The organism is Brevundimonas sp. FG128, assembly GCF_057809775.1.
Genome location: NZ_JBMDKP010000005.1, coordinates 228,698 through 335,992, shown reverse-complemented (window position 1 = coordinate 335,992; position 107,295 = coordinate 228,698). Strand labels below are relative to the sequence as shown.

The 107,295-nt window shown below is 67.8% G+C and carries 99 protein-coding genes; 51 read left to right on the top strand and 48 right to left on the bottom strand.

The window, feature by feature from the left end:
- Positions 1-119: 119 nt before the first annotated feature.
- From ACODSC_RS14890 to ACODSC_RS14870, 5 genes are all read left to right on the top strand, one after another.
- Positions 120-3,065 carry a bifunctional [glutamine synthetase] adenylyltransferase/[glutamine synthetase]-adenylyl-L-tyrosine phosphorylase gene (locus ACODSC_RS14890; RefSeq protein ID WP_488814784.1) on the top strand — a complete coding sequence of 982 codons (2,946 nt, stop codon included), beginning with the start codon at positions 120-122 and terminating at the stop codon, positions 3,063-3,065.
- A gap of 49 nt (positions 3,066-3,114) precedes the next feature.
- Complete coding sequence (locus ACODSC_RS14885; protein WP_488814782.1) at positions 3,115-3,750, top strand: EF-hand domain-containing protein; 636 nt, start codon at positions 3,115-3,117, stop codon at positions 3,748-3,750.
- A 66-nt stretch (positions 3,751-3,816) separates the two neighbouring features.
- The gene (locus tag ACODSC_RS14880; RefSeq protein ID WP_488814781.1) at positions 3,817-4,398 is read left to right on the top strand and encodes an RNA polymerase sigma factor; all 582 of its coding nucleotides are present in this window, start codon (positions 3,817-3,819) and stop codon (positions 4,396-4,398) included.
- Positions 4,395-4,802, top strand: a complete 408-nt coding sequence (locus ACODSC_RS14875) for a hypothetical protein (protein WP_488814780.1) — start codon at positions 4,395-4,397, stop codon at positions 4,800-4,802. Before ACODSC_RS14880 ends, ACODSC_RS14875 begins: the two co-directional genes overlap by 4 nt.
- Positions 4,799-5,302: a periplasmic heavy metal sensor gene (locus tag ACODSC_RS14870; RefSeq protein WP_488814779.1), complete on the top strand. Its 504-nt coding sequence runs from the start codon at positions 4,799-4,801 to the stop codon at positions 5,300-5,302. The genes ACODSC_RS14875 and ACODSC_RS14870 overlap by 4 nt, the downstream gene beginning before the upstream one ends.
- Positions 5,303-5,311: 9 nt before the next feature.
- Here ACODSC_RS14870 and ACODSC_RS14865 read toward each other — a convergent pair whose 3' ends face one another.
- Positions 5,312-5,992, bottom strand: a complete 681-nt coding sequence (locus ACODSC_RS14865) for a bifunctional 4-hydroxy-2-oxoglutarate aldolase/2-dehydro-3-deoxy-phosphogluconate aldolase (RefSeq protein WP_488814778.1) — start codon at positions 5,990-5,992, stop codon at positions 5,312-5,314.
- 162 nt (positions 5,993-6,154) lie between these two features.
- Here ACODSC_RS14865 and ACODSC_RS14860 point away from each other — a divergent pair, with 162 nt between their 5' ends.
- The 4 genes from ACODSC_RS14860 (at position 6,155) to ACODSC_RS14845 (ending at position 8,862) form a co-directional block, all read left to right on the top strand.
- On the top strand, positions 6,155-6,712 hold the full coding sequence (locus ACODSC_RS14860; protein ID WP_488814777.1) for a dihydrofolate reductase family protein: 558 nt from the start codon (positions 6,155-6,157) through the stop codon (positions 6,710-6,712).
- A 207-nt stretch (positions 6,713-6,919) separates the two neighbouring features.
- Positions 6,920-7,177: an Lrp/AsnC ligand binding domain-containing protein gene (locus ACODSC_RS14855; RefSeq protein WP_488814775.1), complete on the top strand. Its 258-nt coding sequence runs from the start codon at positions 6,920-6,922 to the stop codon at positions 7,175-7,177.
- A 27-nt stretch (positions 7,178-7,204) separates the two neighbouring features.
- Positions 7,205-8,500 carry a homogentisate 1,2-dioxygenase gene (gene hmgA / locus ACODSC_RS14850; protein WP_488814792.1) on the top strand — a complete coding sequence of 432 codons (1,296 nt, stop codon included), beginning with the start codon at positions 7,205-7,207 and terminating at the stop codon, positions 8,498-8,500.
- Positions 8,497-8,862: a hypothetical protein gene (locus ACODSC_RS14845; RefSeq protein WP_488814774.1), complete on the top strand. Its 366-nt coding sequence runs from the start codon at positions 8,497-8,499 to the stop codon at positions 8,860-8,862. The genes hmgA and ACODSC_RS14845 overlap by 4 nt, the downstream gene beginning before the upstream one ends.
- Positions 8,863-8,929: 67 nt before the next feature.
- Here ACODSC_RS14845 and ACODSC_RS14840 read toward each other — a convergent pair whose 3' ends face one another.
- From ACODSC_RS14840 to ACODSC_RS14780, 13 genes are all read right to left on the bottom strand, one after another.
- Complete coding sequence (locus tag ACODSC_RS14840) at positions 8,930-9,235, bottom strand: hypothetical protein (protein ID WP_488814773.1); 306 nt, start codon at positions 9,233-9,235, stop codon at positions 8,930-8,932.
- 82 nt (positions 9,236-9,317) lie between these two features.
- Positions 9,318-10,304 carry a glucokinase gene (gene glk, locus ACODSC_RS14835; protein WP_488814771.1) on the bottom strand — a complete coding sequence of 329 codons (987 nt, stop codon included), beginning with the start codon at positions 10,302-10,304 and terminating at the stop codon, positions 9,318-9,320.
- A 30-nt stretch (positions 10,305-10,334) separates the two neighbouring features.
- Positions 10,335-12,224 carry a phosphogluconate dehydratase gene (gene edd / locus ACODSC_RS14830; protein ID WP_488814770.1) on the bottom strand — a complete coding sequence of 630 codons (1,890 nt, stop codon included), beginning with the start codon at positions 12,222-12,224 and terminating at the stop codon, positions 10,335-10,337.
- A gap of 1 nt (position 12,225) precedes the next feature.
- Positions 12,226-12,942 carry a 6-phosphogluconolactonase gene (pgl, locus tag ACODSC_RS14825; RefSeq protein ID WP_488814769.1) on the bottom strand — a complete coding sequence of 239 codons (717 nt, stop codon included), beginning with the start codon at positions 12,940-12,942 and terminating at the stop codon, positions 12,226-12,228.
- Positions 12,935-14,395 carry a glucose-6-phosphate dehydrogenase gene (zwf, locus tag ACODSC_RS14820; RefSeq protein ID WP_488814768.1) on the bottom strand — a complete coding sequence of 487 codons (1,461 nt, stop codon included), beginning with the start codon at positions 14,393-14,395 and terminating at the stop codon, positions 12,935-12,937. Before zwf ends, pgl begins: the two co-directional genes overlap by 8 nt.
- 48 nt (positions 14,396-14,443) lie before the next feature.
- Entirely contained in the window at positions 14,444-15,067 is a 624-nt protein-coding gene (gene hisIE, locus ACODSC_RS14815) for a bifunctional phosphoribosyl-AMP cyclohydrolase/phosphoribosyl-ATP diphosphatase HisIE (protein WP_488814767.1), read from the bottom strand.
- A gap of 172 nt (positions 15,068-15,239) precedes the next feature.
- On the bottom strand, positions 15,240-16,007 hold the full coding sequence (hisF, locus tag ACODSC_RS14810) for an imidazole glycerol phosphate synthase subunit HisF (RefSeq protein ID WP_488814766.1): 768 nt from the start codon (positions 16,005-16,007) through the stop codon (positions 15,240-15,242).
- The gene (hisA, locus tag ACODSC_RS14805; protein WP_488814765.1) at positions 16,004-16,741 is read right to left on the bottom strand and encodes a 1-(5-phosphoribosyl)-5-[(5-phosphoribosylamino)methylideneamino]imidazole-4-carboxamide isomerase; all 738 of its coding nucleotides are present in this window, start codon (positions 16,739-16,741) and stop codon (positions 16,004-16,006) included. The genes hisF and hisA overlap by 4 nt, the downstream gene beginning before the upstream one ends.
- Entirely contained in the window at positions 16,735-17,334 is a 600-nt protein-coding gene (gene hisH, locus ACODSC_RS14800) for an imidazole glycerol phosphate synthase subunit HisH (RefSeq protein ID WP_488814764.1), read from the bottom strand. Before hisH ends, hisA begins: the two co-directional genes overlap by 7 nt.
- 178 nt (positions 17,335-17,512) lie before the next feature.
- The gene (gene hisB, locus ACODSC_RS14795) at positions 17,513-18,937 is read right to left on the bottom strand and encodes an imidazoleglycerol-phosphate dehydratase HisB (RefSeq protein ID WP_488814763.1); all 1,425 of its coding nucleotides are present in this window, start codon (positions 18,935-18,937) and stop codon (positions 17,513-17,515) included.
- A gap of 196 nt (positions 18,938-19,133) precedes the next feature.
- The gene (gene hisD / locus ACODSC_RS14790; RefSeq protein WP_488814762.1) at positions 19,134-20,441 is read right to left on the bottom strand and encodes a histidinol dehydrogenase; all 1,308 of its coding nucleotides are present in this window, start codon (positions 20,439-20,441) and stop codon (positions 19,134-19,136) included.
- A complete protein-coding gene (hisG, locus tag ACODSC_RS14785; protein WP_488814760.1) occupies positions 20,441-21,322 on the bottom strand; it encodes an ATP phosphoribosyltransferase in 882 nt (293 codons plus the stop codon). Before hisG ends, hisD begins: the two co-directional genes overlap by 1 nt.
- Positions 21,323-21,332: 10 nt before the next feature.
- Positions 21,333-21,623, bottom strand: coding sequence for a YerC/YecD family TrpR-related protein (locus ACODSC_RS14780; RefSeq protein WP_488814759.1), 291 nt, complete (start codon positions 21,621-21,623; stop codon positions 21,333-21,335).
- A 222-nt stretch (positions 21,624-21,845) separates the two neighbouring features.
- Here ACODSC_RS14780 and ACODSC_RS14775 point away from each other — a divergent pair, with 222 nt between their 5' ends.
- The 12 genes from ACODSC_RS14775 (at position 21,846) to ACODSC_RS14720 (ending at position 35,061) form a co-directional block, all read left to right on the top strand.
- On the top strand, positions 21,846-23,054 hold the full coding sequence (locus ACODSC_RS14775; RefSeq protein ID WP_488814758.1) for an NAD(P)/FAD-dependent oxidoreductase: 1,209 nt from the start codon (positions 21,846-21,848) through the stop codon (positions 23,052-23,054).
- A 244-nt stretch (positions 23,055-23,298) separates the two neighbouring features.
- Positions 23,299-24,720: a circularly permuted type 2 ATP-grasp protein gene (locus ACODSC_RS14770; RefSeq protein WP_488814757.1), complete on the top strand. Its 1,422-nt coding sequence runs from the start codon at positions 23,299-23,301 to the stop codon at positions 24,718-24,720.
- Entirely contained in the window at positions 24,720-25,658 is a 939-nt protein-coding gene (locus ACODSC_RS14765) for an alpha-E domain-containing protein (RefSeq protein ID WP_135193667.1), read from the top strand. The genes ACODSC_RS14770 and ACODSC_RS14765 overlap by 1 nt, the downstream gene beginning before the upstream one ends.
- A 2-nt stretch (positions 25,659-25,660) precedes the next feature.
- The gene (locus tag ACODSC_RS14760) at positions 25,661-26,500 is read left to right on the top strand and encodes a transglutaminase family protein (protein ID WP_488814756.1); all 840 of its coding nucleotides are present in this window, start codon (positions 25,661-25,663) and stop codon (positions 26,498-26,500) included.
- A gap of 64 nt (positions 26,501-26,564) precedes the next feature.
- A complete protein-coding gene (locus ACODSC_RS14755; protein ID WP_488814755.1) occupies positions 26,565-27,350 on the top strand; it encodes a proteasome-type protease in 786 nt (261 codons plus the stop codon).
- Positions 27,351-27,446: 96 nt separating this feature from the next.
- The gene (locus ACODSC_RS14750; protein ID WP_488814754.1) at positions 27,447-29,723 is read left to right on the top strand and encodes a TonB-dependent receptor; all 2,277 of its coding nucleotides are present in this window, start codon (positions 27,447-27,449) and stop codon (positions 29,721-29,723) included.
- Between the two features lie 79 nt (positions 29,724-29,802).
- Positions 29,803-30,489, top strand: a complete 687-nt coding sequence (locus tag ACODSC_RS14745; protein WP_488814753.1) for a Fe2+-dependent dioxygenase — start codon at positions 29,803-29,805, stop codon at positions 30,487-30,489.
- Between the two features lie 66 nt (positions 30,490-30,555).
- The gene (locus ACODSC_RS14740; protein WP_488814752.1) at positions 30,556-31,236 is read left to right on the top strand and encodes a PepSY-associated TM helix domain-containing protein; all 681 of its coding nucleotides are present in this window, start codon (positions 30,556-30,558) and stop codon (positions 31,234-31,236) included.
- Positions 31,237-31,247: 11 nt separating this feature from the next.
- Positions 31,248-31,757, top strand: a complete 510-nt coding sequence (locus ACODSC_RS14735) for a DUF2271 domain-containing protein (protein ID WP_488814751.1) — start codon at positions 31,248-31,250, stop codon at positions 31,755-31,757.
- 11 nt (positions 31,758-31,768) lie between these two features.
- Entirely contained in the window at positions 31,769-32,569 is an 801-nt protein-coding gene (locus ACODSC_RS14730) for a DUF4198 domain-containing protein (protein ID WP_488814750.1), read from the top strand.
- 9 nt (positions 32,570-32,578) lie between these two features.
- Positions 32,579-33,688 (top strand): FAD:protein FMN transferase, encoded by a 1,110-nt coding sequence (locus ACODSC_RS14725; RefSeq protein WP_488814749.1) that lies wholly within the window; start codon positions 32,579-32,581, stop codon positions 33,686-33,688.
- Positions 33,685-35,061, top strand: coding sequence for a sulfite reductase subunit alpha (locus ACODSC_RS14720; protein WP_488814748.1), 1,377 nt, complete (start codon positions 33,685-33,687; stop codon positions 35,059-35,061). The genes ACODSC_RS14725 and ACODSC_RS14720 overlap by 4 nt, the downstream gene beginning before the upstream one ends.
- Before the next feature lie 9 nt (positions 35,062-35,070).
- Here ACODSC_RS14720 and ACODSC_RS14715 read toward each other — a convergent pair whose 3' ends face one another.
- On the bottom strand, positions 35,071-35,532 hold the full coding sequence (locus ACODSC_RS14715; protein ID WP_488814747.1) for a MarR family winged helix-turn-helix transcriptional regulator: 462 nt from the start codon (positions 35,530-35,532) through the stop codon (positions 35,071-35,073).
- A gap of 131 nt (positions 35,533-35,663) precedes the next feature.
- Between ACODSC_RS14715 and ACODSC_RS14710 the strand changes: the two genes are divergently transcribed.
- On the top strand, positions 35,664-36,230 hold the full coding sequence (locus ACODSC_RS14710) for a DUF308 domain-containing protein (protein WP_488814746.1): 567 nt from the start codon (positions 35,664-35,666) through the stop codon (positions 36,228-36,230).
- A gap of 21 nt (positions 36,231-36,251) precedes the next feature.
- On the opposite strand, the gene ACODSC_RS14705 is transcribed toward ACODSC_RS14710, so the two are convergent.
- Entirely contained in the window at positions 36,252-37,652 is a 1,401-nt protein-coding gene (locus ACODSC_RS14705) for a UDP-N-acetylmuramate--L-alanine ligase (protein WP_488814745.1), read from the bottom strand.
- Between the two features lie 72 nt (positions 37,653-37,724).
- On the opposite strand from ACODSC_RS14705, the gene ACODSC_RS14700 reads away from it, so the two are divergent.
- From ACODSC_RS14700 to ligD, 12 genes are all read left to right on the top strand, one after another.
- Entirely contained in the window at positions 37,725-38,303 is a 579-nt protein-coding gene (locus ACODSC_RS14700) for an isochorismatase family protein (RefSeq protein WP_488814744.1), read from the top strand.
- Entirely contained in the window at positions 38,300-39,136 is an 837-nt protein-coding gene (locus tag ACODSC_RS14695; RefSeq protein ID WP_488814743.1) for an LD-carboxypeptidase, read from the top strand. Before ACODSC_RS14700 ends, ACODSC_RS14695 begins: the two co-directional genes overlap by 4 nt.
- A 276-nt stretch (positions 39,137-39,412) precedes the next feature.
- A complete protein-coding gene (gene dnaG, locus ACODSC_RS14690; protein WP_488814742.1) occupies positions 39,413-41,272 on the top strand; it encodes a DNA primase in 1,860 nt (619 codons plus the stop codon).
- A gap of 75 nt (positions 41,273-41,347) precedes the next feature.
- Complete coding sequence (gene rpoD / locus ACODSC_RS14685; RefSeq protein ID WP_488814741.1) at positions 41,348-43,294, top strand: RNA polymerase sigma factor RpoD; 1,947 nt, start codon at positions 41,348-41,350, stop codon at positions 43,292-43,294.
- A gap of 59 nt (positions 43,295-43,353) precedes the next feature.
- The gene (locus ACODSC_RS14680) at positions 43,354-44,040 is read left to right on the top strand and encodes a dual OB domain-containing protein (RefSeq protein ID WP_488814740.1); all 687 of its coding nucleotides are present in this window, start codon (positions 43,354-43,356) and stop codon (positions 44,038-44,040) included.
- Positions 44,041-44,053: 13 nt separating this feature from the next.
- Positions 44,054-44,680: a DUF488 domain-containing protein gene (locus tag ACODSC_RS14675; protein ID WP_488814739.1), complete on the top strand. Its 627-nt coding sequence runs from the start codon at positions 44,054-44,056 to the stop codon at positions 44,678-44,680.
- Between the two features lie 2 nt (positions 44,681-44,682).
- On the top strand, positions 44,683-45,129 hold the full coding sequence (locus ACODSC_RS14670; protein WP_488814738.1) for a DUF488 domain-containing protein: 447 nt from the start codon (positions 44,683-44,685) through the stop codon (positions 45,127-45,129).
- A 10-nt stretch (positions 45,130-45,139) separates the two neighbouring features.
- Positions 45,140-45,316, top strand: coding sequence for a DUF2256 domain-containing protein (locus tag ACODSC_RS14665; protein WP_488814737.1), 177 nt, complete (start codon positions 45,140-45,142; stop codon positions 45,314-45,316).
- Between the two features lie 109 nt (positions 45,317-45,425).
- A complete protein-coding gene (locus tag ACODSC_RS14660; RefSeq protein ID WP_488814736.1) occupies positions 45,426-46,247 on the top strand; it encodes a hypothetical protein in 822 nt (273 codons plus the stop codon).
- Positions 46,248-46,256: 9 nt separating this feature from the next.
- Positions 46,257-47,012 carry an extensin-like domain-containing protein gene (locus ACODSC_RS14655; protein ID WP_488814735.1) on the top strand — a complete coding sequence of 252 codons (756 nt, stop codon included), beginning with the start codon at positions 46,257-46,259 and terminating at the stop codon, positions 47,010-47,012.
- Between the two features lie 83 nt (positions 47,013-47,095).
- Entirely contained in the window at positions 47,096-47,707 is a 612-nt protein-coding gene (locus tag ACODSC_RS14650; protein WP_488814734.1) for a hypothetical protein, read from the top strand.
- Between the two features lie 74 nt (positions 47,708-47,781).
- Positions 47,782-50,355: a DNA ligase D gene (gene ligD, locus ACODSC_RS14645; RefSeq protein ID WP_488814733.1), complete on the top strand. Its 2,574-nt coding sequence runs from the start codon at positions 47,782-47,784 to the stop codon at positions 50,353-50,355.
- Here the strand turns inward: ligD and ku are convergent, their stop codons facing one another.
- The 5 genes from ku to ACODSC_RS14620 form a co-directional block, all read right to left on the bottom strand.
- Entirely contained in the window at positions 50,356-51,222 is an 867-nt protein-coding gene (gene ku, locus ACODSC_RS14640; RefSeq protein ID WP_488814732.1) for a non-homologous end joining protein Ku, read from the bottom strand.
- Positions 51,223-51,289: 67 nt separating this feature from the next.
- Entirely contained in the window at positions 51,290-51,643 is a 354-nt protein-coding gene (locus ACODSC_RS14635) for a DUF1428 domain-containing protein (RefSeq protein ID WP_488814731.1), read from the bottom strand.
- A gap of 25 nt (positions 51,644-51,668) precedes the next feature.
- Positions 51,669-52,151 (bottom strand): VOC family protein, encoded by a 483-nt coding sequence (locus ACODSC_RS14630; protein ID WP_488814730.1) that lies wholly within the window; start codon positions 52,149-52,151, stop codon positions 51,669-51,671.
- Positions 52,151-52,609, bottom strand: coding sequence for an SRPBCC family protein (locus ACODSC_RS14625; RefSeq protein ID WP_488814729.1), 459 nt, complete (start codon positions 52,607-52,609; stop codon positions 52,151-52,153). Before ACODSC_RS14625 ends, ACODSC_RS14630 begins: the two co-directional genes overlap by 1 nt.
- On the bottom strand, positions 52,609-53,052 hold the full coding sequence (locus ACODSC_RS14620) for a VOC family protein (protein ID WP_488814728.1): 444 nt from the start codon (positions 53,050-53,052) through the stop codon (positions 52,609-52,611). The genes ACODSC_RS14625 and ACODSC_RS14620 overlap by 1 nt, the downstream gene beginning before the upstream one ends.
- A gap of 58 nt (positions 53,053-53,110) precedes the next feature.
- Here ACODSC_RS14620 and ACODSC_RS14615 point away from each other — a divergent pair, with 58 nt between their 5' ends.
- Positions 53,111-53,794 carry a winged helix-turn-helix transcriptional regulator gene (locus tag ACODSC_RS14615; protein WP_488814727.1) on the top strand — a complete coding sequence of 228 codons (684 nt, stop codon included), beginning with the start codon at positions 53,111-53,113 and terminating at the stop codon, positions 53,792-53,794.
- A gap of 12 nt (positions 53,795-53,806) precedes the next feature.
- On the opposite strand, the gene ACODSC_RS14610 is transcribed toward ACODSC_RS14615, so the two are convergent.
- Entirely contained in the window at positions 53,807-54,016 is a 210-nt protein-coding gene (locus ACODSC_RS14610; protein ID WP_488814726.1) for a flagellar basal body rod C-terminal domain-containing protein, read from the bottom strand.
- A 206-nt stretch (positions 54,017-54,222) separates the two neighbouring features.
- Between ACODSC_RS14610 and ACODSC_RS14605 the strand changes: the two genes are divergently transcribed.
- The 3 genes from ACODSC_RS14605 to ACODSC_RS14595 all read left to right on the top strand — a co-directional run bounded on the left by ACODSC_RS14605 (position 54,223) and on the right by ACODSC_RS14595 (position 57,553).
- The gene (locus ACODSC_RS14605) at positions 54,223-56,124 is read left to right on the top strand and encodes a DEAD/DEAH box helicase (protein ID WP_488814725.1); all 1,902 of its coding nucleotides are present in this window, start codon (positions 54,223-54,225) and stop codon (positions 56,122-56,124) included.
- Positions 56,125-56,250: 126 nt separating this feature from the next.
- Positions 56,251-56,574 carry an Mpo1-like protein gene (locus ACODSC_RS14600; RefSeq protein ID WP_488814724.1) on the top strand — a complete coding sequence of 108 codons (324 nt, stop codon included), beginning with the start codon at positions 56,251-56,253 and terminating at the stop codon, positions 56,572-56,574.
- Positions 56,575-56,662: 88 nt separating this feature from the next.
- Positions 56,663-57,553 (top strand): hypothetical protein, encoded by an 891-nt coding sequence (locus ACODSC_RS14595; protein ID WP_488814722.1) that lies wholly within the window; start codon positions 56,663-56,665, stop codon positions 57,551-57,553.
- An 84-nt stretch (positions 57,554-57,637) separates the two neighbouring features.
- Here ACODSC_RS14595 and ACODSC_RS14590 read toward each other — a convergent pair whose 3' ends face one another.
- From ACODSC_RS14590 to ACODSC_RS14560, 7 genes are all read right to left on the bottom strand, one after another.
- Complete coding sequence (locus tag ACODSC_RS14590) at positions 57,638-58,195, bottom strand: 3D domain-containing protein (protein ID WP_488814721.1); 558 nt, start codon at positions 58,193-58,195, stop codon at positions 57,638-57,640.
- Positions 58,196-58,378: 183 nt separating this feature from the next.
- Entirely contained in the window at positions 58,379-59,041 is a 663-nt protein-coding gene (locus tag ACODSC_RS14585) for a hypothetical protein (protein WP_488814720.1), read from the bottom strand.
- Between the two features lie 54 nt (positions 59,042-59,095).
- A complete protein-coding gene (gene dusA, locus ACODSC_RS14580) occupies positions 59,096-60,112 on the bottom strand; it encodes a tRNA dihydrouridine(20/20a) synthase DusA (RefSeq protein ID WP_488814719.1) in 1,017 nt (338 codons plus the stop codon).
- Between the two features lie 198 nt (positions 60,113-60,310).
- Positions 60,311-63,274 carry a TonB-dependent receptor gene (locus ACODSC_RS14575; RefSeq protein WP_488814718.1) on the bottom strand — a complete coding sequence of 988 codons (2,964 nt, stop codon included), beginning with the start codon at positions 63,272-63,274 and terminating at the stop codon, positions 60,311-60,313.
- Positions 63,275-63,477: 203 nt separating this feature from the next.
- Positions 63,478-65,115: a glycoside hydrolase family 43 protein gene (locus ACODSC_RS14570; protein WP_488814717.1), complete on the bottom strand. Its 1,638-nt coding sequence runs from the start codon at positions 65,113-65,115 to the stop codon at positions 63,478-63,480.
- Positions 65,112-66,413, bottom strand: a complete 1,302-nt coding sequence (locus ACODSC_RS14565) for an MFS transporter (protein ID WP_488814716.1) — start codon at positions 66,411-66,413, stop codon at positions 65,112-65,114. The genes ACODSC_RS14570 and ACODSC_RS14565 overlap by 4 nt, the downstream gene beginning before the upstream one ends.
- A 17-nt stretch (positions 66,414-66,430) precedes the next feature.
- Positions 66,431-67,912: a mannitol dehydrogenase family protein gene (locus ACODSC_RS14560; protein ID WP_488814715.1), complete on the bottom strand. Its 1,482-nt coding sequence runs from the start codon at positions 67,910-67,912 to the stop codon at positions 66,431-66,433.
- 148 nt (positions 67,913-68,060) lie between these two features.
- On the opposite strand from ACODSC_RS14560, the gene ACODSC_RS14555 reads away from it, so the two are divergent.
- Entirely contained in the window at positions 68,061-69,329 is a 1,269-nt protein-coding gene (locus tag ACODSC_RS14555) for an SGNH/GDSL hydrolase family protein (protein WP_488814714.1), read from the top strand.
- Positions 69,330-69,350: 21 nt separating this feature from the next.
- On the opposite strand, the gene uxaC is transcribed toward ACODSC_RS14555, so the two are convergent.
- The 3 genes from uxaC to manD all read right to left on the bottom strand — a co-directional run bounded on the left by uxaC (position 69,351) and on the right by manD (position 73,337).
- Positions 69,351-70,763, bottom strand: a complete 1,413-nt coding sequence (uxaC, locus tag ACODSC_RS14550; RefSeq protein ID WP_488814712.1) for a glucuronate isomerase — start codon at positions 70,761-70,763, stop codon at positions 69,351-69,353.
- Positions 70,760-72,058 (bottom strand): MFS transporter, encoded by a 1,299-nt coding sequence (locus ACODSC_RS14545; protein ID WP_488814711.1) that lies wholly within the window; start codon positions 72,056-72,058, stop codon positions 70,760-70,762. Before ACODSC_RS14545 ends, uxaC begins: the two co-directional genes overlap by 4 nt.
- 70 nt (positions 72,059-72,128) lie before the next feature.
- A complete protein-coding gene (manD, locus tag ACODSC_RS14540) occupies positions 72,129-73,337 on the bottom strand; it encodes a D-mannonate dehydratase ManD (protein ID WP_488814791.1) in 1,209 nt (402 codons plus the stop codon).
- Between the two features lie 164 nt (positions 73,338-73,501).
- Here manD and ACODSC_RS14535 point away from each other — a divergent pair, with 164 nt between their 5' ends.
- Complete coding sequence (locus tag ACODSC_RS14535) at positions 73,502-75,670, top strand: alpha-glucuronidase family glycosyl hydrolase (protein WP_488814710.1); 2,169 nt, start codon at positions 73,502-73,504, stop codon at positions 75,668-75,670.
- Here ACODSC_RS14535 and ACODSC_RS14530 read toward each other — a convergent pair.
- The 7 genes from ACODSC_RS14530 to ACODSC_RS14500 form a co-directional block, all read right to left on the bottom strand.
- Positions 75,667-76,518, bottom strand: coding sequence for an aldose 1-epimerase (locus ACODSC_RS14530; RefSeq protein ID WP_488814709.1), 852 nt, complete (start codon positions 76,516-76,518; stop codon positions 75,667-75,669). The genes ACODSC_RS14535 and ACODSC_RS14530 overlap by 4 nt on opposite strands.
- Positions 76,515-77,369 carry an SMP-30/gluconolactonase/LRE family protein gene (locus ACODSC_RS14525; protein ID WP_488814708.1) on the bottom strand — a complete coding sequence of 285 codons (855 nt, stop codon included), beginning with the start codon at positions 77,367-77,369 and terminating at the stop codon, positions 76,515-76,517. The genes ACODSC_RS14530 and ACODSC_RS14525 overlap by 4 nt, the downstream gene beginning before the upstream one ends.
- Before the next feature lie 4 nt (positions 77,370-77,373).
- Positions 77,374-78,816, bottom strand: coding sequence for an aldehyde dehydrogenase family protein (locus tag ACODSC_RS14520; RefSeq protein WP_488814707.1), 1,443 nt, complete (start codon positions 78,814-78,816; stop codon positions 77,374-77,376).
- 78 nt (positions 78,817-78,894) lie between these two features.
- Positions 78,895-80,328: a sugar porter family MFS transporter gene (locus ACODSC_RS14515; protein ID WP_488814706.1), complete on the bottom strand. Its 1,434-nt coding sequence runs from the start codon at positions 80,326-80,328 to the stop codon at positions 78,895-78,897.
- Between the two features lie 52 nt (positions 80,329-80,380).
- Positions 80,381-81,139, bottom strand: a complete 759-nt coding sequence (gene xylB, locus ACODSC_RS14510; protein ID WP_488814705.1) for a D-xylose 1-dehydrogenase — start codon at positions 81,137-81,139, stop codon at positions 80,381-80,383.
- The gene (locus tag ACODSC_RS14505; RefSeq protein WP_488814704.1) at positions 81,136-82,296 is read right to left on the bottom strand and encodes a fumarylacetoacetate hydrolase family protein; all 1,161 of its coding nucleotides are present in this window, start codon (positions 82,294-82,296) and stop codon (positions 81,136-81,138) included. The genes xylB and ACODSC_RS14505 overlap by 4 nt, the downstream gene beginning before the upstream one ends.
- Positions 82,297-82,383: 87 nt before the next feature.
- Positions 82,384-83,520 carry an endo-1,4-beta-xylanase gene (locus ACODSC_RS14500; RefSeq protein WP_488814703.1) on the bottom strand — a complete coding sequence of 379 codons (1,137 nt, stop codon included), beginning with the start codon at positions 83,518-83,520 and terminating at the stop codon, positions 82,384-82,386.
- 79 nt (positions 83,521-83,599) lie between these two features.
- Here ACODSC_RS14500 and ACODSC_RS14495 point away from each other — a divergent pair, with 79 nt between their 5' ends.
- On the top strand, positions 83,600-85,306 hold the full coding sequence (locus ACODSC_RS14495; protein WP_488814702.1) for a glycoside hydrolase family 43 protein: 1,707 nt from the start codon (positions 83,600-83,602) through the stop codon (positions 85,304-85,306).
- A 36-nt stretch (positions 85,307-85,342) separates the two neighbouring features.
- Here the strand turns inward: ACODSC_RS14495 and ACODSC_RS14490 are convergent, their stop codons facing one another.
- Genes ACODSC_RS14490 through ACODSC_RS14480 form a run of 3 tightly spaced genes read right to left on the bottom strand, consistent with a single transcriptional unit; the run spans position 85,343 to position 92,558 of the window.
- Positions 85,343-88,180, bottom strand: coding sequence for a glycosyl hydrolase 115 family protein (locus ACODSC_RS14490; RefSeq protein WP_488814701.1), 2,838 nt, complete (start codon positions 88,178-88,180; stop codon positions 85,343-85,345).
- The gene (locus ACODSC_RS14485; protein ID WP_488814700.1) at positions 88,180-90,126 is read right to left on the bottom strand and encodes a sialate O-acetylesterase; all 1,947 of its coding nucleotides are present in this window, start codon (positions 90,124-90,126) and stop codon (positions 88,180-88,182) included. Before ACODSC_RS14485 ends, ACODSC_RS14490 begins: the two co-directional genes overlap by 1 nt.
- Before the next feature lie 5 nt (positions 90,127-90,131).
- Positions 90,132-92,558 (bottom strand): glycoside hydrolase family 3 N-terminal domain-containing protein, encoded by a 2,427-nt coding sequence (locus ACODSC_RS14480; protein WP_488814699.1) that lies wholly within the window; start codon positions 92,556-92,558, stop codon positions 90,132-90,134.
- A gap of 148 nt (positions 92,559-92,706) precedes the next feature.
- Here ACODSC_RS14480 and ACODSC_RS14475 point away from each other — a divergent pair, with 148 nt between their 5' ends.
- Both ACODSC_RS14475 and ACODSC_RS14470 read left to right on the top strand, forming a co-directional pair.
- Complete coding sequence (locus tag ACODSC_RS14475) at positions 92,707-93,447, top strand: FadR/GntR family transcriptional regulator (protein ID WP_488814698.1); 741 nt, start codon at positions 92,707-92,709, stop codon at positions 93,445-93,447.
- Between the two features lie 67 nt (positions 93,448-93,514).
- Positions 93,515-95,299 (top strand): IlvD/Edd family dehydratase, encoded by a 1,785-nt coding sequence (locus tag ACODSC_RS14470; RefSeq protein WP_488814697.1) that lies wholly within the window; start codon positions 93,515-93,517, stop codon positions 95,297-95,299.
- A gap of 19 nt (positions 95,300-95,318) precedes the next feature.
- Here ACODSC_RS14470 and ACODSC_RS14465 read toward each other — a convergent pair whose 3' ends face one another.
- On the bottom strand, positions 95,319-96,422 hold the full coding sequence (locus tag ACODSC_RS14465; protein WP_488814696.1) for a LacI family DNA-binding transcriptional regulator: 1,104 nt from the start codon (positions 96,420-96,422) through the stop codon (positions 95,319-95,321).
- A gap of 302 nt (positions 96,423-96,724) precedes the next feature.
- On the opposite strand from ACODSC_RS14465, the gene ACODSC_RS14460 reads away from it, so the two are divergent.
- Positions 96,725-98,677, top strand: coding sequence for a M1 family metallopeptidase (locus tag ACODSC_RS14460; protein WP_488814695.1), 1,953 nt, complete (start codon positions 96,725-96,727; stop codon positions 98,675-98,677).
- A 91-nt stretch (positions 98,678-98,768) separates the two neighbouring features.
- Here the strand turns inward: ACODSC_RS14460 and ACODSC_RS14455 are convergent, their stop codons facing one another.
- On the bottom strand, positions 98,769-99,404 hold the full coding sequence (locus tag ACODSC_RS14455; protein ID WP_488814694.1) for an NrsF family protein: 636 nt from the start codon (positions 99,402-99,404) through the stop codon (positions 98,769-98,771).
- Entirely contained in the window at positions 99,394-99,936 is a 543-nt protein-coding gene (locus ACODSC_RS14450) for a sigma-70 family RNA polymerase sigma factor (protein WP_488814693.1), read from the bottom strand. Before ACODSC_RS14450 ends, ACODSC_RS14455 begins: the two co-directional genes overlap by 11 nt.
- 164 nt (positions 99,937-100,100) lie before the next feature.
- Here ACODSC_RS14450 and ACODSC_RS14445 point away from each other — a divergent pair, with 164 nt between their 5' ends.
- The 4 genes from ACODSC_RS14445 to ACODSC_RS14430 are packed head-to-tail and all read left to right on the top strand — an operon-like array spanning position 100,101 to position 102,452.
- Entirely contained in the window at positions 100,101-100,394 is a 294-nt protein-coding gene (locus tag ACODSC_RS14445) for a BufA1 family periplasmic bufferin-type metallophore (RefSeq protein WP_488814692.1), read from the top strand.
- Positions 100,394-101,254 carry an MNIO family bufferin maturase gene (gene bufB, locus ACODSC_RS14440; RefSeq protein WP_488814691.1) on the top strand — a complete coding sequence of 287 codons (861 nt, stop codon included), beginning with the start codon at positions 100,394-100,396 and terminating at the stop codon, positions 101,252-101,254. The genes ACODSC_RS14445 and bufB overlap by 1 nt, the downstream gene beginning before the upstream one ends.
- Positions 101,251-102,015 carry an HvfC/BufC family peptide modification chaperone gene (locus ACODSC_RS14435; RefSeq protein WP_488814690.1) on the top strand — a complete coding sequence of 255 codons (765 nt, stop codon included), beginning with the start codon at positions 101,251-101,253 and terminating at the stop codon, positions 102,013-102,015. The genes bufB and ACODSC_RS14435 overlap by 4 nt, the downstream gene beginning before the upstream one ends.
- The gene (locus ACODSC_RS14430; RefSeq protein ID WP_488814688.1) at positions 102,012-102,452 is read left to right on the top strand and encodes a DoxX family protein; all 441 of its coding nucleotides are present in this window, start codon (positions 102,012-102,014) and stop codon (positions 102,450-102,452) included. The genes ACODSC_RS14435 and ACODSC_RS14430 overlap by 4 nt, the downstream gene beginning before the upstream one ends.
- A gap of 130 nt (positions 102,453-102,582) precedes the next feature.
- Here ACODSC_RS14430 and ACODSC_RS14425 read toward each other — a convergent pair whose 3' ends face one another.
- Genes ACODSC_RS14425 through ACODSC_RS14415 form a run of 3 tightly spaced genes read right to left on the bottom strand, consistent with a single transcriptional unit; the run spans position 102,583 to position 105,189 of the window.
- Complete coding sequence (locus ACODSC_RS14425; protein WP_488814687.1) at positions 102,583-103,749, bottom strand: glutathionylspermidine synthase family protein; 1,167 nt, start codon at positions 103,747-103,749, stop codon at positions 102,583-102,585.
- 3 nt (positions 103,750-103,752) lie between these two features.
- On the bottom strand, positions 103,753-104,493 hold the full coding sequence (locus tag ACODSC_RS14420; protein WP_488814685.1) for a PspA/IM30 family protein: 741 nt from the start codon (positions 104,491-104,493) through the stop codon (positions 103,753-103,755).
- A gap of 15 nt (positions 104,494-104,508) precedes the next feature.
- A complete protein-coding gene (locus ACODSC_RS14415; RefSeq protein WP_488814684.1) occupies positions 104,509-105,189 on the bottom strand; it encodes a YjfI family protein in 681 nt (226 codons plus the stop codon).
- Between the two features lie 138 nt (positions 105,190-105,327).
- Between ACODSC_RS14415 and ACODSC_RS14410 the strand changes: the two genes are divergently transcribed.
- Genes ACODSC_RS14410 through ACODSC_RS14400 form a run of 3 tightly spaced genes read left to right on the top strand, consistent with a single transcriptional unit; the run spans position 105,328 to position 107,052 of the window.
- Positions 105,328-105,975, top strand: coding sequence for a DUF2491 family protein (locus ACODSC_RS14410; protein ID WP_488814683.1), 648 nt, complete (start codon positions 105,328-105,330; stop codon positions 105,973-105,975).
- 25 nt (positions 105,976-106,000) lie between these two features.
- The gene (locus ACODSC_RS14405) at positions 106,001-106,414 is read left to right on the top strand and encodes a DUF350 domain-containing protein (RefSeq protein WP_488814682.1); all 414 of its coding nucleotides are present in this window, start codon (positions 106,001-106,003) and stop codon (positions 106,412-106,414) included.
- A gap of 5 nt (positions 106,415-106,419) precedes the next feature.
- Complete coding sequence (locus ACODSC_RS14400; protein WP_488814681.1) at positions 106,420-107,052, top strand: DUF1190 domain-containing protein; 633 nt, start codon at positions 106,420-106,422, stop codon at positions 107,050-107,052.
- The last annotated feature ends 243 nt before the right edge of the window (positions 107,053-107,295 follow it).

Sequence of the window (107,295 nt, the reverse complement as noted above, 5' to 3'; positions counted from 1 at the left end):
AAGCGGGGACCCAGGTCTTTGGGCGGTCAGGCTTGTGGCGTGGGTCAGGATCGTGGTCCAACGTTTTGCCGAGCGAAAGCACTGGGTCCCCGCTTCCGCGGGGATGAGCGGATGAATTAATGGCCGATACTGCAACCTCCGCACCGATTCCCTTGGGCCAGAGGATCAAGCCCGCAGGGCCCGTCGCCAACCCGGCAGCAGCGGACCGCCTGTTTGAAACCCTGATAGAGGCCGCCGACGCAGGCGGCTGGCGCGAGACCCTCGACGCCGCCTGGGACGCCCTGGCGCCGGTCGCCGGCGCCTCGCCCTACCTCGCCGGCCTGATGCGTCGCCGCCCGGACCATCTGCGCCGAATTCTGCAAAAGGACCCGGCGGAGGGTCTCGCCGGGATCATCCGCGACACCGACGCGCTGGACGCTGAACCCGACAAGGTCCGCGCCCCGCTGCGGGTGCTCAAGGCCGACCTCCACCTGCTGACCGCCCTGGCCGACCTCGGCGGCGTCTGGGATCTGGATCAGGTCACCGCCGCCCTGTCGAACTTCGCCGACGCCTCGTGCCGCGCCGCCCTGCGCGCCGTCGCCGCCGAACAGAGGGCGCGGGGGCGGCTGGTTTCGCCGCCCGGCGATCCGCGCGGGCCGATCCCCGGTCTGTTCGGCCTGGCCATGGGCAAGCACGGCGCCAATGAGCTGAACTATTCCTCCGACATCGACATTTCGCTCTTCTTCGAGCCGCGTCTGATGGTCCTGGCCCTGCGCGAGGGCGAGGAGATGCAGGACTTCGCCAATCGCGTCGGCAAGGGGATCGCCACCCTGCTGACCGAGCGGACGGCCGACGGCTATGTCTTCCGCGTCGATCTGCGGCTGCGGCCCGACCCGTCCTCGACCCCGCCGGTGGTCGCGGGACCGATGGCCCTGGCCTATTACGAGAGCGTCGGCCAGAACTGGGAGCGGGCGGCCTTCATCAAGGCGCGGCCGGTGCTGGGCGACATGCGGGCGGCGGGCCGGTTCCTGAAGGCCATGATCCCCTTCATCTGGCGGCGCAGCCTGGACTACGCCGCCGTGCTCGACATCCAGTCGATCAAGAAGCAGATCCACGTCCACAAGACCGGCGAGGGGCTGCACGCCGCCGGGGCCAATCTGAAGCTGGGTCGCGGCGGCATCCGCGAGATCGAATTCTACGCCCAGACCCAGCAGTTGATCCTGGGCGGGCGCGATCCGGGCTTGCGCAAGCAACGCACGCTGGAGGCGCTGAAGGCGCTGGCCGACGCCGACCACATCCCCCAGACGGTCTGCGAGGAACTGTCGGCCGCCTATGTCGAACTGCGCGGGCTGGAGCACCGGGTGCAGATGCTCGACGACGAGCAGACCCACCGCCTGCCCGAGGACAGCGAACGCCGCGCCGCCGTCGCCGCGCTGGCCGGTTCCGCGCTGGCCGGTTCCGGCGATCTGGCGGCCTTCGACGCCCATGTCGAGGCCCTGCTGGTCCGGGTCAACACCCGCTACGGCGAGCTGTTCGAGGGCGGCGAGGATCTGGATTCCAGCTATGGCAGCCTGGTCTTCACCGGGGTCGAAAACGACCCCGAGACCCTGGAGACCCTGCGCCGCATGGGCTTTTCCGAGGCGCCCTCCGTCGCCGACACCATCCGTTCCTGGCACCACGGCCGCATCCCGGCGACGCGGACGGCGCGGGGCCGCGAGCTGTTCACCCGCCTGGCGCCGCGTCTGCTGGAGGCCCTGGCCCGGTCCGGGGCGCCGGACGAGGCGTTCCGGCGCTTCGCCGTCTTTTTCTCGGGCCTGGCGGCGGGGGTCCAGGTCCAGGCCCTGTTCCTGAACCAGCCCAAATTGTTCGAGATGGTGCTGGGCGTCATGGCCTTCGCCCCGCGCTTGGCCCGCACCCTGGGGCGGCAACCGGCGGCCCTGGACGGCGTGCTGGATGCGCGCTTCCTGGTCGATCTGTCGGAAGAGACCGGCCTGACCGAACAGATGCTGCGCGAGGCCGGCGAGACCGACGATTTCGAAGGCGCCATGAACGCCGTGCGCCGCCTGCACCGCGAACAGATGTTCCGCATCGGCATTCACGCCATGACCGGACGCGCCGGCGCCGAGGCGGCCGGACGCGCCTACGCCGCTCTGGCCGACGCCGCCATGCTGACCCTGTCCCCGGCGGCCCTGGCCGAGACCGAACGGCTGGGCGGCGCCTTGCCCGGCGCGGCGGCGGTGGTGGCCCTGGGCAAGGCCGGGTCGCGCGAGATGACGGCCGCGTCCGACCTGGACCTGATGACCCTGTACGACGCCCCGCCCGAGGCGACCTCCGCCATCAAGGGCTGGAGCGCCGACGTCTTCTACGCCCGCTTTACTCAGCGGCTGATCGCCGCCCTGTCGGCCCACACCGCCGAGGGCGGGCTGTATGAGGTCGATATGCGGCTGCGGCCCACCGGGTCCAAGGGGCCGGTGTCGGTTCGGCTGTCGGCCTTCGACGACTACTATGCGCGCGAGGCCGAGACTTGGGAGTTCATGGTCCTGACCCGCGCCCGCGTCGTCTGGGCCAGCGATCCCAAGTTCGGCGCCCAGGTCTCGGCGGCCATCGAGGCGGCCCTGCGTCGCCCGCGCCCCGGCGTCGATGTCGCCGCCGATGTGCGCAAGATGCGCGCCCTGATGGACCGCGAGCGCCGCCCCCACGGCTTCTGGGACCTGAAGCTGTCGCCGGGCGGCCAGGTGGACGCCGAGTTCGCGGCCCAGTACCGCCAGCTCCAGGCCGCCGCCATCGGCGAGCCCCTGACACTGTCCACGCTGCAGGCCCTCCACGACGACCCGGTCCTGGCCGAGGCCTGGCGTATCCAGCAGCGATTGGCCCATCTGTTGGCCGCCGCCTTCGAGGGCCGGGTCGATCCCGAGGCCGAACCCTCAGTCTTCCAACTGCGTCTGGCGGAGGCCGCCGGCGCGCAGGATTTCGAAACACTGAAGACCGAACTCGCCGATCTGCGGGCGCGGGCGCGCAAGGCCTTCGAACGCGCCGTTCCCGCCGGCCGCGACGGAGAGTCCGCGACGCCGCGTTCAATCCCCTGACAGGGCAATGTCAAAGGGGCGCCGAAAGCGACCCATGGAGATTATCGAGATGAGAAACACCTTCCTGACCGGCCTCGGCGCCGTCGCACTGGCCGCCGTCGCCGGCGTCGCCACCGCCCAGGTTCCCGCGCCCGCTCCGCAGGGCCTTCAGGCCGCCCCGGCGCCGCATCACCGTCGCGGCGAGCCGAACCGGCAGATCACCCGCGCCGACTTCGTGGACGCCCGCGTCGCACGCCTGACCGCGCTAGACGCCGATCGCGACGGTTCGGTCAGCGTCGAGGAACGACAGGCCGCCATGCAGGCCCGACGCGCCGAACACGCCCAGGCCCGGTTCGCCAAGATGGACGCCGACGGCGACGGCGCGATCAGCCGAGCCGAATTCGACGCCGGCCACGCCGCCCGTCCCGATCGCGGTCCGCGCGCCGAACACGTCGGTCGTCGCGGCGGCGGTCCGCGTCACGCCAAACGGGGCGCGGATCGTGCGCACGGCCCGGTGACGATCGCCGAGGTCGCCGCCCGGCTCGGCGAGCAGTTCGACAAGATGGACGCGAACCGCGACGGCGTCGTTTCGGCCGAGGAGCGTCGCCCCGCCATGACCGCGCATCGCGCTGAACGCCGCACCGAACGCCAGCCGCGCCGCGCCGCCCGCCAACAACCGGCTGCGCCTGCGGCGGCTTCGGAGTAAGAGAAATGTCGGGGTCGGCCGTCGCGTGCGAATCGGTCCCTTTCGTCAGCAACGAAAGAGGCGGGATTGGTCGCGATCGTCGACCCCGACGAGGATCTTGTGCGCCGCGTGGGTCAGGGCGACCCTGCGGCGACGCAGGCGTTCGTCGCGCGCAAGCTGCCGCGCATCCTGGCTCTGGCCCAACGCATGCTGGGCGATCCGGTCGAGGCCGAGGACGTGGCCCAGGAGGCCATGCTGCGGGCCTGGCGTCAGGCGCCCAAATGGACCCCCGGCGCGGCGCGGTTCGACACCTGGCTGCACCGCGTGGCGCTGAACCTCTGCTACGATCGGCTCAGGCGTCGGCGCGAGATCCCGACCGAAACTCCGCCGGACCGGGCCGACGACGGGCCGGCCCCCGATCGGGGGCTGTTGGCGGCCGAGACGGGCGCGCGGGTCGATGCGGCGCTGAAGGCTTTGCCGGATCGGCAGCGCGAGGCCGTCGTGCTGTGCCATTATCAGGAGCTGTCCAACATAGAGGCGGCGGTCCTGATGGAGATCAGCGTCGAGGCGCTGGAAAGTTTGTTGTCGCGGGGACGGCGCGCCATGCGCGTCGCGCTCGCGGATCTGTCGCCCCGGTCTGACGGGCGACGCGAAGGAGACGGACGATGAAGATCGAACGGCTTGAAGCCCTGGCCCAGGCCTATGGCGGCGACCTGCGTCGCTGGCCGGCGGACCAGCGCGCCTTCGCCGAGAGCCTGATCGCGGTCGATCCGGCGGCGCGCGCGGTGCTGGACGATGCGGCGGCGTTGGACGCCCTGCTGGACGCCTCGCCCGTCATCGCCCCGTCGACCGACCTTGCGGCGCGGGTGTTGGCTTCGGCGCCGGTGCGAAAGGTGCGCGGTCATCTGCGTCGGGCGGTATGGTTCTTGGGCGCCGGTTGGGCGGCCGCGGCTTGTGCGGGCGTGGTGGCCGGCGTCGGCCTGACCACCCATCTGACCGCCGACGACCGCGCGGACGCCGTGCTTTACCAGTCCACCCTGACCGGGGTGGACGACGCCGAGGTGCTGGGATGAGGTCGAGAACCCTGAAGATCGCCCTGGCCGTTTCGGTGGCCCTGAACCTGTTCGCCCTGGGCGGCGGCGCGGCCTATGTGGTTAGCCGCGACCGGGTCGAACGCAAGATCGAGGACCAGCAGCGGCCGGGCCGGGAAGGGCCCTTCGTCGAAATCCTGCGCGGGCTGGAGCCGGCGACCCGCGCCCGTGTGCGCGCCGCCCTGCGTCAGAGCGCCCTGGCGGCGCGACCCGATTTCGAGGCGGCGCGGGCGGCCCGACGCGAGGCCATCGCCATCGCCGGCGAGCCGACGATGGATCCGGCGAGGGTCTCTGCCCTTCTGGAACGCTCGCGCGCGGCCGAGATGCGCGGGCGCGCCCGGCTGGAAAGCGGCGCCGTCGCCGTGCTCGCCACTCTGGACCCCGAGGATCGAAAGGCCCTGACGCCCATCCTGCAGCGCAAGGGCGACGCCCGTCGCACCCTGGTGCATCACGACGACCGGCGCGACGCGCCGGCCCGCTGAGGCGGCGGATCAGCCCTTTTTCGACGCCCGGAACGCGGCGACCGCGTCCACGGCGGCGCGGACCTTGCTCTCGATCCCGGCCCAGTCGCCGGTCTTGACCGCTTCATCCGTGATCAGCTTGGAGCCCATGCCCGCCGCCACGATGCCCGCGCCGAACCATTTGGCGATGGAAGCCTCGTCCGGATCGACGCCGCCGGTCGGCATGATCTTTACCCAGGGCAGCGGTCCCTTGACCGCCTTGACGAAGTCCGGCCCGCCCACCGACGCGCCGGGGAACAGTTTGACGATGTCGCAGCCCAGCTCGTGCGCATTGCTGATGTCCGTCACCGAACCGCAGCCGGGGAAATAGGCGACCATGCGCCGGTTGCACACCTTGGCCACGTCCGGGACCAGGCAGGGGCTGACAACGAAGCGCGCGCCCCGGTTCAGGTAAAGCGCCGCCGTGCCGCTATCGACCACCGAGCCGATGCCCAGCACCACCTCGGGATCGGTCTTGATCAGTTCGCGATTGATCTCGCCGAACAGGTCGCAGGCGAAGTCGCCGCGATTGGTGAACTCCACCACCGGCGCCCCGCCGCGCGCACAGGCGCGAATGACGTTCAGGCTGACCTCGGGATCGGCATGATAAAAGACCGGGCACACGCCCTGGCTCTCGAGCGCCTGAAGCACGCTGACGCGATCATGGGTCATGGACGGTTTCCTCTACGATAGGTTCTCGTCCGACCTCCGATGTCGGCGACGCTAGGTCAAGTCACAGCAGGTTAGCGAAGCCGGATTCAGAGGAAGGCGAACAAGACCGGCCGCGAGCAATGGGCCTGGGTCTTCGCCCATTTTATCGCTTAGACTTATCCCATGGGACTCTTGACCTTCAGCATCAATCTGACCTTGGACGGCTGCATCGACCATCAGGAAGGGATCGCGGATGACGAAACCCATGCCTTCTTCACCCGCCTGATGGACGACAGCGGGGCGATGCTGTGGGGCCGCGTCACCTACGAGATGATGGAGAGCTATTGGCCGGCAGTCGCGCGCGGCGAATTGTCCGCGCCGCCGGCGGTGCGCGAGTGGGCGGTCAAGCTGGAAGCCAAGCCGAAATATGTGGCGTCGTCGACGCGACGGGCCTTTCCCTGGACCAATAGCCACCCCATCGTCGGCGGCCTGCGCATGGGCGTGCAAAGGCTCAAGGACGCGACCCCGGCCGGCGTGCTCCTAGGCAGCGGCAAACTTGCGACCGAGTTGGACCGGCTCGATCTGATCGACGAGTACAGGCTGCTGGTCCACCCCCGGATCGCCGGCCACGGCCCAACCCTGCACCAAAGCGGGCTGCCCAGCACGCGACAGTTGGAGCTGATTTCAGCCGCGCCGCTTCGTAATGGCGCGGTCGCCCTTCATTACCGGCGCGCCCGTTAATGCTGGTCGGTTCGTTTCGGAGCCTCTCGTTGCGCACACGGCATACTCGCTCCACGTCCGTTTCTGGCGCGCCGATCTGCTAGGCCCATCCTGTACGAACACGGAACGCCACGCCGATTTCATGCGAACTGCACCATCTACACCCTGTTTTTTCGACGCCGGGTCTGAAAACCGCTAGGAAGCCGCCGAACCTCAGGAGCACCCGCCATGATGACCGCCATCTTCGTCTTCATCAAATGCGAGCTGGGCTATGCCAATGAGGTGGCGGCCGATATCGTGGACAATGTCGAGAATGTGTCCGAGGTCTATTCCACCTCGGGCCAGCACGACCTGCTGGCCAAGTTCAACCTGCCGCGCGACGCCGACATCGGGACCTTCGTGACCAAACAGGTCCAGACTCGGCCGCATGTGCGCGACACCTTCACAGTCATCACCTTCTCGCCCTTCCTGCCGAAGAAGGGCTAAGACAGGCAGAAGGGAGAACACGCCATGATGTCGCGAACCAACGCGCCCGCCTACCTGACCGGCTTCGGCAACCATTTCGCCACCGAGGCGGCGCCCGGCGCCCTGCCGGTGGGCCAGAACTCACCGCAGAAGACGCCGATGGGGCTTTACGCTGAACAGCTGTCTGGCACCGCCTTCACCGCCCCGCGCGCCGAGAATCGGCGCAGCTGGCTCTATCGCCTGCGCCCCTCGGCGCAGCACGGCCCCTATGTGGCCTTCGACCAGGGGCGCGTCCGCTCGGGTCCGTTCGACGAGACGCCGCCCAACCCCAACAGGATGCGCTGGGACCCGCTGCCGGTCCCCGAGACGCCCACCGACTGGGTCGAGGGCCTGGTCACCTACGGCGGCAACGGCGAGCCGGACGGCGGGGCGGGGGTGGGGGTCCACCTGTACGTCGCCAATCGATCCATGACCGACCGGGTCTTCTACGACGCCGACGGCGAACTGCTGATCGTGCCGCAACAGGGCGCGCACCGCTTCGTCACCGAGATGGGCGTGATCGAGGCCGAGCCCGGCCATATCGTGCTGATCCCGCGCGGCGTGCGGTTCCGCGTGGAAATCGACGGCCCCGTTCGCGGCTATGTCTGCGAAAACTACGGCAGCCCCTTCCGTCTGCCAGACCTGGGGCCGATCGGGTCGAACGGCCTGGCCAATCCGCGCGATTTCGAAACCCCGGTCGCGGCGTTCGAGGACGTGGATCGCCCGACCCAGTGCGTGCAGAAGTTCGGCGGTCGGCTCTGGGCCACGACCTTCGACCACAGTCCGCTGGACGTCGTCGCCTGGCACGGCAACCTGGCGCCCTGCCGCTATGACACCGCCCGGTTCAACACGATCAACACCGTCAGCTACGACCACCCCGATCCGTCGATCTTCACCGTCCTGACCAGCCCGTCGGAGACGCCGGGCACCGCCAACATCGACTTCGTCATCTTCCCGCCGCGCTGGATGGTGGCCGAGCACACCTTCCGTCCACCCTGGTTCCACCGCAACGTCATGAGCGAGTTCATGGGCCTGGTGACCGGCGCCTATGACGCCAAGGCCGGCGGCTTTGCGCCCGGCGGCGCGTCCCTGCACAACCGCATGAGCGGCCACGGCCCCGACCAGGCCAGCTACGATGGGGCGGTCAAGGCCGAGCTGAAGCCGCACAAGATGGAAAACACCCTGGCCTTCATGTTCGAGACCCGAATGCCGATCCGCGTCACGAAATGGGCGCAGGAATCACCGCAGATGCAGCTCGACTACGACGACGTGTGGTCAGGTTTCCAAAAAGGACAGATCCCTTGATCCGCACCACCCTCTTCGCCGCCCTGGCCCTTGCGGCCGCCGCCTGCTCGCCCCAGACCAGCACGGGCGCCGGCTCCGATGCGCCCATGCAGAGCGCCGACGCCTCGGCCTGCGCCGCGCGCGGCGGCACGATGAAACAGGTCGGGCGGATGCAGAGCTGGCAGTGCGTGATCTCCTACGCCGACGCCGGCAAGCGCTGCACCGACGGCGACGACTGCCAGGGCGACTGCCGGGTCGAAGGCAATACCGGGATCGCCGCAGGAGCGGCGACGGCCGGAATCTGCCAGCCCACCAGCGACCGGTTCGGCTGCAACACCGTGGTCGAGGACGGCAAGGCCGGCCAGACCCTCTGCATCGACTGATCGCCCAGCGATCAGGCATGAAAAAGCCCCCGCCGCGAACGGCGGGGGCTGATCGTCCGTAAACGGATTAGTGCGTCGACGGCGTGTTGGTGGTGGTCATGCCGCCGTCGGCGTTGCCGCCCTGCTGCTCGACCATGTCCGCCTTGCGGTCGGCGTTTTCTTCAACGCGATCGGCCTGTTCGTTGAGAGCGGTTTCCTGCGCCTCGTTCGGGGTCGCGGCGGCCTGGGCTTCCAGCGAGTCGGCCTGGGCTTCGCCCTGGGCTTCGATGGCGTCCGCTTGGCTTTCGGCGGCCTTGTCGGCGGCGCTTTCACCGCAGGCGGCGACGCCGGCCAGGGCGAACAGGGACACGGCGGCGATGGCGATCTTTTTCATAGGGCTTCCTCCATTGTGGAGATGAGGAAACGTTGCTGTGTCCGATCGGTTCACGCCGCCGTGATTTTTCTGCGAGCTCGCGTTACTCGCCCAGCTCGGCGAAGGCGACGCGGGCGGCGCCCAGAAGGGCGGCGTGCTTGTGCATGATCACCTTGGTCGGGATCTCCTGCATATAGTCCTTGAACCGCCCCTTGCGCTCGAACCGCTGGCGGAAGGGGCTGGCCTTGATGAAGGGCAGGATGCGCGGGACGATGCCGCCGGCGATATAGACGCCGCCGCGCGCGCCCGTGGTCAGGGCGATGTCGCCGGCGACCGCGCCCAGGATGGCGCAGAACCGGGCCAGGGTGGCGCCGCACGGGCTGTTGGGGTCCTTCATAGCCGTCTCGGTGATCTCGGCCGGGTCGTCGATATGGGTCTCGCGTCCGTCGATCTCGGCAAGCGCCCGGTGCATGTTCAAAAGGCCGGGGCCGCAGATCAGGCGTTCGATGGACACCCGATCATAGCGGCGGCGCAGGATGCGCAGGATTTCGTCCTCGACCGGGTCGCCGGGGGGGAAGCAGGCGTGACCGCCTTCGGACGGCATGGCCATTTCCTTGCCGTGGGCGTCGCGCACCAGGGCCGAGACGCCGAAGCCGGTGCCGGGGCCCAGCACCGCCACGGTCGAGTGCGGATCGCCGTCCACCGGCCCGCCCAGGCTTTCCAGCTGGTCCTCGGGGACCACGGGGGCGCCCCAGGCCAGGGCCTCGAAATCGTTGATCAGCTTGACCGGCTTCAGGCCCAGGGTCTGAAGTTCCTTTTCCGACACCGCCCAGGGCGAGTTGGTCAGGTCGATGGCGCCGTCGGTGACGGGGCCGGCCACGGCGATGACGCCGCCGGTCGGCTTGACCTCGCAGCCGTCGATGAAGGCGGCGACGCCCTCAAGGAAGGTGGGATAGGTTTCGGCCGGGAAGCTGTCGTGGTGCTCCAGCACGGGTTTGCCGTCCACCATGCGGGCCAGGGCGAAACGAGCGTTGGTGCCGCCGACATCCCCGACGAGTTGGGGGCCGGCGCGAAGGGTCTTGTCATTCATTGAGGCGTTTCCTGCGGTCGGTTCGGCGGATCAGGCGTCCACCGTCCGGTCGACGAAGTTGGGGTCGGGCGGGGTGTCGGAATGACCGCCGCCGCCGGGCGGCACGGCGAAACAGACGGTCGCCCCCTGTTCCGCCGTCGTCACGACGCGGCGGAAGGCGCCGAACAGCTCGCGGCCATAGCCCCAGGACGACCCCTCGGCGTTGACGGCGGACCGTGCGGCCGGCGGTCGGCCGGTCAGGTCGGCCACGCCTACCGTGGTCAGAACCCCGGCCTCGGCGTCCAGGCGGATGATGTCGCCGTCGCGCACATGGGCCAAGGGGCCGCCCGCCAGGGCCTCGGGGCTGACGTGGATGGCGGCGGGGGTCTTGCCGCTGGCGCCCGACATGCGGCCGTCGGTGACGAAGGCGACCTTGAAGCCCTTGTCCTGAATGACCGACAGGGCCGGCGACAGGCTGTGCAGTTCGGGCATGCCGTTGGCCTTGGGCCCCTGGAAGCGCAGCACCACGACCACGTCGCGGTTCAACTTGCCGTCCCGGAAGGCCTGGAGCGCGTCTTCCTGCGTCTCGAACACGGCGGCGGGGGCCTCGACGATGCGGTTCTCGGGCTTGACCGCCGAGATCTTGATGACCGCCCGGCCCAGGTCGCCCTGGACGAGCCGCAGACCGCCCTCCTTGTCGAACGGGTTGGAGGCGGGACGCAGGATGTCCAAGTCGAGGCTTTCCGCGACGCCGTCGCGCCAGACCAGTTCGCCGTCCACCATCGACGGTTCCTGGAAATAGGCCTCGATGCCCTGACCCATGATGGTCGTGACGTCGGCGTGGATATGCCCGGCCTGGGCCAGTTCGCGGGCCACGAAGGCGACGCCGCCGGCGGCCTGGAAGGCGTTCACATCGGCCGAACCGTTGGGATAGACGCGGGCCAGAAGCGGCGTGACCGACGACAGTTCGTCCATGTCGGTCCAGTCGACCAGCACGCCCGCCGCCCGCGCCATGGCGACCAGGTGGATGGCGTGGTTGGTCGATCCGCCGGTGGCCAGCAGCGCCACGATCATGTTGACGATGGACTTCTCGCTGATGACGTCGGCCATGCGGCATTCGCCGCTGCGGGCCAGTTCGACCGCCCGCTTGGCCGCCGCCGCCGTCAGGGCGTCGCGAAGGCCGGTGTCGGGATGGACGAAGGCGGTGGACGGCATGTGCAGCCCGCCCAGCTCCATCATCATCTGGTTGGAGTTGGCCGTGCCGTAGAAGGTGCAGGTGCCGGGCGAGTGATAGGAACCGATCTCGCTTTCCAGCAGGGTCTGGCGATCAACGCGGTTCTGGGCGTATTCGGCCCGGACGCGGGCTTTTTCCGCATTCGGAATGCCCGAGGGCATCGGCCCGGCCGGAGCGAAGACGACAGGCAGGTGGCCGAAGGTCAGGGCGCCCATGAACAGGCCGGGCACGATCTTGTCGCAGACGCCCAGCATCATGGCCGCGTCGAAGGCGTCATGCGTCAGAGCCACGCCGGTGGACATGGCGATCACGTCGCGGCTGAACAGCGACAGCTCCATGCCCGGTCGGCCTTGGGTCACGCCATCGCACATGGCGGGGGTGCCGCCCGCGACCTGGGCCGTGGCTCCGACCTGACGCACCGCCTCGCGCACCACGCCGGGAAAGCGCTCGAACGGCTGGTGGGCCGACAGCATGTCATTATAGGCCGTGACGACGCCCAGGTTCGGCTTGGACCCATCCATCGCTGTCAGCTTGTCGGCGATGGTCTGGCCGGCGAAGGCGTGGGCCCAGTTGGCGCAGCTCAGCTTGGCGCGGCCGGTCCCGCTGTCGCGGGCGGCGTCCATGCGACGGATGTAGTCGGCGCGGGTCGCGCGGCTTTTCTCGACGATGCGGGCGGTGACCGCGGCGACCGTGGGGTGCAGGGCCATGTCAGCTGTCTTCCGTGTACAGAACTTCGAGGGGAACGCCGGCGGCGATCAGGGCGGCGATGGGCTGGATCTTGGGGTCGCCTTGGGCCTCCTGTTCGAACACCCGGCGCTTGGCGGCGCCCTTCAGGCCCAGAATCACCCGGCCGGCCGACATCAGATAGGGCAGGTTGATCGACAACCTCTCCAAGCTGGGCGCGCGGCCGTCACGGCCGTGAGGCACGCCCAGCACCGTCGGCTTCAGCGTCGGGGTCAGCAGGGTCTTCAGGGTGGGGCTGTCGGGGAACATGGAGCAGATATGGCCATCCTCCCCCATGCCGAGAAGGACCGCGTCGAAACGACCGCCTTCGGCCGCCAGCGCGTGGGCCGCGACGGCGGCGGCGCGATCGACCGTGACCTCCGGCGTATAGAGGGGGATGAAGCGACCGGCTGAGGCCTTGTCCTGCAACAGCACGTCGCGGATCAGACGGGCGTTGGACTCCGGCGAGGTCTCGGGGACATAGCGTTCGTCAACCAGGGTAACGGCGATCTTCGACCAGTCCAGATCGGTCGCGGCCAGGCGGCGATAGACGGGGGCGGGGGTGGTGCCGCCTGGGCCGGCGAAGACGGCTGCGCCCTTGTCCCGGACGGCGGCGCCCAGCGTCTCGGCCAGGCGCGCCGCAATGGCCTCGGCCCAGGTCTCGACGGTGGGGAAGGCTTCGATCACGGGCGTGTCAGACATTGGTCGTGTTCCATTCGCGGCCGGTGCGCATCATCAGCATGTCGGCGCTGTCGGGCCCCCAGGATCCGGCGACGTATTCGTCGGGCTTCTGGCCGGATTCGGCCCAGGCCTCGGCAACCTCGTCGACCCATTTCCAGGCCTGTTCCGCCTCGTCGCGACGAACGAACAGGGTGGAGTCGCCCGCCATCGCATCCAGCAGCAGCCGCTCATAGGCGATGCGGCGGCGCGGCGGCGCGACGGACTTGCCGTCTACACCCCACGACAGGCTCATCTTGATCGGCTGAAGCTGCATGCGGCGATCCAGGCCGGGGCGTTTGTTCATGACCGTCAGCGAAATGTCTTCCTCGGGCTGCAGCTCGATGATCATGCGGTTGGCCTGAACCTCGCCGCGGTCGTCACGGTCGAAGATCGAGTGGGGCAGCGGCTTGAACTGGATGACGATCTCGGTGCGCTTCTCCGGCAGCCGCTTTCCGGTCCGCATGAAGAAGGGCACGCCGGCCCAGCGCCAGTTGTCGATGTCGGCGCGTACGGCGACGAATGTTTCGGTGTCGGAGGGCTGTCCGCGCTCTTCGTCATAGCCCTTGGCCGGCTTGCCCTCTGAGACGCCCGCCACATACTGGCCGCGCACGGTGACGCGCTCAGCCTCGTCCACCGTGACGGGACGCAGGGACCGCAGCACCTTGACCTTTTCGTTGCGCACCGAGTCCGGGTCCAGATCGCTGGGCGGCTCCATCGCCACGAGGCAGAGCAGCTGCAGCATGTGGTTCTGCAGCATGTCGCGCAGGGCGCCGTATTCGTCGTAGTAGGGCCAGCGGTCGCCGACCCCCACCGTCTCGCCGATCGTGATCTGGACGTGATCGATGGACAGGTTGTTCCAAAGCGGCTCGAAGATGGTGTTGCCGAAGCGCAGGGCGATCAGGTTCTGGACCGTCTCCTTGCCCAGATAGTGATCGATGCGGAACACCTGGCTCTCGCTGAAGGCGTGGGCCACAGCGTCGTCGATTTCCAGGAAGGACTTCAGGTCGCGCCCGACCGGCTTTTCCAGCACGATGCGGCAGTTCTTGTCCGCCAGACCCGCCGCCTTCATCGCCGTGACGATGCGGGCGTAGAGCGAGGGGGAGACGGCTAAGAACGACGTGACCTCGCCGTCGCCGACCTTGTCCTTCAGGGGCTTGAGGCTGTCGGGCGAGGTGGCGTCCACGGCCAGATAGTCCAGACGGGCCTTCATCCTGGACCAGCTGGGTTCGTCCCAGGCCTGGTCGGCCTCGGCGCGCGCCTTCACGGCCTCATGCACCTTGGCGATGTAGTCGTCGGCGCTCTCTTCCGAGCGGGCGGCGCCGATGATCTTCAGCCCTTCAGGCAGCAGGCCGTCGTGTTCGAGGAAATACAGCGACGGCAACAGCATGCGCATCGCCAGATCGCCGCCGCCGCCGAACAGAATGAGAGCCGCCATAGAATTTCCCTCGACTGTCCCATTTGTCGGGACGCACGCCTTTACGGCCTAGCCGCTGTCTTTGGCCGCTTCCGCACGCGAGGCCAACACGTCCAGCACGTCCTGAAACACCATGTTACGGGCATGGAGAAGAACGAGCAGGTGATAGATCAAATCCGCAGCCTCGCTGGCGAGTTCCTCGTCAGGGCCTGCGACGCCGGCCAGAGCGGTCTCTACACCCTCCTCGCCGACCTTCTGGGCAATGCGTTTGGGACCCTGGGCGATCAGTTTGGCGGTCCAGCTTTCAGACGGATCGGCGGCGGCGCGCACGGCGATGGTCTGTTCCAGCCGGGCAATGCGGCCCACGCCTGGCGCATCGGCCTCGCCGAAACAGCTGGTGCGGTTCAAGTGGCAGGCGTTGCCGACCGGGTTCACCGACAGGACTAGGGCGTCGTTGTCGCAGTCGGGCGTTATGCCCACGACATGCAGCCGGTCGCCCGAGGTCTCGCCTTTGCGCCAGCGCCCGCCGCGCGAACGCGAGAAGAAGGTGGCCTCGCCTGAGGCGAGGGTCTCGTCCAGGGCGGCGCGGTCCATATAGGCCAGGGTCAGGACCTGGAGCGTGGAGGCGTCCTGGACCACCACGGGGACCAGGCCGTCGCCCTTGGCGAAATCGATGGTGTTGGGGTCGATCATGGTCGTTGCTCCTGATCCTCCACTGCGAAGCGGGGGAGGGGGACCGCGCGCAGCGTGGTGGAGGGGGCGGAAACGGGCTGGGTGTGGAACGTCTGGCGACAGAGTCCGGGGTCGCCCCCTCCACCACTTCGTGGTCCCCCTCCCCCGTTTCGCTGCGCTTCTCGGGGGAGGATCACAACCTCATCTCCAAACCTTCGTCCGCCAGATAGGCCTTGAGGTCGGGAATGGCGATGGCGCCGGTGTGAAAGACGCTGGCGGCCAGGGCGCCGGAAACGTCGGCCTGTTCGAACACGGCCTTGAAATGCTCGGGCGCGCCGGCGCCGCCCGAGGCGATCAGGGGGATGGTCAGGCGCGCGCGGGCGGCGGACAGTTGTTCAATGTCGTAGCCTTTCCGCACCCCGTCCTGGTCGATACAGTTCAGCACGATCTCGCCGGCGCCGAGCCTTTGCGCCTCGTCAAGCCAGTCCAGTGTGCGCTTGCCGGCGTGACGGCGCGCGTCGGGATCGCCGGTGTATTTGTGGACCACCCATTCGCCATCCTCCAGACGACTGTCGACGCCGACGACGACGCACTGCCCGCCCAGTCGCGCGGCCATGTCGGCGATCAGTTCCGGGCGTTCCAGGGCGGGGGAGTTGATCGACACCTTATCCGCCCCGTGATCCAGGCAGCGGGCCGCCTGGTCCACGCTGCGAATGCCGCCGGCGACGCAGAAGGGGATGTCCAGCAAACGGGCGATGTCCTTGATCCAGCCATAGTCCAGCGTCCGGCCCTCGGGGCTGGCGGTGATGTCGTAGAAGACCAGTTCGTCGGCGCCCGCGTCGCGATAGCGGGCGGCCAGCTCCGCCGCGTCGCCCATGTCGGTATGGCCGACGAACTTCACGCCCTTGACCACCCGTCCGTCCTTGACGTCCAGGCAGGGGATGATCCGCCGCGCGGTCATGCGCGCCTGGCCGTCGCGATGGCTTCGGGCAGGGTAAAGCGGTTCTCGTAAAGCGCGCGTCCCACGATGGCACCGTGACAGCCCAGGGCCTTTACAGCGGCGATGTCGTCCAGCGACGAGACCCCGCCCGAGGCCTGAAGCACCAGGTCGGGACGGCGCTGACGGATTTCCGCCAACAGGTCCAGGTTCGGTCCGGTCATTGCGCCGTCGCGGCCGACGTCGGTGACCAGCAGATGTTTTGCCGTCCCCTTTGGATAGCGATCCAGCGCCTCCCACAGGGTGACGCCTGACGACTGGGTCCAGCCCTTCAGGGCGGGAACGGGCACGCCGTTCTCGATCTTCACGTCCAGGGCCAGGGTGATGTGCTCGACGCCGAAGCCCTTGAGCCAGGCGGCGACGTCGTTGGGCTGGGTCACAGCCAGGGAGCCGACGACGACGCGCGACACGCCCGCGTCCAGCAGCTTGGCCACGTCGTTGGCTCCGCGCACCCCGCCGCCCGACTGGATCTTGACGTCGATGGCCTGGGTCAGTTCGCCGATCAGGCCATGCTGGCGCGCCTCGCCCGCCTCGGCGCCGTCCAGATCGACGATGTGGATCCACTGCGCGCCCTCGGTCGCGAAGGCGGTCAGCCGGGCGGCCGGCTGTTCGTCATATTGCGTCACTTGGTCGAACTTGCCGTGCATCAGGCGCACGCAGACGCCGTCCTTCAGGTCGATGGCGGGGTAGATCAGCATGTCAGGCTCAGGAAGTTCTTGAGGATGGTCGCACCGGCCTCGGCCGAGCGTTCAGGGTGGAACTGACAGCCCCAGCGGTTGGCGGATCTCACCATGGCCGGGACGGCGCCTCCATAGTCGGCGCGGGCCAGGGTGGCGGGGCCGTCGGGACAGACATACCCGTGGACGAAATAGGCGTAGGCGCCGTCGGCGACCCCCTCCAGCAGCGGGTCGTCGCGGTCCCGCGTCAGGCGGCTCCAGCCCATGTGCGGCACCGGCAGGTCGCCCGCGGGTTCGAGCCGGGTCACCATGCCGGGTATCAAGTCCAGCAAGCCGACGCCGTCGCCCTCTTCGCTGCGCTCGAACAGCAGTTGCTGGCCCAGACACACGCCCAGCAGGGGGCGGGAGAAGGCGCGGATCGGATCGACCAGACCCAGTTCGGCCAGGCGGGCCATGGCGTAACCGGCCGCGCCGACGCCTGGCAGGATGACCCGTTCAGCCTCGGTGATCACAGCGGGATCGTCGGTCAGGCGGACGGTGGCGCCTAGCCGTTCCAGCGCGAACTGAACCGAGGCGACGTTGCCGGCGCCATAGGCGATGACGGCGACTTCCATCAGCGATACTCCACCGCGGAGCGCGGGAGGGGGACCGCGCGCAGCGTGGTGGACGGGGCGGAAGCGGACTGGATGTCGAACGCCAGACGACGGAGTGTGGCGTCGCCCCCTCCACCGCTTCGCGGTCCCCCTCCCCCGTTGCGCTGCGCTTCACGGGGGAGGATTTGGCGCACGCTCATCACAGCACCCCCTTGGTGGACGGCACGGTGTCGCCCTCGACGCGGATGGCCTGGCGCAGGGCGCGGCCGAAGGCCTTGTAGACGGCTTCGGTCTTGTGGTGGTCGTCCTGGCCCGTGACCGAGATGTGGACGGCGGCGCCCATCGCTTCTGCCAATGAACGGAAGACGTGGGCCGTCAGGTCGGTGCGGTAGTCGCCGATGAAGGGGGTGTCGAACGTCCCTTCGAACACCGGATAGGGGCGACCCGACAAGTCGATGGAGACGGTGGCGTTGGCCTCGTCCATCGGCAGGACGAAGCCGTATCGGGCGATGCCCTTGCGCTCGCCCAGCGCCTGTTTCAGCGCCTGGCCCAGGGCAATGGCGCTGTCCTCAATGGTGTGGTGCGGGTCGGTGTGCAGGTCGCCCTCGCATTGAAGCCGCAGGGAAAAGCCGCCGTGAGCCGCGATCTGCTCCAGCATGTGGTCGAAGAAGCCGACGCCGGTTGCGATCTTCACCGGGCCGGGCGCGTCCAGATCGACGGCGCAGACGATGCGGGTCTCTTTCGTATCGCGCACAGCTTGGCCCAAGCGGGACGGGCGGCGCTTGGCGGGCGTGAGGCCGAAGGCGGCCAGCAGCCGGTCGTTGACCTCGGGCTTGATCGAGACGGGCAGGCGCAGGCGGTCGCCGGACAGGTCGGCCGCGACGCCATAGGTGGCCAGGGCGGCCAGGGCGGCGGCGGGGTCTTCCGGCCGGGCCATGATGATGGGGCCGACGCCGGCCTCGACCGTCATCTGGCGGGCCAGTTCGCGGGCGATCCGCTCGCGCTCGCGTCGGACCGAGGCTATGTGCTCGGCGGTCTCGATCATCCGCGACGGGTCCAGCGCCTGTTGCGCCAGCCGCACCAGGGGTTCGGGCAGGGCGTAGGGCTCCAGCACCGACGCCAGGCGAGCCAGGGTCGGTGCCTGCGCGATCGCCGCGCCGACGCGGGCGCCGGCCAGGCCATAGGCCAGGGACAGGCTGCGCAGCACGACCAGGTTCGGCTGATCGGCGACGACGGTGGCGGCGGAAATGCTGTCGGAGAACTCGATCAGGCCCTCGTCCACCACCAGCAGGGCGGGGGCGACGCGGGCGGCCATTTCGGCGACGGCCTCGGGCGAGCCGAGGGCGCGGATGACGACGACAGCGGGTCCGCCCCTGGCCGGATAGATGGCGGCGAGACTGTCATAGGGCTCGGCCTTGGGCGCCTCGACCGAACCGCCGTCGCGGGCGGCGAGGCGATAGGCCAGCTCCAGCCCGTGGGTCAGGCCGCGCACCGGCAGGACCTGGTCGGCGGGTACGGCGTAGATCGCGGCCATGCGGGCGGCGAGGGCGGAGGCGTCGCCGGGATAGCGGTCCAGGCCCTCGCCGCCGGAGACCAGCGGGGGATAGGGGGCGGGTAGGGTCATATTGATCCTCCACCGAGGAGCGAAGCGGAACGGGGGAGGGGGACCGCCCGAAGGGTGGTGGAGGGGGCGGATGTCCCACGGGCGTCTGACGACAGGAGTCGTGCGAGACTTGCCGACATCGAGTCTGCGGTCGCCCCCTCCACCGCTTCGCGGTCCCCCTCCCCCGCGTTACGGGGGAGGATCAGGTTGATCACGCTCATCCCTCGCTCCTCAGGTCGGCGGCGCGGGCGTGGGCTTCCAGGCCCTCCATCCGGGCTAGGCGGGCGGCGATGGGCGCAAGCGCGCGGGCGCCGGCCTCGGAGACCAGTTGGACCGACATGGTGGTCATGAAGCTGGCGGTGGTGACTCCGCCCAGGGTGCGGGCGCCGCCGTCGGTCGGCAGGACGTGGCTGGGGCCGGCGGCGTAGTCGCCCAGGGTCTCGGCGGCGAACCGGCCGACGAAGACGGCGCCGGCGGCCTTGATGGACGGGACCAGGGCCTCGGGGTCATCGACCTGAAGCGCCAGGTGTTCGGGGCCATACAGGTTGGCGACCTCTGCGGCGTCGTCGAGATCGCGGACCAGAATGGCGCGAGCCTCGTTCAACGAGGCGCGGGCGATGGCTTCGCGCGGCAGGGTGGCGATCTGAACCTCAACCTCCGACAGGATGTAGTCGATGGTGGCGCGGCTGGTGGAGACCAGCAGAACTTGCGCGTCCGCATCATGCTCGGCCTGGCTCAGCAGGTCGGCGGCGGCGATCTCGGGGGCGGCGTCGCGGTCGACGATGACCATCAGTTCGGACGGGCCGGCGGGCATGTCCACGGCGGGGCCTCCGGGGAGGGCGGACGCCTGTTTCTTGGCTTCGGCCACATAGGCGTTGCCCGGGCCGAACAGCTTGTCGCAGGCCGGGATAGTTCCGTCCTCCAGCTCGACGCCGAAGGTCAGGGCGGCGATGGCCTGGGCGCCGCCCATCAGCCAGATGGCGTCCAGACCGGCCTCTGCGGCGGCCAGGATCATGGCGGGGTGGACGCCGCCATCTTTATCCGGCGGCGTGACGGCGACGCGCTGGCCCACGCCCGCGACGCCGGCCGGAATGGCCAGCATCAGCAACGACGAGAACAGGGGCGCGGTGCCGCCGGGGATATAGAGGCCGGCCGAGGCGATAGGACGCCAGGCCAGTTTGGAGCGCACGCCGGGGGTGGTCTCGATGAAGGGGGTGTCCTCCGGCTTGGTCGCCTGGTGGAAGACGCGGACATTCTCGGCCGCCATGCGCAGGGCGCGGACGTCGCCGGGGGGCAGGGCGTTGCGCGCTTCAGCCACGGCCTCGGGCGTGATGGCGATGCGGCGGGGCGGCGCCTTGTCCAGCTTGAGGCACCAGTCGGCGACGGCCGCGCCGCCGCGTTCACGCACGTCGTCCAGGATGGTGCGTACCACGTCGGTCACGTCGCCGGCGGTGCGCTGGGCCGGGCGGGCCAGGGCCGCCTTTCTTCCGGCGGCGTCGAGGGAAGACCAGTCGATCAGCTTCATCACATCATCTTCTCGATCGGCAGGACAAGGATGGCGGAGGCGCCGGCGGCCTTCAGCTTCTCCAGCGTCTCCCAGAAGACGGCCTCCTGGCACACGGCGTGGACGGCGACCGCGTCGTCGCGGCCCATCAGGGGCATGACGGTCGGCGAACCGGCGCCCGGCAGGATGGAGGTGATCTCATCCAGCGCCGACCGCGGGGCGTTCAGCATGACGTATTTGGCGCCTTGCGAGGACACCACGCCGGACATGCGTTCGATCACGCTGTCCAGCAGGTGCTGCAGGCCGGGCTCGGGGGCGACGGGGGACTGGATCAGGACGGCCTGGCTTTCCAGCACCGTGTCCTTGGCGCCCAGGCCGTTGGCCTCCAGCGTCGCGCCGGTCGAGACCAGGTCGCAGATGGCGGCGGCCAGTTTCAGCCGGGGGGCGACCTCGACGGCGCCGCGCATGACGACGATCTCGGCCTTGACCCCTCGCTCGTCCAGGAAGCGGCGCAGGATCTTCGGATACGACGTGGCGATGCGCAGCCCGTCCAGCGAGGCCGGGCCGTCATAGGCCAGGGTCGGCGGGGTGGCGATCTTGAGGGTGCAGCGGCCGAAGCCCAGGGGCATGACGATGGAGGCGTTGGCCCCGCCGTTGCGGCCTTCCTCCAGCACGTTCTCGCCGACGATCCCCAGGTCGCAAACGCCGTCCGCCACGAAGGTGGGGATGTCGTCGTCGCGGACGCGCAGCAGGTCGATGGGATAGTTCTCGACCCGATAGAGCAGGTCGTTGTGGCCCTTGACCCATTTCAGACCTGCGTCGCGGATCAGGTCGAGGCTGCGGTCGGCCAGACGGCCGGATTTCTGGACGGCGATGCGAAGCCGGCCCTGGACGGTGCTCATGTTCGGATACTCAGTTCGTGTTCTTCAGGCGGTCCAGGGCGAGGCGATAACCCTGGTGCGGCATGTCTTTCAGATAACGGGCGACGCGGACGACGGTGGTGGGGCTGGCGTGGGCCTCGGCCGCGATCTCGCGATAGGATTTGCCGCCGGCGTCGAGCAGGCGCGCCACCTGCCAGCGCTCGGCGAAGGCGCGCAGTTCCGCTGGGGTGCAGAGGTCGGCGAGGAAGGCGTCGATCTCCTCGCGCGTCTGCATCGATAGCAGGGCGTCATGGAGGGCGTCGCGGGCGAGCGGGGTCGTCATGCGTGTTCCACTATGCTGTAACAGTGGCACGGTCAAGGGGGGTGTTCATTTCCTCCCACATGGTGGGGAGGGGGACCGCTCGAAGCGTGGTGGAGGGGCTTTTGAAGTCCCACGGGCGCCTGTGATGCGGTGAAGAACCCCTCCGTCATGGCGCAGGCGCCGCGCCACCTCCCCGCTTCGCAGGAGGAGACAGATCGTGCGGCGCGCATTATCTCCCGTCTCATGACCAAGATTTTGATCATCGGCGCCGGACATGCCGGCGGCTCCGTGGCGGCCTTTCTGCGGCAGTACGGCCATGACGGCCCCATCGTGCTGGTGGGCAAGGAGGATGCGCCGCCGTATCAGCGGCCGCCGTTGTCCAAGGCCTGGCTGAAGGGCGAGGCGGATCTGGAGGCGCTGCTGCTGCGGCCGCTGAGCTTCTATAAGGAACAGGGCATCGACTTCCGGCCTTCGACCGTCGCCGTTTCCGTGGACCCCGAGGCGAAGACGGTCGCCTTCCATGACGGATCGAGCGAGACCTATGACGTCCTGGTCCTGGCGACGGGGTCGACCGCGCGCAAATTGCCTGTGCCGGGTGGGGACCATCCCGATCTGCTGGAACTGCGAACGCTGAAGGACGCCGAACGGCTGAAGGTCGTGCTGGGGCCGGGCAAGCGGCTGGCGGTGGTCGGCGGCGGCTATGTCGGGCTGGAGGCGGCGGCCTCGGCCCGCGCCCTGGGCGCCGAGGCGTTGGTGATCGAACGGGCGCCGCGCGTGCTGGCACGGGTGGCGTCGGAGACCTTGTCGACCTTCTTCACGGCCCAGCACAAGGCGCACGGGGTCGAGATCTTGACCGACGCGGAAGTCGTCGCCGTGGCTCATGACGGCGTGACCTTGGCGGACGGATCGGTGGTACGGGCGGACGCGGTGCTGGTCGGCGTCGGGGCGCTGGCGTGCGACAGCCTGGCGCGGTCGGCGGGTCTGACCTGTGATGACGGTGTGGTGGTGGATGGTGAGGCGCGGACCAGCGATCCGGCCATCTTCGCCGTCGGCGACATGACGCGGCGGCCGATCCCGATTCACGGCGGGGTTTCGCACCGGCTGGAGAGCGTCCCCAATGCGCTGGAACAGGCCAAGCAGGCGGCGGCGGCCATCGTCGGGCGCGCCGGACCGACGCCCGAGGTTCCGTGGTTCTGGTCCGATCAGTATGACTTCAAGCTGCAGATCGCCGGCCTGCCGTTCGACGCCGACCGCCAGGTGGTCCGCGGCGATCCGTCGGCGGGGGGATTTGCGGTGTTTCACCTGAACGGGGACAGGATCGTCTGCGTCGAGGCCGTCAACGCCCCGCCGGAGTTCATGGCCGGCAAGCAGTTGATCGGCAAGGCGACGCCGGTGGACGTGGACAAGCTGGCCGATCCGACTGTGTCGATGAAGGCCGTGGCGGCGGGTTAGCCGTCTCCTCCCTGCGGAGCGGGGAGGGGGACCGCGCGAAGCGTAGTGGAGGGGCTCCTGAAGGCCCGCAGGCGCTGGTGATTTGAAGAAGAGCCCCTCCGTCACGGCGCGAAGAGCGCCGCGCCACCTCCCCATCGCTTTGCGATAGGGAGGAGACCGCTCCCGTCGTCGCCGCAGTGCAACAAAACTGTTGCGCTTTCCGTTACTCGAGGATCAAGCTGCGAACTCAACGCGGCGGGGGCGAATGACGAGAGCTTTCGACGAAATGAAGGGCGGCGGGTCGGGTGCGATCCGCGACAGCTACAAGACACTGGCGGCCTGGCTGGAAAACGCCCCGCCGGATCTGCTGCAGGCGCGCTCGCGCCAGGCGGAGCTGTTCTTCCGCCGTATGGGCGTGACCTTCGCCGTCTATGGCGACGAGGAGTCCAACGAGCGGCTGATCCCCTTCGACGTGGTGCCGCGCATCATCGGCGCGGACGAATGGAGAGGGCTGGAGACCGGGCTGAAACAGCGGGTCTCGGCCATCAACGCCTTCTTGAAGGACATCTACGGACCGCAGGAATGCATCAGGGCGGGCATCGTCCCGGCCGACCTGATCCTGACTAATCCGCACTATCGGCCCGAGATGCAGGGCCGCCGGCCGCCGGGCGATGTCTGGTGCCATATCTCGGGCGTCGATCTGGTGCGCACCGGCGAGGACGGTTTCTACGTTCTGGAAGACAACTGCCGCACGCCGTCGGGCGTCTCCTATATGCTGGAGAACCGCGAGATGATGATGCGGTTGTTCCCCGACCTGTTCGCCGAACATGCGGTGCGGCCGGTCGAGATCTACACAGACATGCTGTTGCGCTCGTTGCAGGCCTCGGCGCCCTCGGGGGCGGGCGAAGATCCGACCATCGTGGTGCTGACGCCGGGGCCGTTCAACTCGGCCTACTATGAGCACAGCTTCCTGGCCGACAAGCTGGGGGTCGAGCTGGTCCAGGGCACCGACCTGTTCGTCAACGACGACACGGTCTTCATGCGCACGACCGAAGGGCCCAAGCGGGTGGATGTCATCTATCGCCGCATCGACGACGACTTCATCGATCCCCTGACCTTCATGCCGAACTCGACGGTGGGGGTGCCGGGGCTGATGTCGGCCTATTTCGCCGGACGGGTGACCCTGGCCAATGCGGTCGGCACGGGCGTGGCCGACGACAAGGCCGTCTATACCTATATGCCCGAGATCATTCGCTTCTTCACCGGCGAGGATGCGATCCTGCAGAACGTGCCGACCTGGCGGTGTCGCGAGCCCGATGCCTTGAAGGAGGTGCTGGGCAAACTGGACGAACTGGTGGTCAAGGAAGTGGGCGGTTCGGGCGGTTACGGCATGCTGGTCGGGCCGACCTCGACCAAGGCCGAGATCGAGGCCTTCCGCGCCAAGCTGATCGCCGATCCCGACGACTTCATCGCCCAGCCGACGCTGAGCCTGTCGACGGCGCCGACTTTGAACGGGGGCGCCCTGTCGCCGCGCCACGTCGATCTGCGGCCGTTCGTCCTGTCCAGTCCGGCGGGGGTGCGGGTCGCGCCCGGCGGCCTGACGCGGGTGGCGCTGAAAGAGGGGTCGCTGGTTGTGAACTCCAGCCAGGGCGGCGGAACCAAGGACACCTGGGTGCTGGACAACTGATGCTTTCACGCACTGCAGACAGCCTTTACTGGACCGGCCGCTACATGGAGCGGGCGGATTTCCTCGCGCGCATTCTTGAGGCCGCCATTCGCCTGGCCGCCCTGCCGGCCAAGGATCAGGCCACGGTCACGGCCTGGGCGGGGGCCATCGCCTCGTCGGGGGTCAAGAGCGGCTTCGACGCCTCGGGCCGGACCATCTCGGAGAAGTCGGTCCGCGAATATCTGGCCTTCGGCTACGACAACTCGACATCGATCAAGGCCTGCATCACCAAGGCGCGGACAAATGCGCGCTCGGTGCGGACGGCCCTGACCATCGAGCTGTGGGAGGCGATCAACGGCGCCTGGAACGGGCTGAACGAACTGGGCGAGCCGACCAAGCGCGACGACTTCACCAACTTCCTCGACTTCGTGAAATCGACGTCCCTGGCGGTCGAGGGCGCCTCGTCGCGGACCATGTTGCGCAACGACGCCTACTGGTTCCTGCGATTGGGGATGGCGATCGAGCGGGCCGACAACACCGCCCGCCTTCTGGACGTGAAATATCACCTGCTGCTGCCACCCGGCGAACGGGTGGGCGGACAGTTGGACTATTTCCAGTGGACGACCCTGCTGCGCGAGGTCTCCGCCCTGACCGCCTATCGCTGGGTCTATCGCGAGAGCGTGCGGCCGTGGCTGGTGGCGGACCTGCTGGTGCTGAACCGCCAGATGCCGCGTTCGCTGGCGTCGTGCCAGGGGATGATTGTCAGTTACCTGGAGCGGCTTGCGACCGACTACGGGCGGCGCGGCCCGGCCCAGCGTCTGGCCTCCAACCGGCTGACCCAGTTCAACGAGGCAAAGATCGAGGACATATTCCAGTCGGGCCTGCACGAATATATCCAGGGCTTCCTGAACCAGAACAACGCCCTGGCCGCCGCCGTCCAAGAACAGTATTTGGTCTGACCATGCGGATCCGGATCGACCACTCCACCCGCTACGCCTACGCCCGCCCGGCGCGGTTCATCGTGCAGATGCTGCGACTGACGCCCAAGTCGTGCGAAAGTCAGCAGGTGCGCGACTGGCGCATCGAGACCGATGTGGACGCCCGCTTGCGTCGCGGCGAGGACGCCTTCGGCAACGTGGTCCACAGCCTCTATACCGAGCGGCCGACCGACGCCCTGACGATCCGCGTCACCGGCGAGGTGGCGACGGTGAACACCGGCGGCGTGGTGCGGGGTCAGGCCGAACGGCTGTCGCCCATCGTCTTCCTGCGCGAGACGCCGCTGACCCGGCCGGACGCGGCCATCGACGACTTCGCGCGGTCCATCCCCGAAGGGCCTACCCTGGGCCGGATGCACGCCCTGATGGGGGCGCTGAACCGGGACGTGGCATTTGAGGTCGGCTCCACCTCCGCCTCTCACACCGCCGCCGAGGCCTTCGACCAGCGGCGCGGCGTCTGCCAGGACCACGCTCAAATCTTCATCGCGGCCGCGCGGACGCTGGGCGTGCCGGCGCGCTATGTCTCGGGCCACCTCAGCCGTCAGGACGGCCAGCACGACCAGGACGCGGCCCACGCCTGGGCCGAGGCCTGGGTGGAGGATCTGGGCTGGGTCGGGTTCGATCCGGCGAACGGCATCTCCCCGACCGAACACTATGTCCGCGTCGCCGTGGGCCTGGACGCCCAGGGCGCGACGCCGATCCGGGGCACCAGCTACGGCGGCGGCCAGGAAAGCCTGACGGTCGCCCTGCATGTGCGGCCTGTGCAACAGAGCCAGCAGCAATTGCAGTCGCGCGGATGGCCCTGATAGGCATGTCGCGCGAATCTGTTAGCGTCACCGGATTCGCAACGCGGGGAGCGGATAGAGCGAAGTGACCTATTGCGTAGGCATGCTGGTGGACGAGGGGTTGGCGATGATCGCCGACACGCGCACCAATGCGGGCGTGGACAACATCTCGTCCTATCGCAAGCTGCACATCTTCAAGACACCCGGCGAACGGATCCTGGCCGTGGCGACGGCGGGCAATCTGTCGGTGACGCAGACGGCCCTGGCGACGGTGGCCGAGGGGGTGAGGCTGCCCGACTCGACCGAGCCGGAAACGCTGGAAACCGCCCCCACCCTGTTCCGCGCCGCCCAGATCCTGGGCCATGCGATGGCGACGGTGCGGGCCACGATCAACACCCCCGCCTCGCCGACGGCCGATGCGCTGAACGTCAACGCCTCCATGCTGCTGGGCGGCCAGATCGCCGACGGCAAGATGGGGCTGTACCTGATCTACGGGCAGGGCAATTTCATCGAGTGCGGACCGGACACCCCCTATCTGCAGATCGGCGAGCTGAAATACGGCAAGCCCATCCTGGACCGGGCGCTGCACAGCTCCACGCCCCTGTCGGAGGCGGTGAAGCTGGGGCTGATCTCGTTCGATTCCACCATCCGCTCGAACATCGCGGTGGGGCCGCCGCTGGACCTGATCGTCATTCCGCGTGGCCGGTTCACCGGCATGGAGCGGCGCATCGACGCCGACGATCCCTACTTCCGCGACCTGGGCCGTCGCTGGTCCGAAGCCCTGGCGGCCGCCCACCGGGCCATGCCCGATCCGACCTGGCTGGAGCTTGCGAAACCCTCGGGGCCAAGGGCGATCAGCGCGGTCCCCTAATTAAGATTGCGATTTGTTCGCAATTTGTCTTGTGCGGCATGGTGAAGCTGGTTATTGCGACCGCATCGCAAAATCAGACCAAAAGGTCGCAAGAATATGTCCGACTCCCGCGCCGCCACCCTCCGTGCGCTTCTCTTCGCCTCCAGCGCCGCCGGCATGCTGGTCGCCGCCCCCGCCATCGCCGCCGACAGGCCCGCTGACGCGACCGCCGAGGACGGCGTGATCGTCACCGCCGACCAGCAACAGCAGCCCGCCAACCTGGGCACGATCGACGTCAACGGCCAAATCCGGAAGCGCGAGCCGCAAAGCCCCGAGTTCGTGGCCCCGCTGATCGACACGCCGCGCTCGGTGACAATCATTCCCGAACAGGTCATCACCCAGACAGCCGCGACCTCGCTGGAAGACCTGCTGCGCAACTCGCCCGGCATCACCTTCGGCGCTGGCGAGGGCGGCCAGCCCCTGGCCGACCGTCCGTTCATCCGGGGTCAGTCGTCGGGCAACAACATCTTCGTCGACGGCGTGCGCGACACCGGCGGCCAGCAGCGCGAAGTCTTCGACCTTGAACAGGTCGAGGTCATCAAGGGCGCCGATTCCGTCTATTCGGGCCGCGGCTCGGGCGGCGGCAGCATCAACCTCAGTTCCAAGCAGCCGCGCCTGGCTGATGCGGTCAGCGCCAGCGCCGGCGTGGGCACCGACAGCTATTATCGCGCCACCGTCGACGGCAACTGGCGGCTGAACGACACCAGCGCCTTCCGGCTGAACCTGATGGCGACCGAGGGCGACGTCCCCGGCCGCGACGCGGTGGATTTCGAGAAGTACGGCCTGGCCATGGCCCTGGGCTTCGGCCTGGGAACCGACACGTCGGCGACCATCAACTACTACCACCTGACGGCCGACTCGATGCCGGACTACGGCATTCCGCTGGATCGCAAGCTGGGGATCACCACGACCGACAGCGGCATTCTGGACGTGCCCTACGACACCTTCTACGGTCTGAAGGCGCGCGACTACATGCGCAACGAGGTCGACAGCCTCACGGTCAAGCTGGAGCACCGTTTCAGCGACAATCTGACTCTGCGCAACTTGACCCGCTATTCCGAGACGCTGAACGACTATGTTGTCACCAACCCCGGCGACGGCGGAGCGGCGGTGCTGATCGACGATGTCTGGTGGATGAAGCGAGGCACCAAGTCGCGCTGGAATCCGGCCGAGACCTTCGCCAACGTCACCGATCTGTACGGCAGCTTCACCACCGGCGGCCTGAGGCACGACTTCGACCTGGGCGTGGAATATTCGCGCGAGATCAACCGCAACGCCGGCTACACCGTCACCACCACGGGCGGCACGGCCTGCCCTGCGCCGCTGACCGGCTTCGACTGCACGCCGGTCTATGATCCCGATCCGAACGATCCGTGGAGCGGTTCGATCGCGCGGGGCGCCGAAACCCATTCCAACACCACCAGCTGGGGCGTGTACGGCGCCGACTCGATCGCCTTCGGGCCGAAGTGGGTGCTGAACCTGAGTCTGCGCTACGACCGTTACGAGACCGAGGGCGCCACCATCGCCCGCGGCGCGTCCACGCCGGTGTTCGACCAGGGCGAATGGGACTTCGTCAACTATCAGGTCGGCCTGGTGTACAAGCCCACCGCCAACACCAGCGTTTACGCCTCCTACGCCACCTCCTCGACGCCGCCCACCGTGTCCAGCGGCGACCAGAACGGATCGAGCGGCGGCGAGGGCAGCGGCAATCTGGAAGGGAAGGTCCTCGATCCGGAAGACACCGAGAACTATGAGATCGGCGCCAAGGCCGAACTGTTCGGCCAGCGGCTGACCCTCAGCGGCGCCCTGTTCCAGACCACCCGCAAGAATGCGCAGATCCTGATTTCGGACGGCGTGTACGAACAGGCGGGCGAGACCGAGGTCAAGGGATTGGAGCTGGGCTTCTCAGGCAGCGTCACCCCGCTGTGGACCGTGTTCGGCGGCTATACCTACATGGACTCCGAACTGGTGCGCGGCGCCTACAACAACGCCAATGTGGGCGACCCGCTGGCCAATACGCCCAAGAACAGCTTCAGCCTGTTCACCACCTATCGTCTCCTGCCCAAGCTCAGCCTGGGCGGCGGCGTCTACTATGTGGACGACCGGTTCGGCGGCAACCAGGGCGGCGCGGGCGGCGGGGCCAGCGCGGTCTATGCGCCCAGCTACACCCGGCTGGACCTGTTCGCCTCCTATGACGTGACCGACCGCGCCAGCCTGCAGCTGAACGTCAAGAACGCCACGGACGAGGAATACATCATGCGCACCAACGGCGTTCACCACGCCGATCCTGCGCCGGCCAGCCAGGCGATCCTGACGCTGAACGTGCGCTTCTAAAGGCGGGCCTACCCGGCCTATCCTGTGGCGGTCCCGCGATCCCCGCGGGGCCGTCATCCTTTTCTTCGGCGAGGTCGCCATGCTGCTGCACATCCCCGAGGTCTTCACCAAGGACGAGGTGAGGGCGTTGCGCGAACGGCTGGACGCCGGCCCGTGGGCCGACGGCAACATGACCTCGGGCCATCAGTCGGCGACGGCCAAGAAGAACCGGCAATTGCCCGAGGATTCGCAGACGGCCAGGGAGGTGTCGGCCCTGGTGGTCCAGGCGCTGAACGCCAATCCGATGTTCGTGGCCGCCGCCCTGCCGCACACGATCTTTCCGCCCCTGTTCAACCGCTACGAGGGCGGGGGCGAGTTCGGCGTTCATGTCGACAACGCCATCCGCCAATCCCGCGACGGCGGCGCCCTGCGTATCCGCAGCGACCTGTCGGCCACCCTGTTCCTGTCTGAGCCCGAGGACTACGACGGCGGCGAGCTGATCATCGAAGAGATGTACGGGTCGCAGTCGATCAAGCTGCCGGCCGGCGATCTGGTCCTCTATCCGTCCAAGAGCCTTCATCGCGTCACGCCGGTGACGCGTGGGGCGCGGGTGTCGTCCTTCATGTGGCTGCAGAGCCTGGTGCGCGACGACAGCGACCGCGAGATGCTGTTCCGCCTCGACATCGCCACCCAGAGGGTCGCGGTCGAAAAGGGCGCCCAGGACCAGGCGGTCATCGAACTGACCGGCGTCTATCACAACCTGCTGCGCCGTTGGGCCGAGGTCTAGCGGTTCGATGTCGCGTCGCGCCCGAATGCTATTGCAACACGTTCGCAACAGTGGCACAGCCACGGGGTGACCGAACTCGCCGCACAGCGAAAGTCTGAACCGACCGCCGAGAGCGCCGCAAGGCCCAAGGCGGCGCTGAACGGCGCGCGGTCGTTCTGGCTGAAGCAGTTGCACAGCTGGCACTGGATTTCGGCGGCGGTCAGCCTGGTGGGCCTGATCCTGTTCGCCGTGACCGGCGTCACCCTGAACCATGCGGCCTCCATTCCGGCCGAGCCCGTGACCGTCGAGCGGACCGCGACCCTGCCTGCGCCCCTGCTGGAGCGGATGAACGCCTTTCCCGACGAGACGGCCGATCCGGTTCCCGACGCGGTGGCGCGCTGGGCGTCTGGGGCGCTGGATGCGGACATCGCCGGCAAGCCCAGCGAGACGACGCCGGACGAGGTCTATGTCGCCCTGCCCACGCCCGGCGGCGACGGCTGGGTGACGATCGACCGCGCCACGGGCGAGGCCCTGTACGAGAACACCACGCGCGGCTGGATCGCCTACCTCAACGACCTGCACAAGGGCCGCAACGCCGGCGTGGTGTGGTTCTGGTTCATCGACGTCTTCGCGGTCGCCTGCACTATTTTCGCGCTGACGGGCCTGGGCCTGATGTGGCTGCACGCCCGGGGACGGCCGTCCACCTGGCCTCTGGCGGCTCTGGGCCTGCTGATCCCCGTCGTCATCGCCCTGATCTTCATTCACTGACGAGTTTTCCGATGCGCCTGCTCCCCATCGTCATCACCACCGCCGGGCTGGCGGTCGCCGCCCCGGCCTTCGCCGCCGACCTGTCGGTTTCGGTCGAGATTCCGCGCCTGTCGACGGCCTCCTATCACCGTCCCTATGTCGCCGTGTGGATCGAGAAGCCCGACCAGACCGCCGTGCGGACCCTGGCCGTCTGGTATCAGCAGACCCGCAACAACGAGGGCGACGGCAAGGACTGGCTGAAGGACATGCGCACCTGGTGGCGCAAGGGCGGCCGGGCCATGAGCCTGCCGGCCGACGGTGTCTCGGGCGCGACCCGCGCGCCGGGTCGCCAGACCATCGCCGTGCCGGGCGCGCGCCTGGCCGGCCTGCAGCCCGGACAATACAATATCGTCGTCGAGGCGGCCCGCGAACTGGGCGGCCGCGAGGTCGTGCGCGTGCCCTTCCGCTGGGGCGCGGCCAATACCGGGCGCGGAACCGGCGCCACCGAACTGGGCGCCGTCAGCGTCGCCGTCACTCGCTAAGGATCATGACCATGAAGAAAACGATCGCCCTTCTGACCCTCGCGGCCGCTCTGGCGGCGCCCATGGCCGCCCAGGCCCACCGCGCCTGGCTGGCCCCCGCCTATACTGTCCTGTCGGGCAGTGACGGCTGGGTCAGTTTCGACGCCGGCATGTCGAACGGCGTGTTCATTCCCGACCACAACGCCATGCGCCTGAACGGCCTTGTCATCACGGCGCCCGACGGTTCGGCCGCCGAGGCCGAGAACCAGATGCAGGGGCGCTATCGCTCCACCTTCGACCTGCACCTGACCCAGAACGGCACCTACAAGATCGCCAATGTCATGAACGGCTTCATGGCCAGCTACATGCTGGACGGCGAGCGCAAGCGCTGGCGCGGCGCGGCGGCGGACTTCCCCGCTGCGATCCCCGCCGGCGCCACCGAGGTTCAGGCGACCCGCACGGCCAACCGCATCGAAACTTTCGTCACCCTGAACAATCCCACCGACACCGTCTTCGCCCCGACGAACGAGGGGCTGGAACTGGTGCCCGTCACCCACCCCAACGACCTGGTGGCCGGCGAGGCGGCCAGTTTCAAGCTGCTGAAGGACGGCCAGCCCGCCTCGGGCCTGGACGTGACCGTGGCGCGCGGCGGCCTGCGCTACCGCAACAACCCCGAGGAATCGACGGTCAAGACGGACGCCGACGGCGGTTTTTCGATCACCTGGCCCGAGGCCGGCATGTACTGGCTGAACGCCTCGGTCCGCGCCGAGGGGCAGGGCGATCAGCCGGGATCGAACGCAAGCTATGTGGCGGTGGTCGAAGTCCTGCCGTAAGCGGGCGGGATGAGCGACAATCCTTTCCAGCGCGGATCCCGCGCCGCCCCGCCCTCGGTCAGCCTCGGCGACGCCGGCCCCCTTGCGGACCGGATCGACAACCGGGTCCTGATCCCCGCCATCGAAGGCGCGCCGCCCCGGCCGCCCAGCGACGTGATCCAGTCGCTGGGCGGGCAGACCATGGGCACGACCTGGAGCGCGCGCGTCATCGCGCCGCCCGGCGTGACCGCCGATCAGGTCCAGGCCGCGATCGAACAGGAGCTGGCGGCCGTCGTCGCCCTGTTCAGCCCGTGGGAGCCGTCCAGCGAGATCAGCCGGTTCAACACCGCGCCCGAAGGGATGTGGGCGGTGTCGCAGCCGTTCTGGGACCTTCTGGACGCGGCGATGGACCTGGGCGACGAGACGAACGGCGCGGTCGATCCGACGCTGGGCGCCCTGGTCGACCTGTGGGGTTTCGGCCCGCCCGGACCCCGTTCGCCCCTGCTGCCCACGCCCTCGGACGACGAGGTCGAGGCGGTGCTGAAACTGTGCGGCTGGCAGAGGCTGCGGCTGAACCGTGAGGCGCGCGGCGTGATGCAGCTGGGTGGGATGAGGCTGGACTTTTCGGGCATCGCCAAGGGCCATGCGGCGGACCGGGTGTCGGACCGGCTGATGGCGATGGGCGCGACCTCGCACCTGATCGAGATCGGCGGCGAGTTGAAGGGGCGCGGCGTCAAGCCGGACGCCCAGCCCTGGTGGGTCGAGATCGAACGGGTCGAGGGCAGCCCCGCGCCGCGCACGGTGGCGGCCCTGTTCGACCTGGCCGTGGCGACCAGCGGCGACTATCGCCGGGCCTTCCGCCATGACGGGCGGCTGTATCCCCACACCATCGACGGATCGACCGGGCGGCCGGTCATCAACAATCTGGCCTCGGTCACGGTGCTGCACGCCTCGGCCATGAAGGCCGACGCCTATGCGACGGCCCTGACGGTCATGGGGCCGTTCGAGGGGCCGGAATACGCCGAGGCGGCGGGTCTGGCCGCCCATTTCGTTGAACGCACCGAACGCGGCCCGGTCGAGCGCATGTCCCCCGCCTTCGCCGCCATGATGGACGATCCCGACGAGGGTCAGCCGGGGTGACAGCCGATCCGCAGCGCTGGCTGTGGGCGGTCGGAGCCCTGGCGCTCTGGCTGGCCCTGATCGCCGTGATCGTCTGGCGCGAACGCCGGGCCAGGGCGAAGGCGCGCGCGCGGTCGGACGCCTTTGCGGGCGCTGGGGCCGATGGCGAGGGGCGCACGGTGCTGATCGCCTTCGCCAGCCAGACGGGCTTCGCCGAGGAATTGGCCTGGATGACGGCAAGTGCGTTGGGCGACGGCGGCGTCGGCGCGCGGGTGCTGTCCTTCGCCGATCTGGACGCAGACGCCCTGAAGGCGACGGACCGCGCGCTGCTGATCGTCTCCACGACGGGCGAGGGCGATCCGCCCGACAGCGCGGCGCGCTTCGTGCGCCAGGCGATGGGCCAGACGGCGGACCTGTCGGGGCTGCGTTTCGGCCTGCTGGCCCTGGGCGACCGGACCTACGACCAGTTCTGCGGCTTCGGTCATGCGGTGGACGGCTGGCTGCGGCGTTCGAGCGCCGAGCCGCTGTTCGATACGGTCGAGGTGGACAACGGCGAGGCGGGCGCCATCCGCCACTGGCAGCACCAGCTGAACCAGATCACCGGAAGCATCGCGGCCCCCGATTGGGCCCCGGCGGCGTTCGATCCGTGGCGGTTGGTCGAGCGGACCCTGGTCAATCCGGACAGTCCGGGCGGGGCGGCCTATCACCTCGCATTCGAACCGGTGGGGCCGGCGCCCGCCTGGTCGGCCGGCGACATCGCCGAGGTCGGCCTGCCCGAGCGGGACGGGGTCGCGCCCGGCTCGCGTGAATATTCCATCGCCTCCCTGCCGTCGGACGGGCGTGTCGAATGCCTGATCCGGTTGATGCGTCACCCCGACGGGACGCCAGGCTTGGCGTCCGGCTGGCTGACGCAAGACCTGGCGGTCGGCGAAGAGATCGGCATGCGGCTGAGGACCAACCGCAGCTTCCACGGGCCGGCGGATGCGACGCCGATGATCCTGATCGGCAACGGGACCGGGATCGCGGGGCTGAGGGCGCATCTGAAGGCGCGGACGGCGGCAGGCGGCGGGGCCTGGCTGCTGTTCGGCGAGCGGACGCAGGCGCACGACGCCTTCTTCGATGCCGAGCTTCAGGCGTGGTCGGCGTCGGGCGTGCTGCGGAGGCTGGACCGGTGTTTCTCGCGCGACGAAGGCGACAGGCGGTACGTGCAGCAACTGATCGCGGCGGCGGGCGACGACCTGCGCGACTGGGTTTCGCGCGGGGCGGTCATCTATGTCTGCGGCAGTCTGGAGGGCATGTCGCAGGGCGTTCATGCGGCGCTGGAAGGTGCGCTGGGCGAGGATGTCCTGCTCGCCATGCTGGAAGACGGTCGGTATCGGCGCGACGTGTACTAAGCGCCGGGATCAGCCCTCCTCGGGCGGGGCGTAGCGCGCGACCGCGTCACGGAACGCCTGCACGTCCTTGTTCAGCTGAACCAGTTTTTCCACGCTCATCGCGGCGGATTCGAACAGACGCTGTCCCAGACAGGCGCTGCGGGCCTGCATGGCCGCGCCGTCCTCGGTCAGGCTGACCACCACCTGGCGCTCATCGGCCGGATTGCGCCGCCGCGAAATCAGGCCGCTGCTCTCCATCCGTTTGACCAGGGGGGTGACGTTGCTGGAATCCAGGCCGAGACGTTCGGCGATCTGGCCAACGGTCAGGTCGTCCTGCTCCCACAGGGCGCTGAGGGCCAGATACTGGGGGTAGGTGATGTCCAGCTTGTCCAGCAGGGGCTTGTAGGCCCGATTTATCGCCATGCTGGCGCCGTACAGGGCGAAACAGAGCTGGTCATCCAGGGTCGGGACATAGGCGGGGTTTGACGACAAGGGACAGGCTTTCGCTAGGGAAGGTCGGGCATTCTATGTCACGACAGATATTGCTGGCAAACGGCCGCAGGGTTCGGTAGAAGATATATGTCGCGACATATACTGTCGTATCATGTTTCAGGAAATCTCCCATGACCGCCTCCGCTCTCGATCTTCGCGCCTCCGCCGCCTCGCTCAGGAACTACTATTTTCTAAGAGCGGGCGTCGCGGCGGCCTGGGTCGCCGCCGCCTTCACCGCAGGGGCGTCCAATCCGGTCGCGGGCGCGGTTCTGCTGGTGGCCTATCCGGCCTGGGACGCGCTGGCGAACCTGCTCGACGCTCGCAGCAACGGCGGATATCGCGCCAACCGGTCTCAGGTCGTGAACGCCGCCGTCAGCGTGCTCGCCGCCCTGGGCATGCTCGGCGGGCTGGCGGTCGGCATCAACGCCGTGATCGGCGTCTTCGGCCTGTGGGCCGTGCTCGCCGGCCTTCTGCAACTGATCACCGGCGTGCGGCGCTGGCGGACCTATGGGGCGCAATGGGCCATGATCCTGAGCGGCGGCCAGTCGGTGCTGGCGGGCGGCTTCTTCGCCTTCATGGCGACCGGTCCGGCCCTGCTGTCGATCACCACGGTCGCAGGCTACGCAGGCTTCGGCGCCTTCTACTTTCTGGTCTCGGCCCTGTGGCTGACTTTCAGGGCGCCCAAGAGCCGGGCCTGACCCAAAGCCCGGGTCGGCGGATCATCGTCTCGCCAGCCGCTCCAGCAGCTCCGCCGCGAAGCTGGACAGGGTGTCGTCGCGGGCGCCCATGACGATGATCCGGTCGCCCGGCTGGGCCATGGCGACGATCCGGTCGCCGCAGGCGGCGCGGTCGGGCAGGGCCACCGCGGCGCGGCCTACGGCGCGGACGCCCGAGGCGATGTCTTCGGACCCCACACTGCGGTCCGTCGTGCCGCCGTAATAGACGGGCTCGGGCATCAGCAGCACGTCGTCCTCGCGCATCAGGCCGGCGAACCCTTCGATGAACTCCGACTTCATCAGCTTCAGCGGGCCGAAGCCGTGGGGCTGGAACAGGATCAGCAGGCGGCCGTCGAAGGCGTGCAGGGTCTTCAGCGTGGCGGCGATCTTGTCCGGGTTGTGGGCGAAGTCGTCGATGACGGTGATGGCGTTGACGGTCCCGACCACCTCCATCCGGCGTCGGATGCCCGCGAAACCTTCCAGCGCCCTGACCGCCTCGGCCGTCGGCACACCCAAAGCCTTGGTCGCGCCCAGGGCGGCCAGGGCGTTGGCGACATTGTGGGCGCCGGGGACATTGAGGACGACGTCGTACTCGCTCCAGCCCTCGATCAGGCGGAACTTCATGCCGGTGGGCAAGGGCGTCAGGTCATGGGCGGACAGGTCGGCCTTCTCCTCGCCCAGGCCGAAGGTGATCGCCTTGCCGGAAGGCAGGGTCTGGGCTAGGGCCGCCGTCTCGGGATTGTCGAGGTTCAGCACCGCCGTCTGCGACCGCGCGGTGAAGCCGCCGAACAGGTCGCGCAACTCCTCCATCGACTTGTGGTCCAGCGAGATGTTGGAGACCACGGCGACGGTGGGATCATAGCGGGCGATGGAGCCGTCGCTCTCGTCCACCTCGGCCACGAACAGGTCGGGGCCGCCGACCAGGGCGCTGGCGAACGGATGGTCGGCGTCGGCGAAGTTCTTCATCACCGCCCCGTTGACGACGGTGGGCGCGCGGTCGACCTGGCTCAAAATCCAGGCGATCATGCCGGTGATGGTGGACTTGCCGCTGGTGCCCGCCACGCCGATCGAGGTCGGGGCCGCGTTGAACAGCCGGCTCAACAGCTCGGGCCGGGTCAGGACGGTCGCGCCGGCGCGACGGGCGGCGCCGATGTCGGGCACCGTGTCCTCGACCGCGCCGGTGGCCACGACGGTCTGTTCGGGACGGGTCACGCCCGACCCGTCCTGCGGATGCAGGGTCACGCCGTGGGCGCGCAGCCAGTCGAACTTGTCGGGCGTGCGGCCCTGGTCCAGCGCGCGGTCGGAGCCTTCGATGGCGTGACCTTGCGCCTGCACGATCAAGGCCAGGGGCAGCATGCCCGACCCGCCGATGCCGCAGAAGAAGTAGGAGACGGTGTCGGTCATGGTGCGATAGGAAAGGCCATCGGCGCCCGACGGCGGCGCCCAGATCTGCAAATGATTCCGTCAGGAGACGTCGTGGCCCTGGAACTCGATCCCCGCAAGACCGCATTGGTGATGATCGACCTGCAGAAGGGGATTCTGGGCGCCCCGCGTGCGCCCCACGCCGCCGAGGACGTGGTGGGCCGCAGCCTGGCGCTGGGCCGCGCGCTGAAGGCGAAGGGCGGGCTTACGGTCGCGGTCCGGGTGGACTTCGGGCCGGGCGGCGTTCTGGCCCCGAAAGGACCGATCGACGGCGCGCCGCTGGGCGATCTCGCGCCCGACTTCGCCGAACTGGACCCCGAGGTCCTGGCGCTGGAGCCCGACCTGATCGTGACCAAGCATCAGTGGGGCGCCTTTCACGGCACGGACCTGGATACCTTGCTGCGGCGGCGCGGGATCACGACTGTGCTGCTGAGCGGGATCGCCACCAACTTCGGAGTCGAATCCACCGCGCGCGAAGGCTTCTCGCTGGGCTATGGCCTTGTGGTGGTCGAGGACGCCTGCACCACCCTGTCGGCCGAATGGCACGCCTTTTCCGTTCAGGCGATCCTGCCGCGCATCGCGCGCATCCGCTCCACGGTCGATGTGCTGACGGCGCTGGAGACGGCGGCGTGATCACCAACGGCTTCAAAATCGGCGTCGTCTGCGCCAGTTCGCGGTTCTCCAAGGAACGCGCTGAGGCGGTCGAGGCCTGGATGGCGCAGAACCATCCGGACCGCGACGTGGCGGTGGTGTTTCACCCCGCCTGCTTCCTGAAACACGGCCATTTCGCCGGCGACGACCGGGCGCGCGCGGACGCCTTCGTCGAGTTCGCCAACGATCCCCGCATCGACGCCATCTGGTTCGCGCGCGGGGGTTATGGTTCGTGCCGCATCGTTGATGCGGTGATCCCGCGCCTGGATGCCGTGGCGCGCAAGAAGCGCTACATGGGCTATTCCGACGCGGGGAGCCTGCTGGCCGGGATGTACAAGGCCGGGTTCCAGCATCTGGCGCATGGGCCGATGGCCTCGGATTCGGTGCGCGATGACGCGACGGCGCGCGGCGCTCTGTCGTGGCTGACCACCGGACGGACCGACTGGATCGAGCCGTCGCTGGCGACCGATCCGCGACCGGCCGTCGCCTTCAACCTGACCATCCTGAACGAGCTGACCGGCACGGCGCTGGAGCCCGACCTGACCGACCACGTCCTGATGCTGGAGGAGGTTTCGGAGGCGGCCTACCGGATCGACCGGATGATGTTTCATTTGACGAGCCAGGCCAGCATTCGCCGTGTGGCCGGGATTCGCCTAGGACGTGTTTCCGATGTCACGCCAAACGATCCCGATTTCGGCCAGACTCCCGAGGAGATTGTTCGATACTGGTGCCTTCGATCCGGCATAAACTACCTCGGTTCCGCCGATATCGGGCACGACGCCGCCAACAAGGTCGTGCCCTTCGGTCGCCCCTGAGGCGAAGCGTGCGCGGCGCAAAAGACACAGTCTGGCCATGATCGCCAGCGCCGCCGCAGCGCCCCCCTCGACAGCCGCCGCGTCCGGACGTCAGATGCAGGTCCGCGAGGCGTTAGGACTTCGTTAAGCCAAGGCGTTGGGGGACGCTGCGGCTACGCCTTAGCGATGCGGCGGTTCGTTCGGTAATCGGGGGATCCCCGGACGAGCCGCCTGATCGTCTTTGCAATCCGGATACCGAACATCGACGTGGAAGCCCGCAAGGCTTAAGGATCGCGCGTGCGTTTCGACGAAAGATTCATCGATGAACTGAAGGCCCGCCTTCGGCCGTCCGACGTGATCGGGCGGACGGTGAAGCTGAAACGTCAGGGGCGCGAATACGTCGGCCTGTCGCCCTTCTCGAAAGAGAAATCGCCGTCCTTCTTCGTCAACGACGACAAGGGCTTTTTCCACGACTTCTCGTCCGGCAAGCATGGCGACATCATCTCCTTTTTGCAGGAGACCGAGCGGCTCAGCTTCGTCGAGGCGGTCCAGCGCCTCGCCGGCGAGGCGGGCATGCAACTTCCTGCAGAAGACCCAAAGGATGCCGAGCGCGAGCAGAAGCGCGCGGGCCTGTCGGACTGGATGGATCTGGCCCAGAAATGGTTCGCCGCCAATCTGCGCCGCACACCGGGCAAGGCGGCCCGAGAGTATCTTGAGAAACGCGGCCTGCCAGAGGACCAGTGGGAGCGGTTCGGCCTTGGCTATGCGCCCAATGACCGCGAGGGGCTGAAACAGGCTCTGATCCAGCGCGGCGCCAAACCCGCCGAACTGGTCGAGGCGGGACTGCTTATCTCGCCCGAAAACGGCGGCCAGCCCTACGACCGCTTCCGCGACCGGCTCATGTTCCCGATCCTGGATGCGCGCGGACGGATTGTGTCATTCGGCGGCCGGGCCATGAACCCCGACGACCGGGCCAAATATCTGAACGGACCCGAAAGCCCGCTCTTCCACAAGGGCGCGACCCTCTACGGCCTGCCCGAGGCGCGGCGGATACTGGGGGCGGAGAGCAAGAACGACCAGGCCATCATCGTGGTCGAAGGATACATGGACGTCATCGCCTGTCAGCGGGCGGGCCTGCCGGCTGTGGCGCCGATGGGCACAGCCCTGACGGAAGAGCAGATGGAGCGGCTGTGGCGGGTCAGCCATGAGCCGGTGCTGTGTTTCGACGGCGATGCGGCGGGCCTGCGCGCCGCCTATCGCGCCATCGAGCGGTCGCTGCCGTTGTTAAAGGCGGGGCGGTCGTTCCGTTTTGCGTTGCTGAGCGCCGGTCAGGATCCCGACGATATCCTGCGCGACAAGGGTGCGCCCGCCCTGCGTCAGGCCCTGGCCGACACCCATGGCTTCGCCGAGGTGCTGTTCCGCCGCGAACAGGATCTGGAGCCGCTGGATACGCCGGAACGCAAGGCCGGCTTCAAGGCGCGGCTGAGGAACACCGCTTCGGCCATTCAGGACAAGGATCTGGCCGAACAATACCGCCGCGACCTGTTCGACCGTTTCGACGCCCTGTTCCCGCGCAGTCCGCAGCGCGCGCCCTGGACGCCGGGGCAGGGCAGGCGCGGTTTCGGTCCGCCGCCCAAGCTGGGCCAGACGGCGGAAGGGGTGCAGGCGATGCAGTCGCTGTTTAGCGCCATCGAGCCGGTGCCGGCCGCCCTGGCTCACGGCGCCATCGACGATCCGGAACGGATGGACGACCATCTGGAAGAGATCGCGGCCCACGGTTTCGGCGACAAGGGGCTGGATGGGCTGGCGCAAGAGCTGGTTCGTCTACGTCTGTCGGGCCATAGCCTTGACTCCGCCGCCCTGCGACGCCATCTGGCGCAATCGGGTCATGATGCCTTAGTGCGCGAGGTCGAGAAGGCGGCGGCGAAGTCCGGCGCGCCATTCCTGGCCGCAAATGCGCCCCTCGCCGAGGCAAGGATCCGATGGTCGCAGGCGTTCAACGCTTCGACGCGGGTCGCCGCGTTGGAGGACGCCTTGGCCCAGGCGCGTGATGTGCCCGGGCAGGATGAGGCGTTCCGCCGGCTGAAGGCCGAGCGGGATGCGCTTCGCCGTGCGATCAAAGCCGGGACGATTTGGGAAGACAGCGCGGGCGCGTAACCTTACGCCTCGCCAGGCATTGTATTTTTCGCCGGGGCGGATTGATCACCCCCGCCGGCCGGAGACGAACTGACTATGAACGCACAGACCGAGACGCAGGAAACCGAGGTTTCGACCGATGGGCCCCTGCTCGATCTGACCGACGCCGGCGTCAAGAAATTCATCAAACAGGCCAAGGCGCGCGGCTATGTGACGATGGAGGAGCTGAACAAGGTCCTGCCTTCGGAAGAAGTCACCCCCGACGCCATCGAAGACACCCTGGCCATGCTGTCGGAGATGGGCGTCAACGTCGTCGAGGCCGAGGAGGACGCGCAGGAGCAGCAGTCCACCGACGTGGCCGCCGCCGCCGGAACCGCCGTCGCCGAGACGCCCGCCAAGGCCGCCTATGACCGCACCGACGATCCGGTGCGGATGTATCTGCGCGAGATGGGTTCGGTCGAACTGCTGAGCCGCGAGGGCGAAATCGCCATCGCCAAGCGGATCGAGGCCGGCCGCGACGCCATGATCTCGGGTCTATGCGAAAGCGCCCTGACCTTCGAGGCCATCATGGTCTGGCGCGACGAGCTGGAGAACAACCGCATCCTGCTGCGCGAGGTCATCGACCTCGACGCCACCTATGGCGTGCTGAACCCCTCCTCCCTGCCGGGCGCCGCCCAGCCGGAGGCCGAGGAGGAAGAGGCCGAGGAAAAACCTGCGGCTGAGGCGAAGCCCGAGTCCGACGACGACGATGATGACGATGATTTCGACGACGGCGGCGGCATGTCGGTGTCGGCGCTGGAAGCCGAACTGCGCGACGGGGTGATGGAGGTGCTGAACCTCATCGCCGCCGACTTCGGCGCGTTCCGGGGATTGCAGGACAAGCTGGTCCAGACCCGCCTGAAGGGCGAGGTGCTGAGCGCCAAGGACGAGAAGGCCTATCAGGCGCTGACGCTGTCCATCTCGGACCGTCTGAAGACGATGAAGTTGAACAACAACCGCATCGAGGCCCTGGTCGAGCAGCTCTATGCGATCAACAAACGACTGATCGGTCTGGAAGGCCGGCTGCTGCGTCTGGCCGACAGCTACGGCATCTCGCGTCCCGAGTTCCTGAAGGCCTATTTCGGCGCCGAGCTGGACCCGACCTGGACCGACCGGATCAAGGAACAGGGCGTGCGCTGGACCAAGTTCAGCGACAACGAAGCCAGCCAGATCGCCACCATCCGCGGCGACATCGCCGCCGTGGCCCTGGAAGCCGGCCTGCCGATCGACGACTATCGTCGTATCGTCCAGACGGTCCAGAAGGGCGAACGCGAAGCCCGTCAGGCCAAGAAGGAAATGGTCGAGGCCAACCTGCGCCTCGTGATCTCCATCGCCAAGAAATACACCAACCGCGGCCTGCAGTTCCTGGACCTGATCCAGGAGGGCAACATCGGCCTGATGAAGGCGGTCGACAAGTTCGAGTACCGCCGCGGTTACAAGTTTTCGACCTACGCCACCTGGTGGATTCGTCAGGCGATCACCCGCTCGATCGCCGACCAGGCGCGGACCATCCGTATCCCGGTCCACATGATCGAGACGATCAACAAGATCGTGAGGACATCACGCCAGATGCTGCACGAGATCGGCCGCGAGCCGACCCCGGAAGAACTGGCCGAAAAGCTGGCCATGCCGCTGGAGAAGGTCCGCAAGGTCCTGAAGATCGCCAAGGAGCCGATCAGCCTCGAAACGCCCATCGGCGACGAGGAAGACAGCCACCTGGGCGACTTCATCGAAGACAAGAACGCCGTCCTGCCCATCGACGCCGCCATTCAGTCGAACCTGCGCGAGACCACCACCCGCGTGCTGGCGTCGCTGACGCCGCGCGAGGAGCGGGTGCTGCGGATGCGCTTCGGCATCGGCATGAACACCGACCACACGCTTGAAGAAGTCGGCCAGCAGTTCTCGGTGACCCGCGAACGGATCCGTCAGATCGAGGCCAAGGCGCTTCGCAAGCTGAAGCACCCGAGCCGGTCACGCAAACTGCGGTCCTTCCTGGACAGCTAATCAGGGTTGCGAAGTTCGCTCTCAAGGTTGTAGTCCGCTCCCCAGGTTAGGGGAGCGGAATGCCGTACACGAAAACCATTCTTGTGCTTGCGAACTCACGCAAGCTAGGAGGCCGATGCGTCGCCGGTAGGGAATTTGACCAAGGCCGGTTTGGAAGTTGGATTCGGCCAGTCAGCGGACACGGACACGGCGAGGTCGCTGAGGCTGATCGCCGTTTCCGAAATGGCGCTGATCCCGCACTTTTCGATATCGTCGAAATTCCGATGTTGAAGCCAAAGGCTCACGCATATCAGGCTGAAAATCATCTGATAGACGCCAGAGTTCATTGGCGGTTTGTTCGAAAGGCGACCTCTGAGGAAGTCAGAGCGGCCACCGATGCCGCCACATCATCTCTGTGGGACAACACCTCGTCGACGAGAAAGGGCTTAAGAGATCGCGTTTTACCCGCTCAGGCTTCGGACGGTTCCCTACGCTTCATCGAAGTGCCTGATTTGCAGATTGAAGTCTCGGTCGAAGGCGCCCAATTCGATAACCCAAAGCGCAAGACACGAGGACAATTCACCTTCAATGGGGTCGTCTACCGTTTTTCGGTGACGGATCCTCGGGTTGAGAGGGCGTATCTTGAGAAAGACGACGGAGTGTATCCAGTCGGGAAGGCATTGCTTTGTATCAGTCTCGGGGACGTGAATGAGACAGACGGATATGCCTATAAGCTGATCGCAAGTGTCACCCGTTTGAAAAGCTGATAGGCTTTTTGACGTGGCCCTTGATCCAAATCACGCTCCAGTCATTTTCAGCATCGGTCATTCGACCCTGCAATACGCTGATTTTCTAGCTCGCTTGCGGCTGTGTGACGTCACGGCCGTCGCTGACGTGCGGACCGCCCCGTTTTCCCGGCATTTTCCCCAGTTCAACCGCGGCGTTCTCAAGGCTGCGCTGACGGGTGACGGCGTCGCCTACGTCTTCCTAGGAGACGAACTAGGCGGACGGCCAAACGAGTCCGAAAGCTACACGGACGGTGTCGCAGACTATGAAAAAATGGCGATGACACCTTCGTTTCAGCGAGGATTGGCCCGCCTGAGACAGGGCGCGCGAACCCATCGGATCGCGATGATGTGTTCCGAGAAAAATCCTCTGGACTGTCATCGTTGCCTGCTGGTCGGCCGGGCGCTGAAACACGCCGGTGTCGCGGTCGAGCATATCGTCGAAGACGGCGAGCGACTGACACAAGACGATATTGAGGCGCGGTTGATGGTCATGGCCAACAAGTTCAACACCGACATGTTCGCCGAGGAGGCGCAACTGCTGACCGACGCTTATCGCGACCGCGCCAGGCGGGTTGCCTACGCCGAACAACACCCTGATCCTGCGCTGGCTGCGAGTTGAGTATGTCGAACACGACCGTGGCCACCATCGGTTTCACCAAAACCAATGCCGAGGGGTTTTTCGAGCGGTTGCTCAAGTCCGGCGTCACGAAGGTCGTCGATGTTCGTCTGCACAACACGTCGCAACTGGCTGGCTTCGCCAAGGCCGACGACCTGGCTTATTTCCTCAAGAAGCTGGGCGGCATTCAATATGTCCATCAGCCGCTGCTGGCGCCCACGGACGGAATGCTGAAGGCGTTCAAGAAGGAGAAGGGCGATTGGGCCGTATATGAAACCCGCTTCCTGGATCTGATGAAGGAACGGCGCATAGAGACCCGCCTCAAGCCGCAGATGTTCGAAGGCGCCTGCCTGCTGTGTTCGGAGCCCACGCCGCACCAATGCCATCGCCGCCTGGTGATCGATTATCTGAACGACCGCTGGAGCGGCGCTCTATCGGCGAACCACCTCTGAACGACGCTTGATGGGTCGAAAGCACGTCAACCTCGGCACGGCACCCGCCAAGGCCGACCTGCCGCAAAAGGTCTGCGCCGCCTGCTGCCTGCCGTTCGCATGGCGCAAGAAGTGGGGGCGGGACTGGGATCAGGTGCGGTTCTGCTCGGACAGGTGTCGCGCGAAGGGTGCGGGGGTAAGCGCCTGACCGGCGTGATACTGATGAGAGAATTCGACGACGGATTTCGTGAGAGTCCGACGACTGCGACCACCGTCCTGCGACCGATTTTGACGACTCGGGCGATCAGACTGCCGTCATGGAACATTTTCGTCTGAGAAAGTATCGGGGGTCGGAGGTCTGGAAGCGGGTGCGCGAGGCCTATGAGGCCGGAGAGAGCGGTCCGTCCGTGGCGCGTCGTTTCGACGTGGGCCTGGCCAATCTGAGGAAGAAGTCGCGGCAGGAGGGGTGGTGCCGAAAGCACACCGCCGCGCGCCTGGACTGTGAGCTGGAGCCGGTGCGTCCCGGCGTCGCGCCATCAGACGCCGCCTCGGCGCCGCCGCCGGTCGATCCGCGTCAGGCGGTGGAGGAGGCGATGCAGCGCGCCGGCGGGCTGCTGGTCCAGGGGCGAGGCGGCGAGGCCCAGGTTCTGGTGCGTTCGGCAGAGGCGCTGGCGCGGCTGGCGGATCGGACCGAGCCTGCCAGGGCCACAGAGACCGCGCAGGAAGAGGCCTCGGAAGAGGATATCGCCCAGTGGATTGCGGAATGGGACGCGGACATCATCGACAACGCGACCAGGCTGGCCTGTGCGATGCTGATGGACCAGCCGATGGGCGAGGCGGGACGATACAGCGCCTTTCTGTACCATTGGCGGGCGCGCCACCTGGGGCCAGAGGCGACGGCTTCGGACTTCGCCTATGCCGTCGATGGGGGCTGGGCGCCCGACTATTTCGACGCGGAGGGCCGGTTGAGGCCGCTGCCCGAGCCGATCACGCCGCTGGGCATGATGGTCGCCCAACATCTGAGGCGCGCGCCGAAGTTCGACGCCAAACCGGGCTGGCTGCCTCCGCACGCCATGGATCTGAACTATGCCGGGCCGATCCATACCTGGCCGCCTTCGGATGGCCCGGGAATCGATTAGGATGGCGCAATGTCATCGCCCCTGTTCCCGCGTAAATCCGGCCCCATCGTCGCCTCGCTCGCCGTCGTCGTCTGTCTGATCCTGAGCGGCTGCGTGCGGCGGCCGCCCGAACCGTTGCGGCCGTCGCCCTATCCGTCGCGCACCGAGGCGCCGTTGGTCGGGGGGCTGGTGGATCGAGCCATTGATGGAGGCACGCAAGGCGCGGTGGTGCGCGAGGGGCGGGACCTGGGGCGGTGCATGGCCGAACTGACCGCCGCGCGGGTGCGGTTCAGCCCCGTGCCGGATCGTCAGAACACCGCGACCTGCGGTCTGAGCCAGGGCGGAGTGCTGGGCGCCGACCTGGGGACCGTGGCGCGGATGGCGCCGGGCGATGTGGAGATGACCTGCCAGACGGCGCTGGCGCTGAGCATCTGGCGGCGGCAGTCGCTGGAGCCGGCGGCGCGCGAGATTTTGGGCTCAGACGTGGTCCAGATCGATCACATGGGCGCCTACGCCTGTCGCAATGTGAACAACGGCGTGGGGTCGAACCGCATCAGCGCCCATGCCCAGGCGGCGGCGCTGGACTTCGCCGGGGTGCGGCTGAGGGACGGGCGGCGGATCACGGTGACCAGGGACTGGAACGGCGACACGGCCGAGGCGCGTTTCCTGCGCCGCATCCGCGACGACGCCTGCCGTATCTTCGGCACGACGCTGAGCCCCGACTACAACGCCGTCCACCACGATCACCTGCACCTGGAGGCGACGGACACGCGCTTCTGTCGGTAGGGGCGAGGCCTTATCGCGCGACCTTGGGAGTGTCGCCTTGACGTTGTGTTGGAAGGTCATCCAAAGTGTTTGCAGGGGGACTGATGACGAATAATGCCAAATCTACCAATGACGGCGATCTGCCTGTATTTGTGAAGACGACGGTCAGTGCGTCCGACGCACCGAAATCGACCAGTTCAAAAATCGCTGACGCAGCTAATCGGTCGTTCAATGCCGGAAAAGCCGCGACTCGGGCGGCTGCTTCGGTGGCTGGTCAGGGGATGGTCAACACGGCCGGCGTCGTGAAGTCAGCCGCTGGAAAAACCGCCCGAGCGGCGAGCGAACTCGGCTCCGCCGCCTATCACGTGGTGGGCGACCTGAATGGCGACGGCAAGGTCGATGAGGAAGATTGGAAAATCGCCAGGGCTAGAGCCGGTGCGGTTGGCGCGGCTGCCGCGCGAGAGGCCGGCGAGCTGGGCAAGGCGGTCGCCAGGCACGAGATCACCAAGGACGCGGCCGCCGGGGCGGTGGTCGGGGCGCTGATTGCAATGCCGATTCCTCTTGTCGGTCCAGCCTTCGGCGCTGCCGCAGGCGCCGCAGTCGGCCTTACGCGGGGCGTGATCGGAAGTGGAGCGATTGGCGATGTCGTCGGGCAGGTAGCATCCGCTGTGCGCAAGCCGCCAGCGCGCAAGGGTGCCCGCCGCAAGAAGTCTTAAGTCCAACAATCAATGTCGCGCAACGCTGAATCGCGCCCAGCGCAACGCTTTGGCGCGAGGCGGATTACGCCCTCATGCGCGGTGAACTGAAGACCTATCAGGCCAAGCGCCGGTTCGGCGAAACGCCCGAACCGAAGGGCGCCAAGGGCGGCCGCGCCAAGGGCGGCTTTCGCTATCTGATCCAGCGTCATGCGGCGACGCGGCTGCATTATGATTTCCGCATCGAGGCGGACGGGGTGCTGAAATCCTGGGCCGTGACCAAGGCGCCGTCGCGCGACACGGCGGTGAAACGGCTGGCGGTCGAGGTCGAGGACCATCCGCTGGATTACGGGTCGTTCGAGGGGACCATCCCCGACGGCAACTATGGCGCCGGCACGGTGCAGATGTGGGACGTCGGCACCTGGGAACCGCAGGAGCCGGACCTGGAGGCGGCCTGGGCCAAGGGCCAGATCAAGATGATCCTTCACGGCGAGCGGCTGAAGGGCAAATGGGCGCTGATCCGGCTGAAGAGCGACCGGGGCAAGCCGTCCAAGCGCAACAACTGGCTGCTGCTGAAGGAGAAGGACGACTTCGCCGTGGCGGGGGAGGGTGACGCCCTGGCCGAGATCGACGCCTCGGTGACGACCGGCCGGTCGCTGGCCGAGATCGCGGACGGGACCAAGGAATGGACGGCGTCCAAGCCGACGGGGCGCAAGGGGCCGGCCAAGCCCAGGCCGTCCAAGGCGGCGACCAAAGCCAGCAAGCCGCCCGCCTTCGTCCCGATCCAGCTGTGCAAGGTGACCGATCATCCACCGGGCGGCACAGGGTGGGCGCACGAGATCAAGTTCGACGGATACCGCATTCAGATCGGCGTGGGGGGCGGTCGGGCGGTCTTGAGGACGCGTAAGGGTCTGGACTGGAGCGACCGGTTCCCGGACCTGGCGGCGGACGCGGCGACCTGGCCCGATGCGGTGATCGACGGGGAGCTGTGCGCGCTGGACGACGATCACATGCCGGACTTCGGGGCGTTGCAGGCGGCGATCTCGGACGAGAAGACGGGGGGGCTGGTCTATTTCGCCTTCGACCTGATGTTCGAGGGGGCGGAGGATTTGCGCAAGCTGCCGCTGTCGCATCGCAAGGCGCGGCTGCAGGCCTATGTGGACCGGATCGGAAAGGCGGGGGCGGGGCGGCTGCGCTACGTCGAGCATTTCGCCTCGACCGGGCAGGCGGTGCTGGAGAGCGCCTGTCGGATGGATCTGGAAGGGGTGATCTCCAAGAAGTTGGACGCGCCCTATCACGCCGGGCGGTCCTCGACCTGGCTGAAATCCAAATGCCGGGGGCGCGACGAGGTGGTGATCGGCGGCTGGTCGTCGCAGGGCGGGACGCGGTTTCGGTCCCTGCTTGTCGGGGTCAAGGAAAAGAGCGGCCTGCGCTATCTGGGCCGTGTCGGCACCGGCTATGGCGAGGCGGTGACGAAGGCGCTGGTTCCGGCGCTGAAGGGCGTGGCGGCGGACAGGTCGCCCTTTGTCGGGGCGGGCGCGCCCAAGGCGGCCAGGGACATCCACTGGGTCAAGCCGGTGCTGGTCGCAGAGGTCGAGCATGGTGGATACACCGAGGCGGGCTCGCTGAGGCAGGCGGCGTTCAAGGGCCTGCGGGAAGACAAGACCGCCGCCGAGGTGACGCAGGCGCCGCAACCGCCGACGGACGTGGGCGAGGCCGACACGAAGGCGACCACGACGGTGCGGTCGGCTGGAAAGCCCGGCAAGGTGGTCGTGGAGGGGGTGACGATCTCCAGCCCCGAAAAGGTGCTGTGGCCCGCCGTGGGCGGCCGGCCGGCGATCACCAAGGCGGATCTGGCGCGCTATTACGAGGCGGCGGCCGAGCGGATTTTGCCCCATGTGGCGGACCGGCCGACCTCGATCATTCGCGCGCCCGAGGGGATCGGCGGCGAGACCTTCTTCCAGCGCCACGCCATGGCGGGGTCGAACCCGCGCCTGAAGCTGATCGACGTCAAGGCGCGCACCCCTTACGTCGCCGCCGTCGATGCGGGCGGCCTGGTCGCCATCGCCCAGTCGGGCGGGCTGGAGCTGCACCCCTGGGGCTGTGCGCCCGACGCGCCCGAGGTTCCGGACCAGATCACCTTCGACCTCGATCCCGACGAGGGACTGGATTTCGCCGACGTGATCGCGGCGGCCAAGGTCGTGAAGGCGCAGCTCGAATCCCTGGGCCTGGCGGCCTTCGTCAAGACGACCGGGGGCAAGGGGCTGCACGTGGTCGCGCCGATCAAGACCGACGCCCGCTCGCGCGTCAACTGGGACCAGAACAAGGCCTTCGCCAAGGCGGTCGCCGAGGCCATCCGCGCCGAGGCGCCGGACCGTTTCACCACCACCCTGGCCAAGAAGGCGCGGGGCGGAAAGATATTCATCGATTATCTGAGGAACGGGCGGATGGCGACGGCGGTGGCGCCCTGGTCGCCGCGCGCGCGGCCGGGGGCGGGGATCGCCTATCCGCTGTCATGGGGTCAGGTGAAGGCGGGGCTGGACCCGGCCGCGTTCAATCTGTGGACCTATGAGGCGCTGCTGAAGAAGCCCGATCCGTGGGCGGATTTCCGCGCCTCGGCGGTCAGCCTTAAGCCCGCGTTGAAGGCGATGGGGGTAAGTTCGAAATAGTCAGGCGGCGGCCTTCTTCTTCGCCGCCGGCTTCTTCGATGCAGCCTTTTTGGCCGGCGCCTTCTTGGCGGCCGGTTTCTTCGCCCCCGTCGCCGAACCCTTCAGGCTGTTCCGCAGCGCCGCCATCAGGTCGATGACATTGGTGTCGTCCGGTTCGGCGACATCGACCACGCCCTTGCCGCCCTTGGACTTGGTCTTGATCATGGCCCTCAGGGCGTCGTCGTAGCCGTCCTTGAAGTCGGACGGATCGAAGTCTGCCTCCTTCTGGCCGATGATGCGGGCGGCGATCTCGACCATGTCGGGATCGGCCTTCACCGTCGGGATGTCGTCGAAATAGTCGTCTGCGTCGCGCACCTCGTCGTGGGCGCGCAAGGTGTAGGCGACCAGCCCCTTGCCCCGCACTTCCAGCGCCAGCTGACGCTCCTTGCCGCGCAGGACCAACTGGCCCAGCGCCACCTTGCCCTGTTTGGCCATGGCGTCGCGGATGACGGCGAAGGCCTCGACGCCCGCGCCCTTTTCGGGAACCACGAAGAAGGGATCGTCCCAGTACAGCCGGTCGATCTCGGTCTCGTCGACGAACTTGTCGATGGAGATGGTCTTGGTGCTTTCCAGCTTCACCTTGTCGAAATCGGCGTCATCGAACAGGACGTATTCGTCCTTGGACACCTCATAGCCGCGCACCAGATCGCTGCGCTCGACCGGGCCGGTGTCGGGGTCGGTCGGCACCATGCGGATGCGGTTGTTGGTGTCGGGATTGATCAGGTGAAACCGCACGTCGTTCGTGCTGGTCGTCGCCGTGTAGAGGGCCACCGGACAGGTGACCAGCGACAGCTTCAGATGTCCTTGCCAGGTGGGGCGAGCGGCCATGTCGTTTCTCCTCGATCCATGACAATGCGTCGGGAGGATTTGGGTTCGGACACGGCCGCCGCCCCCTTCAGGCCTTGCCGTCGAAGACGACGTCGAAACCACCCCACATCATGCGCTTGCCGTCGAAGGGCATGTCCATGTTCGCGAATTCGGGATCGTCCTGCATCTTGCCGAAACAGGCGTCGGCCGTGGCGCGGTCGGGCCAGGTGACCCAGGAGAAGACCACGACCTCGCCGTCCTCCAGCTTCACCGCCATGGGAAAGCTGGTCAGCTTGCCGTCGGGCACGTCCTCGCCCCAGGTCTCGACCTGGGACAGGGCGCCGTATTTCTGGAACAGGGGCCAGGAGGCCTCGGCGGACTTCACGTAGCGCGCCTTGTCCTCGGTTTTCACGGGGGTCAGGAAACCGGTTACATAGGTCATCGTCGTCTCCTTTGGGTGGGGGTGTTCAGAGGTCGGCGACGGCGCGGTCCAGCGCCGCGATGTCGATCTTGCGCATGGTCATCATGGCCGTCATCGCGGCCTTGGCGCGGGCCGGATCGGGGTCGGTGGTCAGTTCCATCAGGCGGCGCGGCGTGATCTGCCACGACAGGCCCCAGCGGTCCTTCAGCCAGCCGCATTCGCTTTCCTGGCCGCCATCGGCGATCAAGGCGTTCCACAGGCGATCCGTTTCGGCCTGATCCTCTGTCATCACCATGAAGGAGACGGCCTCGGTGAAGCGGAAGGCCGGGCCGCCATTCAGCGCCACATACTCATGGCCTGCCAGGACGAACTGGACCGTCAGGACCGAGCCCGCCGGACCGGACGGGGTATCCACCGGCGAGCGATTGACGGCGGTGATGCAGCTGACGGGCAGCAGCGAGACGTAGAAGGCGGTCGCCGCCTCCGCGTCGCCGTCGAACCACAGGCAGGGGACGATCTTGTCGGCCATCACGCGTCTCCTTCGGCCAGGGCGGCGAGTTGGTCGGCGACGGCGCCCCAGCCCTGTTCGAAGCCCATGTCCCTGTGTTTCTCGGCGGTCTTCTCGTCCCAGTGGCGGGCGATGGAGGTGTAACGCGTGCCCCCGTCCTCGGGTTCGAAGGTGTCGATGCGCACGAAGTCCAGGTCGCCGGACTGAGGAACCCAGCCCTCGGTGAAGGCGCCGGTCGAGACCAGCTTGCGGCCCGGCACCACCTCCAGGAAGACGCCGAAATGGGGATGGCGTTCGCCCTCGGGAGAGGCCAGTTCGATATTGGTCCGGCCACCGACGCGCAGGTCCCAATCGACGACCGGGGTGGTCCAGGGGCGGGGGCAGAACCATTCGCCGGTGCGCTGGGTGTAGATCTTCCAGACGGTTTCCGGCGAGGCCTTGATCAGGCGGCTGATGCTGAGTTCGCGGGGGTCGGCCATCACGACACCAGGGCGTCGGCGGCGAAGGCCTCGGGGCCGGCGGAGACGGCGGCTGGGTCCATCCACATCGGCTCCCAGATATGGCCATCGGGGTCGGCATAGCCGCGACCGTACATGAAGCCGTGATCCTGGATCGGATTGGGGTCCATCAGGCCGCCCGCAGCGCCCGCCCGCTGCACCACGTCATCCACCGCTTCGCGGCTGTCGCACGACACGCAAAGCGACATCTGGGCCGAGACGTGGGCGTCGGGGATCTGGCGGTCGGTGAAGGTGCGCCACTTGTCGTGGGTCAGCAGCATGACGTGGATGACGTCCGACAGCACCATGCAGGCGGCCGTGTCGTCGCTGAACATTGGGTTCTTGGTCGCGCCGACGGCTTCATAGAAGGCGATCGAACGGTCGAGGTCGGCGACAGGCAGGTTGATGAAAATCAGCTGGGGCACGGCGTTTCCTCTCCTTGTTGTTTGCGAAACCTGCCCTCGATGATTATGATAGTCAACTATGAAGTTAGAAAAAGTAACCGATAGGGCCGGGCGCAAATATCACGACGCCTGCGGGGCCGCCCACGGGCTGGATCTGATCGGAGAGCGTTGGGCTTTGCTGGTGGTGCGCGAGCTGATGATGGGGCCGCGCAGGTTCGGGGATCTGAGAAAGGATTTGTGCGGCATTTCGGCCAATGTGCTGACCCAGCGGCTGGAGGGGTTGGAGGCGTCGGGCATACTGCAGCGCCGGAAGCTGCCGCCTCCCGCCTCGGTCCAGGTCTATGAGCTGACGCCTTGGGGTTACGAGATCAAGCCGGTCTTCATGGTGCTGGGCGGCTGGGCGGCGCGCTCGCCGATGCATGATCCGACCCTGCCGATCAGCGCGGTGTCGATCATGCAGTCGTTCGAGACGATGTTCGATCCGGCCCTGGCCGGCGATGAGGTCATGAGCGTGGGCTTCATCTTCGGCGACGAAGGGTTCGTGGTCCGCGTCGAAAACGGGATCATCACGACGCGCCGCGACGCGACGGACGCCGCCGAGATCGTTCTGACGACGCAGCCGCCGCTGGTCGCCGCCTGCGTCTATGGCAAGGTTCCGCCCGCTGCCTTCGAGGCCGATGGGATGATGACCGTCACCGGCGACCGGGCCGTGTTCGACCGGTTCGTGGGCTTCTTCAACCTGCCGGAGAAGGCCGGCGCCTAAGAAACGTCAATCTCAGGCCAGCATGTCCAGCAGGGTTCCGGTCATGTCATCGGCGGTGCGGGCGACGGCGGCGTTAGCGCTGAAGGCGGTCTTGGCCTGGATGCGTTCGACGGTTTCCTCGGCGAGGTCAGCCAGCGGCGCTGTCGCGGTGCGGCGCGCGCTGTTGTCGAACCGGTTCTGGGCGCTGGTCATTCCGGCGGCGGCGATGGAAAGCGCTTGCATGGCGAAGCTCCGGACGCGGTGGGTTCGGTCTCCAGACTGCGTCTTTCAGGTCAACGCGACCTGAAGGAACAGGGTGAACGCCGTTTTCCGCCCCGCTTGCGCCCTTATTCGTGTATAGAGCGCCATCATTCGCCCGGCCTGAGGTCTGACCTCGGCCGGGCGCGGTCGTTTCAACGACCGCCCTTGTCCGTTTGCCCAGGTTTCCTATGCCCTTTCCCGCCGTCCATCCCGCGCTCGACCGCGCCCTGATCAACAAGGGCTATGCCGAACCCACCCCGGTTCAGGCCGCGGTTCTTGAAGCCGAATACGCCGGCCGCGACCTGCTGGTCTCGGCCCAGACGGGTTCGGGCAAGACCGTCGCCTTTGGTCTGGCCGCGGCGCCGACCCTGCTGGGCGACAAGCCGATCTTCGGTCCCGGCGGCGCGCCGCTGTGCCTGGCCATCGCGCCTACGCGGGAACTGGCCATTCAGGTCGCGGCCGAGCTGACGTGGCTGTACGCCGACTCGGGCGCCAAGATCGCCACCTGCGTCGGCGGCATGGATGCGCGCCGCGAAGCCCGTGCTCTGAGCTTCGGCGTCCATATCGTCGTCGGGACGCCGGGTCGTCTGAAGGATCATATCGACCGGGGCAACCTGGACCTGTCCGAGCTGAAGGTCGCCGTCCTGGACGAGGCCGACGAGATGCTGGACATGGGCTTCCGCGAGGACCTGGAGCACATCCTGGACCAGGCGCCGGCCGAACGCCGCACCCTGCTGTTCTCGGCGACCATCGCGCGCGAGATCGCGACCCTGGCCAAACGCTATCAGAAGGATGCGGTCCGCATCGACGCGACCGACAAGTCGCGCCAGCACGCCGACATCGAATACCGCGCCTATCGCATCGCCCCCAACGAGATCGAGCACGCGGTGGTCAACACCCTGCGCTGGTTCGAGGCGCCGCGCGCCATGGTCTTCTGCTCGACGCGCGATAGCGTGCGTCACCTCCAGGCCTCGCTGCTGGAACGCGGCTTCTCGACCGTGTCCCTGTCGGGCGAGATGGGTCAGCGCGAACGCACCGACGCCCTGCAGGCGCTGCGTGACGGCCGCGCCCGCGTCTGCGTCGCCACCGACGTGGCCGCGCGCGGTCTGGACCTTCCGGACCTGGGCCTGGTCATCCACGCCGAACTGCCGATGAACCGCGCTGGCCTGCTGCACCGTTCGGGCCGGACGGGCCGGGCGGGCAAGAAGGGCGTCTCCGTGATGCTGGTGCCGCACTCGCGTCGCCGCAAGGCCGAGCGTCTGATGGACGACGCCGGGATCGACGCCGTCTGGTCCGGCGCGCCGACCTTCGACGAAATCCGCAAGGCCGACGAAGGCCGCCTGCTGTCGCCCGAGTTCTTTGAGGCCGAAGTCACCGACGAGGACATGATCGTCGCCAAGCGGATGATCGCCGAGCGCACGCCCGACGAGATCGCCGCCGCCCTGGTGCGTTTGCTGCGCAAGGAGCAGCCGGCGCCGGAAGAACTGTCCGATCCGGGCTCGGATCGCAGTCCCGTCAAGCGCGAGCGCACCGTGCGCAACGAAGACGGCACCGCCGCCCAACCCTGGCCCGGCGACCGCTTGGGTTCGGACGACGTGGTCTGGTTCCGCCTGGACGTGGGCCGCAACAAGAACGCCGACCCCAAATGGCTGATCCCGCTGATCTGCCGCATCGGCGGCATCACCAAGCCCCAGATCGGCGCCATCCGCACCTTCCCCGACGAGACCCGTTTCGAGGTCGCCAAGACCCACGAGAAGGCCTTCCGCGAGGCCGTCGCCGCCTCCAAGGACGAGGTGAAGATCACGCCGTCGGAAGCCCCGACGCCGGGTTCGATGAAATCCAGCCGCTTCGCCGGCAAGCCGAACCGCGAGGACGGCGACCGTCCGTTCAAGAAGACGCCCTACAAGCGCGCCGACGGCGGGGAGGGCGACGCCCGTGCGCCGTTCAAGAAGAAGCCGTGGGCCCCGAAGGCCGATGGCGGCGGCAACCCGCGTTCCAACGCGGCGGCCGACAAGCCGTTCGCCAAGAAGGCCTTCCAGGGCAAGCCGAACTTTAAGAAGGACGGTTTCAAGGGCAAGCCCAAGGGCTGAGGCTCAAACCCCCAAATGTCCGTCATCCTCGCCCTTGTGGCGAGGATCCAGACTCCCGGAGTCAGCCATTGTGACGAGAGGGTGGGTGGTCTTGTCACCCGCGCTATCCGGGCGCACCCTCCGTTCATGAGCACGCCGTCCGACCCTCAGGGACGATACGCCTCGTTCGAGGCCTTCTATCCCTATTACATCCACGAGCATTCCAACCGGACGTGCCGGCGGATTCATGTGGTGGGCACCGGCCTGGTGATCCTGGCCTTCATCGCCTTCGTGTTGACGCTGAACCCCTGGTGGCTGCTGGCCATGCCGCTGATCGGATACGGCTTCGCCTGGGTGGGGCATTTCTTCTTCGAGAAGAACCGCCCGGCCACGTTCAAATATCCGTTGTGGAGCCTGATGGGCGATTTCCGCCTGTTCTTCGAGACGGCGTCGGGGCGGCGGCGTTTCTAGCCAAACGCGGTAATTTGAAGCTGCACGGTTCGCCAAGCCGCGCTATGGTCCCCCTGCGGCGGGAGGCCGCAGCCGGGGACATCGCCTCATGAAGATCATCGCCTTCGCCGCAAGTGCGGCGCTTGTGCTCGCGCCTGGCGTCAGCCTGGCCCAGAAGAGCGCCGCCAAGCCCGACTTCACGCTTGATCCCAACTATGGCTCGGTCAGCCTGGCGAGCGGCTTCACACCCGACCCCTGGACCAAGTCGATCCTGGCCGGCGGGTCGGTTCCGGCGGCGGCTGCGCTGTCCGGCTGCGAAGGCTCGGTCAGCGCCGCGCCCGACCTGCAACTGAACTTCGACGCCGGCGACCTGGACCTGACCATCAAGGCGGTCGCGTCCGAGGACACCACCCTGCTGATCAACACCCCCGGCGGGCGTTGGTATTGCGACGACGACAGCGGCGGCGATCTGGACCCGCTGGTGACCATCTCCGATCCCGAGAGCGGCCGTTACGACATCTGGCTGGGCACCTACGGCGACAGCATGGTCCAATCGACGCTGCAGATCAGCGAACTGGGCGAGACGGGCGCGACCGCCGGCGGCGCGCCGGACATGGATCTGGACCCCAATTACGGCACGGCCAATCTGCGCGGCGGGTTCACGCCCGATCCCTGGACCAAGTCGATCCTGGCGGGCGGGTCGTCGCCGGCCTCGGCCGCCAAATCGGGGTGCGAAGGCTCGGTCAGCGCTGCGCCCGACATCCAGATCTTCTTCGAGCCGGGCGAGGGCGACCTGACGTTCCGCGTGCGGGCGGACGAGGACACCACCCTGCTGATCAATACGCCGAACGGCCGCTTCTATTGCGACGACGACAGCGGCGGGGACCTGAATCCCAAGGTCACGATCACCAACCCGCAGGGCGGTCGCTACGACATCTGGGTCGGCACCTATAACGGCTCGATGGTGCAGTCGACGCTGGAAGTGTCCGAACTGGACTGACGTCGCTGGAAATCAAACACGAGGACGCCGGCGGCCGTGAGGCGCGCCGGCGTTTTCATTTCCGTATCCGAGCCGTCGCCTGGATCAGTTCGACGCGTTTTCCCAGGCGGGCGGGCAGCCGTCGAAGCGGCCGGCGTCGGCGATGGTCAGGGTGCGCATGTTCAGACGCTGGGCCGGGCGCATCGAACCGCGGCCATTGCCGGTGTAGAGGTCGATCTTGGCGCCCTTGATCGCGCCGCCCGTGTCGGACGCATACCAGTAGCCGTCGTGGATGGAGCCGTCGGCGAGACGCAGACCGACGGTCTCGCGGATGAACAGTTTGGTGCGGCGGGGAATGACGCGGGGATCGACCGCGACGGTGCGCATGGCGATCGGACGGCAACCCAGGGAATCGTTGCCCGTCGCGCCGCCGCCGCCTGCGTGATAGAGGCGCGCCGACGCGCGCCAGTCGGGATCGCTGGCCATCAGCTCGGCCTGTTCGGCGCTCAGAGCGCTTTCGATTTCGGCGGAACCGACGTTGTCGGCAGGGGTTTCAATCCTGACTTCATCCGCCGCTACGACTTCATTGTAGGGGACAGGCCCGGTCGTCATCGACGAAAGGGCGGCCCAGAACATGGCGATAGCAGCGGAAGCGCCGATCATGAGTTTCGCTCAGGAGACACCAGCTCCCAACGCCGCCGGCGCTGGTTTTGTCGCGTCGGGATGTGTCCTAAAAGTGGCGGCCTCCAAATGGCCTTGAGGACAAAGCCGTTCCATCTCGCTAGGGTATTGGAACGGCGAACTTTTTAAGCGCCGTTGCTCGCCCGCTATGGTGGCGACCCGAAGTCAGAACCGGTAACTGACGCCCAGCTGGATCACCGGCAGAACCTTATAGTCGTCGGCGTCGTCCTGCAGGTCGTCCGCCTCGAGGTCCACCAGCGCCTGGAAAAGAGCGTTGTCGGACAGGGTTCCGCCCACCGACGACAGCGACACGGTCGGCGCGTCGCCGAACACCGCCCCGGCGACCGCGCGCACGCCCCAGTGGTTCGCGCGCGTGAAGGTGTTGTCGTATCCCAGGCCCAGGAAAGGCGCGGTGCTTTTCAGATCGATGCGACCCGTCAGCCGTCCGACCTCCTCTGCGGTGAACTCGGTCCCGCCAATCCGGATGCTCTCGCCCTCGTCCGCTGCGAGATCGACGCCGCGATCCCCGAAATAGGCGCCGCCCGAAACGAAGAAGGCGTTGCCGAAGGGGTGGATATCGACGAAGGCGCCGGGCGACTGGAAATCGACATCGGCGCTATAGTCCACGTCGCTGTAGGTGTCGTCGCGTTCCCAGCGCAAGACGTCGTAAGAGCCGCGCAACACGAGATGGCGGTTGACCGCGAACTGGGCCTGAACGCCCGCGCCCGGCGTGCCGATCTGAGCGCCCAGGGCGAAGCGGCTGTCGGTCTGGGCAAGCACGCCGGCCGGGACGCTCGCCAACACCAGTGCGAGAAGCAGACGTTTCATGACGGACTCCGGCGAGGGTTTTTACAGCAATACCCTGTCGGCGTTTCAGATCCGTTACGCCGCTTGCGACCGTCGGACCTCCGCCTCCTGTACGGCCTCGACCGCGCGATCCATGACCTCCAAGCCCGCGCCGGGCCTGATCGCCTCCACCGTCAGGATGCGGCGGAAGGCCCGCGCGCCGGGGCGGCCGTGCATGACGCCCAGCATGTGGCGCGCCATCGCGGGCAGGGCGACGCCCTCGGCCAGGCGCGCGGCCATATAGGGCCGATAGCGGTCGATGGCCTCGAAGGCGTCCACATCGGCGACCGCTTCGCCATACAGGCGCCGGTCGGCCTGACCCAGTATGGCCGGCTCGTGATAGGCGGCCCGCCCCAGCATGACGCCGTCCAGCGCCACGCCGTCGGAATCGTCGAGATGGGCCTCGGCCTCATCCAGCGAGGCGATGCCGCCGTTGATCGAGATGTTCAGATGCGGCCGCTCGCGCTTCAGCCGGCGCACAAGGGCGTAGTCCAGCGGCGGCACATCGCGGTTCTCCTTGGGCGACAGACCCTTCAGCCAGGCCTTGCGCGCATGGACGATGAAAACCTCGATCCCGACGGCGGCGCAGGCGTCCACCGTGGCGAACAGGCTGAGCGCCGGATCCTGATCGTCCACGCCGATGCGGCATTTGACGGTGGCGGGGACGCTCACCGCCTCGCGGATGGCCGCCATACAATCCGCGACCAGCTCCGGTTCGCGCATCAGGCAGGCCCCGAACTTGCCCGACTGGACCCGGTCCGAAGGGCAGCCGACGTTCAGATTGATCTCGTCATACCCGAACGCCTCGCCGATCCGCGCCGCCTCGGCCAGTTGCGCCGGATCGGATCCGCCCAACTGCAGCGCCACCGGATGCTCCACTGCATCGAACCCCAGCAACCGCTCGCGATCCCCATGCAACACCGCCGGCGCCGTCACCATCTCGGTATAGAGCAGCGCGCGCGCCGACAGCGCCCGGTGGAACGCCCGGCAGTGCCGGTCGGTCCAGTCCATCATCGGGGCGATTGAGAGTCTGCGATCCGAGTTAGTCAGCATTGTTCCAGCAAGAGCACAGCCTGAGCGGCCACGGAGGAAGGGATTTATATATAGGCTGCGCATCGCAAACGCGATCACCACCGCGGCGGCGAAGGAAGGGCGTGAGCGAGGTGCGACGCTGGGCTCAACCGTCCCAAAAGAAAAGGGCGGCGCTCGTGAGAGACGCCGCCCAGTCGAAATCCGACAGTTCAGGGGGAGTTAGAAGCGGCCGCGCAGGCCGATGAGGAAGTTGGTGCCCTGCTCGTAGTAGGTGAAGGCGGCGCTGTCGTATTCGAACGTCGAGCGCTGCGGTTCGTCGAGCAGGTTCTGGACGTCCAGCGTCAGACGCGGCGAGGACGGCAGCCAGTCCAGCGTATAGCTGGCCTGCATGTCCAGCTGACCGCGTTCGTCTGAGCGGAGCTGGGCGACGGGCACGCTGTTCTGGTTCGGGCCAGACGAAATCTGGGCGTCGTTCCAGACGTAGGACAGGCGGAACGACGCCGGGCCGCGCTCATAGTAGCCGGTGACCGCATAGGTGACGGGCGAGATGCCCACCGCCACGGCCGGCGCGCCGCGCCCGGAACCGGACTGGTTGATCTTGGTGTAGTTGGCGGTGAAGCCCAGGCCGTCGGTGATGAAGTCCAGCGGCTGGACCCAGGTCAGCTCCATGCCCTCGATGTCCAGCACGCCATCGGCGTTGACCTGCTGGCTGACCGTCACCGTCGCGGCGTCGGGGCCGCCGCGGTTGTTGATGGCCCGTTGCTGGTCCGCCGTCAGATCTTCGAACGCCACGCCCAGCTGAGCGAACGGAATGGTGTTCGTGCCCTGTACGGTGAAGCCGGTGATCGACTTGGTGAACAGGGCGATGCCGACATAGCCCTCGCCGCCCGTGTACCACTCGCCGCCGAAGTCGAAGTTGTTCGACAGATAGGGCGTCAGGGTCGGATTGCCCTGGGTGGCGTTCTGGGCCGACGGATCGCTGAAGGCCGTTCCCGGAAGCATGGAGGAGGGATTCGGGCGTGTCAGGGTGCGCGATCCGGCAAAACGCAGGGTCACATTGTCCCAGACGTCCCACACCGCGCTGAACGACGGCAGGTATTCGTCATAGGTCTGCGACAGCGTCAGGAAAGAGGTTTCGCCATTGATGGTCTGCGGCCCGGTGATGTCCTGGTCGGTCGTGGCGTAGCGGACGCCTGCGTTGAAGCGCAGGTCGCGGTCCAGCAGCTGGGTGACGGCATTGGCTTCGACATAGGCGCCCAAGGTGCCTTCCGAGATCACGCCCGAGTTCGCGCCGGTCGCGGCGGAGCTGCTGAATGGCGCTGCGTCGCTGAAAGCCCAATAGTCGGTGGCGGCGAAGAAGGCGTCCGTATCGACGTTGATGAAGCCCAGTTCGCCCGGACGCAGATAGGAGGCGAGGTCAGCGGTCGGCACGGCGGATCCCGCCTGGCCGTTGCAGGCCGCAGCCGGGGTGGGCAGTTCGCCAGTCGGGGTCATGCCGCCGCCACCGCAGACGAACTGCTGCCAGCGGGCCGAGTTGTCCAGGGCTTCGATCGATCGGCTCACGTCGTCATAGGCGACGCCGAAGCGGAAGTTGATCCCATCGTCGCGGCCGATGGTGAAATCCCAGCGGGTGCCTTTGACCTCGGTCTCACGCAGCTCGTTCTGCAAGCTGACGCGCGAACCCGGGCCCCATTGCCAGCCGGCGTTGGGGTCGTTCAGGTCGAACCCGTCGGCGATGATCGAGGGATAGTCGCCGCCGGTGTTGTCGAAGTCGACGGTCACACCCAACGGCGAGTTGAGGAAGATGGTCGGCGCGTTACGGTCGAAGGTCGACTTGGCGTAGTTGAACTGGCCGTCGATGCGGAGCCAGTCGTTGACCTGCCACATGACGCCGGGGTTGATGTTGTAGAACTCCAGCTGTTCCCGGTACGGCCGTTGCTCGAGGTTGAACCGAGAGTTGGCGAAGGTGCCGGCGGTGACGACGTTGTCTTCGTTCACCTGAACCCCGATCGGGATCATGCTGCTGGAATTGCGGACGGCCCAGTTCATGTCCGTTCGCATGAACTCGCGGTCGGCTTTGCCGTACAGGAAGTCCGCGTAGAACTGCAGATCTTCGGAGGGACGGTATTCCAGCGACAGCAGGACGGAATCGCGATCGCGTGACCCTTCGCTGAGCGAGTCGCGGCCCAGGCGCGGCAGCAGGCCGTTGCCCAGCTGTTCCAGGGTGACGTCCGGGTTGAGCGACTGAAGATAGGCCGCGTCCACCACGGTTCCGGCGATTAGGCCGTTGCCGGCGCCCACCGGCACCACGCCGGGGATGTTGTAACCGTTGCCGCCGAAGGGCTGGTTGCAGATGTTGCCCGTGCCGCCGGCAGGCGTGCCGGAACCGCACTGGGCGTCCGTCAGGTTGGGGTTGGTCCAGCCGATGGTTTCGAAGCCTTCGGTGCGCGACTTGTTGCGGACCGAAGACAGGCCGAGCAGGGCGCCGACCTGACCGCCGCCGGGCAGATCCCAGGTGTTGGAGCCGATCAGGGTCAGGCGCGGGCTGATTTCCTCGGAGACCGAGCCATAGTTGGCCTGCAGCGAATAGCTGAGGTTGGGGCCTGCGCGGTCGAACGGACGGGCGCTGCGCATGTTGACCACGCCGGCGACGCCGCCTTCGACGGTCGAGGCCATCGGGGTCTTGTTCACGTCCAGGCGGGTGAACAGCTCGGACGGGAAGATGTCGAGGTCGACTTCGCGGTTCTGGTTCTGCGAGTCGGTCCGGCCTGACGAGGCGACGGAGATCTGGGCGCCGTTCAACAGCACCTTGGTGAAGTTGGTGCCCAGGCCGCGGACGGAGATGTTCAGGCCTTCGCCGTTGATCTCGCGCGTCAGCTGGACACCGGGAATCCGGTTCAGCGACTCGGCCAGGTTGGTGTCGGGGAACTTGCCGATGTCCTCGGCGAAGATGGAGTCGGTGAAGCCGGTGGCGTTGCGCTTGGCGGCGGTCGATTGCGCCAGGCTGCTGCGGAAGCCGGTGACGACGATTTCATCGACGGTAGCGGGCTCGGCCTGTTGAGCGGGAGCCGCCTGGGGCTCCTGGACAGCTTCCTGCGCGAAGGCAGGCCCGGCGAAACCAGCAAGGATGGTGCTGGCGAAAAGTGCAGCACGCATGGGCGTGCGTATTGTGGTGATCGACATCTGTTGTCCCTCCCCAGGGCGCATTTGTTGTGGCGGTCGCGTCAGCGACGGGCTTGGCGTGTGAAGTTCTGAATGGCGCTGCTCGTTTCTATGGTAGCGCTCACATCAAAACGAATATGTCTGATTTATTGTGCTGTCAACGGCCGTTGGCTGCACCGATTTCAGGCTTCACTGAGCGAGCAGGGGTCGACCGAGCGGCGTTGTCAGAGCGTTTTGAAATTCGGAACAAAAGGCCGGTCGATGTAACGGAAATCGGCGAAATCGGCGGGGTGGCCGGCGCCCGACATGTCCTGGCAGGCCATGCCGACGAAGGCGCCGGTGAAGTTGGGGGCGCCGGGCGATGTAGCTTCATCCGACAGGATGGATGCATCGAAAATCTCGGGCAGCCAGGTCCAGTCGTCCTGCCCCTCCACGCGCCAGGCGAACCGCAGCCGCTCTTCGTCGACCTCGACTCTGAGAGAGATCGGACCCTCTGGAACCGCGCGCGGCGCGGTGTGGCAGTCGGCCTGCGGCTGGTCCGGCAGGGCGGACATGACCTGGACGACCCGGCCCAGGGCCTCGTCATGGGTGACGTGCAGATAGTGGAATTTGGCGCCGCCGTAATAGCAGATCAGGCCCGCCGCCTGCTGATAGTGGCGCGGTTCGAACTCCATCCGCGTCTCGGCGCTGAAAGCGTGACTTTCCCAGCGCCGGGCGACCAGGGCCTGGCGAAACAGGCTGCCCAGGCTCTCGCGACCGAACAGACGCAGACGGCCGGGCCGGTCGGTCAGGCTGAACAGCTCCTCCGGCCAGGGGGAGCGCAACCACTGGAAGGCGGCGGGCAGGGTGGGGGTGTCGAAGACCTCGACCTCGGGCGCGGCAGGCCAGGGATGATCCGTCAGCCCGGCCGGCGACGGCGTCTCCAGCGTCGGCAAGGCGTCGCCCGCCTCGGTACGAAGCCAGCCGTCCTCGCCCCAGACCATGCGCTGGATCGCGGTCTCTCGGCCCAGGACGCAGCGGCCGCGGTTTTTCAGGGGGCGGCCGCACAGATAGACGGCGTAGGTCTCGCCCGCCGCCGTCTCGACCAGGTCCGCATGGCCGGCGCGTTGCAGGGGCGCATCCGGGCGATCCCGCGCCGTCAGCACCGGGCCTTCCGGGTGAAGCGCATAGGGGCCGAACAGATCCCGCGACCGGGCGTGGGTCACCGCGTGACCCCAGCCGGTTCCGCCTTCCGCCGTGATCAGATGATACCAGCCGTCGCGGCGATAGAGGTGCGGGGCCTCCGTCAGGCCCAGGTCGGTGCCCGCAAAAATCATCCGCCGCTCGCCGACCAGGGCCTGGGCGTCAGGCGAATATTCCTGGATCACGATGCCGCCGAAGCGGGCGCGGCCGGGGCGGTGGTCCCACAGCATGTTCAGCAGCCACTTGCGCCCGTCCGCGTCGTGAAACAGCGACGGATCAAAGCCTGACGAGTTCAGATGAACCGGATCGGACCAGTCCCCGTCGATGCTGTCGGCCGTGACCAGAAAGTTATGAAAATCCCTCAGCGAAGCGCCGGAGGCGCCGCCGGTCGTGGTGCGGCCGTATCGCTTCACGTCGGTGAAGATCAGGTGGAAACGCGTCCCGTCGTGGCTGAGGCAGGGCGCCCAGACGCCGCAGGAATCCGGATCGCCCAGCATGTTCAACTGGCTGGGTCGGTTCAGCGGCCGCGCGATCAACCGCCAGTGCTTCAGGTCGCGCGAATGGTGGATTTGAACGCCTGGAAACCACTCGAAGGTCGAGGTGGCGATGTAGAAGTCGTCGCCGACCCGCACGATCGAGGGGTCGGGATTGAAGCCCGGCAGAATCGGATTGCGGATCATGGACGCGCCTCGGTCAGGACGCCGACCGGATCGCCGCCGTCGCCGCTGGGTCTGTCGCGCACCAGGGTCCACAGCACGGCCGCGCCGACAAGGTCGAGAACCGCCAGGGCCACGAAGAAGGGGGTGTAGCCGACGCTGACCACCAGCCCGCCGATCATCAGCGAGAAGATCAGGACGCCCAGATTGCCGAAGGTCCCGGCCATGCCGGTGACGGTGGCGACTTCGTTGCGGCGGAACAGGTCCGACGACATGGTGATGACCGTGACCGACAGGGTCTGGTGCGCGAACCCGCCCAGGCACAACAGGGCGATGGCCAGATAGACGTTTTCCACGAAGCCGACGAAGGCCACACCGATCATCAGGACGGCGCCGACGGTGAAGGCGGCGCGCCGGGCGTTGATCAGCGACAGGCCGCGCCGCTGGAAGAACAGGGCCAGGGTCGGCCCGAACAGACAGCCCAAGTCCGCCGCGACGAAGGGCATCCAGGCGAACAGGGCGATCTGGCCCAGGTCGAAGCCACGCACCGTGGTCAGATACAGCGGCACCCAGAAGGCCAGGGTGCCCCAGGTCGGATCGGCCAGGAAGCGGGGCAGGGCGATGCCCCAGAAGTTACGCTGGCGCAGGATCTTGAGCGGCGACGGCCGGGCGTCGTCCGAAGCCAGATGGGCCTCGCGCCCCTCTTCGATATAGCGCCGCTCACGTTCATCGAGGCCGGGATGCCGGTCGGGCGAGCGATACAGGATCAGCCACAGGGCCACCCAGATCAGGCCCAGGACGCCTGTGATGACGAAGGCGGCGCGCCAGTTGAAGGTCAGAATGGCCCAGGCGACCAGGGGCGGCGCCAGCATCGAACCGACAGAGGCGCCCATGTTGAACACCCCGCCCGCCATGCCCCGCTCCTTGGCGGGGAACCACTCGGACACGGTCTTCATCCCGGCAGGATTGGCGGAGCCTTCAGCGATGCCCAGCAGACCGCGCAGGAAGGCGAAGGCAGGCCAGGATCCCGCCAGGGCATGCGCCATGGCGATCAGCGACCAGGCCCCGGCGAAGAGGGCGAAACCGGTCCGCAGGCCCAGGGTGTCCAGGACGTAGCCGGCGACGGGCTGCATCATGATGCCCAACTGAAAGGCGCCGGTGATCCAGCTGTACTGCTGGGTGGTGATGCCCAGCTCCTGCATCAGGGTCGGCGCCGCCACCCCCATGGTGCTGCGGGTCAGGTAGTTGATGATGGCGCCGACGACCACCAGGCCGAGGATCCACCAGCGGAGCGCTTTCAATGTCGGTCGCTTGACGGTCATCGGGAACTCCGTGGGCTTCAGGGGGCGGACGCGGATGTCAGCCGTTCGACGGCGCCGCGCGCCCCGTGGCGGACGATGTCGGCGTAGGCGTCGGTGACGGCCTGGCGGAAGGCGGGCTGGGCCGCGAGGGGGCGAGGGAAGACCGCGTCGAGCGAGAGCAGGGCGTCGACGATGTCTTGCGGACGGTCCAGGCCGGCGACCCGACGTGCGGTCTCGGCCGCCAGCGGATCATCCACGACGAAGTCTCCGCCCAGATCGTCGCGCCCCGACTGCCAGCGCATCCAGCCCGCGACGGCCAGGGCGATGTGGGTGATGGGCCGCCCCTGTTCCAGTCGGGCGGCGGCGGGCGCCAGCAGGCGCTGCGGCAGTTTCTGGGACCCGTCCATGGCGATCTGGCGCGTGCGGTGATTGAGGCTGGCGTTGGCGAAACGGCCGAACAGGGCCTGACGATAGGCGCCCAGGTCCAGCTCGGGCGGCGGCGACAGGGTGGTCTGGGACTGGTCCCACAGGCCCTGCACCAGAGCCGCATAGGCCGGGTCGGCTACGGCCTCGTGTAAGAAGTCGATGCCGGCGAGGCCGCCCAGATAGGCGAGGGCGGAATGGGCGCCGTTCAGCAGCCGCAGCTTGGCCTCCTCCCACGGCGCGACCGAGGCGGTGATCTGGACGCCCAGATCCTCGAACGCCGGACGCGGGCCGGCGAAGGCGTCCTCGATGACCCACTGGGTGAAGGGTTCGGTCTTGACCATGCCCTCGTCGCGGACGCCCAGGCGGCGCGCGACGGCGTCGAGATCTTCTGCGGTCGTGGCGGGGACGATGCGGTCCACCATGGTCTGAGGGAAGGCGCAGGTCGTCTCGATCCAGTCGGCGACGGCCGGGTCGTGCCGCCGGGCCATCGCCAGGACGGCGGCCTTCACCAGCGCGCCGTTGTGAGGGAGGTTGTCGCAGCTGATGATCGTCAGAGGTCCCAGGCCGCGTTCCCGTCTCAGCCTCAGGCCCGCCGCCAGGAAGCCGGGCGCTGTGCGGGGCGCTGACAGGTCCGCCAGGTCGGCGGCGACGTCGGGGTCCTGTTCCAACAGGGCGCCCGACGCGGGATCGAGCCGATAGCCCTTTTCCGTGATGGTCAGGGTGACGATGTGGGTGTCGGGCGCGGCGATCGCCTCGACCAGGGCGCCGGGATCGCGCGGCGCGACCAAGACCTGACGCACGGCCCCGACGATCCGCGCCGTCTCGGCGGCGCCGTCGCGTGTCAGAAGGGTGTAAAGGCCGTCCTGGGCCGCCAGTTGTTCGTGCACGGACGGCGATCTCAGCGAGGCGCCGACGACGCCCCAGCGCGGGTCGCCCCCGGCCAGGGCGCGGTCGAAGACGTCGGCCTGATGCGCCCGGTGAAAGGCGCCGATCCCCAGATGCACCACGCCGCTCAGGATCGCAGCGCGATCATAGGTCGGTCGGCCGACGTCGGCGGGAAGGCTCGCCAGATTGTGTTCGCAAAGGCGGTTCATGAGGCGCGATCCTGTATGGGACCGCTAACATCAGCAAGTCGGAATGTGCGCGTTCGGTCTCTGAGGGCGTGCGACGGCGCCCTTGACTTGAGGCTGAAGCCACGGTGGTGATGCAATGGTAGGACAATTCAGGCCCCCGGAGATTCCTGTGGATATTGCAACGACCCGCCGTCAGAGTTTGCTGGGATTGGGCGCTGCGGCCCTCTGGTCCGCCGCCTTGCCGGCCGGGGCGCGCGAGGGGCGGGGGGCGCCGCGATGGATCGGGGCCTGGGCCTCCTCGCAGCAGATCCCGGAGGATCGCAACGCCCTGCCCACCGCCGATCTGCAAGACGCCACGCTTCGTCAGATCATTCGCCTGGCGGCGGGCGGATCGAGCTTGCGGGTGCGGGTGTCGAACGTCTTCGGCGTGGAACCGCTGGAGATCGGCCAGGCGCGGATCGCCCGGCCGACAGCCCCCAATACGGCGAGACTGGTCGAGGGAACGGACCGGGCGCTGACCTTCTCGGGTCGCCAGACCGTCACCATACCGGCCGGCGCCGAATATCTGTCCGACCCGGTGGCCATGCCGGTGAAGGTGTTCGACGACCTGGCCATCAGCCTCCACATCGCCGTCGCCCCGACCCGTCAGACCAGTCACCCGGGATCACGCGCCACCACCTATATTGCGCCGGGCCGGCTGTGCGACGCGCCGGACATGGCGGGCGCCAAGACCGAGGCTCACTGGTATTTCCTGTCGGGCGTCGAGGTGATGGGCGGGCCGCAAACCGAAGTCCTGGCGCTGCTGGGCGACTCGATCACCGACGGCTTCGGGGTTCAGCCCAACACCAACAGTCGCTGGTCCGACTTCCTGATCCGCCGGCTTCAGGCGGACGCGGCGTGGCGCCATCTCAGCGTGCTCAATCTGGGAACCGGCGGAAACCGCATCCTGCTCGACGGCCTGGGGCCGAACGCGGCGGCGCGGTTCGACCGTGACGTGCTGGGCCAGGCGGGGGTGGGGCAGGTGCTGATACTGGAGGGGGTCAACGACCTGGGCAATCTGGCGATCAACGGGCCGGTCCCCCAGGCGGCGCACGACAAGATGGTCGTGGATATCCTGGAGGCCTGGTCCCAGACGGCGGGGCGGGCCAGGGCGCGGGGCCTGCATGTGATCGGCGCGACGATCCTGCCGTTCGGAGGCTCGTCACTTTACAAGCCCGACGCCGCGACGGAAGCCGATCGGCAGGCGATCAACGCCTGGATCCGCGCGTCGAAGGTGTTCGACCGCGTGGTCGATTTCGACGCCCTCATGCGCGATCCCGCCCGGCCGGACCGACTGCGGGCCGACCTGAACTCCGGCGATGGCCTGCATCCCTCCATCCCGGGCTATGAGGCCATGGCCATGAGCCTGCCGCTGGACGCCCTGCGCCCCGCGCGCTGAAGCGTCTTCAGAAGGGGCGGGTCACAGCCGGTAGGCGGCCTTGACCAGACCATAGGTCAAGGCGTGGGCGACCTCGTGCGCCTCGTCCTCCTCCATGCGGTGTTCGACCACCAGCCTGGCCAGGAAGCCGCAGTCCATGCGCCGCGCCACGTCGTGCCGCGCCGGGATCGACAGGAAGGCGCGGGTGTCATCGTTGAAGCCGACGGTGTTGTAGAAGCCGCCCGTCTCCGTCGCCTGTTCGCGGAAGCGGCGCATGCCCTCGGGGCTGTCGTGGAACCACCAGGGCGGGCCGAGCCGCAGCGCCGGATAGTGACCCGCCAAGGGCGCCAGTTCGCGGCTGTAGGTCGTCTCGTCCAGGGTGAAGACGATGATGGTCAGGCCGGGTTCGGAGCCGAACCGGTTCAGCAGCGGTTTCAGCGCCGTGACATAGTCGGTCCGCACCGGAATGTCGGCGCCCTTGTCCGTCCCGAAGGCGGCCAGCAGCGGCGCATTATGGCTGCGGTGCACGCCCGGATGGATCTGCATAACCATGCCGTCCTCCAGGCTCATGCGCGCCATTTCGGTCAGCATCTGGCCCCGAAACCGTTCGGCCTCGACCGGGGTGAAATCGCCTGATGTAACGCGCGCGAACAGGGCCTCGGCCTCGGCCGGCGTCATGTCGAAGGTCGCGGCGGTTGGATGGCCGTGGTCGGTCGCGGTGGCGCCGTGACGACGGAAGTGGGCGCGGCGATCCCGGTGCGCCGCCAGATAGCCGGGCCAGGTGAAGACGTCCTCGCCAGTGATCCGTCCCAGCGCTGTCAGATTGTCCCTGAAGGTCGGGTGGTCGGGATCGACGACGGCGTCGGGGCGGTAGGTGGTGACGACCCGCCCCTTCCAGCCCGAGGCCTGCAACGTCGCATGGTGCGCCAGGTCGTCCAGCGCGCCTTCCGTCGTGGCGATGACTTCGATGTTGTAACGCTCGAACAGGGCGCGCGGTCGGAAGCCGTCGGTCTTCAACGCCGCGTCGATGACGTCGTAATAGTGGTCTGCGGTCTCGGCCGACAGGCGCACGTCTATGCCGAACACCTCGGCATAGACCCAGTCGTGCCACATCCGCGACGGCGTGCCCCGGAACAGGTGATAGCGCTCGGCGAAACGGCGCCAGATCGCGCGGGGATCGGTCTCGACCGGCCCGCCGTCCGCCCGCGCGATGCCCAGATCCTCCAGCCGGACGCCCTGGCTGTAGAGCATGCGGAAGACATAGTGATCGGGCGTGATCAGCAGTTCCGCCGGATTGGCGAAGGGCTGGTTCAGCGCAAACCAGCTGGGGTCCGTATGGCCGTGCGGGCTGACGATCGGCAGGTCGCGCACCTCGGCGTAGAGGCGGCGCGCGACGTTTCGGGTGTCGGTGTCGGCCGGGAACAGGCGGTCAGGGTTCAGGACCAGCGGTTTCATGCCGTCTCCGTCGGCAGGACGACCGGCGCCAGCTTGGGCGTCAGCACTTGGATCACGCCCAGCGCGACCAGATAGGCGAAGCCGGCGAAGATCAGCAGCGGCATGTAGCTGCCGGTCGTCTCCAACGTCCATCCGGCGAACTTGGCGATCAGCATGCCGCCCACCGCGCCGCCGGCCGCGCCGAAGCCGACGACGGTGGCCACGGCGCGCTTGGGAAACACGTCTGACACCAGGGTGTAGAGATTGGCCGACCAGCCCTGGTGCGCCGCCGCCGCCAGGCCGATGATCGCCACGGCGATGATCAGGTTGTGCGCGAAGATGGCGACGGTGATCGGCGTCACGCACAGGGCGCAGATCAGCATGGCGGTCTTGCGGCCTGCGTTCACCGACCAGCCGCGCTTGATCAGGTTGGACGACAGCCATCCGCCCGCGATCGAGCCGACATCGGCCAGCAGATACACCGCCACCAGCGGCGGGCCGAAGCTGCGGATGTCCAGGCCATAGGTCTTGGCGAAGAAGTCCGGCAGCCAGAACAGGAACAGCCACCAGACCGGGTCGGTGATGAACTTGCCCAGCAGGAAGGCCCAGGTCTCACGCCGGAAGGCCACGGTGCGCCATCCGACCTTGCCGGGCGGATCTGCGGGGTCGCTTTCGATGTGCGCCAGTTCGGCGGCGGTCACCCGGGGGTGCTGGCGCGGGCTGCGATACATGATCACCCAGACCGCCAGCCAGATGAAGCCGATGATCCCCGTCAGGATGAAGGCCCACTGCCAGCCGAAGGTCAGGGCGATCAGAGGCACGACGATGGGCGTAAGCAGCGCCCCCACATTGGAGCCGGCGTTGAAGATGCCGGTCGCCAGCGCCCGTTCGCGTTTGGGGAACCATTCGGACACCGCCTTGACCGAGGCCGGGAAGACGCCGGCCTCGCTGACGCCCAGCGCCGCGCGCGCGATGGCGAACTGGACCACGGTCCGCGCCCCGGCATGGGCCATGGCCGCCAGGCTCCAGATGACCACGGCGATGGTCAGACCCCATCGCGTGCCGATCAGGTCCATGAACCGCCCGAAACCCAGAAGGCCGATGGCGTAGGCCGCCTGGAAGGCCACAACGATGTTGGCGTAGTCGGTCTCGGTCCACCCCAGCTCGACTTCCAGCAGGGGCTTCAGCACCCCCAGCACCTGCCGATCGACGTAGTTGATCGTCAGGGCGAAGAACAGCAGGGCGCAGATGGCCCAACGATAGCGGCCGATCCGGCCGGTGGCGCGGTCGTCGGGCGGGGTGGCGGCGTCGGTCATGCGAGCCCTTTCCGGGGTGGTCGGTTCGTTTCCTCGGGCCGTGCGCGCATCTTGGCGGCGCGCTTCGGCCTCACCAGCTGTGCAGGGTTCCGTCCTCGAGCCGGTTCACGGGCAGATAGGCGCGGCTGTAGGGATGCTGTTCGGCCAGGGTCTCGTCGATGTCGACGCCCAAGCCGGGCTGCTCGCCCGGATGCAGCATGCCGTCGGCGAAGCTGTAACCGTGCGGGAAGACCGCGTCGGTTTCGGCGGTGTGGCGCATATATTCCTGGATGCCGAAGTTGGGGATCGACAGGCCGAAATGCAGCGCCGCCGCCATCGACACCGGCGACAGGTCGGTGGCCCCGTGACAGCCGGTGCGCACGCCGTAGATGTCCGCCAGGGCAGCGATCCGCCGCAGGTGGGTGATGCCCCCCGCATGCACCACGGTGGCGCGGATATAGTCGATCAGCCGCTCCTCGATCAGCTGTTTGCAGTCCCAGATCGAGCTGAAGATCTCACCCACGGCCAGGGGACTGGTGGTGTGCTGGCGGATCAGGCGGAAGGCGGCCTGGTCCTCGGCCGGGGTGGCGTCCTCCAGCCAGAAGGGACGATACGGCTCCAAGTCCTTGCCCAGCCGCCCCGCCTCGATGGGGGTCAGCCGGTGGTGAATGTCGTGCAGCAGGTGCATGTCCCAGCCCAGCGCCTCGCGCGCCGCCTCGAACAGGGGCGGGACCGAGCGCAGGTATTTCTCGGTGGACCAGACGTTCTCGCTGGGCAGGTCGGCGTCGGCCGGCTCGTAGTAGCCGAAGGTCTTGGACACGCCATAGGTCGATTTCAGGCCCGGCACGCCGGACTGGAGACGGATCGCCTTATAGCCCATGTCGGCGTATTTCTTGGCCTCGGCCACGGTCTGCTCGACCGTCTCGCCGTTGGCGTGGCCATAGACCATCACGCCCTCGCGGCAGGCGCCGCCGAGCAGCTGATACAGCGGCAGTCCGGCCTGTTTGGCCTTGATGTCCCACAGCGCCATGTCGACGGCGGCGATGGCGGACATGCCCACCGGCCCGCGACGCCAGTAGGCGCCCTTGTAGAGATACTGCCAGGTGTCCTCGATCCGTTGCGCGTCGCGCCCGATCAGGCAGGGGATGACGTGGTCGGTCAGATAGCTGGCGACCGACAGTTCGCGGCCGTTCAGCGTGGCGTCGCCGACGCCCGTCAGCCCGCCCTTGGTCTCGATCTTCAGCGTCACGAAGTTGCGCCCCGGGCAGGTCACGATGACCCGGGCGTTGGTGATGGTCATGTCCGACACGGTCGTTCCTCCGGTGCGGCGTTTTGCGCCGTCGTTGCTCTTGTCATCTCGTCACAGCATGTGATGATAGCGCTAACAGAATACGATCGACCGACCTTGTCAACGGCGGAGACGATCGAGAAATACGGCCGACAGCGGTCGATGGGAGGATGCCGATGCGTAACAGCCAGTGGCTGCCGAAGCTTGTCGCCAAGCTGGGCGCGATACTCGTTCTGGGGACCGCCAGCGCCGTCAGCGCGGAGGACGGGCATGACCTTTGGCTTCGTTATCGGCCCGTCGAGGCGTCGGCGGTCGAGGCCTATCGCGCGGCGGCGACCACCCTGGTTCCCGGCGGCGACAGCGCCACGATCCGACTGACGACGCAGGAGCTGGAACGCGGTCTGGGCGGCCTGACGGGCCGTGAGCCGACGCTGGGCGCTGCGTCTCAGGCGGGGGCTGTGGTCTATGGCACGCCGGCGGCGTCGCCGCTGATCGCGTCGCTGAACCTGCCGCTGTCCGAGCTGGGGTCCGAGGGCTATCTGATCCGCAGCGTCACCTTGCAGGGACGGCCCGCCACCGTCATCGCCGCCAACTCGGACGTCGGCGTGATGTACGGGGCCTTCGACCTGCTGCGCCGCATCCAGACCCGCCAGCCGATCACCGACCTGGACATCAGCACCGCGCCGACGGTGAAGCTGCGCGTGTTGAACCATTGGGACAATCTGGATCGCACGGTGGAGCGCGGCTATGCGGGTCAGTCGATCTGGGACTGGCACAAGCTGCCGGACTATACGCCGCGTCTGTACACGGACTACGCCCGCGCCAACGCCTCGATCGGCATCAACGGCACGGTGCTGAACAACGTCAACGCCAACGCCCTGTCGCTGACCGCCCCCTATATCGCCAAGACGGCGGCGCTGGCGGACGTGTTCCGGCCCTATGGCATCAAGGTCTATCTGTCGGCTCGGTTCAGCGCCCCGATCGAGATCGGCGGCCTGCCCACCGCCGACCCGCTGGATCCGCGCGTGCGCGCCTGGTGGAAGGCCAAGGCCGACGAGATCTACGCCGCCGTTCCCGACTTCGGCGGCTTCCTGGTCAAGGCCAATTCTGAGGGCCAGCCCGGCCCGCAGGATTACGGCCGCACCCACGCCGACGGCGCGAATATGCTGGCCGACGCCGTTCAGCCGCACGGCGGAATCGTGATGTGGCGCGCCTTCGTCTATTCGCACGAGAACCCGGACGACCGGCACAAACAGGCCAACACCGACTTCGAGCCTCTGGACGGCCAGTTCCGTCCCAACGTCATCGTCCAGGTCAAGAACGGCGCCATCGACTTCCAGCCGCGCGAACCGTTCCATCCGCTGTTCGGGGCCATGCCCAAGACGCCGCTGATGATGGAGTTCCAGATCACCAAGGAATACCTCGGCTTCGCTACGCACCTGGCCTATCTGGGCACGCTGTACGAGGAGACGCTGCAGTCCGACACCTGGCGGCCGGGTCAGGGCTCGACCGTCGCCCGCATCATCGACGGCCGCGCCTTCGGCCACGAACTGACCGGCATGGCCGGCGTCGCCAACATCGGCTCGGACCGCAACTGGTCGGGCAGCCACTTCGACCAGGCCAACTGGTATGTCTTCGGCCGCATGGCCTGGAACCCCGAGACCGGTCGCGCCCGTCCGATCGCCGAGGAGTGGGCCCGCATGACCTTCTCCAACGACCCGCGCTTCGTCGAACCTGCCGTCAACATGATGATGGGGTCGCGCGAACTGGTGGTCGATTACATGACGCCGCTGGGCCTGGGGCATCTGATGGCGACCAGCCACCACTATGGTCCCGGCCCGTGGGTCGCCGACCTGGCGCGGCCAGAGTGGAACCCCGTCTACTATCACCGCGCGGACGCCCAGGGCATCGGCTTTGACCGGACGTCCACCGGCACCAACGCCGTGGCCCAGTATGCGCCGCAGGTCGCGGCGCGGTTCTCGGATCTGTCGCAGATCGATGAGCGGGACCTGCTGTGGTTCCACCACCTGTCGTGGGATTACAAGATGCGGTCGGGGCGGACCCTGTGGGACGAACTGGTGACCACCTATGATCGCGGTGTGACCGGCGTGGGCGAGATGCGCCGCACCTGGGCCTCGCTGCAGCCCTATGTCGATGACCAGCGCTTCGAGGAGACCGCCACCTTCCTCGGCATTCAGGAAAAGGAAGCCCGCTGGTGGCGCGACGCCTCCGTGGCCTATTTCCAGTCCATATCCCGTCGCCCCCTGCCGGCGGGCGCGGCGGCGCCGGAGCACGATCTGGATTACTACAAGGCGCTCAGCTTCCCGAACGCGCCGGGCATCTAGTCGGCGGAAAAGGACAGGGACAAGGACAGGGTCCGGCCGGGTCGGAGCACGACCAGGCCGGACTCTTCGTCCGGCGCAGCGTTGAGGGCGTCCGGCCTATGGGTCACCGGCTCGACGCAGACGAAGTCCGCGTCCCGGGGGGCGTAGACATGGGTGCGCGACAGGCCGGGCGCGCTCATGCGAACGCTCCAGTCCTCATGCGACAGTCGGGCGGTCCCGTCCCAGCCCTCATAGGCGTTGTCGACGAACGGGGCGTCCGTGACACGCGGGCCGGCCCGCCAGTCGAACACGGCGGAGGCCGCCGCGAGGTGGGTCGGGATCAGGGTGTCGTCGACCGCCCAGACCTGGTCCGCGGCCAGCGTCAGCCGGTCTTGCGACCCCCTCGCCAGATAGGGATGCAGGCCCAGGCCGGCGGGGAAGGGGCGGTCGTCGCGATTGGTCAGGGCGAGCGAGACCGTCAGTCCATCTGCGCTCAGCTGGAACCCCTGTTCCGCGCGGAACGACCAGGGCCAGTCGGGGCCGGCCGCATGGTCCAGCGCCAGGCGCGCCGAGGCGGCGTCAGCGGATTCGATGCGCCAGGGCCTTCTCCAGCCCAGGCCGTGCAAGGCGTGAGGCTCAAAGCCGGGCGTGGCGCCGATGTCGATATACTGGTCCTCGAAAACAAACCGGCCGTTGTCGATGCGGTTGGCATAGGGGACCAGCGGAAAACACGCCGTCTCCAGCGGATCGACCGCGCCCGGCGGCGTGGGCCGCAGCACCGGCCGACCGCGCCAGGTCAGGCTTGCAATGGAGCCGCCGAGTTCGGGATTGAGGGCGGCGCGCCAATCCCCCGCCGCGAGCTGGATCACAGCCGGATCAGGTTCTGCGGCAGTCCCGGCGTCTCGACCCGCACGCGATACAGGCCGCCCAGCGTCGGCTGGTCGCGCCGCTTGTCCGAATTGCCCAGCCAGGCGGTGGTGCAATAGAGGTCGCGCAGGTCGGACCCGCCGAAGGCCGCCTTGGTCACCGTCTGCACCGGCAGGGACAGGGTGCCTATCCGCTCGCCCTTGGGCGAGAAGCGGGCCACGCCCCAGCCGTTGAACAGGCCGACGTGCAACACGCCCTCGGCGTCCATGCTGGGGCCGTCGGCGAATCCGTCCTCGGTCACGGCGAAGACCCGGCGGTTCGACAGCGCGCCTTCGTCGTGATCGAAAGCCAGAACCGTCTTTTCCAGCGTGTCGTGGTGATACAGGATCTTGCAGTCGGGGCTGAGGCACGGGCCGTTGGTGACGCCGTAGCCGTCATCGTGCCGCGTCAGTTCGCCGTCCGCCCAGCGATAGAGGGCGCCGGTCTTGACCTCTTCGCTGTCGTCCATCGAGCCGAACCACAGGGAGCCGTCCGGGGCGACGAAGCCGTCGTTCAGCCGGTTCTGCGGCCGGTCCTGCTCGACCGGCAGGATCAGGTCGAAGACGCCCGTCTCCGGCGTGAAGCGATACAGACCGCCGCGCACGCCGCAGACCAGCGACCCGTCTTCGGCGGGCAGGGCGAAACCGATCTGATCCGGGGCGTCCCACGAGGACTTGTCGCCCGTCGCGGGGGTGTAGCGATGCAGCCGCCGACCCTTGATGTCGACGAACCACACCGCCTCGCGTCGGGCGTCCCAGACCGGGCCTTCGCCCAGTTCGGCCTGGACGTCCCAGATCAGTTCGGCGTCGCTCATGACCTTAACCCGCCGAGTAGCTGGTCTTGATCTGGGTGTAGAACTCCACCGCCGCGAAGCCCTGTTCACGCGACCCGTAGGACGACTTCTTCGAGCCGCCGAAGGGTACGTGATAGTCCACGCCGGCGGTAGGCAGGTTGACCATGGTCATGCCGGCCTTGGCGCGGCGCTGGAAGTCGCGCGCATGCTTCAGCGACGAGGTGACGATGCCGGCCGACAGGCCGAACTCGACGCCGTTGGCGACCGACAGCGCTTCTTCATACGACTTGACGCGAATGGTCGAGGCGACCGGGCCGAACACTTCCTCGTTGTTGATCCGCATGTCCGCGGCCGTGTCGGCGATCAGGGTCGGCTGGACGTACCAGCCGGGCTTGTCCAGGTTCAGCCGCTCGCCGCCGGTGACGATGCGACCGCCGGCCTCCTTGGCGATATCGATGTATTTATAGGAGACGTCGCGCTGGCTCTCGCTGACCGCCGGACCCATCTGGGTGTTGGGGTCCAGGGCGTCGCCGACGCGAAGCGCAGCGACCTTCTCGCCCAGGGCGGCGACGAACTTGTCGTGGATGCCGTCCTGCACGATCAGGCGGCTGGAGGCGGTGCAGCGCTGGCCCGTGGCGAAGAAGGAGCCGTCCAGGGCGATCTGGACCGCGCGATCCAGGTCTGCGTCGTCCAGCACGATCAGCGGGTTCTTGCCGCCCATTTCCAGCTGCACCCGCGCCTGACGCTTGACCGCGCCCTCGGCCACGCCGGCGCCGACGCCTTGCGAGCCGGTGAAGCTGATGCCGGTGATGCCTTCATGGGCGACGATGGCGCGGCCGACATCGCCGTCGCCGATGATCATATTGACCACGCCCTTGGGCAGGCCGGCCTCATGCAGGATCGCGACCAGGGCCTCGGCCGTGGCCGGCGTCGGGCCGGCGGGCTTGATGACGACGGTGTTGCCGAAGGCGATGGCCGGGGCGATCTTCCAGGCCGGGATGGCGATGGGGAAGTTCCACGGCGTGATCAGGCCGAACACGCCGACGGCCTGGCGATAGGTCTGGACCTCGACGCCGGGCCGGGTCGAGGCCAGGTTCTGGCCGTGCATACGCAGGGCCTCGCCGGCGAAATATTTCAGGATGCGCGCGGCGCGGACGGTCTCGCCAATGCCTTCGGGGACGGTCTTGCCTTCTTCGCGCGACAGCAGCGTGCCGATCTGCTCGCGCCGTTCCATGATCAGCGAGCCGGCCTTGTCCAGCACGTCGAAGCGAACCTCGGGCGAGGCCTCGGACCAAGCTTCGAAGGCGTCGGTGGCGGCCGCGACGGCCTGATCGACTTCGGCGGCGCCGCCCTTGGGCGTGCGGGCGACGATCTCGCGCGTGTCGGACGGGTTATGGCTTTCGCCGGAACGGTCGCCCGCGACCTTCTCGCCGCCGATCCAGTGGGAGAGTTCAAGCGTGTCGGTCATGGGGATGTCCTTTCGATGTGGAAACGGGCGGCGGGGGAGCGCCGCCCGTGTGGGGATAACTCAGACTAATAGATAGGGTCAGCCGGTCATGTCTTCCAGTTCACGACCGCGTGTTTCCTTCAGCCAGACCTGAACCAGGAAGAAGGAGATCAGGGCGCTGACGGCGTAGAAGCCGTAGGTCACGACCAGACCCAGACCCGACGCCATGGCCGGGAAGCTGACCGAGATTCCGAAGTTGGCGATCCACTGGGCGAAGCCGGCGACGGCCAGGGCCGAACCGCGCATCTGGTTGGGGAACATCTCGCCCAGCATGACCCACATGACCGGGCCCCAGCTGAAGTTGAAGAAGACGACATAGGCGTTGGCCGCGATCAGGGCGATCAGGCCGGTCGTATCGTCCAGGTGCAGCGAACCGTCGACCAGGGCGGCGCGCGAGAAGCACCAGGCCATGACCGACAGGGTCACGAACATGCCGGCCGAACCGATCAGCAGCAGAGGCTTGCGGCCGATCTTGTCGATCAGGCCGATGGCGGCCAGGCAGGCCGCGATCGAAAGCACGCCGGACAGGATGTTGATCTGCAGGGCGTCGTTCTCGGAGAAGCCCACCGACTGCCACAGCACGGCGCCGTAGTAGAAGACGATGTTGATGCCGACCAGTTGCTGGAAGACGGCCAGGATCAGGCCGGCCCAGACGATGGGGCGCACCTTCTTGGTCTTCGGGTCCAGCAGGTCCGAGAATTTGGGCTTGTGGTCGGCGGCGAGCGAGGCGCGGATTTCCTGCACCTTGCGCGCGCCCGCGCCGGGGCCGAACAGCTTGGACAGAACGGCCTCGGCCTCAGCGTCCTTCTTCTTGACGACCAGGTAGCGCGGGCTTTCCGGGATCACCAGCAAGGCCAGCAGATAGACGGCGGCGGGGATGACCTGCAGCCAGAACATCCAGCGCCAGGCGGGGAAGCCCATCCAGAACTCGGCCGTGGAGCCGCCGGCCGTCGCCGCCAGGGCGTAGTTGGCCACGAAGGCGCCGGTCAGGCCGGTGATGATCATGATCTGCTGAACCGACGACAAACGGCCGCGGATCGCCGCCGGGGTCACTTCGGAGATGTAGGCCGGCGATAGCACCGAGGCCGCGCCGACGCCCAGACCGCCGATGAAGCGGGCGATGATGAAGTGGGCCGAACTGTCCGCTGCGCCGGCCCAGAAGGCCGAGATGATGAACAGACCGGCGGCGATCTGCATTACCGTGCGACGGCCGATGGCGTCAGCCAGACGACCGGCGATGAAGGCGCCGACGGCGCAGCCCAGCAGGATGGCGCCGACGTTGAAGCCCGTGCCCAGAGCCGACAGATTGAATGCGGCCTCCAGCCCGTCCTGGGTGCCGTTGATGACGCCGGAATCATAGCCGAACATGAAGCCGCCGATGGTGGCGACCGCCACGATCAAGGCGATGAACGCCATGTTGACGCGGTCGTCGCCCGCGATGTCGGGGCCTGAGCCCCCCGTCGGTCCTGCCATTGAATACCCTCCCTGAAACCCGTCTGACGCGGGCGTGAAAACCTAGGAAACCTTATCGCCAGCCGGCGTCCACGAAATATTCGTGGCCAGTAATCAAACGTGCGTCGTCCGAGGCCAGGAACAGGCCCAGCGCCGCCACATCGGCGGGCTGGAGGCGGCCCTTGAGGCATTGGGCGGCGACGATCTCGGCCTCGCCCTCGGGCGTGTACCATTTCATTTGCCGCGGCGTCTGGACGTTGCCCGGCACGATGCAGACGACGCGCACGCCGTCGACGCCCAGTTCACGGGCCAAGGCGCGGGTCATGCCCTCGATGCCGGCCTTGGCGGTCTCGTACAGCGACAGGTCCGGCAGGCCCAAATGCCAGCTGATGGAGCCCAGGTTGATGATCACGCCGGCGCCGCGCTCGCGCATCTTCGGCGCCACGGCCTGGGCGGCGAAATAGAGGTGGCGCAGGTTCACGTTCAGCCGGTTGTCCCAGTAATCCGGGGTCACCTCGGTCAGGGTGTGGCGGTCGTCGTTGGCGGCGTTGTTGATCAGCACATCGACGTCGCCGTGCTCGGCGGCGATCTCGGCGAAACAGGCCTGCAGCGCGGCGATGTCGGTCAGGTCGCAGCGCTTGAACACCGGCGCGGGCGACAGATCGGACAAGGAGGCGGCCAGCGCCTCGGAGTCCTCGACGGCGACGTCCAGGAATACGACCTGCGCGCCTTGGCGTGCGAAGGCCTCGGTGAAGCCGGCGCCGATGCCGGAACCGCCTCCGGTGACCACGACCAGCTTGCCCTTGAGGGACGGATAGACGGCGGCGCTCAAATCGATCGCTCCTTCAGAAGGCCGCGACCGGCCAGATTGTACATCAGTTCGACCACCCCGACGGTCCACGGCGGGGCCTTGTCGGCGGTGGTCACGCGGTTGCGCAGCGTGCCCAGGCGCTGGGACGACACGGTCACCAGGTCACCCATCTTGTGGGTGAAGCCCTGGCCGGGCGCATCGCGGTCCTTGATCGGTGCGAACATGGTGCCGAGGTAGAGGATGAAGCCGTCCGGATACTGGTGGTCGGCGTTCAAGGTCTGGCCGATCAGGTCCAGCGGATCGCGGCTGATCAGGCTCATGGACGACGCGCCCTCCAGCACGAAACCGTCCTCGCCCCGCACTTCCAGCGACACGGTCGCCTTTCGCACATCGTCCATGCCGAAACCGTCGTCGAACAGGCGGACGAAAGGCCCCAGGGCGGCGGAGGCGTTATTGTCCTTGGCCTTGCCCAGCAGCAGGGCGGACCGCCCCTCGATGTCGCGCAGGTTGACGTCGTTGCCCAGGGCCGCGCCGATGGGGCGGCCGGTCGGGTCGCACAGGATGGCGACCTCGGGCTCCGGGTTGTTCCAGGCGCTGTCGGAACGGACCCCGACCAGATCACCCCAGCCGACCGACGACAGCACGGGCGCCTTGGTGAAGATTTCCGCGTCCTTGCCGATGGCGACTTCCAGATACTGCGACCACAGGCCGTCGGCGATCAGGGCGTCCTTCAGCGCATAGGCCTGTTCCGATCCCGGCTTGACGGCGGACAGATCGGCGCCGACGCGATCGGCCAGGGCCTCGCGGATTTCCAGGGCCTTGTCGGCGTCGCCGCGCGCACGTTCCTCGATCACCCGCTCGACCGCCGAAACGGCGAAGGTGACGCCCGAGGCCTTGATGCATTGCAGATCGACGGGCGACAGCAGGCGAGGGCACGCGCTTGCGTCGTCCCAGGCGGCGGTCAGGTTCAGGGCCTCGAGGTCGCCCAGGTCCTCGCCCGGCGCATCGGCTAGGCCCGGACGGGCGGCGGCCTGCGCCGTCGTCGGCGCCCAGGCCGAGATGTCGAACACATGGCCTTTGCGCACGAGGACCGGCGTCGGTCCGTCAGGCAGGCTCAGCCGGCCGAGGAAGACGCCCTCGCGCCAATCGGCAGGCAGATCTTGGATAAGCGTCGTCATTTCCCCCCGCCAGCTCCGTCGATGCAGAGCGGTTCTAAAGTGTTAGCGCTATCATCATCGCCTGACGGTCCACCGTCAAGGGTGATGCTAGGCCGGCCTGACGGGCGCGGAACGGAAGGCGGCCGCGATCGCCTCGCGCAGCGGCTTGGCGCGACCCTGCGCATCATAGGGGGTCGGGCGTTTGGACAGGCCGTCGGCGCGGGGCCAGTTACCCTGCAGCCAGGTGTGGGAATCCGCCATTCCCCAGGCGACCACGCCGGTCGTCTGCGGATAGGCCAGCATCAGGTCCAGATAGCGACGCCCCAGGTCGGCGACGGCCGCATCGCGCGTCGGGATGTCGGCAGGCAGGTTCTTGTCGTGGACGTCGAACTCGGTAATCACGACCTCCAGCCCCATGCCGACCACCTCGTCCATGAAGGCGCGCCATTCGCGTTCCTGGGCGGTGTCGAAGCCGACCGAGTCGTCGCTATTGCCCGAACCGATGTGGCTCTGGACGCCCAGGGCGTCGATCGGCACGCCGCGCGCCTTGAACCCTTCCAGCAGCCTCAACACCCCGGCCCGGTGTTTCTCGTGCCCGGCCTCCCAGCTCATATAGTCGTTATAGACCAGTTGGGCCTGGGGCGCGGCCTCGCGCGCCGTGTGGAAGGCGACGTCGAGGACGGACTGGCCCATGGCGCGCGACAGCGCGGTCTCGCGCAGTTCGCCGGTGTCGGCGTCCACCGTCTCGTTGACCACATCCCAGGACCGGATCTGCGGATAACGACCGGGGACGCGCTGGATGTGATCGACCACCATGGCCTCGGCCGCCGTTGCGGGCTGGGGTCCGAAATCGTGGGTCGCCACCCACGCCGGGAACCACTGGGGATGGTGCCACAACAGGGTGTGGCCGCGCAGGTCCATGGCGTTCTCGCGCGCAAACTCGGCGATCCGGTCGGCGCGCGAGAAGTCGAACGTGTCGGGGTCGGGCCGCAGCACATACCACTTCATCTCGTTCTCGCAGACCAGAAGCCCGCACTCCTTTGTCAGAAGGCTGCGATAGGTGGCGTCGCCCAGGGAGGCCGTGACGCCGACCTCGCCGGCGCCCACGGCGCTGCCGAAGAACCGGCCGTTGGCGCGGGCCAGATCGCTCAGGCTGGGTTCTGCGGCGAAGGCCGCCAGGACCGGAGCCGTCGCAACGGCGCCGGCGGCCGCCATCAGGCCGCGTCGGGTCAGGCCGTGGATCATCGTCTTCCTCCTTATGGTTGCGCTAACAAGAGCCGAATGCCAAAACTCAGACAAGTAAAAACGACAGGGGAGGTTTGCTATGGGTCGGAAACATTGGGCGGCGCTGACCGCCGTCACCGCCTTGGGGACATCGGGCCTGATGGCGGCAGGCTCGGCGACGGCGCAGGAAGCGGTGTTCGATCGCTTCGTCTATCGGGGATCCGACGCGGCGCATCAGGGGCCCGAACCGACGGCGGATCAGTATCGCAATCCGATCCTGCAGGGCTTCTATCCCGATCCCTCGATCACCCGCGTCGGCGACGACTATTATCTGGTGACGTCGACCTTCTCCTACTTCCCCGGCATTCCAGTCTTTCACAGCCGCGACCTGGTCAGCTGGACCCAGATCGGCAACGCCATCGACCGGCCCGATCAGCTGGATTTCGGCACGCTGGGCCTCTCGCGCGGCGTGTTCGCCCCGACGATCGAGCATAGGGACGGGACATTCTACATCCTGAACACCTGCGTCGATTGCGGCGACAACTTCCTGATCACAGCCTCCGATCCGGCCGGTCCCTGGTCCGATCCGGTCTGGCTGCCCGATCTGAAGGGCGGCATCGACCCCGGCCTGTTCTTCGACACCGACGGCTCGGCCTGGATCGTCAACAATGGCCCGCCGGAGGGAACGCCGCGATACGAAGGCCACCGCGCCATCTGGATCCAGCGCTTCGATCCTGAGCAGAAAAAGACCGTCGGACCGCGCAAGGTGCTGGTGGACGGCGGCGTGGACCCCTCGACCAACCCCATCTGGATCGAAGGCCCGCACATCATCCGCAAGGGCGACTGGTATTATCTGGTCTGCGCCGAAGGCGGCACGGCCGAGGGCCATTCCCAGGTCGTGCTGCGGTCGCGCAAGCCTGACGGCCCCTACGAGCCCTGGTCCGGCAATCCGATCCTGACCCAGCGTGATCTGCCGCGCGACCGCGCCAATCCCATCACCTCGGCTGGCCACGCCGATCTGGTGCAACTGCCGGACGGTTCATGGGCGGCGACCTTCCTGGCGGTGCGCCCCTATGAGGGCGATTTCTACAACACCGGGCGCGAGACCTTCATGCTGCCGGTGGACTGGTCCGGCGACTGGCCCGTCATTCTGAAGTCGGGCGAGGTCATCCCCTACGTCGGCGAGCGGCCGAACCTGCCGGCCCAACCCGCGCCGGCCGTGCCCACCAACGGCGATTTCGAGGTGGCGGACGAGTTCGACGGTCCGGCCCTGCCGCCCTACTGGATGATGCTGCGCAATCCGCGCGAGACCTGGTTTGATCTGGCGTCCCATCCCGGCGCCCTGACGCTGAAGGCGCGACCGGTCGGCCTGGGCGACAACGCCAATCCGTCCTTCCTGGGCCGCCGCCAGCAGCATCAGGACGCGGAAGCCCAGACTGTGCTGCGCGCCGCGCCGACGCGCGAGGGCGACCGTGCGGGCCTCGCCGTGCTCCAGAGCGACGACTTCTGGTACGCCCTGTCGGCGGTGCGTCGCGACGGCGCCGTGGTCGTCGAACTGCGCCGCCGCGCCGGCCCTGACCAGGCGAGCGCGGGCGAACTGCTCGCCAGTCGGCCGCTGGCCGGGGAGGGGCCGATCCGGTTCCGCATCGCCGGACGCGGTGATCGCTACGACTTCGCGGTCGCGCAAGGAGAGGGCGACTGGTCCACCGTGCTGGCAAATGCGGACGGCAAACTGCTCAGCACCCGCACCGCCGGCGGCTTCGTCGGCGCCGTCTTCGGCCCCTTCGCCCAATCGGCGTCACAGTGAACCGAGCCTCCCTCTCCCGTCAGGAGAGGGAGGTTTCTAGTCCGCCTTCGCGCTGTCGGGCGGTCCCATATAGCTGTCGGGCAGGGGCTTCATCGCCACCACCAGCCGCTGGAACACCAGGCCGGAATCGACAAGCCAGACCTTGACCGTGTGCGGTCCCGACGTCGCGATCCGATGGTGCGAGATCGTCCGCGCGACATTGTCCGACACGGCGCGATCCCAGTCGGCGCTCTCACCGTTCCCGGCCGCGCGCAGGTCCAGCGTCACCCCCTGGGCCGGGCCGTCGTCGATCGACACGGCGTAGCGCAAGCCGTCGCGACCGCGGAAGTCCAGCGTCGGCGACAGCCACAGCTGCACCTCCGCCTCGCCCGCCTCGGTCAGGAAAAGGTCGTACTCCAGCCGGGGTCCGTCGCCGCCCGGCGTCAGCCCGACCACGTCGGACGAGGCCGTCGTCACGGCCGATCCCGTGCGACCCAGGCCGGGCGCGACCTGCCAGACGACCTGGGGGCCGCTTACGGCGCGGGCGTAATCGACCGCCTCGACCGCCACTACGCCATCGGTCTCGACGAAGCGTCCGGCGGCCGGCGCCTCGGCGGGCTTGTTCACCACGGCGGTGACGACGACCTTTCCATCCGGACCGGAGATCGTAACCGGGACCTCATGGCGTCCCGCAGGGACGGCCGGCCAGTCGGCCGACAGCATGATCCGCGTTGTGGCCCCGGCCTGCCCGGTCGTGCGTGACGGCTTCAGCCAGGGCGCGCCCGATTCAATGCTGAAATCGGCGGGTCGATCGCCCCGGTCGAACAGCTCAATCCAGCGCGCCGGGCCATAGGGCGAAAGCTCGGGCAGGGCCGCCTGCGCGCCGGGCGCCAGCGGTTCGGAACCGCCTTCCACCGCCACGCCCAGGTGGGCGCCGCGCGAGGCTTTGTCCTCGGCCAGGTCGGGCATGACATCCCGCTCGGGCTGCTGCCAGTAGGTGTAGCTGATGTGGGTTTGGGCCATCATGTGATCCCACTTGCCGCCCTTCAGCCCGTGGTAGATCGCCTCCAGTTCCTCATCGCGCGCAAAGCGGGCGCGCACGGCTTCGGCCGCCGTCTGCGCCGCCTGCCAGCGGCCCTGGGCGGCGTAGAGCCGGTTGCGTCCGGTTTCGATGTGCAGCGCCGTCACATTGCCGCTGGCCTGGATCGGGAACCAGACCAGCTGGACGAAGGCGTCGTCGTATTCCGCAGGCAGGCTTGCCCGCACCTTGTCCGCCCGCGCCGCCAGTTCGATCCATTCCGTCTCGATCCGGTCGGCCTCGTCGTGGTTGACCAGGCTGAAGGTGTCCGGCCCGATCAGCTCGGGTTTCCGACGACTGTTGTAGCGGGTGTAGAGGTCGATCAGTTCGGCGATCTCGGCGGCATAGGCTTCACCGAACTGGGCCTGCGCCCAGTCGCGCGACCAGCCGGCCATCCGCTCGACCGTCATCGCCTCCGGGTCCCACGCCTGGTCCATGAAGAAGTCGATGGGGACCTCCATCGGCTTCAGGTCGCCGACGTTGACGACCCACAGCCGGTCCGCCCCCGCCTGCCACGCCAGGCGCATCTGCTCCCAGGTCCGCTCATTCTGAGTCGTGTTCAGCCACTTGTAGTTCCGCGGCCCGCCGACATAGTCGAAGTGATAATAGACCCCCGAGCCTCCCGGCCGCTCGGCCGGCCCCGGCAGGCGGCGGATGTTGCCCCAGTTGTCGTCGGCGAACAGCAGGGTCACGTCGTCGGGAACCTGCATCCCCTGATCGTAATAGTCCTGAACCTCCTTGTAGAGGCCCCAGACCTGGGGCGTCTCGGCGGCGGGCTTTCCGGTGACGTCCTCGATGATCTGACGCTGAGAGCGGACGATGTCTTCCAACAGGGGGATGGCCGTGCCTTCGGTCATCGCCTCGTCGCCGTCGCCGCGCATGCCGATGGTCACCAGGCTTTCGGTGGCGCCGCGCCGACGCATTCCGTCCCGCCAGAAGTCGCTTAGTTTCTCGCGGTTGGTCCGCCAGTCCCAGGCGCCTTGGCCATAGCGTTCCCATTCGACGTGGGCGCGCGCCAGGGGTTCGTGGTGCGAGGTGCCGATGACCACGCCGTATTCGTCCGCCAGCACCGCGTTCAGCGGATCGTCGTCAGAGAAGGCCTTGCCCCACATGGCGGGCCACAGGAAGTTGCCCTTCAGCCGCAGGATCAGTTCGAACACCTTCTCGTAGAAGGCGTGGTTGAAGCCGCCATAGGTCTTATCGACCCAGCCCTTCAACGCAGGATCTTCGTCGTTCAGGAAGATGCCGCGATAGCGCACGCCCGGCGCATCGCTGCGTTCGCCCGGCGTCAGGGACAGGTCGCGGCGCACCGGCACGGGCACATCCGCCCACCAGTTCCAGGGCGACACCCCGGCCCGCTCGGAGATGTCGTAGGCGCCGTAGACCGAGCCGCGCTTGTCGGCGCCTGCGATCACCAGGGCGCGATCGATCCCTTCCGCCGGGTGCTCGACCACCGCTTGCACATAGCCGTCCCAGCCGGTGGGCGCTTGCAGGCGGCCGTCGGCGATCAGTTTGTCGATCACGGCGTTGCGTCCCGCCGTCCCCACCAGCACCACCGGCCCGTCCTCGACCGGCGCGCCGCCGCCCGAAACGCGGCCCAGGTCCGCCTGCAGATCGCGAGCCGCGCGGATCACGCCGGGCCAGTCGCCGGGATCGGTCACCACCCGGGCTGGATGGCCGTCGATGATCAGGTGCAGGCCGTCGTCTGCGGGCTGAGCGCACACGGCCACCGCGCCTTCGCAGGCGAGGACGGGTCCGCCCGCGTCGATCACCAGCGCGGCCGCAACAACTGCAAGACCCAGGTTCAGCCGGCGCATCAGCGCACCGCCATACGGAACGGACCAGCAGGCAGGCCGGCCTCGTCGTACAGATTGCACACGGGGCTGTCGGCCCAGCAGAAGCGGACCTCGGTCGCCGACGAATCGTTCGGCGCGGACAGCCGGACCTCGCGGCCGGACGCCACCGCCGAGACGGCGTAGCGGCAGTCGTCGCCCTCGCACAGCTCAAAGCCGATGGCCTGGGCGCCGCTGAGCGTCTTCAGCGCGCCGGCCACATCGTCGAACGCCACGACGATGTCGTCGCCGTCGCGTCGCGCGGAGGCTGGGATCGGACCTGAAGGCGGGGCGGGGTCGCCGTAGACGACGTGTCGCGCGGCGCGGGCCAGGCGACGTCCCAGCTCCTGCTTCTGCGCCGGGTGGATGTCCCAGCGATCGCCCAGGTCGATGGCCACGGCCAGGCCCGCGTTGTCGTCTGCGGCGACGGCCAGCCTTTGGCTTTCGCGCACCTCGGCCCAGCCTGAGGGAGCCGGCGCCGTCGGCGGCGCGCCGAAGTTGGCAAGTTGCACCACTAGGAAGGACAGGTCCGGCCCGAACCGCCGCCGCCAGTCGGCCATCAGACCGGCGAGCAGCGCCTGATATTGCTTGCCGGCGCCGGTGTTCGATTCCCCCTGGTACCAGAGGGCGCCCTTCAGGCCGTAGTCGTGCAGCGGCGCGATCATGGCGTTGCCGATGGTCGTCAGGCCCGAGGTCGAGGACCAAGGCGCGCGCGGCGGGGCGGCGGTCACACCGCGCGCCACGCGATAGCGCCAGCCGGCCGGGTCCAGCGGAATGCTTCCGCCGTCGGCCAGCACCAGGGCGCGTTTCTCGGTCGGGCCGTACAGTCCTCCGACCGCCCAGCTGTCGTAGGCGTTGACGACGACCGTGTTGCGTCCCGCCTTCAACAGGCCTGCGGGCACGGCGTAAAGCCGATCGCCCGAGCCGGACGCGCCGACGGCCACGCCATTGACCCAGGTCTGGTCCGCCTCGTCGACGTCGCCTAGCGACAGCGTCTGCGCGGCGCGGGCCTGATCGGCGGTCAGGTCGATGTCCAGCCGATACCAGACCATGCCGTTGTATTCGGCCAGTTCCGGCACGCCCCAGCGTTCCCACGGCTCCATCGCCGGAACCGGCGTCCAGGCGCCGGCGTCGTCGGGCGACCAGGGCGTGTCGGAAGCCTGCCCGCTCCACCACGCCTGCCAGCGCAGGCCCCACCGCCGCTGCGCCCCTGGCGAGTCCGACGTCGTTTCCGACAAGATCGACAGCGGCTCGTCATAGCCCAGCGGGCCGAGCGCCTGCGGCGTCATCCAGGTCTCGATGTTGGAGCCGCCCCAGCTGCTGCTGATCAGCCCCATGGGCACGTCGTGGTCGCGCCGCAGGTCCTGGGCGAAATAATAGCAGGCGGCCGAAAAGGCCCCGACCGAGGCGGGAGACGCCGGCGCCCAGGCCAGGGCGTTTCGGAACCCGTCCTGCGCCTTTGCGTCGAAATCCTTCTGCACCGTGATCAGCCGGATGCCGTCGTCATTGGCCGAACTGATGATGCTGGGCGCGTTCAGCGTGCGCTCGATCGGCAGCTCCATGTTGGATTGGCCCGAGCACAGCCAGACGTCGCCGATCAGGACGTCCTGCGCCGTCGCTTCGCCGCCCGCCGCGTCGCGGACCCGCAGCGTATAGGGCCCCCCCGCCGGTTGGGCCGGCAGTTCCACGCGCCAGCGGCCGTCCGCGCCCACCGTGGCGCGCACGGTCTGGCCGTTCAACTCGACGGTCAGGGCCGTCCCCGCCGGCGCCGCGCCCCAGACCGGGACCGGCCTGTCGCGCTGCAGCACGGCGTGATCGGAAAAGATCGCCGCCAGGGTCGGGACGGCGCTCGGGGCGGGGGCGGGAACTTGGGCGAACGCCGGCGTCGCCGCCAGCAAGAGGCCAAGGGCGGCGACGACGGGACGTTGCATGGGACTTACGCCGTCACGGTCAGGGTGGCGGACTTCAGATCCGCCGAGTTGGGCCCGGCGCTGAGGGTGAAGGTCCCGGGTTCGACCACCCGCTCCATGTCGATGTTCCAGAACCACAGGTCGGACGGCTTGATCTCGAACGTCACCGTCGTGCGGGCGCCGGGCTCCAGCGTCACGCGCTTGAAGTGCTTCAGTTCCTTGACCGGACGGGTGACCGAGGCGAGGTCGTCGCGGACATACAGCTGGACCACTTCGTCGCCCTTCATGCGGCCGGTGTTCCTGACGTCCACCGACACCTGCACGCTCTGGCCCATGCCGATGCTGGACCGCGCCAGGCGCGGCTCGGACATTTCGAAGGTGGTGTAGCTGAGGCCGTAGCCGAACGGATAGAGCGGCGCGGTGGTGTCGAACAGATAGCCGCGGCGCGCGCTGGGCTTGTAGTTGTAGAAGATCGGCAACTGGCCCACCGAACGGGCGATCGACACCGGCAGCTTGCCGCCGGGGCTGACGCGGCCGAACAGCACGTCGGCGACGGCGTGGCCGGTTTCCTGGCCCAGATACCAGCCCTCGATCAGGGCCGGCGCATTCTCCGCCAGATAGTTCACCGACAGCGGCCGGCCGTTCAGCAGCAGCACCACCGTCGGCTTGTTCAGGGCGAAGACGGCGCGGGCCAGGTCGTTCTGTTGGCCCAGCAGGTCGATGGAGTCCCGGTCGCCCAGGTGGTTGTCGGCCCAGGCCTCGCGGCTGGTCTGCTCGTTGTCGCCCAGCACCATGACGATGACGTCGGCGTCGCGGGCGTCAGCCACAGCCTGTTCGATCAGGCGGGCGTTGACGGCCGGATCGACCAGCTTGACCTCGTCGGCCGCCCAGATCCGCGCCTCGGTGACGCGAACGGCCTCCGAATAGACCACCTCGAACTTGCCGCGCCCCTCGGCCTGAAGGCCTTCCAGAACGCTGACGACGTGGCGCGGCACCTCGGAATAGCCGCCGATCGGCGTGTCGCGGGCGTGGGTGCCCAGCACGGCCAGCTTGCGGATGCGGTCGGCCTGCAGCGGCAGGACGCCCTTGTCGTTCTTCAGCAGGACCATGGCGCGCTGCGCCGTCTCACGCGCCAGGGCGATGGCGTCCGGCGTGGCTTCTTTGGACTCAGCCGTCGCCGCATCGACGTAGGGGTTTTCGAACACGCCCGTCAGGAACTTCATGGTTAGCAGGCGGCGCACCGCCTCGTCGATCTGGGCCTCGGTCACCTTGCCCGACCGCACCAGCTCCGGCAGGTGGTTGTAGCCCTCGCCGTCGGGCAGTTCGATGTCCACCCCGGCGTCCAGCGCCCGCGCCGCCGCCTCTTGCAGGGTGGCGAACATCTTGTGGCGGGTGTTCAGTTCGCGGATGGCGAAATAGTCGGACACCACCGACCCCTTGTAGCCCCACTCGCCGCGCAGCACGTCGTGCAGTAGCCAGCGGTTGGCGTGTGAAGGCAGGCCGTCGATCTCGTTGTAGGAGGCCATAACGGCCTGGACCGGCAGTTCCTTCACCGCCCGCTCGAACGGCGGGAAGAAGTTCTCGCGCAGTGTCCGTTCCGAGATATCGGCCGGGCCGACGTTGGTGCCGTTCTCGGGCTGGCCGTGGCCGGTCATGTGCTTCAGCGTGACCATGACCTTGTCCGGCGCCAGCGGCAGGGTCTCGCCCTGGAAGCCGCGGATCGCCGCCAGGCCCATTTCGGAGACCAGATGCGGGTCCTCGCCATAGGTTTCCTCGATACGGCCCCAGCGGGGGTCGCGGGCCACGTCGACGACGGGGGCCAGCGCCAGCTGGGCGCCGCGCGCGCGCATCTCGCGCGCTGCGACCGAGAAGACCCGGGTGACCAGGGCGGGATCCCAGGTCGAGGCCAGGGCGATCGACTGCGGGAAGCTGGTCGCGCCGCGCGCCACATAACCGTGCAGCGCCTCCTCGTGCATGATGATGGGGATGCCCAGACGCGTCTGTTCGACGGCCCAGCGCTGGGCGGCGTTGATGTAGTCGGCCGTCTGGCGCGCGTCGCGATTGACCGCTTCGCCCGAGGCGCCGGCCGCACCGTTCGCGCTGGGATCGACGCCGCGGAAGTCCGACGGGCGCGAAATCTGGCCCAGGCCATGGGGGAAGACCTGCGAGGCCTTGGCCGGGGCGAAGTCGCCGGTGGCGGTCTGGATGTCGCCCTTCTTCTCCCAGATGCCGACCATCTGGGAGACCTTCTCCTCCAGCGTCATGCGGCGCAGCAGGTCCTCGACCCGCGCGGCGACGGGCTGGGCGGCGTCCTTGTACAGGGCGCCGGCTTCGGGCGGAGCGGTCTGGGCGCGGGCGGCGCCGGCGAGCGGCGCGGTCGCGACCGCCCCCAACAAGCCGGTGACGAAGGTGCGGCGAGCGAGCGTGATGGTGCGGCCGTCGGCGATGGTCATGGTCTTCTCCCTATGTGCCCCGCCAGTTCGGAATTCCCGTCCAGCGATGATAGCGCTACCATTCACGATAAGGCTGTTATGGTCTAGCCGTCAATCGGCGCTTGGTGTCGCACCGCGCTATACGCCGTCGAGCTATCGGAAAAATCAGATGCCTGCGTCAATCGATCAAAAGCCCACCCGTCGCCCCAAGGCCGGCAAGGAACGTCTTCACGGCTCCATCGCCCATCAGCTGGGGGTCGAGATCGTGTCGGGCCGACATCAGCCGGGCGACATCCTCAGTAATGAAATCGAGTTCAGCGAGCGGCTTCAGGTCTCGCGCAGCGCCTACCGCGAGGCCGTGCGCATTCTGGCCGCCAAGGGGCTGGTGGAAAGCCGGCCCCGCGTCGGCACGCGGGTGACGGACATGACGCGCTGGAACCTGCTGGACCCCCATGTCCTGGCCTGGTTCTTCGAGGCCGAGCCCGCCCGCGCCCTGGTCGAGGGGTTGTTCGAACTGCGCATGATCGTCGAACCCGCCGCCGCCGCCCTGGCCGCCGAACGTCGCACGGAGGCCCAGGTCGAGGCGATGCGTGAGGCGTTGCAGACCATGGAGCGGGCAGGGTTGAAGACCGACACGGGTCAGGCGGCCGACCGCGACTTCCACCAACTGGTGCTGGACGCCACCGGCAATCCGCCCCTGGCCAGCCTGGCCTCCACCATCGGCGCCGGCGTGCGCTGGACCACCTTCTACAAGAGCCGCAAACACAAGCTGCCGCCCGACCCCATGCCCGAACACTGGGCCGTCTTCGACGGTATCGCGGCGGGCGACGCCGCCGCCGCGCGTCACGCCATGGACGTGCTGGTCGCCAATTCGCGCGCCCAGGCCGCCGACGCTCTGGAAGATCGCTAGACGCCATTGCCAAGCCATACCGGGAAGGGGTATTTGTCTGAGTAATCTCCCCTTTCCCGAGTGCCCCATGACCAAGCCCCTGCGTTCCCGTGCGTGGTTCGACAATCCGTCGAACCCGGACATGACTGCGCTCTATCTCGAGCGTTATCTGAACTACGGTCTGACGCTTGAAGAGCTTCGCTCGGGCAAGCCGATCATCGGCATCGCCCAGACGGGGTCGGACCTGTCGCCCTGCAACCGTCATCACATCGAACTGGCCAAGCGCGTGCGCGAAGGCATCCGCGAGGCGGGCGGCATCGCGCTGGAGTTTCCGGTCCATCCCATCCAGGAAACCGGCAAGCGCCCGACGGCCGGCCTGGATCGGAACCTGGCCTATATGGGTCTGGTCGAGCTGCTGTACGGCTATCCGATCGACGGGGTGGTTCTGACCATCGGCTGCGACAAGACCACGCCCGCCTGTCTGATGGCGGCGGCGACGGTGGACATCCCCGCCATCGCCCTGTCGGTCGGGCCCATGCTGAACGGCTGGCACAAGGGCGAGCGGGTCGGCTCGGGCACCATCATCTGGAAGGCCCGCGAGATGATGGCGGCCGGCGAGATCGGCTATGAGGAGTTCATCGACCTGGTCGCCACCTCCGCGCCGTCGGTCGGCTATTGCAACACCATGGGCACGGCCACGACCATGAACAGCCTGGCCGAGGCCTTGGGCATGAGCCTGCCTGGGTCTGCCGCCATTCCCGCGCCCTACCGCGAGCGGCCCCAGGTCGCCTACAAGACCGGCCTGCGCATCGTCGACATGGTCCGCGAGGACCTGAAGCCGTCCAAGATCCTGACGCGCGAGGCGTTCGAGAACGCCATTGTCGTCAACTCCGCCATCGGCGGCTCGACCAATGCGCCCATCCACCTGACCGCCCTGGCGCGCCACTCGGGCATCGACCTGCCGCTGCAGACCTGGGAGGCGGTGGGCCACAAGGTGCCGCTGCTGGTCAACCTGCAGCCGGCCGGCAAATATCTGGGCGAGGACTATCACCAGGCCGGCGGCGTGCCGGCGGTGGTCGCCGAACTGATGAAGCACGGCCTGATCCACGAGAACGCCCTGACGGTGAATGGCCGCTCGATGGGCGACAACTGCCGCGACGCCGGCATCGTCCTGCCCGACGTCATCCGCACCTTCGACGACGCCCTGGTCGAGGACGCGGGCTTCCTGGTCCTGTCGGGCAATGTGTTCGACAGCGCGGTGATGAAGACCAGCGTCATCTCGCCTGAGTTCCGCGACCGCTACCTGTCCGACCCGAACGACCCCGAAGCCTTCGAGGGCACGGTCGTCGTCTTCGACGGGCCCGAGGATTACCACCACCGCATCGACGATCCGGCCGAGGGCATCACCACCGACAGCATCCTAGTGATGCGCGGCGCGGGCCCGGTCGGTCACCCCGGCGCGGCCGAGGTCGTGAACATGCGCCCGCCGTCCTATCTGATCACCCAGGGCGTTCACGCCCTGCCGTGCATCGGCGACGGGCGCCAGTCGGGCACCTCCGGTTCGCCGTCCATCCTGAACGCCTCGCCGGAAGCGGCGACGGGCGGCAATATCGCCCTGCTGAAGACCGGCGACCGCCTGCGTATCGACCTGAACACCCGCAAGGTGGACGTGCTGCTCGACGCCGAACAGATGGCGGAGCGTCGCCGGGCGTTCGAGGCGGCCGGGGGCTACAAATATCCCGCGTCGCAGACGCCGTGGCAAGAGATCCAGCGCTCGATGGTGGGCGAACTGGAGACGGGCGCCGTGCTGGAACCCGCCGTCAAATACCACCGCATCGTCGATACCTTGGGACTGCCCCGCGACAACCACTGACCGCGAGACGCAGTCGACCCTAGCCGTTGATCCGTCGTCCCCGTTTGGCGGCGGGCGACGGATCGATGGGGGGATGGCCGTCGGACTGACGCCGGATCAGGGCGAAGTCCATCAGTTCTCGCACCGCCACGGCGGGCTCCTCGCCCAGCTTGCGGCGAATGGCGTCGGACAGGACGGATACGGCCTCGCGCGACATTTCCGCGACCGGCTGGCGAATGGTGGTCAGCGGCGGCCACACCGTGCTGGCCAGGGCGGTGTCGTCGAAGCCGACGATGGTCAGGTCGCGCGGCACGTCCAGCCCCTGGCGATGCGCGACCGCAATGGCGGCGGCGGCCATGTCGTCGTTGCTGGCGAAGATGGCTGTCGGCCGGTGGCGCAGGCTCAGCAGCTGGTCCGCCGCATCCAGGCCGGAGTGGTAGGTGAAATAGCCCTGGACGATCATCCGCTCGTCCACCGCCACGCCGCTTTCCTGCATGGCCTGGGCATAGCCCTGGTAGCGCAGGTCGCTGGCGGTCTGGTTCGGATGGCCGCGAACGAAGGCGATGCGGCGGTGGCCCAGATCGATCAGGTGACGCGTCATGGCCTGGGCCGCCGCCAGGTCGTCGATGCGGATGGCCGAGACGCTTGGCATCGGCTGGCCCGAGGCGACGGCGACGGCGGGCAGGCCGGCGGCCTTCAACCGTTCGACCACCTGCGCCGAATCGCAAAGCGGCGGCGGCAGCAGAACCCCGTCCACGCCGCTGGCCAGCAGGCGTTCGATCGCCACGATCTCGCCCGCCTCCGGCTCGCATTTCTCGACCACCAGCTGGGCGCCGCTGCGGCTGCACTGGTCCAGACTGCCGAGCAGAAACTCGCTCAGATAGGCGGCGGACGGGTTGCTGTAGAGCAGGCCGATCTTGAGCGTCTGGGCGCTGGCCAGGCTGCGGGCGGCCTGGTTGGGGGCGTAACCCAGCTCGCTGATGGCGTCCGACACGCGCTTGCGCGTCGCCTCGCGCACATTGCGCTCGCCGTTGATGACCCGCGACACCGTCATCGGCGACACGCCGGCATAGCGGGCGACATCGTCGATCGTCCGTCCTCCGCCCTTTCGACGGGTCGTCCTGCGCGGGCTTCTGTCTTCCATCAGCCCAGCTTAGCGCCCTTGGGAGGCCTGCGTAAGGGAGGGTGTGCAGGTGGCGCGCATCCGGTATTCGCTACGTGCAAGGCGTCTTCCGAATGGCCGAATGAGATCGCCGAGGCGCTCGTGCGCCGTCCCGTCGCTCCCACTCTCGCGTGGTGACATTTTCAGGCTGCTCCGGTTGGCGTCCAAGGGCGAAAGGGGGTTGTTCTTCGTCATGGATGCGGCAGAAGGACGCATATGGCAGCGTATCTAATAGTCGCCGCGCGACGGCGGTCTGCCCGGCCGAACCTCTAGCGGAGATTTCCATGCGTCTGACTTTCGCCCTCGGCGCCCTGGCCGCCAGCCTCTTGTCCACTTCGGCGCAAGCGCAGGCGGATAGTGCTTTTCGGCCGCTGGAGACCTTCGCGCCCCTGACCCTGCCGGCGCCGGCGAACGCCTATCGTTCCGGCTCCGGCGCGCCCGGCGCGGCCTATTGGCAGAACAGGGTCGATTATTCGATCGACGCCCGCCTCGATCCGGCCAGCCGCACCCTGAGCGGCCAGGCGGTCATCCGCTACACAAACAACAGCCCCGACGTGCTGGACGTGCTGTGGTTGCAGTTGGACCAGAACCTGTATCGCACCGATGCGCGGGCGGCGGCCTTTGCGGCGCGGCCGCGACGCGGGTCCACCGACGGCTACCGGATCGAACGGGTCGAAGTGAAGCAGGGCGGCGGCTGGGTCTCGGTCCAGCCGCTGATCGACGACACCCGCATGCGCGTGACGCTGCCGACGGCCTTGGCGTCCAAGGGTGGCCACGTCGAGGTGCGGGTGACCTATGGCTATGTCGTGCCGTCCGACGATTTCGGCGGCCGCACCGGCTGGATCCCCAGCGCCAACGGCGACATCTTCAGCATCGCTCAATGGTATCCGCGCCTGGCCGTCTATGACGACGTGCGCGGCTGGGACACGCTGCCGTTCCTCGCCAACGAATTCTACCTGGAATACGGCGACTTCGACTACGCCGTAACCGTGCCGGCCGACATGGTGGTGGCCGGTTCCGGCGAACTGACCAACCCCGACCAGGTGCTGGACGCCGAACAGCGTCGCCGCCTGGCCCAGGCCCGCGCCAGCGACCGCACGGTGATGATCCGCACGCCGGAAGAAGCGTCAACCGCCCCCGCCGCCGACGCGACCAGAACCTGGCGCTTCCACATGACCGACACCCGCGACGTGGCCTTCAGCGCCTCGCGCGCCTTCGTCTGGGACGCCGCGCGCATCAACCTGCCGAACGGCAAGACGGCCCTGGCGCAGTCGGTCTATCCGGTCGAGAGCGTGGGCCAGGGCCGCTGGGGCCGCTCCACCGAATATCTGAAACACGCGGTTGAGACCTTTTCGGCCTGGTATCCCTATCCCTGGCCCAATGCGATCAACGTCGCCGGACCGGCTGCGGGGATGGAATATCCGGGCATCGTCTTCGATGGGGTGGAGGACAAGGGCAAAACCCTGTTCTGGATCACCGCCCACGAGATCGGCCACAGCTGGTTCCCGATGATCGTCGGCTTCGACGAGCGCCGCGACGCCTGGATGGACGAGGGCTTCAACACCTTCATCGACGTCTATGAATCCGACGCCTTCGAGGGCGGCGTCTATGGGCCCAAGCGCGACGGCGAATATGCGCCGGGGCAGGGGACGCCGGCCGAGCAGATCGCCGCCTTGCTTGAAGATGCGGCGGCGCCGACGATCATGACCCGCGCCGACGCGATCCAGGAAAAATACCGCCATCCGGTGACCTATTTCAAATCCGCCTTCGGCCTGACCCTGCTGCGCGAGGACATACTGGGACCCGAGCGGTTCGACCCGGCCTTCCGCAAATTCATCGCCGACTGGGCGTTCAAACACCCCAAACCCAGCGACTTCTTCCGTGCGATGGAGAGCGCGGGCGGCGAGGATCTGTCGTGGTTCTGGCGCGGCTGGTACCTGAACAACTGGAAGCACGACCTGGCGGTGACGGCGATCACGCCAGTCGACGGCGATGCGGCCAAGGGCGCCGACGTGGTGGTCGAGAACCGCGACAAGCTGGTCCTGCCGGCCACCTTGCGCGTCACCTTCGCCGACGGGTCGCGCGTGGACCGACGGGTGCCGGTCGAGACCTGGTTGCAGCAACGCAGCCACACCTTCCGCTTCGCCGGCCGCGGCGCGGTAGTCTCGGCCGAGATCGACCCCGACCGCCGTCTGCCTGACAGTCATCGTGACGACAACAGCCGCACCGCCGGCTGAGACGAACCGGGAAGACGGTCGCGCTCAGGACGATCGATACGGACTGGGCGTCGGCGTGTAACGGCGATGATCCGGTTCGGAACCGTCCTTATCACCAACGCAGGGCGAAGCGGCCGATGACGGCGCCGATCAGGCCGGCGGCCGCGACGCCCAGCGTATACCAGGTTGCGACGAAGGCTGCGGTCGCTTCTCCGCAATGCAGCAGGCCGTAGGCGGTGGCGGCGATGCCGCCCGTCGCCACGCCCAGCGCCAGACCGGCCGCCGTCGGCCGCGTCGGCGCAAGCCGGCGCGCCGACAGGAAGACCAGTGGCGCGGCGAAGGCCGAGACCAGCACGATGTTTCGACCGCAGATTGTCCAGGTCTGGCCCAGCCAGCCGGCCATGCGCGCTTCGGGCGGCGTCATAGCCATCTCGACGCCGCCCCACAGCGCTGCGATCACCACGACGGAAATCAGGGCGAAGGCGGCAGGCCGAGCATCGACGCCCGGCCGACCCAGCCGTGTCGCCAGCCAGATCGCGCTTGCGGCCAGGGCGGCGGTATAGAGTCCCTTCAGCCACGGCGTCGGCGCCTGGAGCGCCTGCGTCAGGTCGGGACGCACCCCCAGCAACAGGGCCACGGCCGTCACGGCGGCCAAGCCGGCCCCGGCCAGCAGCGCGGCGTTGGGCCGTGCGGGCTTCGCCGGTTCAAGCCCGGCGGCCAGGGCGTCGATCAGGTCTTCAGTCTTCATCGGGATTCACGCTGGCGACCAGCGTCTTCATGGAGCGGTGGACGCTGACCTTGGCCGCGCCCTCGGTGAAGCCGTTGCGGGCGGCGGCCTCGGCCAGGCTGAAGCCGCCGATGCGGACGTCCTCGACCAGGCGGCGCTGGCGCAGCGGCAGGATGGACAGGACCTTTTCCAGGTCGCGGCGGACGACGCCGTCCTCGACCGTATGTTCGGCCAGCAGAACGGAGGCCTCTTCCAGCGGCACGTCGTGGCGGCGGCCCTGGCGGCGGAAATGGTCGATGAGCTTGTAGCGCGCGATCGCATAGGCCCACGCGGTGAAGGGCAGCGACCGGTCATAGGTCGCGCGCTTGGCGTGAATGGCGATCAGGCAGTCCTGCACGAGATCCTCCGCATCGGCCTCATGGCCGATTAGGCGACGTTTGAAGAATGGGGTCAGGGCGCCGCGCATTGCGGACAGCAGGGTGCGCCAGGCCACGGGGTCTCCGTCGAGTCCCCGCAACATCAGGCTTTTGAGCTCGGTTTCCTTGTCGACCACGCAGCATCCCATTCGCGCCGGACAGGGCGGAGGTTACACAGCGCAGGTCGATCGACGAGAGATTCTTTTTTGCGGCCGTCGGCGTAACCTTCGCCGCAACGAGGCCGAAACCCCTCCTGTCAGGCCGATCCGCTGCGGACGGCCCTCACACAGGAGACGATCCGATGAACACTTCCATCAAGATGCTGGTCGGCGCCGGCGCGCTGCTGGCCCTCGGCGCCAACGCCGCCGCCGCCCAGAACCGCCCGACGGCCCAGCAGGAAAACGCCATGGAGAAATGCTACGGCGTGGCCAAGGCTGGTCAGAACGACTGCGCCGCCGGCCCCGGCACCACCTGCGCCGGCACCTCGGTGCGGGACTATCAGGGCAACGCCTGGAAGCTGGTCGCCAAGGGCACCTGCGCCTCGATCCAGACGCCCAAGGGCAATGGTTCGCTGACCGCGATCCCGAGCCGCTGATGTCCGCCTCTCCGACCGCCGGGCTGGGTCTGAAGCCCCAACATTATGCGGAGGCCGAGGCCTGCCCGGTGGTCGGGGGCCCCAACGGCGTGCAGGACGGACTGTGGTTCGAGGTGCATCCCGAGAACTACATGATCGATGGCGGGCCGCGCCTGAGCTGGCTGGAGCGCATTCGTGCGCGTCGGCCCCTGTCGCTGCACGGCGTCGGCCTGTCCCTGGCCGGGGACGAGCGTCCCGACCGCGCGCACCTGGCCCGTTTCCGCGCCCTGATCGACCGGTTCGAGCCCTTCGTGGTGTCCGAACATCTGGCCTGGTCGCGGCGCGGAAACGTCTATCACCCCGACCTGCTGCCCGTGCCGCGTAGCCGCGAGATGCTGACCCTGGTCTGCGACCATGTCGAAGAGGCGCAGGAGTATCTGGGCCGTCGCATTTTGATCGAAAATCCCACCGCCTACCTGCCGATGGCCGGTCATGATTGGGACGAGGTCGACTTCCTGGTCGAGATCGCCCGACGCACCGGATGCGGCCTGCTGGTGGACGTGAACAACGTCCATGTCAGCGCCGCCAACATGGGCGGATCGGCCGAGGCCTGGCTGGACGCCGTGCCCGCCGATCTGGTCGGCGAAATCCATCTGGCGGGGCATCGGCCCGATCCGGTGTGGGGCGAGGCCCTGCTGATCGACAGCCACGACGCCCCTGTCGCCGAGGCGGTCTGGCGGCTCTACGAGCGGCTGATCGGCCGCATCGGCGGGCGGCCCACATTGATCGAACGCGACGGCGAGGTGCCGGAGTTCGCCGAGTTGCTGGGCGAACAGGCCCGCGCCGCCGAGGCCCTGATGTTCGTGGAGACCCTGGCATGACCGCCTTTCACGCCGCCTTCGAGACCGCGCTGGACGGCCGGTTCGACGACCTGTGGCCGCATCTGGAGCCGAACGACCGGACTTTGGGCGCCATCGCCGTCTATCGCAACACCGCCGTCAAGGGCCGGATCGACGCGCTGGAGGCCAACTATCCGACCGTGTCGCAGATGGTCGGAAGCGAATGGTTCCGCGCCGCCGCGCGCGAGTTCGTCGAGGCGCAGCCGGGCGACGATCCGGTGCTGGCCGCCTATGGTGCGGGCTTCCCCGATTGGCTGGCCCGGTTCGAGCCCGCGCATGACATGCCCTATCTGGCGCTGGTGGCCCGGCTGGACCGCGCCTGGACCGAGGCGCACCTGTCGCCGGACGCCTCGCCGATGGACGCCCGTCACGCGGCGGCGCTGGGCCTGGCCCTGACCGGCATGCCCGCGCGCCTGCATCCGTCCGTGCGTCTATTCTGGTTCGACTGGACGGCGCCGTCGCTGTGGCTGGCGCATCGCTACCCGACCGAAGGCGCCGATCTGGCCTGGCGCGCGGAGCCGCAAGGCCTGCTGATCCACCGGCCCGACGCCGAGGTCCGGGCGCGGCGCCTGAGCCGCGCCGAATGGGCTTTCCTCGACGCCTGCCGCAAGGGCCGCCCGTTCGGCGTGGCCGCCCTGACCGCCCAGTCGGCCCAACCCGGCCTGGACGTCCCCACTCTTTTCGCCGGGCTGATCGCACTCGGCGTGTTCGAAACCCCCGCTCTCCAGAGGCCGAAACCATGACCGTCATCGCCCGCATTAATCAGCGCATCACCGACGCCGTTCCGGAGTGGCCGCTGGCCCTGTTGCTGCGCGTCGGGATCGCCGTGCCCTTCTTCCTGTCCGGGCGCACCAAGGTGGACGGCCTGCTGACCCTGTCGCCCTCGACGCACTATCTGTTCGCCGAAGAGTATCATGTCCCGCTGCTGGCGCCCGACGTGGCGGCCTATATGGCGACCTATGCTGAGCACGCCCTGCCGATCCTGCTGGTTCTGGGATTGCTGACGCGGCCGGCGGCCATTGGCCTGTTGCTGATGACGGCGGTGATCCAGGTGTTCATCATCCCCACTGGCTGGCCGACGCACCTGCTGTGGGCCGGGCCGCTGGTCTATCTGATCGCGCGCGGACCGGGCGCGGTCAGCCTGGATCGGGTGCTGAAGTTCGAGGCGGTGGAGCGATAACGCCGTGTTCCATCGTAGAAGCTTGTTTCCAGCTGTGAAGCCGACGTATCGCAAGGTTTGATCGCCGCCTTCCTCGCCAGGCAGGTGGCGGCGAGGGCGGTCAGCCCAGGCTGCAAAGCGCCGCACGCCTTCAGTCGCGGATGAAATGGGGCACGAAGCGGGAGGTGTTGCGGGTGATGCGGCCCGTGTCTTCGCGCAGGCTGATGCCGGCCGGCTCCGTGCCGACGACCCAGGACCCGATGATTGCATAGTTGCCGTCGAACAGCGGCGGATCGCAAAGCGCCTGGCGGATATAGCGCCCCTCGCCATAGCCGCCGTCCACGACCTCGGCCGCGCTGAGGCCCTGGTCGATCAGTTCGACATTGTCGCCTTCGCGCGAAAACAGGGGCTTCCTGACATAGGACGACCCCAGCGCGCTCTCGGCCGGATCGCCCTCGAAATAGGATTTCAGCAGGTTGGGGTGGCCCGCATGCCGTTCCCACAGCAGGGGCAGGATGGCCTTGTTGGACAGGATGCTCTTCCACGCCGGCTCCAGCACCGTCACGTCGGCGGTGGGCAGGGGGGCGGCGTATTCGTCGCGCAGCATCTGCTCCCACGGATAGAGCTTGAACATCGCCTGGATGATCCAGTTTTCGTGGTCCACGAACCGGCCGTCGGCGTTCAGGCCTATCTGGTCGATGGCGACGAACTGCGGGTCCAGTCCGGCCTGACGCGCCAGGTCTTCCAGGAAGCGCACCGTCTGGCGGTCCTCGACGAACTCGGCGTCCGAAGCGAAATGGACGAAGCCGCCGTTCGGGAAGATGGCCCGGAACCGATCGACCAGCTTTTCGTGCAGGCTGTTGAACTGATCGGCGTCGGCGTGCAGGGCGCCGGCCGCGATCTGGTCCTCCAGCCACAGCCACTGGAACACCGCCGTCTCATAGATGCTGGTCGGGGTGTCGGCGTTGTATTCGTAGAGCTTGGCTGGGCCCGTGCCATCATAGGCGAAGTCGAACCGGCCATAGAGGGACGGATCGCCCCGCTTCCAGCTGTCGGCCACATAGTCCCGCATGGTCTCGGGAATATCGAGCTGCTCCATCAGCCGCTCGGACTGGACGGCCTCATCGACCAGCTCCAGGCACAGGCCGTGCAATTCCTCGGTCGGCGCCTCGATCCCCTCCTCGATCTCGGCCAGCGAGAAGGCGTAGGCGGCCGTCTCGTCCCAATAGGGTTTGCCGTCGGTATGGCGCCAGGTGAAGCCCAGTTCCTCGGCCTTGGCGTCCCAGTCGGTGCGGGGATCGAAGCGCAGACGCTCCATGGATCAGGCCGGGTCTTTGTCGGGCGTAGATTGCCCGATGCGCGGCGTGACCACGGTCACCTCCGGCTGGCTCAGGCGCGCCAGGACGTCGTCGGCCGACGAATGACCGGGCAGGATGCCGGCCTCGCGCAGCTTGGCGTCCAGGTCGGCGCCGGTCCGGCGGTCTTCCAGGGCCTGGTTGGCGTTCAGCTTTTCTTCCTGGATGGCCTGGCGCTGCTTGATGCGTTGCAGGCTGTCGGCCGCCGAGCCGATGCGCGACTGGGCGCCGGCCGAGTTCAGGGCGACCGAGGTCTGGGCGCGCTGGACGGAATCGTTGACCTTGACGATGTCGATCTCGCGACGAAGCGTCTCGATCTTCTGGTCGGTCGCCGAGATGGCGGTGCGCAGCCGCGTCTCGGCCGTCTTCATATCCTCGATCAACGGGCCGCGACTGTTGATCTCGACCTCCAGCTCGGCGATGCGGCCGGCGACTTCGCGCGCCAGGTCGGTCTTGCCCTGGCTCATGGCCGAGCGGGCCGAGCTTTCGTATTTGCCGATCTGGTCGCGGAAGCTGACCATTTCGTTTTCGGCCATACGGCGGCGCGCCACCAGGCCGGCAAGGTCGTCGCGCGCCTTGCCTTGAGCATTGTCGGCGTCACGGATTTCCTGGTCGAGGATTTTCAGCGCATTGGCGTCGACGACGCCCTGGGCCGCATCATGGGCCGAACCCCGAAACAGGGCGGACAGTTTTCTGAGCATGGACATGGTCGGTCTTCCGGATCAGGCGGCGTCGGCGCCGAAGGTTTCACGCAGTTCGGTGGCGTCGATCGCATTCTCGGCCAGGGTGCGCAGTTCGATGAGGATGGTCTGCAGCGTCGTCTTGCAAGAGAGTTCGCCCATCAGCTCATACACGTCTTCGCCACCGACGTTGGTGATGGCGAAGTTGGACAGGGGCACCACGCGCTGGGCCTTCAGCAGGAACTCGTTGAAGGCGTGGCGGTCGGCCTGTTCGGCGACGGGCCACAGCAGGACCGAACAGACGATCTGCGCCCCGCCGACGCTCAGATAGACCGGCAGGTCGCCGTATTCATGCATGGTCGCCAGCAGCACGGGCTCGGCGCCCTCGACCACGCGCACGGTCATTTCGCCCTCGCGCAGCAGGGGGGACTGGTCCAGCGCCGCCTTGATGGCCGGCACGGTCCAGGGGGTTTCGATCACGGCGTCCATTTGATGGTCGTCTCCAGGGGTGATGGATGCAGAAGTGGGGCGGCGCGGTCGGCTCGCAAGCTGCGGGCCGCGGGTGGAATCGGTGACGATGGCGCGGACGGCGGCTTTCACGTCGTCGCGGGCAGCCTCCGGCACCCACAGCTCCAGCTTGACCAGGCCCGCCTCACGGCGCGCTTGTCGCCACGCACGGATGCGGTCGTTGGCGGCGGAGGAGGGTGAGGTATCGTTGGGCATGTTGTTACATGAAACGCGTAACATGAACGCTTGACTTGATGCAAGATCGGACGGAAGTTGACGCCATGAACCGCCTCATTCGGTCGCATCGTCTCTGTTCGCTCGCCGTCGGCGCGCATCGGGCCTAGATAGTCGCCCATGTTCAAGAAGCTTTTCGGATCGTCGGAGAAGGCTGCACCCGCCAATCGTTTGGCGACGGTGCGCAACATCGCCGTGGGCCGCACTGTGTCGCTGGACCCGCTGGCCTGGCGCCGCCTGGGCGACGAGACGCATTTCGTCCTGGATCGCGACGTGCTGGACATCTCGGCGCAAGGCTTGGTCAGCCTGGACAGCGGCCAGTTCGTCCATCGCTTCTATACCGACGACCACGTCATGCTTCAGGCCATGAGCGACGACGAGGCGGGGCTTGAAGCCTACGACTTCAGCCTGTTCATCCCCTGGACCTCGGCCTATCCGCCGGGCGAGCGGGAACGTCGCATCTGGCGCGACCGGCTGTCGGCGCCGGTCTTCCACGGCGCGGCCGAGGAACTGCCCGACTATCCGCGCTTCTGGTTCGCCGAGAGCGATGCGATCCAGCCGCCTGTCACCCTGTGGGAGACGATCTGGGACGACCGGACCGCGATCACCCCCTATGCCAAGATCTTCCAGACCTGCATGCTGTATGCCCGCGACCTGGGCGGCGGGCGCGAACTGATGATCGCCCTGGAGCAGCAGCCCGAGGGCGGCGAGACGACGCACGAAATCATGATCGGCATTCCACTGGAAATGGCCGAGTTCCGCGCCTGAGCGCGCAATCCGAGGGGCAAGACAGATGTTCGACTGGTTCATTTTTCAGCAGGGGGCGATCGCCTTCCTGATCGCCTTCGCCATGGCGGGCGCCTTCACCCTGGCGTTCAAGCTGGTCTACCAGTGGGTCACGCCGTATCACGAACATACGCTGATCCGGCAAGACAACACCGCCGCCGCCATCGCCCTGGGCGGCGCCCTGATCGGTTACGTCCTGCCGCTCGCCTCGGCCCTGTCGCACACCGTCAGCCTGATGGAGTTCGCGGCCTGGGCCCTGCTGGCCGGGATCATCCAGATCGTCGTCTTCGTCGCCATCAGCCGCATGGCCTTCCGCAACCTGGTCGTCCGCATCGAGGCGGGCGAGATCGCCGCGGCCGTCTATCTGGCCTCGATCTCCATCTGCGTCGGCCTGCTCAACGCCGCCTGCATGACGTCGTGACCGCCATGACCGATCCGAAAGACCTGCCCCAGAACTTGGCCAAGACAGACACGATGCGCCGGCTGAAGCGCTCGCGCGTCCTGCACGTCAGCAGCCTGATGGCGACCGCCAGCTTCTCCCTGGCCGCCTGCGGTTCGCCCCAGCGCGTCCCGGCGCCCGAGCCCGAACCGACCCTGGCCTATCAGTCGCTGGACGAGTGCCGCGCCGCCAACGACATCCCTGACGACCAGTGCGACGCCGCCCTGGCCAAGGCCCAGGAAGAGGCCGCCAAGACCGCGCCCCGCTACGCCACGCGCGAGGAGTGCGAAGGCCAGTGGGGGCCGTCCCAGTGCCAGCCGAACAACCAGGGCGGCAACGGCTCCTTCTTCACTCCGCTGCTGACCGGCTTCATCGTCGGCCAGATGCTGAGCGGCGGCGGCTATCGCGGCGGCGGGCCGCTGTATCGCGACCGGGAGGGCCGGCTGTCGAACGGCTACGGCGGCGGCTACACCTACCGCGACTACCGCACCGGCAAGACCCTGACCAATGCGCGCGAGCACGGCGACGTGGCGCGTCAGGCCCCGACGCGGGTGCAGAGCCGCACCACCGTCGTCTCGCGCGGCGGCTTCGGCGGCGGCGGCCGCAGCTACGGCGGTTAATCCGAAACTCTCAACTCCGTCACCCTCGGGCTTGTCCCGAGGGCCCACGGTCGCTTCCGATGCGATGGTGGACGGCGTCCACAATACACTTGCGACATCAGGTGTTTGAGCGCGCCCAACCGTGGGCCCTCGGGACAAGCCCGAGGGGGACGGGGTGTATCAAGCGCTTCTGCTATGAACCTCTCACAGCCTCCGATCCTGCCGGGTCGGAGGCTTTCTGCATTTTGCACCCGCCGCCCCGCA

Excerpts from the sequence above, each read along its gene's own strand:
- ACODSC_RS14405 (WP_488814682.1), top strand. The coding sequence starts at position 106,001 with ATGTTCGACTGGTTCATTTTTCAGCAGGGGGCGATCGCCTTCCTGATC.
- hisIE (WP_488814767.1), bottom strand. The coding sequence starts at position 15,067 with ATGATCGACCCCAACACCATCGATTTCGCCAAGGGCGACGGCCTGGTC.
- ACODSC_RS14725 (WP_488814749.1), top strand. The coding sequence starts at position 32,579 with ATGAGCGACAATCCTTTCCAGCGCGGATCCCGCGCCGCCCCGCCCTCG.
- ACODSC_RS14630 (WP_488814730.1), bottom strand. The coding sequence starts at position 52,151 with ATGGCCGACAAGATCGTCCCCTGCCTGTGGTTCGACGGCGACGCGGAG.
- ACODSC_RS14565 (WP_488814716.1), bottom strand. The coding sequence starts at position 66,413 with ATGACCGTCAAGCGACCGACATTGAAAGCGCTCCGCTGGTGGATCCTC.
- ACODSC_RS14575 (WP_488814718.1), bottom strand. The coding sequence starts at position 63,274 with ATGTCGATCACCACAATACGCACGCCCATGCGTGCTGCACTTTTCGCC.
- ACODSC_RS14425 (WP_488814687.1), bottom strand. The coding sequence starts at position 103,749 with ATGGAGCGTCTGCGCTTCGATCCCCGCACCGACTGGGACGCCAAGGCC.
- bufB (WP_488814691.1), top strand. The coding sequence starts at position 100,394 with ATGTCCGCCTCTCCGACCGCCGGGCTGGGTCTGAAGCCCCAACATTAT.
- ACODSC_RS14760 (WP_488814756.1), top strand. The coding sequence starts at position 25,661 with ATGCGGATCCGGATCGACCACTCCACCCGCTACGCCTACGCCCGCCCG.
- ACODSC_RS14680 (WP_488814740.1), top strand. The coding sequence starts at position 43,354 with ATGCCGTACACGAAAACCATTCTTGTGCTTGCGAACTCACGCAAGCTA.
- pgl (WP_488814769.1), bottom strand. The coding sequence starts at position 12,942 with ATGTCTGACACGCCCGTGATCGAAGCCTTCCCCACCGTCGAGACCTGG.
- ACODSC_RS14765 (WP_135193667.1), top strand. The coding sequence starts at position 24,720 with ATGCTTTCACGCACTGCAGACAGCCTTTACTGGACCGGCCGCTACATG.
- ACODSC_RS14855 (WP_488814775.1), top strand. The coding sequence starts at position 6,920 with ATGATGACCGCCATCTTCGTCTTCATCAAATGCGAGCTGGGCTATGCC.
- ACODSC_RS14570 (WP_488814717.1), bottom strand. The coding sequence starts at position 65,115 with ATGATCCGCAATCCGATTCTGCCGGGCTTCAATCCCGACCCCTCGATC.
- ACODSC_RS14655 (WP_488814735.1), top strand. The coding sequence starts at position 46,257 with ATGTCATCGCCCCTGTTCCCGCGTAAATCCGGCCCCATCGTCGCCTCG.
- ACODSC_RS14705 (WP_488814745.1), bottom strand. The coding sequence starts at position 37,652 with ATGACCGACACCGTCTCCTACTTCTTCTGCGGCATCGGCGGGTCGGGC.
- ACODSC_RS14600 (WP_488814724.1), top strand. The coding sequence starts at position 56,251 with ATGAGCACGCCGTCCGACCCTCAGGGACGATACGCCTCGTTCGAGGCC.
- ACODSC_RS14665 (WP_488814737.1), top strand. The coding sequence starts at position 45,140 with ATGGGTCGAAAGCACGTCAACCTCGGCACGGCACCCGCCAAGGCCGAC.
- manD (WP_488814791.1), bottom strand. The coding sequence starts at position 73,337 with ATGACCATCACCAACGCCCGGGTCATCGTGACCTGCCCGGGGCGCAAC.
- ACODSC_RS14525 (WP_488814708.1), bottom strand. The coding sequence starts at position 77,369 with ATGAGCGACGCCGAACTGATCTGGGACGTCCAGGCCGAACTGGGCGAA.
- ligD (WP_488814733.1), top strand. The coding sequence starts at position 47,782 with ATGCGCGGTGAACTGAAGACCTATCAGGCCAAGCGCCGGTTCGGCGAA.
- ACODSC_RS14610 (WP_488814726.1), bottom strand. The coding sequence starts at position 54,016 with ATGCAAGCGCTTTCCATCGCCGCCGCCGGAATGACCAGCGCCCAGAAC.
- hisD (WP_488814762.1), bottom strand. The coding sequence starts at position 20,441 with ATGAAGCTGATCGACTGGTCTTCCCTCGACGCCGCCGGAAGAAAGGCG.
- ACODSC_RS14870 (WP_488814779.1), top strand. The coding sequence starts at position 4,799 with ATGAGGTCGAGAACCCTGAAGATCGCCCTGGCCGTTTCGGTGGCCCTG.
- ACODSC_RS14840 (WP_488814773.1), bottom strand. The coding sequence starts at position 9,235 with ATGAAAAAGATCGCCATCGCCGCCGTGTCCCTGTTCGCCCTGGCCGGC.
- ACODSC_RS14585 (WP_488814720.1), bottom strand. The coding sequence starts at position 59,041 with ATGAAACGTCTGCTTCTCGCACTGGTGTTGGCGAGCGTCCCGGCCGGC.
- ACODSC_RS14885 (WP_488814782.1), top strand. The coding sequence starts at position 3,115 with ATGAGAAACACCTTCCTGACCGGCCTCGGCGCCGTCGCACTGGCCGCC.
- edd (WP_488814770.1), bottom strand. The coding sequence starts at position 12,224 with ATGGCCCTGCACCCCACGGTCGCCGCGGTCACCGCCCGCATCGTCGAG.
- ACODSC_RS14660 (WP_488814736.1), top strand. The coding sequence starts at position 45,426 with ATGGAACATTTTCGTCTGAGAAAGTATCGGGGGTCGGAGGTCTGGAAG.
- hmgA (WP_488814792.1), top strand. The coding sequence starts at position 7,205 with ATGTCGCGAACCAACGCGCCCGCCTACCTGACCGGCTTCGGCAACCAT.
- hisG (WP_488814760.1), bottom strand. The coding sequence starts at position 21,322 with ATGAGCACCGTCCAGGGCCGGCTTCGCATCGCCGTCCAGAAATCCGGC.
- hisB (WP_488814763.1), bottom strand. The coding sequence starts at position 18,937 with ATGACCCTACCCGCCCCCTATCCCCCGCTGGTCTCCGGCGGCGAGGGC.
- ACODSC_RS14770 (WP_488814757.1), top strand. The coding sequence starts at position 23,299 with ATGACGAGAGCTTTCGACGAAATGAAGGGCGGCGGGTCGGGTGCGATC.
- dusA (WP_488814719.1), bottom strand. The coding sequence starts at position 60,112 with ATGCTGACTAACTCGGATCGCAGACTCTCAATCGCCCCGATGATGGAC.
- ACODSC_RS14710 (WP_488814746.1), top strand. The coding sequence starts at position 35,664 with ATGACCGCCTCCGCTCTCGATCTTCGCGCCTCCGCCGCCTCGCTCAGG.
- ACODSC_RS14545 (WP_488814711.1), bottom strand. The coding sequence starts at position 72,058 with ATGACCGACGCCGCCACCCCGCCCGACGACCGCGCCACCGGCCGGATC.
- rpoD (WP_488814741.1), top strand. The coding sequence starts at position 41,348 with ATGAACGCACAGACCGAGACGCAGGAAACCGAGGTTTCGACCGATGGG.
- ACODSC_RS14730 (WP_488814750.1), top strand. The coding sequence starts at position 31,769 with ATGAAGAAAACGATCGCCCTTCTGACCCTCGCGGCCGCTCTGGCGGCG.
- ACODSC_RS14475 (WP_488814698.1), top strand. The coding sequence starts at position 92,707 with ATGCCTGCGTCAATCGATCAAAAGCCCACCCGTCGCCCCAAGGCCGGC.
- ACODSC_RS14605 (WP_488814725.1), top strand. The coding sequence starts at position 54,223 with ATGCCCTTTCCCGCCGTCCATCCCGCGCTCGACCGCGCCCTGATCAAC.
- ACODSC_RS14500 (WP_488814703.1), bottom strand. The coding sequence starts at position 83,520 with ATGATCCACGGCCTGACCCGACGCGGCCTGATGGCGGCCGCCGGCGCC.
- ACODSC_RS14745 (WP_488814753.1), top strand. The coding sequence starts at position 29,803 with ATGCTGCTGCACATCCCCGAGGTCTTCACCAAGGACGAGGTGAGGGCG.
- ACODSC_RS14490 (WP_488814701.1), bottom strand. The coding sequence starts at position 88,180 with ATGCGCCGGCTGAACCTGGGTCTTGCAGTTGTTGCGGCCGCGCTGGTG.
- ACODSC_RS14445 (WP_488814692.1), top strand. The coding sequence starts at position 100,101 with ATGAACACTTCCATCAAGATGCTGGTCGGCGCCGGCGCGCTGCTGGCC.
- ACODSC_RS14560 (WP_488814715.1), bottom strand. The coding sequence starts at position 67,912 with ATGAACCGCCTTTGCGAACACAATCTGGCGAGCCTTCCCGCCGACGTC.
- ACODSC_RS14750 (WP_488814754.1), top strand. The coding sequence starts at position 27,447 with ATGTCCGACTCCCGCGCCGCCACCCTCCGTGCGCTTCTCTTCGCCTCC.
- glk (WP_488814771.1), bottom strand. The coding sequence starts at position 10,304 with ATGAATGACAAGACCCTTCGCGCCGGCCCCCAACTCGTCGGGGATGTC.
- hisF (WP_488814766.1), bottom strand. The coding sequence starts at position 16,007 with ATGACCGCGCGGCGGATCATCCCCTGCCTGGACGTCAAGGACGGACGG.
- ACODSC_RS14420 (WP_488814685.1), bottom strand. The coding sequence starts at position 104,493 with ATGTCCATGCTCAGAAAACTGTCCGCCCTGTTTCGGGGTTCGGCCCAT.
- ACODSC_RS14860 (WP_488814777.1), top strand. The coding sequence starts at position 6,155 with ATGGGACTCTTGACCTTCAGCATCAATCTGACCTTGGACGGCTGCATC.
- ACODSC_RS14735 (WP_488814751.1), top strand. The coding sequence starts at position 31,248 with ATGCGCCTGCTCCCCATCGTCATCACCACCGCCGGGCTGGCGGTCGCC.
- ACODSC_RS14615 (WP_488814727.1), top strand. The coding sequence starts at position 53,111 with ATGAAGTTAGAAAAAGTAACCGATAGGGCCGGGCGCAAATATCACGAC.
- ACODSC_RS14670 (WP_488814738.1), top strand. The coding sequence starts at position 44,683 with ATGTCGAACACGACCGTGGCCACCATCGGTTTCACCAAAACCAATGCC.
- ACODSC_RS14435 (WP_488814690.1), top strand. The coding sequence starts at position 101,251 with ATGACCGCCTTTCACGCCGCCTTCGAGACCGCGCTGGACGGCCGGTTC.
- ACODSC_RS14410 (WP_488814683.1), top strand. The coding sequence starts at position 105,328 with ATGTTCAAGAAGCTTTTCGGATCGTCGGAGAAGGCTGCACCCGCCAAT.
- ACODSC_RS14495 (WP_488814702.1), top strand. The coding sequence starts at position 83,600 with ATGGGTCGGAAACATTGGGCGGCGCTGACCGCCGTCACCGCCTTGGGG.
- ACODSC_RS14430 (WP_488814688.1), top strand. The coding sequence starts at position 102,012 with ATGACCGTCATCGCCCGCATTAATCAGCGCATCACCGACGCCGTTCCG.
- ACODSC_RS14625 (WP_488814729.1), bottom strand. The coding sequence starts at position 52,609 with ATGGCCGACCCCCGCGAACTCAGCATCAGCCGCCTGATCAAGGCCTCG.
- ACODSC_RS14465 (WP_488814696.1), bottom strand. The coding sequence starts at position 96,422 with ATGGAAGACAGAAGCCCGCGCAGGACGACCCGTCGAAAGGGCGGAGGA.
- ACODSC_RS14400 (WP_488814681.1), top strand. The coding sequence starts at position 106,420 with ATGACCGATCCGAAAGACCTGCCCCAGAACTTGGCCAAGACAGACACG.
- ACODSC_RS14535 (WP_488814710.1), top strand. The coding sequence starts at position 73,502 with ATGCGTAACAGCCAGTGGCTGCCGAAGCTTGTCGCCAAGCTGGGCGCG.
- zwf (WP_488814768.1), bottom strand. The coding sequence starts at position 14,395 with ATGGCGGCTCTCATTCTGTTCGGCGGCGGCGGCGATCTGGCGATGCGC.
- ACODSC_RS14460 (WP_488814695.1), top strand. The coding sequence starts at position 96,725 with ATGCGTCTGACTTTCGCCCTCGGCGCCCTGGCCGCCAGCCTCTTGTCC.
- ACODSC_RS14780 (WP_488814759.1), bottom strand. The coding sequence starts at position 21,623 with ATGACGACCCCGCTCGCCCGCGACGCCCTCCATGACGCCCTGCTATCG.
- ACODSC_RS14470 (WP_488814697.1), top strand. The coding sequence starts at position 93,515 with ATGACCAAGCCCCTGCGTTCCCGTGCGTGGTTCGACAATCCGTCGAAC.
- ACODSC_RS14455 (WP_488814694.1), bottom strand. The coding sequence starts at position 99,404 with ATGAAGACTGAAGACCTGATCGACGCCCTGGCCGCCGGGCTTGAACCG.
- ACODSC_RS14650 (WP_488814734.1), top strand. The coding sequence starts at position 47,096 with ATGACGAATAATGCCAAATCTACCAATGACGGCGATCTGCCTGTATTT.
- ACODSC_RS14485 (WP_488814700.1), bottom strand. The coding sequence starts at position 90,126 with ATGCAACGTCCCGTCGTCGCCGCCCTTGGCCTCTTGCTGGCGGCGACG.
- ACODSC_RS14775 (WP_488814758.1), top strand. The coding sequence starts at position 21,846 with ATGACCAAGATTTTGATCATCGGCGCCGGACATGCCGGCGGCTCCGTG.
- ACODSC_RS14480 (WP_488814699.1), bottom strand. The coding sequence starts at position 92,558 with ATGACCATCGCCGACGGCCGCACCATCACGCTCGCTCGCCGCACCTTC.
- ACODSC_RS14515 (WP_488814706.1), bottom strand. The coding sequence starts at position 80,328 with ATGGCAGGACCGACGGGGGGCTCAGGCCCCGACATCGCGGGCGACGAC.
- ACODSC_RS14875 (WP_488814780.1), top strand. The coding sequence starts at position 4,395 with ATGAAGATCGAACGGCTTGAAGCCCTGGCCCAGGCCTATGGCGGCGAC.
- ACODSC_RS14595 (WP_488814722.1), top strand. The coding sequence starts at position 56,663 with ATGAAGATCATCGCCTTCGCCGCAAGTGCGGCGCTTGTGCTCGCGCCT.
- hisH (WP_488814764.1), bottom strand. The coding sequence starts at position 17,334 with ATGGAAGTCGCCGTCATCGCCTATGGCGCCGGCAACGTCGCCTCGGTT.
- ACODSC_RS14590 (WP_488814721.1), bottom strand. The coding sequence starts at position 58,195 with ATGATCGGCGCTTCCGCTGCTATCGCCATGTTCTGGGCCGCCCTTTCG.
- ACODSC_RS14520 (WP_488814707.1), bottom strand. The coding sequence starts at position 78,816 with ATGACCGACACGCTTGAACTCTCCCACTGGATCGGCGGCGAGAAGGTC.
- ACODSC_RS14890 (WP_488814784.1), top strand. The coding sequence starts at position 120 with ATGGCCGATACTGCAACCTCCGCACCGATTCCCTTGGGCCAGAGGATC.
- ku (WP_488814732.1), bottom strand. The coding sequence starts at position 51,222 with ATGGCCGCTCGCCCCACCTGGCAAGGACATCTGAAGCTGTCGCTGGTC.
- hisA (WP_488814765.1), bottom strand. The coding sequence starts at position 16,741 with ATGCTGATCTACCCCGCCATCGACCTGAAGGACGGCGTCTGCGTGCGC.
- ACODSC_RS14415 (WP_488814684.1), bottom strand. The coding sequence starts at position 105,189 with ATGCCCAACGATACCTCACCCTCCTCCGCCGCCAACGACCGCATCCGT.
- uxaC (WP_488814712.1), bottom strand. The coding sequence starts at position 70,763 with ATGAAACCGCTGGTCCTGAACCCTGACCGCCTGTTCCCGGCCGACACC.
- ACODSC_RS14865 (WP_488814778.1), bottom strand. The coding sequence starts at position 5,992 with ATGACCCATGATCGCGTCAGCGTGCTTCAGGCGCTCGAGAGCCAGGGC.
- ACODSC_RS14505 (WP_488814704.1), bottom strand. The coding sequence starts at position 82,296 with ATGACGACGCTTATCCAAGATCTGCCTGCCGATTGGCGCGAGGGCGTC.
- ACODSC_RS14635 (WP_488814731.1), bottom strand. The coding sequence starts at position 51,643 with ATGACCTATGTAACCGGTTTCCTGACCCCCGTGAAAACCGAGGACAAG.